The organism is Neochlamydia sp. AcF65 (assembly GCF_018342435.1).
GTDB lineage: Bacteria > Chlamydiota > Chlamydiia > Chlamydiales > Parachlamydiaceae > Neochlamydia.
In genome coordinates this window covers 1-115,343 of sequence record NZ_JAEMUE010000063.1, presented here as the reverse complement: position 1 = coordinate 115,343, position 115,343 = coordinate 1, and the positions used below count along the sequence as shown (strand labels likewise).

The following is a 115,343-nucleotide window of genomic DNA, read 5'->3' as shown; positions in this document are numbered from 1 at the left end:
GCTATGGCGCGGTAAAACTTCTTTTCAGATCTTTAAAGAATACCCTCAGCTTAAAAAGAGATTATGTAAAGCTACTGGCTTTGAGTCTTATACAATGCAGGTGGGCTATACAATAGGTCATTCTGTTGAAAACGAACGTCCTCCAGCTATTTTGTTGGTGGATCTCATCAGCATTTTAGAAATATTTGATTTGTTATGCGATGAACGTTTACTAACTGTTGGAGAGCTGATTGAAAGCTGGCCTTATCTCTTAGAGGAAGTGCATAAGCCTTATTCATCTGCTCCTGAAAAGCTTTTCCATGCCTATAAAATGTGGATGGAACAGCTACCTGAGGAACTGCGCTTAAAAGAATTTTCTTGCATAGGAGATTTTAGCTTAAAATCTGATGAGCAAGGCTTAGATCTTTTTCGTAAAGATTTTTTAGAAAATAAAGAAGAAGATAATTTTTGGCAGCTTTTAGCCATCCTCAAGTTACATCCTAGACTAGCTGCAAATGCTTCTTTAGCTTCTTTAATTGAGCTACCTTTAGCTTTGCGTTGGATTGTTAAGCTTTTTCCTGAAAAATCTATAGAAGAGCTTTTTCGTCATATTCCCCTCTTATTACAAAAAATTGACAAAGAGGCTTTTAGCAGCTTAATCCTGGCCAGCCTCCTTATTCTGCCCAATGATGGCAAAGCAGATAACTATATTGTAGAACTTTTTTGGAAAGATCAAGAACTAGAGAGCTTAAAGCTTGTCTGCATTGATAATGATCAAGCTTTTGAGCCTGCGATTATTCCAGCAGAAAAAGGGCATGGAATCCATTTGAAATGCCTGCCTTTATTGCTGAAAGGATGCATGGACCAATCTGTTGCCCCCTCACTCAAGGAATTTCTAAAAAATTTAAACCCGCTCGATTTCTTGCTGGGCTGGATTAAGCTACTCGACCAAAGAAATCAACAATATAAAAAGCTTATTTTCCAAAAACAGCTAACTAACGAAGATTTTTTAGATGAAACAGCTGAAAAAAAGTTGGATATTCCCCTTTTATTGCCGAAGGGACTGTTGACTATATTTTTTAAAAAACTGCAGCTCGTGCAGGATAAACTTAAGCAAGATTTAGTCACTCACCACGATCTTTTTAAAGTTTTGGAACCGACCGCTTTTGCCTGCTATCAAGCTCTTATGCATAAACATGCCAATCCACTCGACGCATTGCTATCTCTGCACCATCAAAGCACAACTGTTGAAGCTCTGGTCGGCACTTCTCCTTTATCTTCCTCCAATGCTTTACCGTGCCTGATATCCTTTGAAGAAGAAGTAAGTGCTTTTTTATCCTCATTAGATTGGTTCGCCGGTATTCCTACCCAGCTTACTCCATTAAAAGCGATTGCTAATCTTTCGTTTTGCCCACCTTTGTCTCTTTCCTTAGCACAAAAGCAAAATTTGTTGTTTATAGCTATCGATCTGGGTAGGGCTTCTTTGGTTAAACTAGCTCTTCAGCTAGGAGCTGAAATCAATCAAGCCGATGAAGCAGGACAAACAGCTTTACATAAGCTTATGCGCATCTATCACTTACCTAACTTGGAAGAAGAGCAGATTTTCTTAATCGCAGAACTTTTGCTGGCACACGAAAAGCTTGATCCTAATGCTTTAGATGAACAGAGCTCTCCACCTATTTTTCCTTTGATCAATCGTGCCTCTTATGCATCTAGCCGCTTTAGTGTTTTATTAGCCAAGTTAGTTAAGAGGGGGGCGGATTTGGACTACCCAGATCTTCTTCGGCAGGGGGAGACGCCGTTAGAAAAAGCTATGGCTGAAGACAACCTCTCTCTATTCATTGAGCTAGCTAAAAATGGGGCTGGTGCTAAAGCTCATCCCTCTAAGATTTTAAAATTTGTTAATAAACATGCCCATTACCCTCATCTTGTGCAAGCTCTTTCCTGTCTTGAAGCTCAATTGCCAGCCTTTGCTTACCTACGTTCTCTTGCTGTCTTTACTACAAAAGCTACCGGCCAAGGATTTGAATGGGAAGGAGTCGATTCCGGCAAAGCACAGTTACATCCTCAAGTCGTGCAACAACTCCCTCTGGATGCAGGCTTAGAGTTTTACAAACTTCCTCGTACATATGGACGCAGTGCCGTTGTAGCCGTTAGCTATCTGCATCGTAAGCTTCATTTTAAGCCTTATCCTGAGATGGCAGGAATGGAGTATGCCGTAGGAAGGCTTCATCGCTTGATTATAGGACATGGTGTTCCGGAGGCTGAATTGTTCAAATGCTACAATATGCGTCGTAATCCTTATCCTCTGTTGGTTTCAGAAACAAGTGAAGGCAAGAATTTAGAGGATGTCTTAAAAGCAGGCAGCACTTTAACCCATTTAGATTTGCATCGCGTGCACAATATGATGCTCTTAGCTATGTTAGTTAATCCGGAGGATGGTAAACCGGATAACTACATCTTGCAATCCTTTACTAATCATCAAGGGGAAAAAAAAGACCAACTCGTAAGTATTGATAACGACCATGCTTTTCTTCCCTCTTTTTCCAAAGATGGAAAACTGAAAGTTAAATGCATCCTATTTTGCTTAAATCAAATGTATACCGCTCTTCATCCTGAAACGAGAAAGCTTTTTCTAAAAATTAAGCCCCTAGAGATCTTGCAAACTTGGCTAAAAAACCTAGATGAGCAGCAGCAGCGCTATGAGAGGCTCTTTAACGAAAAAGAGCGTGATTATGTCTATGCTTATAACAAGCAAAAACCTGTAATTTCTATTCTTTTGCCTCCAAAAACTATTGTTAGAATTTACCAAAAGCTTACATGTATGCAGCGTGCGATAGAAAGCAACGCCGTGTTGACTCCTCTAGAGCTTCTCTTCCGCTTAGATCCTTCGCTGGGAAAATATTATGCCCATCTTCTGCAGGATATAGCCGCTTCTCCCTATGAGCGCTTCTTGAAGGGGCCAGGGCATTTCTATGATAAAGCTCAGCAATGTTTAGTAACTAGTAGTACTACCAGCTCACTTTTAAAATCAAGCAATATACCCGCTAAAGATCTAGCTAGGCATGAAAAGCGCTATCTACCCCAAGAGGCTTTAAAAGAACTACAGATGCTGATCAGCCAAAGCAATTCTCGCCATCTTCAAGCGGTTGCTGCTGCTATAAAGAAAGGAAATATTGAACCTTTTCAAGATCTTTTAACGGATAGCTTACGTGAAGCTGCCCTAGCTTTCTTAAAAATTTCTAAACAAAAGCAAGAGCTAGCTTTGCTTAAAGCTATGGCTGCTTCTTCTTTCAGCAGTTTGTCGTTAAAAAATTGTAAATCTTTAGATGGATCTCTTTTGAAGCGTTTATTAGAAGCTTCTAAAGTTCTTACCAAGTTAGATGCTAGCCATTGTGATACCTTAAAATCTTTTTCTTTTGTAGAATTGCCTTGCTTAACTTCTCTTGATCTTTCTAATTGTAAGCGTCTTTCTAAGCTGGCTTTGAAAGCTCCCAACCTGCGTTTTCTTGCTTTAAAAAATAATGCGGCCTTAACCTCTCTACAGTTAGAAGCCCCTTCTTTAGAAGAGCTTGATTTAGAAGGATGCGTAAATCTTCCTACCCATCAGGTTGCATCGCTCCTCGAGACCTATCCAGGTCTTAAAAGTTTAGCGTTACCTCACCGCGATCCTTCCTTGCTAATGCGATACAATCTCCCTCCATCTTCTTTAGCGATTACCTTGCAAGTTAGAGCCTTGTTTGAGAATACTCTTCGCACTCTTCAGATTACCCAAGACCTTCTCTCAGAAGAGGAATGTAAAGCTTTAAAAGAGGGCCTTAGGCTAAATTCTTCGCTTCAAGAGGTAGACCTTTCCGGCTTTCCAATAGCTTATCCATTTGCTATGGCTTTAGCACAGGTCATAGAAAATAACCAGAGGCTCAATCGGCTGAGCTTCTGGGGTAATGAGATAAATTATTCTGCAGCGACCCCTTTAGCAAAAGCTCTAAAGGATACATCTTCAATTACCCATCTAAGACTCTATGATATACCGTTAGACTCTCAGAGTATCATGGCTTTTGCTGAGGGGATAAGAAACAATTCCTCCCTTGCCATTATTGAACTTAGTGATAATCAAATAAATGAAGAAGGAGCTAGCGTTTTTGCTAAAAGCTTAGAAAGAAATTTTTCGCTCACAGAGCTAAACTTTTCTAATAATCAACTGGCAGATAGAGGTGCTATTGCTATAGCTAAATCCCTAAAAAGCAAAGCCTCAATTACTAAGCTTGTTCTTGAAAATAATCGCATAAAGGATGAAGGTGCGCTTGCTTTATCTAAAGCCTTAAAATACAATTCTTCCCTCGTCGAACTTATTCTTAAGGTTAATTTGATAGGCAACAAAGGTGCTACTGCTTTAATTAACCTTGTGGAGAGCAATAGGTCGCTCACTCAGCTCGATATTTCGCATAATTTAGTGGAGGATGCGGAGATCATAAAATCTCTCACCTCCTTATTACTAAGGAATAAAGAAAATCGAATTTAAGTAAACCATTGTTTCATTAGTTATAAAATGTTTGAGATTTTTAGCTAGTAGCCAAAAGGCTAATTTCTTTGCCCGAAAGCTTAGAGAAAAGTCTTCTTTGGCAGATGGCTATAAGCTATTGGCTAGCCCCCAACTTTCTAGAAAGGACTTTCCTTAGAAATATATTTTTTCCCTGGCTCGTTTACTATTTTAATCGTACATCCTTTTCGTTGCAGAAGGTTATTGTTGATAAGATGCTTATCCTTTAGCTTCAGAACTCTTACTATCTAATTGGCTAAAAGGATGGTAGAGTAAGTCTTAAAAGATTGATGAGAAATAAAGCCCAGCCTAGCATAGTAGGGGCACTAAGGCCCCAATAGATTTAGGAAAGCTTCTAGCTGCTAATCATTGGTTTAAATGGGCGCAGGCGTAAATATAACCCGGAGAGGCTTAAGCGTTAGGAGCTGATCGTCAGATTACTTTTTCTCTTCGTTGGCGTTAAAGTAATTTGTCATAAGCAAGGAAATGTAACGGGGTCTACTTAAAGTAATCTATTGTTTGTACAACTGGACAAAGCTATGTCACTTATGTTAAATTGTCATCTATTATTTAAAAAAAAGCAGAGTTTAAGGAATTTTTATGGCACAAATTAGTACAAATGAGTTCAAAGCTGGAATAAAAGTGGAAGTGGATGGACAACCTTATACAATTGTAAGCAATGAATTTGTTAAGCCTGGCAAAGGACAAGCTTTTAATCGTGTGAAATTAAAGCATCTTACTACAGGACGTACGATTGAACAGACTTTTAAATCAGGAGATAAAGCAGAGGTTGCCGATGTAGTCGAAGCCGAAATGCGCATGCTTTACAAAGAGGCTGATGGGGTCGTCTTTATGGATGATAAAACATTTGATCAGGTTAAAATTCCTTTTGCAAGCATAGGCGATAATGCTCAGTGGTTAATGGAAGATCATTTGTATTTTATAGTATTTTACAAAGGGCAGCCCGTTACTCTAGAACCTCCTACTTTCATCGACATGATTATTACCGAAACTTCTCCAGGAGCGCGAGGAAATACAGCTTCTGGCCGCGTGCTGAAGCCTGCTGTCGTAGAAAGTGGCGCTAAAATTCAGGTTCCCATCTTTGTGGAACAGGGTGAGAAAGTTAAAGTCGATACACGCACTGGCGAATATGTTTCTCGCGTTTCATAGATGGCTGCCCATTTAAATAGAGGCAAGATCCTTAAGGATCGGGCCTTCATGCTAGCCCAAGCACGAGAGTTTTTTGCCAAGCGTCAAATCCTAGAAGTGGATTGTCCTATTCTTACTCAAGGGGCTTCTATTGATGCTAATATCGATTTAATTCCTGCTCGCTATGCAAACCTTGAAATACGTTATATGCATTCTTCCCCAGAATATGGGATGAAAAGGCTGCTAGCAGAAGGAATAAGTGATATTTATCAGTTATCCCATGTTTTTCGCGACGCTGAATTTAGTTATAAGCATAACCCTGAATTCATGATGGCGGAGTGGTATCGTTTAGCTGTCTCTTATGAATTTATGATTGCAGAAGCTTTAGATTTCGTTCGCCTGTTCTTGGGTCCCTTACCTGCTTACACTCTAAGCTATCGTGAAGCGCTTCAAGAATATGCTGATTTAGATTATGTGAAGGCCTCTATTCCTGATTTGATAGAATATTTGCAGAATAGAGGTATTCAACCTTACGCTCATATTGAAAAAGAAGGAAAAGATGCTCTTCTAAATCTTATCTTAGCGATGGTGGTTGAGCCGCATTTAGGAAAAGATAAGCTTTGTGTTTTGACTGACTATCCTGCCACCCAAGCGGCTCTCGCTCAGACAAAATGGCAAAATGACGAGCAGGTCGCAGAACGGTTTGAGATTTATTACGCCGGTTTAGAACTTGCTAACGGCTATCATGAGCTGGGAGATGCGGGTGAACAGCGCAAGCGTTTGATGGAAGCAAATCAAATACGGGATAGTTTAGGCAAAAACCAGCTTCCCATCGATGAAGCCTTTTTGGAAGCCTTAAAAAAAGGTTTTCCTGATGCCTGCGGCGTTGCAGTAGGTTTTGATCGCTTGATGATGTTACGTCATCAGGCTTCTACGATTGCCGAGGTCATTCCTTTTGCTTGGACTACAGCTTAAGAAATTGCCGCTAGGCTTATTGTTTGGCCATTGATAGGTAGACCTTATGATGTTTTATATGGCTTAAATTTCTTTAAGGCTGTCACAGGAGAACATGATGGATAAAAATAACGATAATACCCAAACTTCTAAATCCTTACCTTGGTATAAAGAAGGCCTACGTTTTCAATGTACTGAATGTGGAAAATGTTGTACAGGCTCGCCAGGCTACGTATGGATAACAGAACTAGAGATGCAGGCAGTTGCTAAGCTATTAAAGATATCTTTAGAGCTGTTTAAGAAAAAATATACCCGCCAGCGCGAAAATCGATATTCCCTGATTGAAAAGAAAAATCTTAACAATGAATATGATTGTATTTTTTTAAAAGATAAAAAGTGTTCTATCTATCAAGAACGCCCCCGGCAATGCCGTACCTTTCCGTGGTGGAAAGAGAATCTTGCTTCGGAAGAAAGTTGGAAAGCAGCGGCACAATATTGCGAAGGCATCCATGAGGAAGCAGCCCTGGTTCCTTATGAAAAAATTGAACAACAACTTCACCTCAATCAAAATTCATTGATACAGAAAAGCTAAATGCTTTTATTTAAGCTTGCTGTTAGGTAAGCTTAAACAGACCCACCTTTACCATTGGCTGATCGACGCTCATTCATTAAATTTTTTACCTTAGGATAGAAGTGTCATCCGTCATAGCTGATGGCTTAAGGTCGGCAGTTTTTGCGATCTTTTTCTATAGCCCCCATCTCCATCGCCCCTAGATGTCCAATGGAAAATGTGGTATGTTCTATAAAAAAGCACCTTATAGCCTTTTCTAATGGCTTTTTATAGTACTAGCTTGCCTGAGCAAGCCGCTAAGTTGTTTTTAAATCTAGCTTTCCTAATTTTGCTTTTTCCATGTATATGAATAGCTCTAAAAATTAAATAAAAATAGGCATAAAGCTTAGAAGGAGACCATGTTATGAATCCTTGCTCTTCTCTTACCATTGAACATCTACCTAATGAAATACTGACTCCTATTTTAAAGGCATGCGCTGCACCTTCTTTATATAGCGTCTGTACAAAATGGCGACATTTGCTGGCTACAGAAGTCATGCCTACCCTTTATAAGCAAATAGGTCAGATGCATGTTCCCCATGGTGATGTTCACAAGCAGGCTCTTATTATAGATAGGATTTATAAATTAGAAGCTGAACTTCCTGAAGTTACAAAAGTCAACCTGATCTTTAAGCAAATTTTTGCTTTAGCTAGCTCTCTTTCACCCTCAGAATTAGAATTTAAATGGATAACCGAGGAAAAAAGATATTTTACTCTGGCTAATTGCTCTTCTTATCTGATAAGCATTAACCGCCTTTTAATGTGGAAAAAAATCCCTGGTGGAAGGAAGTACTTAGAGCAAGAGAAAAGCAAGTATTTGCCTTTAACAAAAAAAGGAGCGCTTTTCAGAGAGTGGATTGAAAATCATGGCAAAGATATTAAAAGCTTAGATTTAACTAAATCTGGCTTGACCTTTCTACCCCTAGAGATAGGATATTTATCGCAGCTGAAAAAGCTTAATTTAAACAATAACCAGCTTACCAATCTTCCGGTAGAAATAGGGCATCTATTTCAGCTAGAAGAGCTTTACTTAGATAATAACTAACTGACCATTCTTCCGGTAGAGATAGGACAGCTTCCTCGGCTGCAATGGCTTCACTTAAAAAGCAACCAGCTTACCATTCTTCCGGTAGAGATAGGACAGCTTCCTCGGCTGCAATGGCTTCACTTAAAAAGCAACCAGCTTACCACTCTTCCGATAGAGATAGGGCATCTTCCTCAGCTGCAATGGCTTTACTTAGGTAACAACCGGCTTACCGCTCTTCCCGCAGAAATAGGGCAGCTATCGCAGGATTTAGCTCTTCAACTCGCTGGAAATCGGTTGGAAAGTATTCCTGAGGAAATAAAACAACGTTTTAGGCTATAACTGGAAAAGTTTGTATCTTTACCATTTCTAGAGAAATAAATTGATAAGCTTAGAAGTTGTTGAGGATATAAATAATCTTCCTATAGCATCCGAAGCGTAGAAGGCTCACTCTGCTAAAAGATAGGAAGAATTTCTAATAGCTTTTTATATTGCTAACTTGCCTAAGTATGCTGCTAAGCTGTCTTTAAATCTAGCTTGCCTATTTTGCTTTTTCCCTATATGAATACTTCTAAAAATAAATGAAAGTAGGCATAAAGCTTAAAAAGAGGCTTTAACATGAATCCTCTCTCTTTTATCACCTTTGAGCATCTAACTAAGGGCATTTAAAGTCTTTCTACGGGAGCAATAGGGCGCACGATGAAGATTTTGCAGGAAGGCAAAGACTATGGATTTTTTGGTCTATTCATTAAAATTAAAGGTATCAGCAAAATGATTATGCTAACACCTTTTTATTCTTATTCTTTTCATTCTACTCATATAAATTAACTTTGCAAAAAAGCTGCTAGCAAGCGACACATTTCTAGATGATCCTGAGTAGCAATAAGCTCACGAGCAGAGTGCATACTTAGCTGGGGCGAGCCTATATCAACTGTTGTAATGCCTGTTTGAGAAGCTTGAAGGGGGCCAATGGTAGAACCGCAAGGGATATCATTGCGACATGAAAAGAATTGATAAGGAATAACATGCTTTTCGCATAAATGGACGATACCAGCTGAAGATTGAGCGTCACTGGCATACCGTTGATTTGCATTGTATTTAATTACAGGGCCTTTATTCATTGAAGGAGCATGGCGCGGATCGTGCTTTTCCATATAATTGGGATGCAAGGCATGCGCTAAATCTACAGATAAACATAAAGATTGGGGCAAAAGACTCAAAAATTGTTCTCTAGAAAGTTTTAAAGCTATGGCTATACGTTCTAAAATCTGTAGAAGAAAAGGGGAGTCAGCTCCCTGGGCTGTTTGCGAGCCTATTTCTTCATTGTTCCAAAAGACAGCTAAGTTCAAAATGTGTTTTTGAGGATGACTAGTTTTAAGGGCTGTCATGCCTGCATGCACGCTAGCCAGGCTATCTAGACGATAGCCGCTAAGCATTGTAGAGCCTATAAGCTTGGCTCTCTCTAAAGGATATAAGAATAAATCATGGCTTAAGATGTATTCGAAAGGGTCTTTTATGTTATCTTCCAATATTTTCAAAAGGTATGATTGCTGGGAATCTGCATCTAAAGCGGCCAAGGCTGAAAAATGCTCTTGTTTGTTAAAATAGGGGCCTCTTTCATTAGCTTCACGGTCAAGGTGGATGGCAAGCTGAGGAATGATTAATGGATGACTATTAATATTGACTAACGCTTGTTTAATTTCATGGTTAGAGCCAGCTAAAAAGACCCTTCCCGCTAGGCCTAAGTCTCGGTTAAACCAGGAGGTGAGAAGAGGCGCTCCATAAATTTCGGTAGCAAGCATAGTCATATTATCGCGGCGAAATTCAGGGTTAGGCTTTAATTTGAAGCCAGGGCTGTCTGTATGTGAGGCAATCAGGTGGGCTTTTTTGAACGATTCATGAGGAGTGATAAAAGCACAAATAGAAGACCCATTACGTTTAAGAAAATAACCTTTGCCTTTTTCTAGTTCCCACTCTTGGGCTTCTTCCAGTTCATTAAATCCTTCAGCAAGAAGAGATCTGCCTATATAATCTACTGCATGCCAAGCTGTGGGAGCTTGATCGAGTAAAAGCATTAAATCGTCAATAAGCGAGTTAGACATGATGAGAGTCCGTTTTTTATATAAGTTAGGGGAAATTGGCTTTTTAGAAAATTTATTTTCTATGGTCTATCAGCGAGAGTAAAAGATAAGCAATAAACATAAAAGTTTTAATTTATATCTCTCTAATCTTTTTTATTATTTACTTAACTTTTTCATTGCTGGTCATACTCTATATAGCCTCATTCAAGGAGGTTAAGGCAAAGCTACCCCACAAATTTCCTCAGCCTCGGCTGAAAGGTATAAACCTTAAAAGTTTACCTGCGGATAAAAAAAATATGAGAAGCTTGGGCTTTTAATTTTTATCCTCATGGGGAACCAGCTTGTCTACTCCTAGGTAGCTCTGCAATACTTTGGGGATATTAACAGATCCATCCGCATTTTGATTGTTTTCGAGCAAAGAAACCATTAGACGCGAGGTAGCTAAGCCGGAACCGTTGAGTGTATGAACAAATTCAGGTTTTCCTGCCTTTGCTGAACGAAAGCGGATATTGGAACGTCTAGCTTGAAAATCTGTGCAATTGGATACAGAAGAGACTTCATAGTACCGGTTCTGGCCTGGCAGCCAAGCTTCAATGTCTACAGTACGAGCCGAAGCGTAGGACATATCTCCAGTTACTAGCAAGGCCATGCGATAGTGAAGTTCTAGTCCTTGCAAAATTTCCTCTGCGTTATTTAACATTTCTTCAAATAGAAGAGGACTTTGCTCAGGGGAGCAAAAGCAAAACATTTCTACTTTATTAAATTGATGGACGCGAATTAAACCTCTTTCGTTAGAGCCTGCTGCGCCGGCCTCTCGGCGAAAGCAGGGAGTGTAAGCAGTATATTTCAAAGGAAGTTCCTCTGAATTTAGAATTTCTTGAGCATGGAGGCCATTTAAAGGAACTTCTGCAGTAGGTATCAAATAAAGGTGGTAATCCTCATCATGGATTTTAAATTGTTGATTTTCAAACTTAGGCAGCTGCCCGGATCCATACTCAATTTCTTTTCTTACCAAAAGAGGTGGTATCCATTGCTCAAAACCATTTTTAATTTGAACACTAAGCATATATTGAATGAGTGCCCACTCTAAGCGAGCACCTAGACCTCGATAGACAGGCCATCCGGATCCGGAAATTTTGGCGCCGCGTTCGAAATCAAATAGTTTTAATTTTTCGTTTAGTTCGACATGATTTTTGAAAGCAAAATCAAAATTTCTTTTGTTTCCTACCTCTTTAAAGATGACATTATCCTTAGGATCGGAAGAAACCTTAATATCTTCCATAGGAAGGTTAGGAAGCTTAGAAATTTCATAATTAAAAGAGTATTCTACCTGCTGACATTGATGCTCAAGCGAATGGATCTCATCCGCCATGGAAGCCACTTCTTTAACCATTTCGCTAGCATCTTGGTTGAAGCGCCGCATTTCTCCAATTTTTTGAGAGAATTCATTGCGGGTAGCTTTTAAAGTCTCTAATTGGGTTTTTAAAGTACGCAATTGCGTATCTAAATCCATCACCACCGTTAAATTGATGCTAGGATCTTTTGTTTTTAGTTTAGCCTCTATTCCTTTAGCATCTTTGCGCAGGAGCTTAATGTCTAGCATAAGGGATAACATCCTCGATTATTTTTTTTCGTTTATTATAAAATGTAAAACCTTTAAAAGGCAAGGAGAGGAGAGAAGAGGCAAGCTAGGTCTGCTTTAGCTAGGATAGCAGCCGTAGGTCTTAAACTTAAGCTTTTTTAATTTTATTTTCTACTCTTCCATTTGCTCAGTTTTTTCTTGAGTCTCTTTGACAGATCTCCTATATTCGTTTTTTTGTGTAAACCTTCTACCATCAAAGCTATGAAGATCAACAATTTAATGTTTACCTTAGGATGTCTAGGCTTTTTATTAGGTCTTCCCTTCCTGCAAGCAGTGGAAAATAAGGGCTACACCTTGATTGAAGATAAAGCTTCATTGAGAGTCAAAACTCCTACCTTTTCTCAAACGCAAGTACTTAAAATCAAGCTTAATAATGGTCTGCAAGCCGTTTTGATTTCTGATCCTCAAGCTGATCAGTCATCTGCAACTATGGTTGTAGAAGCAGGTAGCTGGCAAGATCCCGAGCAATATCCTGGTCTTGCTCATTTTGTAGAACATATGCTTTTCCTAGGGACAAAAAAGTATCCTAACGAATCAGAATTTCAGCATTTTATCACAGAGCATGGCGGATTTTCTAATGCTTTTACTGCTAATGATCACACTGCTTATATGTTTTCCATCGATAATGAAGCTTTTCCTCAAGCGCTTGATCGTTTTGCCAGTTTTTTTAAAGAGCCTTTATTTAATGTGTCGGGGATTTCGCGAGAATTGAAGGCTATTGATCAGGAATATGCTAAAAACTATGAAAACGATGATGTGCGCGAAGTTATGGTCATGAAGCATATACAGAATCCTCAACATCCTAATTACCACTTTAACATAGGAAATTCTGCAACTTTAAAATCCGCTTCTCAGGAGATTTTAAAAGCATGGTATAATGAGCATTATAGCTCTAATATTATGCGCTTATTGCTTGTATCTAACTTACCCTTAGAAGAAATGAGACGGTTAACGGTTGAGGAATTTGGTGATATCTCTGATAAACACAAGGCTTGTTATGTTCCTGCTATGGACCTAAACAATCCTGATATGCAAGCTAAACTTTTTTATATCAATCCTATCCAGAATATACGCAAATTAACGTTGGTATGGGATTTACCTCAAGAATTTGCCGAGATGAAAAACACTTACCCTGATCGTCTGGTTTGCCAGGTATTAGGACATGAAGGTAAGGAGAGCTTATTAGCGCAATTGAGACGGGAAAAATTAGCAGAAAATTTAGGATGCAGCACTTTTAATTTAGGGGAAAAAAATTTAGTTTTGTTTGTGCAAATGGATCTTACCGATAAAGGAGTTCAATCTGTTGATCAAGTAATCTTACGTTGTTTTCAAACTCTAGCGTTAATGAAAGAGAAGCCTTTTCCTCGCTATATCTTTGATGAGGTCAGGCAAATTAACTTACTCGACTATGAATATCAACAACGCGAAGATGTATTTACAACGGCTATGAAAAATGCCGACCTTTTAGTTAGAGAAAATATAGCCACTTATCCAGAGCAAACTAAAGTGATTCAAAAATTTAGCCAGGCAGATGTTCAGAAGCTCTTGGACTATTTGACTCCCTCCAACTGCCGTTTTTTGATTCAAGCACCCCCTTCCCTGACAGGAGTAGAACCTACCCATCAAGAAGAGTGGCTACAAGTTGCTTATGCAATGCAAACCGTAGATCCCTTTAAAATGCAAGAATGGGCATCTGCTACCCCTATTGTCGAGATTGCTTTGCCTCCTCCTAATCCTTTTTTACCTCGATCTTTGGATTTGCTTCATGCCTTGCCTAGCAAAGCGACAAAACTTCCCCGCCTGCCTTGCCCGCAACTCATTGAAGACTCAGAACATGGTACGATTTACTATGCAAAAGATCAGCATTTCCTCATTCCTCAACTTTATTTAAATTTTAACATTAAAACTCCTGAAGTAGATATAGGGGATGCTGATAAAATTGTGCTGGCCGATATTTATGTCAAAGCGGTCGAAGAAAATCTTAGCAAATTTAGCTATTCGGCCACCACGGCAGGCTTAAATTTTAATGTAGCACGTAGCGATTATGGTCTGGCCTTTAAGATCAATGGTTATAACGACCATGCTTTTCTTTTATTTGAAGGAATTCTTAAACACTTAAAAGAGCTAAAGCTTTCAGAACAAGCATTTAAAATATTAAAACAGTCAGTGCTAAGGCGCTATCAAAACTTTACAAAAAAAGCTCCTTTAAAAAGAGCTAAAGAGCTCTTTCAACAAACGATCTATAAAAGATATGCTACAGAACAGCAGAAAATAAATGCTATACGTAAGCTCTCCTTTGCTAAGTTTCAGGAAGATATTCAGTCGCTATTTAGGCAGTCTTTTGTTGAAGGATTGATTTACGGAAATGTCACCGAAAATCAGGCTAAAGAATATGCAGATAAGTTAATCAAAATTTTAGATAGCGCGCCTTATCCCAAGCCAATGCACAAACATGCTGAAATAATTGATTTATCTTCAACGGAAGGCCCTTTTCTTTTGGAAATAAAAATTCCCGTCCAAGGTAGTGCTGCCTTATTAGCTATCCAAAATCCTAGCTTTACATTTAAAGAACGTGCTGCCCAGCAGATATTGATGAAAGCAATGAAGGAGCCCTTTTTTGCTGAGCTACGCACGCGGCAGCAGACAGGTTATCTTGTCTCCAGTGCAGCCGAAGAGATTGAGCGTAAGCTGTTTCTAGCATTTGCTGTACAATCTAACACTCATGCTCCTCGCGATCTTTTAGCGCGCTTTGAACTGTTTATTGAAAGTTTTATACAAGGATTGGATAAAAATTATTTAACTCCCAAGAATTTTGATATCATTAAAAATTCGCTTTTAGAAGAGCTTGAGAAACCTCCCCATAATATGGAATCCATGGGGGCTCTTTTACATAGCTTAGCCTTCAAATATGAGGGGCGTTTTGATTGGATAGATAAACGCATTCAAGCGCTTAAAGCACTCACATATGATGAGCTGCTAAGCTTTGCGCATGCGTGTATAGGCAAAGGCAATAAACGCCGTCTAGGTTTGCTTATAAAGGGGCCTATGGATAAAGCCAAAGGGCTGTATTACACTTTAATAAATACACCTGATCAATTTAAGCAAAGAAGTACATTTTCCTCTAGCGGGGGAAATGAGGAAAAGGAACGTAAGCTTGAATAAATTATACGCTTTCGAGCAGCTCTTTATGTAATCATATACTTAGTAAAAAGCTTGTTTTTACTGATAGAGTCAGCCTGGGAAAAGGTTGATTTCTTTTTTGATGATGCAGACGTAGTTTCTTTAAAAGGTATTAAAAGTGTTTTAAATCTTTAGAGATGATAGAAGGACACTGCTAGAGTTATAAAGGGAAATCAATCAGATGTTTGCTATGAGCTTGTTCGTGAAGGGTGGGGAGGGGCATAGCTTCTGGCAAGATAATACTGTTGCATAACAAGTTCCCAGATGTATTGAGCACGAGCTATACGCCTAGCTTTTTTATCTAAATGTTGACTCCCAGGAAAATTAATCATATCTATTTCCTGTCCAAAAGATAAGTGTACTGGAGCGCATTTTGCTTGGCGTCTTTCTCCTAGTTCTTTTTCGACACTCTGAGGAGGAGGTAATAAATCGTATGTGGACAAGCTTAAAGGATAAAAATGGGTTTTTTTTCCCGAATGCTGAGCCATTAGCCAAAACATCTCAATACTAGGAGCATCAAAAGGAGCTATTTCTACTTGACCGGTATTTATATTGGCACGGTCCCTGCCACCACTGGGGGCAACATAAATACATTTGCCTCCTTCAGCAAGCAGTTGGCTCATTTGATGCATGACACGCTGATTATAAAGAAGCTTTGCTTGTTTCTTTTCAGGAGGATTCTCAATATGCTTTTTAGAGAAAATACATAATAAGTTACATCCTTTACTAAGAGGAATGGCTAAGGGATCTGTAATGACTCGATGTCCCGCTACAAAAATCATTTCCTCTGCCAAACGAGTATGGTCTTTTTCTAACATTAGGCAAATAACTTGAGGATCAGGTTCAATTTGGTGATTAGCTAATAATATAACATTTTCTTGATTAGCTAGATGCGTTTCAATTTCTTCAATATGTTGAGCGTGGTGAATTTTAGAATGAGCAAACACAATAAGAGGGCGCATCATTTCTAATCCCAGACGATAGTAGTCATAGGGAGCGCGAATAGCACGATGATAAGGCTCAAATGAATAGGGTTGTTGGTTTTCTTGAATGACAAATTGTAGATATTGAGTGATAATGGGTTCATAAGCTGACATAGGCTTATTATTTTCAGTGACAGCTTGGGCAAAACTTAGATAAAAGCCTTCAAGAATTTCATATTGCTTGGAATCAAGGGCTTCCTCGCTTTTTAGGCTTTTCAACAGTTTCATGTAGCCCATACCAAACCTCAGACATCTATTTTTTTATTATTGATCGTGGATAGGAAATGATAATCGTTAATGTGCATATTGTCATCAGTAGCAATTTGAAGGTGGGCGTTTAATTCTTCGGCCAGCTTAAATAAATACTGTTGGTCAATAACTTTTAGATATTTCTCTAGTTCAGGATGAATGATAAGTTTTAAAGCAAACTGCTGGTGGCATCCAATTACTTTTTTAAGGGCTCTCTCAATCTCGATAGAGATGCTTTCGTGCGTTTTAACAAGGCCACTGCCTCCGCAATAAGGACAGCTGCAGAAAATAGTCTGGTGTAAAGAACCTCGATTACGTTGGCGTGTCATCTCAACTAAACCAAATTCGCTCATTCCTAAAATTGTGCATTTTGCCGAATCCTCTTTCATAAATTCTTTGAGACGTTCTAAAACTCGGCGTTGATTTTTACGTAAACGCATATCGATAAAATCGCAAATGACTAATCCTCCCACGTTACGCAAGCGTAATTGACGCGCAATTTCTTCCGTAGCTTCTAAGTTGATCCTTACTAATGATTCTTCTACGTCTGTCTTGTTACTAGAGCTTCTGCCGGAATTGACATCGATCGTATGCATGGCCTCGGTACGATCGAAATAGAGATAACCTCCGCTAGGTAACCAAATTTTACGGCGTAAAGTCTTCTCTATTTCTCTCTCTACATTAAAGCGTTCAAACATCGGAATTTTATCCCGATAATATTCGATGCATAAGGCATGTTCATTGGCGTAGCGGCTATATAAGCGCTTGCATGTTTGATAAACGTTATAATCATCTATCAATATTCTTTCATACCGTTTATCGACCGCATGGATCACTGCACGCTTGATAATATCGGATTCAGCAAATAAAAGCGTGGGCTCATTGGATTTTTTAAAGTTCTCCATGATACTATTCCAGGTGTTGAGTAAATCATTAGCTTCTTCAATCAACATCTCAGGAGTGGCAATCGCACTAGCCGTGCGACAAATTAAGCCCATATCTTTGGGCATTTCAAAAGCACGAATTAACTTTTTTAATCTTTCACGTACATTGCGATCTTCAATTTTACGAGAAACACCCCGGTGAATAGAATTGGGAAGCAGGACTAGATAGCGCCCCGCGATGGAAATGTTAGAGGTTAAACGGGCACCTTTTGAGCCAATAGGCTCTTTGACCACTTGCACTAAAACATTCTGGTCAATTTTCATGACCTGTTCAATATCTAAATTTTGCTGCTGCTTATCATCTAGGGTTTTGATGTCATAATCTAAATCAAAATCCATCTCATAAACTTGCTCGAATTTTTTAGTGTTTTCAAGGATGTCAGAGATATGAATAAAACCGTTTTCCCCTTCATTAATATCAATAAAAGCAGATTGAATGTTATGAAGAATATTAGTAACTTGGCCCCGGTAGATGTTGCCTGTTAACTGTCTTTCTTTTTTTCTTTCTACGATCAAGTCATGTAGCTGGCCGTGGCGCAGATGAGCATAGCGGATTTCTTTTGATTCAATATTTAAAAGGATTTCGTCCATTGTAATTACCTATTTTGGACGAAAAGTGTTTGAGCTAAGACGTGGAATGTCTAGAGATCAATAGGCTAAGATCATTTTCTTAAGCGTCTTTCATGATTATAGATGAAAAACATGCTAGCTTTGCAAAACTGTAGGGGCATCCTTGTCTGGCCATAAGCTTACCAAAGTGATCTACCAAAGACATTAAATGCCTGGATATGTGTTGAACTTTTATGGTATTAACATCCTAGCATTTAGGCTATTGAAAAAGCCCTTACACTTTTCGTAATTTAAAGGGCTATCATAGCCGATAAAGCTGTTATTAGCTAGAAAAAAGAGCGAGATAGATCATTCTAACAAGCTTCTTTGGGAAATGGATAATAAGAAATTAATTCTGCAGCTTTTTAAAAAAAATAATTAATTCAATCTTAAGAGTAATTTTTAGGCTAATATAAACAGAATCGGGTGGAATTGACAGGCTTTAGCGAGTCTAGGGGAGCTGGGCTTGCTTTTTTACTGGATAAAAATCAACTCTTTGAGTAGAATTTTAAGAATGAACGAAGCATTTAAAATATATATTGAACAACTTAGAGATGGTCATGCAGAAGCTATTGTTGAAAAGCTTAGTCCTGAGTTTTTAGATATTCATGAAAAAGAGTTAAGCTTTGTTGACCCAGTGATCGTAGAAGGGGAAGCCTATTTAGCAGAAAACGATTTGGTCTTGCACTTTGACATTCAAACGTTTGCTACTCTCCCGTGTGTAATCTGCAATGAAGCGGTAAAAACACCGATAAGATTAGAAAATTTTTATCATACCGTGCCGGCAGAAGAAATAAAATCGGGAATTTACAACTTTCAGGAGATGCTAAGAGAAAATATTTTGTTGACCGCTCCTTTTTTTGCAGAATGCAATAACGGCCAATGTCCTCAGAGGGGCGAGCTTAATAAATTTTTTCGAAGTAGCGATTCTTCCGACGGTAATTCAGAGGATGAAGGGTACCATCCCTTTGCCCACTTATAAACTTTATAATTTGATGAGGAGTTAACACCCCATGGCAGTACCACGTAACCGTCATTCTAATGCCCGCAAAAATTCTAAGCGCGCGCACCATGCAAAAAAGCCTAAACAATTAGCTAATTGTTCTAACTGCCAGTCTCCTAAGCTGCCGCATGTAGTTTGTCCTTCTTGTGGACAATATAATGGGCGTGTTGTTATGGCTCGAAAAGCTTAGTTTAAAGGAGAACTTGAATATTGCGCATCGGGATTGACTTAATGGGGAGCGATAGCTCGCCAACGATAATTTTTGATGCTCTTATTCAAGCGCTTAATCAATTAAATCCCTCTCTTAGGCTTATAGCTTTAGCTACTCAATCCGTTATCGACGAACATATGGCTAAAGCAAAAGCAAGTCTGCCTGCAGAAAAGTTTAATCGCTTAACTTTTTTACCTGTGGCCAATTTTGTAGAAATGGGGGAAGATCCTCTGGTTGCTCTACGCCAGAAAAAAAGATCATCGACTGCTGTAGGAATCAAGCTTCTTAAAAAAAAACAGATAGATGCCCTAGTTTCTGCCGGTAATACAGGCGCTTTAGTTGCTAGTGCTACTCTTTCTTTGCCCAAATTGCCTGGTATCACACGACCTGCCTTATTAGCAGTTTTGCCGACAAAAAATGGCTCTTTAGCTATTGTGGATGTAGGAGGCAATGTCTCTTGTAAAGCAGAGCATTTGGTAAAATATGCTTACATGGGGGCTGCCTATCAAAAATGCACGAGCGGTATAAAAACACCTAAAGTTGGGCTGCTGAATATTGGATCTGAATCTAAAAAAGGCACTTCTGTTGTTCGTAGAGCCTATCAGCTTTTAAAAGATGTTTGCCAGCGCTCTAGTGAGGGTGTTCCTTACATGGAGTTTCATGGCAATATAGAAGGGCGAGAAGTTTTCTATGGAAAGGTAGATGTATTAGTGACGGATGGATTTACAGGTAATATTCTTGTTAAAACCAGCGAAGGGCTAGCGGATTTTATTTTTGAATATTTAAGGGAGACTCAACATGGTTATCCTCTAAGCTCTTTACATGAGCCTTTAGAGTATTTACAAGCTCTTTTTTACTATGCCGAATACCAAGGAGCTCTTTTATGTGGTATAGAAGGCCTCGTCATCAAATGCCATGGACATTCTAATACTAAAGCTTTTTTTAATAGCATTAGAGGTGTAAGCCATATGATTGAAAATAATCTTTTAATGCAAATTAGGGATGCTTTAAATTAAGCATTTGCCTGGCCCGTTTAAAATAAGGCAACGCTTTCTTTTGATAAAGCTCTTAATGGTCATGAAATTAAGAGCTTAAAAAAAAGCTTGAAAAATCTTACCGCTCATGTCTTTAGCTAAGCTTTATTCTTTTTAACGTAGCCACTAAAGAGCGTGAATCACGCTTATTGCCACTCCCCAGATGCGTAATTCCGTATCCTCAGTGATTTCAATAGGGGCATAAGCTTTGTTTTCAGCCACTAGCGTGAGCCTATCCGCTACTCGACGTAGGCGCTTGACAGTTAACTCACCATTTAAAGAAGCGATAACAATTTTTCCTTCCGAGGGCTCTATGCTTCGATCAACGACTATAATATCATTATGATGAATCCCTGCATTGATCATCGAGTCTCCACACACCTTTAAAAGGAAAGTGACATCCGGCTCTTTAATCAAAAGTTCATTTAAATCAATTCTTTTTTCGATATCTCCTTCACCTAAGGAAGGAAATCCGGCGTTAATGCGAAACTGGTAAAGAGGCAGGCGATAAAATTTATTTTGTATAAATTTTAAAATATTTTGAATCTCACTTGCTGGCACTTGAATAGCTTTAGTCTCTTCCATAAATCTTCTACTCTTAAAAAAAATAACTATTTTAATGAATGGTTATGAATCATCCATTACCTTGTTGTCAATAGATTTTAGTTGCCTGGCACCCTAAGAATCAAAATGTTTCATCATCATTTATAGAGGCCTATTCCTAAACTGTAGATAAGCTGATTGATCGGTATCTATAAGAGCATTTTCGAGCATATGAGAATAATGGTCTAGATTAATGTGAGCAGGATAGGAGATAGGGGAGCCAATCGTCATATAAATTTTGGAAAAAGGTTGAGGAAGCATCATTTTATCCCAACTTTTTAATTGCCATAAGCGGTTAGCTGACCAGCTGAAAGGAAATACGGTAGCAGCTGTCTGTTTAGCTGCTAAAGCAAGACCGGGCTTGACTTGATAACGTGGCCCGCGAGGGCCATCCGGAGTAATTAAAACTATATCTGAACTATTTTTTAATCTGTTGATCATTTCCTTCAAAGCTGCATGCTTGGCATTGTGCTTAACACGGATAGTACGTCCATTTTTAAAACTATTCGCGAATAATGCTAAGGGTTCTCCGTCACGACTTTGGCTAATGAAGGCCGTATAATTAAATTGTGGAGTATAGGTTTGGAAAATAGTCGCTACCAACATCAAGCGATTATGCCAAAGCATAAGAATACAATTTCCCTGCTTAGCATGTTTACAAAATTCTTCCAGCCCTTCCAATTGAATGCGACAAGTCATCAGTAAGAGTTTTAAAAAAGTTTTGCCAGCATAAGCAAGTACACGAGGGACTAAATAATGAGAAAAATAACGTTTAATAGCTTTCATGATAATAAAGAATGGATGGCATGCGCGGCATTCTGGCTGGCAGGGGCTCCTTGGAAAAGCTCAATAATTTGCTGGCAGCCTTCTAGGCAACGCGCTCTTAAAGGGCCTGCATGAATGTTTTCTAGCTCTTTTGCGACCTTCTTAGGGGTAAAGCCTTCTGCTATAAGCTCGGGAAATAGACGTTGGCCACTGAGTATATTAACAATGCAGTAGTAAGGTAAATTCAATTTAATTATAAATTTAGCAATTAGCCAATTAAGATTAGAAAGCTGATAAACAACCACTGTAGGACAGCAATGCAGTGCTAATTCAAGGGTAACTGTCCCAGATTTGGCTATGGCACTATGACTATTACGCATCAAATCGTAAGTGTGGGCTTTGTCCACAATAAAGGTATGAAGCAAGCGATGCTTCTTGAGGGTTTTTTCAATAAGCGGCTTAAGGGATGCGTTAGAACAAGAGATGCCAAAAGTTGTGGAAGGATTTTCTTGTTGAAAAAGGAGAGCCGCATCTAATTGTTTGGAAAGATTACTTTTGATTTCAGCTTCCCGGCTGCCAGGAAAGATGGAAATCAACAAATGCTCGGATGAACAAAATTGACTTTTCCAAGAAGGGGCGTAAAGGTATTGGGAAATATACTCTTGGAGGGGATTGCCCACATACTGGACTTTAAGAGAGGTAGGCTTAAAGCTTATGTTTTCAAAAGGATAAATGGTTAATAGCATATCTAATGTCTTAGCCATATGTTGGATACGCTTTTTGCCCCAAGCCCATACAGAAGGGCAGATGTAATGGACGAGCTTACCTTTATATCCTGCTTTTCTCAGAGCCTTAGCCATACGTAAATTAAAGCCTGGATAATCGATGAAAATTACTAATTCAGGATGAGTGTTTAACACATAGTCGCGTATATAATAAAATTGTTTATAAAGGCTAGGCAAAGCTTTAATGACATCCGAGAAGCCCATGACAGCAAATTTTTCCATAGGCATAACGTTGACAATCCCTTCTTCTCGCAAAGCAGGGCCAGCCACCCCACTGAACCAACAGCTAGGGTATAGCTCCTTAAAAACTTTCACTAAGTGAGCACCATGTAAATCTCCACTAGGCTCTCCAGCAAAAATAAAGAGATGTGGCTTGAGATTGTCGTTACTTTTCATTAAGCCCCCACACGTTTCTCGTTCCTAGGATTCTTAGAGAGAAGCATGAGATTGCGAATATAAGGGACAATGCCTAGTGTAGGGCCTATCATATTAACCGGGTCATAGATCCGAATAAAATAAACGATTGAAAAAAAAGCTCCTAAGAGGCTAATCCACCAAAATGGAGCGCTGAGTTGACTTGTATGAGTCTTTTCAAGTTGCCACCATTGTATCCAAAAACGACAATTGAATAGAAGGAGGCCTATAAAACCAACAATATGCCAAGAAGGATGGATGAGCAAGCTATTAGAACTCCATGCATGACTAGGTAAACGTAACCAGGCCGAATTATTCTCAGCTAAGTAAAGTTGTTGAAAATAAAAAGCTAGCGTCGTTAGCACTAGAAGGCTTAGCATGATTTCTATAACCTTTGCTAGGGGTGGACGCTGAGAACTTTCTTTCATAAGATTAAGATTACGCCAGGAAATAACAGCATTTATGACTTGAACAATGCCGACATGAAATTGCATCTGGATAAAGGAATGAACAAGTAAAAGAAGGTTTCCCATTAGAGATAGCTTCCAAAAAAGAGGTGTAACTACACTTTTTCTGCAAATTTCGCTTCTAAGCCATTGAATGATAAAGCGTGCCCCAAAAGCTAAGGAGGCTATAAATCCTAGGGGATAAAAGATTTCACGCCACTGCTCGCTCATGGTAATTCTTTATTAATCTGATATTTTAGCTGACGTTTTTTCATCCAGCGTACAGCCGCAAGATCTGCAATCGTATTAAAAGATCGATTAAAAAAATTATATTTGGTTTTGCCTTTTATACGCTCGCGATGGTTAACAGCAACTTCTTGTACTACCAATCCTTCAATTTTAAAAAGGGCGGGAAGAAAACGGTGCATGCCATTGTACATTTTGATTTTATGCAAAGCAGAGGTGCGATAGATCTTCAAAGAACAACCTGTATCGCTTATGCCATCCTCGCAAATTGAACGCCGAATCAAGTTAGCTACTAGGGAGATAAGCTTTTTTGATAAAGGATCTTTACGATTGATACGTACTCCACATACCAAGTCACAATTGTTGATCGCTTCCACCAGTTTAGGAATATCTGCAGGATCATTTTGCCGATCTCCATCTAAGGTGATTACAAATTCTCCTTTGGCAGCTTTAAAACCTGCAGCAAAGGCGCTAGATTGTCCATAGTTTTCCTTAAAAACTAGCACCTTTAGATAATTTTTTTTATGCAATAAGTGAGTTAAAAGAGCAAGTGTTTGATCTGTAGAGCCATCATCTACACAAATAAGCTCCCAAGGTTTTTCTAAATCGAGCATGATGGGCTCAAGCTCTTCAATGAGCTCAACAATATTGTCCTCCTCATTTTTAAGAGGGATAACGACTGAGTATTGAATGGTCATGGATAGCTTAGGCTTTAAATGAATAAGGATGTATCATATCATCTTAAGATTTACCTAGACAAGAGGTTTTTTAATAGGGATCTAAAGTTAGGCAAACCTTGCATGATTAAGCAAAAGAGGAATAGAAAATGCTGGCCTTAAATTTGCCTTTCTCTTCATGCTTGGCAGCCTGTAAAAGAGTTTAAAATGCAGTTATAAAGTTAAAACTTTTGCTAAATTAATTTGTTTTTAATCCACTCAGCTCCCTCTTTAAAGGTAGCAGGTAAGGTTCCGTGGCCTTTGTAACCTATAGAAGAGGAAATGATTAGTTCTATAGCAGGAGAGCGGTGTCCTTGCTGGTAAGCGGCCTCGGCCAGCTGGTGGATAAAATCAAAGCAGGCATAGGTGCCAACTCTGTTGTCGCGATTGCCAATATAAAAGCGAAATTGTTTATTGACTAGCTGATCGATAAGGCTATGTAAATCCCACCTTTTTTCTAGGCTGTTTATTTTTTCTAAAGATGAAATTTTAGTCATAGGAGCAAAACCTAGGACATATTTGAGGCGCGGTTCCCGGGCAGCTAAATGGGTGGCTACAAACCCTCCACGCGAGAGCCCCCCTACAGCTATCTTCTCTTCATCTACAAAACCTTGTTGAATAAGATAATCTATATTTTTTATACAGCTTTGGAGGAAATGAGGAAAAGAATGCGAATGAGTGACCAATTGCTGTGTCCATAGGGCTAGCACCTGATTAGGATCATATCCTTCCCCATGAAAAGGAAGCGTAAACGAATAACAGCGTATAGGAAATTTTTCTAGAAAAAGTACAGGCTGATTGTAAGGCTCTTGATAAAGACTCTCTTTCGCTGAAAGAGCAAAATAAAAGAAAGCGGGTAAAGGACCGGCAGCAAGAGGTTCTCCTTGCATATAAATGGGCAAACTCGTAGGAGAAGCTATAACCTCTTGGCGCTTCATGCCTTCTATTCCTCATTTTCCCAAGCTTTGATATCTTTTTTTTGCGTTCGAGGAGGGCGCTCGTATCGCCTCTTTTTTGGGGGATGTGAATAACGATTAACCTGCGGAGGGCGGCTTGCATTTTTGTATTGGTCTCGCCAGTATATATACGCCTCTTGTAGGTGGGGTTGTATGCTAGCACGAATTTTTAGAAAAATAAGTGAAGCTTCAAATTCTTTATTGTGAACTAGTTTTGTGCGTAAATGTCGCTTGCCAGAAAAAGGTGTGAGACGGTATTGCGTGGATAGGATAAAATTCATTACGGCGCTATGACGGCGAGGAAAATGAGAAAACGAGGAAGTAACAAATCCCTTAATGAGAGAGGATGTAAGCATCATGATCTCGCCCATATGAGGGTGACGCCCTTTGTCAAGATAGTGGGTTTTAATTTCTTGTTCTAAGATGGGGAAAAGTATATTGCTGGTTAAAAGAGAGCGATCTAGAGTCTTTTTGCTGTAAAGATTGATTTGGTCAGCAGTTGTCAAATAGCGGTAAATCTCGTTTCCTTGATGACTTTGAATAAAATGAGCTAGGCAGGGAAAAATAAGTTCTAATAGGCCAGCTTGGGTCATCAGGTGAAAAAAGGGCGAGGAGTAACCTGATTCTAGCATGCGAAAGATCTCTTCCAAAATCCTGGCAGGTGAGCTTTTAATTAACTCCTTTTTGCATGCAAGTAGAGCAGTTTGTACTTCGGGAACGACGGTAAAGTTGTAGCGAGCTTGAAATTTCAATAAGCGGATCATGCGCACAGGGTCTTGCTTGAAACGGGTAGAAGGCTCTCCAATCGTCCTTAAAACTCTTTTATGAATATCTTCCCATCCACCCACATAATCAATCACGCTATGATTACTAGGATCATAAAACAAGCCGTTAATAGTAAAATCGCGGCGTAAGACATCTTCTTCGGGGGTGCCCCATACGTTATCTTGAATGATTAGATCACTATCATTTTCTCCTGAACGAAAAGTGGCTACCTCTAAGATTTTAGGTCCAAACCGTACATGCGCCAATCGAAAACGGCGGCCAATCAAAAGGCAGCTTCTGCCGAAAAGTTGTTTAATTTGTTCGGGCTTGGCCGAGGTAGAGATATCGAAATCTTTAGGGGTTTTCTTGATAAGAAGGTCACGGACACCCCCACCTACTAAATAAGCTTTAAAGCCAGCTTCTTTCAATCGGTTGATTACATAAAGGGCATCTTTATCAATCAAGTGATGCTCGATCTCATGGTCTGTCGCATGAAAAATTTTAGCTTGCAAAGACTTTAGCTCTCCTTAATCAACTGTTTGTAGATAATAGATTGTCGAGTTTGTTTCATTTGTCAAGCCCTTTTATGCAAGATCTTAAGTTGCTAAAAAGCTTTTGCAAAGAAAATCATTCCATCAATGATATGATATTTTAAGCAAGCCCTCAGCAAAAGTCAACTTCAAACCTTAGAGTTTAATAAAACTCTAAAATGAATCGAAACCCTTTACTGTTCATTTTCAAAATCAGTTTTTCTCTCTACCATGCTTTTTATTACAAAGAAAGTGTAGGATAAATGGAAAAATGTATATACTCACCTATCATTTTTCTTGATTGCCGTCTAGATTTTTGATTAATTTATAGTTTTAGGGAGAGGTTGATGACAAAGAAAAGGACGAAAGTCTTTGGAACAGACGGGGTGCGGGGACGTGCAAATTATACTCCTATGACAGTAGAGATTGCCTTAGCTTTGGGCCGAGCAGCAGGCAAGATTTTTCGACGTCACAATGGTAAACATAGGGTAGTTATTGGCAAAGATACGCGTCTATCTTGCTACATGTTTGAAAATGCTTTAATAGCTGGTTTGTGCTCCATGGGAGTAGATACATTGATGGTAGGGCCTCTCCCTACTCCAGGGGTAGCTTTTATTACAAGAGCTTACCGTGCAGATGCTGGCATTGTTATTTCAGCTTCTCATAATTCTTATTATGACAATGGAATTAAGTTTTTCTCTTCCGAAGGCTTTAAATTACCTGATGCTTGGGAAGCTGAAATGGAAGAATTGATTACTACGAATAGTTTTGAAGATAGCCTCCCTCTTGAGTTTGATATAGGAAAAAATAGCAAAATTAACGATGCAGATGGACGGTATATAGAATTTGTAAAAGCCACCTTTCCTCGTCGCTCATCTCTTAAAAATTTAAAAATTGCTTTAGATTGTGCGAATGGTGCAGGTTATAAAGTGGCACCTTTAGTATTTAGAGAGCTTGATGCCCAGGTATTTGTGTATGGTAATAGCCCGAATGGTCTAAATATTAATGATGGTTGTGGCTCTTTACATCCTGAAACTGTGCAAAAAGCTGTGATCGATCATCGGGCAGATGTAGGCATAGCCTTAGACGGGGATGCAGATCGCGTGATTATGGTGGATGAGAATGCGCAGATTGTAGATGGAGATACTATATTAGCAATTTGTGCACGGGACTTAAAAAAACAAGGGCTTCTCAAGAATAACAAAGTGATAGCGACTGTGATGTCAAATTTTGGCTTTATCAAGGCTATGAAAGCTGAACAAATAGAAGTGGTTTGCTCGCAGGTAGGAGATCGTTATGTCCTTCAAGATATGTTGAAGCATGAGGCTAATCTAGGTGGGGAGCAAAGTGGGCATATGATCTTCTTAGACCATAATACGACTGGTGATGGACTAGTTTGTGCCCTACAAGTTTTGCGTATCATGATAGAGACCGATTCTAAGCTGTCGGATTTAGCTTTAATTGTGCAACGTTATCCTCAATCTTGCATTAATGTAAGTATTCAGTCCAAACCTCCTTTAAATGATCTTAAAAATGTGCAAGAAACTATCGCTAATGTGGAAAAAATGCTGGGTGATGCAGGTCGCGTATTAGTACGCTATTCAGGCACAGAAAATATTTGCCGAGTAATGGTAGAAGGTCCTAAGTTAAAACAAGTGCAGCAAATGGCGCTTACGATCAGCAACAGCATTAAAGATGAAATAGGATTTTCTTAGCCGACTTCAAAGGAATGATTTATGTGCGGAATATTTGCTTATATAGGTTTTAGAAACTCGCTTGAAATAGCTTTAGAGGGACTAAAGAAAATTGAATACCGTGGCTATGACTCTGCGGGCGTTGCGGGTATCAAAGAGGGACGGATTGCATCTTGCAAAGAACTAGGCAAAATATCGGCTCTGGAGAAAGAGCTGCAAGCTTGTAATTTTTGTTTAGCAGACGCTGCGATTGCGCAAACACGTTGGGCTACCCATGGAGTGCCTAGCAAGATTAATGCTCATCCCCATTTTGATACGTCACATTCCTTGGCTGTTGTGCATAATGGAATTATTGAAAATCATGAGAGCTTAAAGCAAGATTTGATTAAAAAAGGGGCTCGCTTTGTTTCTGAGACAGATACCGAAGTGGTTGCTCATCTAATTGGTAGCTTTTACCAAGGGGATTTTCTGCAGGCTGTTCAGCAAGCCTCACATTTGCTAAAAGGAGCTTTTGCTCTTGCAATTATTCATAAAGATCATCCCCATCAAATCATTGCTATCGCTCAAGAATGTCCTCTAGTGATGGGTATAGGTAACAATGAAGTTTTTATTTCTTCAGACTCTAATGCTTTTTTAAATTTTACTCAGGATGTAGTTTATCTAACTAACTCTGAAATCGCGGTGGTTAGCCATAAAGAGGTAAGGATATACAATTCTGCAGGAGATGAGGTTGAAAAAAAGATTGAACGCTTGCCTGTAACAGCTAGTGATGCTCATAAAGGCCATTTTGAACATTATACTCTTAAGGAAATTAACGAGCAGCCTCAGGCCATCTTCAACGCCCTGGAAGGACGTTTTTCCGAGGAATATGGCACAGCAGTTTTTGCGGAGTTAGAGCTGGATCTGACAGAACTTTTAGCCGCCCAGCGCATTTTAATTTTAGGCTGTGGCACCTCATGGAATGCTGGTTATGTGGCTTCTTACATGATCGAGGAAAAAGCACGTATCCCTGTTGAAGTGGAAATTTCGTCTGAATTTCGTTATAAAAATCCTATAATTCTTCCCCATACTTTAGTAATTGCCATCAGCCAATCTGGAGAAACAGCAGATACTATAGCAGCCGTCAGAGAGATTAAAGCTAAAGGTGGAAAAGTAATCGCACTCTGTAATGTCGCAGGTTCCACATTGGCAAGAGAGGCAGATGCAACTCTTTTTTTAAAGTGCGGTCCTGAAATTGGTGTGTGTTCCACTAAAGCCTTCACAAGTCAATTAGTTGTGCTTGCTTTATTGACCTTAAGGATGGCTAGGATGCGGCATCTAGGAAAAAATGAGGGGCAAGAATTTTTAAAAGCTTTACGGGTTTTACCCGAGCAAATTCAGTTAGTATTGGATAATGCTTATTATATAGAAAACGTCGCTAAAAAATATGCTCAGTATGAAAATTTTTTCTTTCTGGGGCGGCGCTATATGTATCCTACAGCTTTAGAAGGAGCTCTTAAGCTGAAAGAAATTTCCTACATTAATGCCAACGGTTATCCAGCAGGAGAAATAAAGCATGGACCTATTGCTTTAATTAATAGCCATTGTCCTACCGTAGCTCTTTGTCCTAATAAAACTACCTACGGTAAGCTATTGAGCAATTTGATGGAAGTAAAGGCGCGTAAAGGCCCTATTATAGCTATTGCTGAAGAAGGGGAAGATAGCTTGAAAGGAGTAGCGGATGATATTATACGCATACCCCCTACGATGGATGAACTAGCGAGCATTCCGGTTACTGTAGTTAATCAATTACTAGCTTATTATATTGCACGAGAAAGAGGGACAGATATTGATCAGCCCCGTAATTTAGCTAAATCGGTTACTGTTGAATAATTGAAAGCCTTTGTGGCTACCTTCTTGAAGCCTATTTAAGCTAGTATTAAATTATTTTTACATTTTAAAATTTAATTTTCTTGGCTCTTCGAAGGCTTTTATAGTAAAAAAAATTTAATAAAAAAAGAATTTATTGTTTTTATTCCAAATTTTTCAGAATTCCCAAAACCATAGGCTTTTCTTTTAATAAGCTTAATTTTTTTGTTAACTCCTTCCACACCCCTTACTCTCTTATTAAAATCATTCAATATGTTTCCTTCCCAATTTAGTAAAGTCTTTCCAAATTTGCAATATCCTGTGGCTTTATGTCTAACTGTATTTAACACCCATGCGGACAGTTCCTCGCTGCCTGTTTGCTTATTATCATTTAAATCATTAAATAAGCTTCTAAACGGTTCTTTAAGCTTATGAATGTAATCTCACTGATAAACTTTTTTGATTAGCTCGGTGAGTTGCGCGAAGTTGCTTGAATTTGATTGGCTATAAAATGCCTGGATTCTTCAAACCTAGTGGAAGAAGGATCAAGGGATAAAGAAATTGCAAAGCCAGAATGTTTTTTTGTTTTTTTCGCGCTTGGCTAAGCTGCCTACTATAAAAATCGATTAATCGGTCAGAACTTATAAAGCAAATTTTGGCAAAGTGTGGCTAAAATAATCGTTCATTAGTATAAACAATTTTCCTTCAAAAAAGCAATGGATTGGGCATGAATCAGTTGATATTTAAAGTAGACTATTGAATTTTAGAAAATGAAAGACTATATCTTTACAATAAATCAAAAAAATTTAAATTTAGGGTAAATAATATGACCTACTTTCTTTAATTCCTAATATAAGAATACCTGAAGAAGTGCAATTAAAAATTTTTAGCTTTCTAGATGAAAAAGAATTAACGATGGCAGCCCTTGTTAATAAACATTGGCAGCGAATGACCCAAGATCCTTCTTTATGACGGCCTATTTGCCAACGACGCTGGAAAAACCTTAGCCACTCTTCTTTCTCAAGGAAAAAACTGGCGAAAAATCTGTAAGAAAAGGGTGCGGATGTCAAAAACGATGAGGCTAACGAAAGGCGAATATTCAAATTTTTTTGATGGGTCTAGATTATTTAATGTTTGAAATGTTCTATTGAATTTTAACTATTAAATCACTAGTATTTTATAATAAATAAAAACAAATTTAAAGTTATGGTAAATAACGTGACCCCGCTTTCTTTAATTCCTCATATAAGAATACCTGAAGAAGTGCAATTAAAGATTCTTAGTCTTCTAGATGAAAAAGATTTACCGATGGCAGCCCTTGTTAATAAACATTGGCAGCGAATGACCCAAGATCCTTCTTTATGGCGGCCTATTTGCCAACGACGCTGGAAAAACCTTAGCTATTCTTCTTCTCCAGGGAAAAACTGGCGAAAAATCTATAAGAAAAGAGTGCAGATGGCGCAAACGATGAGGCTAACGAAAGGCGAGCATTCAAAAAATGAATGCAAACAGACTATTTACAAATTACCTAATTTTTCAGGAAAAATTCTTGCGCTTAAAAGAGAAAAACAATTCGCTTTTATAAAAGCTACAGCAGGTACAGCGCAAATCTATCATCTGGGCGAAAAAAGTTGTCAGCTAGTGTATGAGAATGTAAAAGAGGAAAGTTCTCGCCTGATTCATTATCAAGAAGGCCATATTATTCAAGTGACGCAAGAGGGGCAGCTCTATCGTTGGAAAGTTAATGAGGCTTTTCCCCAAACTTCTCTCTGTTACCTTGGAAACTTTGAAAATGCTTACTTGGCTCAAAACCATTTATTTTTAGTTAATCCTCATCAAACGCAATTTAAAATTGTGGATGTACGCACAGGCTTAAGCTACCATAAAAGCACCTGTGCACCGATTAGTTTTATCCTCTGCCGAAATAATCAAGCTTTAATCCACTGTCTAGATGGCAGCCTTTACTTTATTAAGGATATAGAAAACTCTTTTTCTATGAACTTGATAGCCTTAGAAGGCACTTTTAAAATTCCTCTTAATCAAGAACTCTGCCAGTTTGATGAAGAGCGCGTCATTGTTTTATGTGAAAATGATTTACACAGAAGAGGCCATGTATGGGATGCTTCTAATGGGAAAAAAAAGGTAGAATTTACCTTGGAACCTCGACCTATGGAAAAACGTTGGGACACGAAGTCAGTTCTAACAACCTGTAGTTATGATGGCAAGCGCTTAGCAGTAGGACTAAGTATAGGTTTTGTTTTAACTTATAATTTTGATGATGGAAATTTTTTAACTCAATCAAATCTAGGCTGCTTAGCGCCTGTGCGTTTTCTTGCCTTAGATGAAAACTATTTCCTTGCCTCTACTTTTCATCCTGAATTCAAATGCTTCAAACTTTATCAACATACTCCTATTATAGAGTGTTGCGGAGCATTCTGGCCTTTGCCGCCTAGAGAATATCCATTGGTAGATTCTAATACTATCCATGCTAGCTACGATGGCCGCAAACTACTCTTTTGTGATGAACATGGATGGCTGCATCTATGGGACTTTGCTCATTTACAAGGAAAGGAGCCTGTTTTAGTCGCTCCTCCCGATGCTTAGGAAAGCTATTTGTTTACCTGAAGCGTTTGGCTAATTAAAATAGATTGCAACTGTTCATAAGAGCGATAAGAGGAATATTTTCCTTGCATTATTTCTTGGCTAAGCTTCTCGGTGAGTTGAGAAGTTGATTGAAGCTGCTTATCTATAAAATGTCTAGATTCTTCGAGCTTAGCGAAAGAAGAGGGGTCAATGGGGGAAGAAATTGAAGAGCCGAAATATGTTTTTATGTAGGCTAAACGGTTTCTAAATTCTGCTTGTATGAGTCGATCGTCTGGAGCTCTTAGTGCAGCTCTTTTCTCCTGTAAAGCTGAAAGGCTTTCCTTATCTTTTTTTAATTTTTCCCGAACTTTCCCCAGCTCCTCAGACATTTTTTGATAGCTTTTATGCTTTTTTTCTATTCCCGGAAAATGTGGTGAAGTTGGGTCCATTGAAAGAATCCAATCCTCCTGCGTGGTAAGTTCATATTCCTTCAGCTTGTTAACAAATTTTCTAGTGACCTCTTCTTTCTGATGTATGGCGCTTTCAAGACGCTGAATTTTTTCGTCTATCGGTCCATAAATTTCTTTTTGTTGCTGTTGATAGACTTCATATTTATTTCTGAATGCTTGGAAATCCTGCGGAAAACTTGCAAGCAATCCTTTCATGTCTTCTAAATTAGGAATGACAAGGGGAAGAGAGTGAGAATCATTTAAGGTAGAAATGCTATCTAATAACTCAGGGATAAGTAGAGCTAAAAAATTATTTATGTTTTCAAGATTCTTAAACTTTTCGTCCAGAGAAGCTCCCGCTTTAGTTGTTAAGTAGAGATTATTATCCCAAAGGAGCTTATTAAATGCTTGCATGCTTTGTTCTAAATCTTTAAGCGTGTTGAGTTTTTCATCGGTCTGCATTAAGCTTTGAACCAATTCTCTTTCAATTTCTCTACCTACATGCACTGTAGCCGCTATCGGCGTCAAGCTTGTTCCTGATGAAACAAGTCGTAATTGTTCTCTGGCAAAATTACGAACATTTCTTTCAATGATATCATCTACTCTGTTAAGGGTAGCGGGAGCTATTATGGTATGATTATTTAAATAGTAAAATTTACTTTGTTCATTGAATAAGGAACGGGAAAGAGGCTCGGGAAAAAATTTGCTCCATAATTTGTTAACGGCTTCCTCTGCTCCTACCTTCTTATCTATAATTTGCTTTAAAGTTTCTTGAAGATCTTCTCCAGGGATGCCAAGAGCCAATAATTTTAAGATTAAAGGAGAAGAAATATTTTCTTTTTCCTCTCTTTCTTGGCGCGCAGCTACAAGGACTTCTCGCTTTAATTTTTCTAAGTAATTGTCTTTAATTTCTGGAAACAATGAATGATGGCAAGCCTCTGTACCATGCCTCTCAGAACCCTGATGGAGTTGAAATTTTGCTCCATGGGTTTCAATGTGACTTCGCGATTGAAAGAAAGTTACCGATAGATGAAAAAAAAGTAGTAACCGTGCTTCAGCATGCATCTTCACAGCAGAGGATAATTCACTAGCTGGGGTGCCCTCTTGTCCATTATTATACCTATCCATCTCCTTTATCAGCTGTTGAAGATGAGAAAATTTAAGCCAATCCTCTTGCCTGGCCGTCCTAGTTAAGCTAGGAATGAGTTCATGGACATTGAGGACAACTTGACGGTTAGTGGCAGGGTTGCTATCTAAAGGACCTGCAGGTCTGAGTTGCAAAGAAAAAATTTCTTTAGCAAAATGAAAAATTGCCAAAGAATCTTTATCCCCTTCTTCCATTCTCAGGTAAGTATAAAGATGAGCTTTAAACTGCGGATTTGCTTCAATTTCTTCCTTAACTCGATTTACAAAAAGTGTAGTTACTCTTTTGTTTAATTGTTTCTCTTCTCCTTTCTCTTCATCTTCTCTAGCCCTTTTTAAGTTCTTTATCTGTAAAAACTCAGAAGATGAAGAAGAATTAGGACCTATAGGATTATTCATCAGACGCTCCTTTTTCTTATATGGAATTAGATTTTTAGTGATTCGCTCTAGGTAGTGCAATTTTCATGCCAATTGCTTGAGGAGAGAGAAAATGCTCTTCGAAAGGAGAAGGTTAAAAGAGGTCTAAAGATGATCAATTCCCCTTAAGCTTCCACGCTTTAAAGGAGAGAAAAAGTTGCTTAATGAGGAGTAGGAAAAAGAGCTTAAGGAGGGCTTAAATATTAATCTAGCTACTTTATTAGCCAATTTAATCACCTCTTATGAGGCGAGTAGCCACTGGAAGATCCTAGCGTATGCAAAGATCTTAAGGGGGGATAAGATAACCTAAGAAAAAATATATTTTTAAGATCTATAGCGAAGGAAAACAAAAAAAGCATTTTCCTTATTAAGAGATTAATAGAGTACTCTTTAGGTTTTAAGGAGGGAAAATAGATAGAATATGCCAGGCTTGTTTTCTTTATTTTCTCTAGCTGGGTTGTTGATTTTAACGCTAAAGGAATAGAGTTTATCAAAGGAAAAAAGATAAAAGGTGAACAGTATCGTAAAAGAGACCGACGAAAAATAAAGTTAAGATAACCGGTGGTTACATTAGCTTTTTGTAAAGCGGAGCATAAAAGGCACTTGCGATCTAGCTTATTGTCCTGGTGAGGCCCTTCTATGCGATAGGGCCAAAGCTGGGGGCAACGTTCGGGCAAGAGAGGAATGCTTTAAAGTTTCTAAAGAAAAATTGGGGCAGGGAAGGCTTGAAGGCGACAAGCTACACAAGCTAGTATCTACATATAGCGCTTCGTTATTTAACATTAACTTTTTTTATAGCCTCCGCTATGCTTTCAATCCGTCAAATGAAAAAAAATTTTCCTAGAGTTCATATGAAATACCTTCTAAAAATATAAAATTTCATTCAATTGTAGATTTCTTAGGAATTATTGCTTTTATGGCTTCTATCTTGAATTTTTGAAAGTTCCTCTCTATACTCGCACCTAATTTAACTTATTTAAGAAGATGAGCCCATGAACAATACTGCAAGTTTACTTAAAGGCGCCTTATTAGTAGCAGGAACCTCTATCGGAGGGGGAATGCTTGCTCTACCCGTAGCCACAAGCTTAGGCGGCTTCGTTCCCTCTTTACTTACTTATTTTTTTTGTTGGGTTTTCATGGCCTGTACTGGCTTATTATTCCTTGAAGTTTCTACTTGGATGAAGGGGGAAGCTAATATTGTGACTATGGCCTACACTACTTTGGGAAGTTTAGGCAAATGGGCAGCATGGATCATTTATCTATTTTTATTTTACTGCCTCAATTTAGCTTATATAGTAGGGTGTGGAAATCTGGTTTCTCAGCTCTTAGTCAATATTGTTCCTGCTCATTATGGCTCTTTGCTGTTCGTGCTTTTATTTAGCCCTTTTGTTTATGCTGGCGCTCAAGTAATTAGCCATTTAAATATCATGCTCATGGGTGGATTAGCTATGTTTTATGCTGCTTTTGTGATGCTAGGAGCTCCCCATGTAAACTCCCAACATCTATTCTATCAAGACTGGTCCCTAGCCGTTGTAGGTTTGCCTATTGCTTTTACTGCATTTGCCTACCAAGGAATTATCCCTACTTTAGTGCAATATATGCATAGCGATATACGTTTAACACGCTTAGCTATTTTGATAGGTAGTTTTATTCCCTTGATAACTTATATGATTTGGCAGTGGTTAATTCAAGGTATTGTGCCGACTTTCGGCTCAGGAGGATTAATAGAGACCCTACAAAAAGGAGAAAATGCTGTAGTTCCGCTTAAGCATTTTTTAGGCACTCCTGCTGTCTATATCATTGGCCAATTTTTTGCTTTTTTTGCTTTAGTAACTTCATTTTTTGGGGTGACTTTAGGATTGCTAGATTTTCTTGCCGATGGATTGCAATTAAAAAAGAACAGCGCAAATAAACTCTTTATTTGCTTAGCTATTTTTGTTCCCCCTCTATTGATTTCCTATAGCCATCCTCATATTTTTTTAGAAGCCTTAGATTATGCCGGAGGATATGGTTGTGCTCTTTTGTTGGGCTTATTACCTGTCTTAATGGTGTGGGTAGGACGGTATGTGCGTGGATTTAAAGGAGCGTATATTTTTCCGGGTGGGCGTATAGCTTTGGTTTTTCTCTTTATGTTTGTCCTATTTGAAATAGCCTGTGAAAGCTATATTAAGTTTATAAAATGAAAGCTAGATATTAGCATTTTTTTAAATGCTTTCCTTAACTTTTAAGGATGATGAGAAGAGGGATAGCGGTAAGAGCGCTGAGGCGTAAGTTTAGAGGGATCATAAGGAGGAGTGCGAGCAGTAGGCTGGCGCCCATGGCGCCTTGGGCGCCGTGGTTGAGTGTAGGAATAGATTTTTAAATTTTTGCCTATGCGGTCATACGCTTCCGAAGGATAAGGAATAAAAAAAGAAAGGAAGGATAATAGATAAACTAATCTTCTATTTTTCATTTAGCCCTTTTTAAATTAAGATGGCTTTCTAGTTGATTTTTGCTACTCTTATTAATTCCAAGAACGACGATTATCGTTCTTTTTAATAGGAAAAACGGCTTTCAAGACGTCTCTCATAGGGAGCAGGATAGCTTGGATTGAGATAAATCGAATAGCTAGAGGGGTAATAATAGGATGAGGAAGGCCCTCTATAATAGTCATAGTAATAGGGATAGGAGGCTCCAAAGCCCAGCCCAATTCCTAATCCGCCATAGTAATAATAATTATTTCCTCCTCCATGCCTATGATCATGATGTTTTTCATCCCTATCATGGCGTCCACCTTTATGGTGCCCATTCCTACCCCCATGCTTTCCTTGAGCTATCAGCAAATTGTCTTTCAATTTTTGAGGCTCATCAGCTTGTAAAGTAGAAGAAATACCCATAGATAGAGAGAAAAAAGCAATAAGAAAGCCATATCTTTTGTACATACAATCTCCCGGTTTATTAGCTATTCAAGTTCTTAAGACACCAACTAAAAAGTTTTTATAAATTAATCTCTAGACTGTTAATCAAATCCACTTATGTTTCCTGTTTTTCTGCTAAAGCTGCTTTTGAGATAGGATTACTTTGTACCTTGCAAGTACTAGCCATAGCTGCTAAATTTTCCTAGAAATCCAAGGCTTAAGCTTTTTATAATAAACCCTCAAGGGAGAGCTTATTGACTTAATATTCTAAGAACTTTAGGGGCCTGCTGCGCTTTTTTTCTTAAAAAAGCTTTAAAAGAAACCTTTTACTCAATAGAAGAACTTTAAAATAAAAGGAAAAACTTTTCAATTTATCGCATGTTTTTCTCCAAATCCCTGGCTAACCAAGTGTTTCAACTGAATTTCAAAGGCTTAAAATGGTGTTAGATTTTTGGTTGGTGCCATGCTCTTCTATTCGTATTTATTTAAAAGTATTTCCAAAACCCAAGAATTAGCTAGGTTCCCTAATTGAAGAAAATCTAGCTAGCTTTATCCTTTATTTAAAATTAAGTGTTTCTCTTTACTATTTTCTTAAAGCTAAATTGAAGCTAAAATTTAAGCGTGTAGTTTTTTAATTTTCTTTTTTTAATCAACTCTTTTGGCTTAAAGAATGTTAAATATCTTTTTAATTTTATTCATATTTTAACGGGTGTAGCCCAACAAAGGGATGAAAAGGGATTGGATTTACTAACCGCTCTTTCCAGCATTTTTTCCCTCTATAAATGAGCAGGCATCCTTTCCTAATCATTTTAAAATTGCCTAGCAAGGATTTATAATAGCTAAGCCAAGTGATATAAAAAATTACCCACCTATATTTAAATTAACATTAATTCCATTATCCCAGTAGTAATTAGGATGATAGTAATAATAGGGATAACCATTATAATAATAGGGATAGGTAACAGAAGTATCGCTATAGACGAAGCCTGGATTATACCAGGGATCTACTACATATACATTGCTATGTCCATGCTCATGATGCCAACGATGATCTTCATGATGATGCTCCCATCCATGATCTTGTTTTCCATGAAAGCCCTCATAAGAATGATGTCTTTCTTCCTTAACGCCTCCATGGTCACTCCCACTGTGTGCAAACAATCTAAGAGATGAAATAGCAAGCGCGGCGCTCAAAATTGTGACGCGAATTAAGCTTTTTTTCATAATTAATCTCCCCTTTAACTTATAATTTCTTTTAACGATTTTGTGAGTTTTGAACAAGAAGGTAATGGAGGAGAATGTAAAAATATTTTATTATGCTTGCTTTCAAACATATAGAATATAAGAAAGCCTGCTTTCCGGAAATTATGAAAAGCTAAAGAAAAGAAAAAATTAATTTTCTTTGAGATTTGATAAGTTTAAATTTTGCTTAGGTAGAGGTGATTTTTCAATTGAATGACTTTAATATATAGATCTGAGTTTATAAACTTTTTATTCATCAAACAGCGCTTTTACAAAGCTTTCAGCATTAAAAGGCTCAAAATCTTCTACTCCCTCACCAAAGCCTATATATTTAATAGGAATACCAAGCTGTTGTTGAATGCTAATAGCAATTCCCCCTCTTGCTGTTCCATCAACTTTAGTAAGAATCAAACCAGTAATAGGGGTATGCTTATGAAAAATAGTAGCCTGATCGATTGCATTTTGTCCTGTCGTCGCATCAAGAACCAAAAGAATTTCCTGAGGGGTGCTATTTTGCACTTTATGGCAGGATCTTTTGATCTTTTCAAGCTCTTGCATAAGATTAGCTTTGGTATGTAGCCTTCCAGCAGTATCAATGATTAATATATCTGCTCCTCTTGCTTTGGCTGCTGTTACCGCATCAAAAGCAACTGAGGCAGGGTCACTTTTGGCAGCTCCTTTAACAATGTGAATATTTAAGAGCTGTGCCCAGCGCTCCAACTGTTCGACTGCAGCAGCGCGAAAGGTATCAGCTGCGGCGAGTAAGACTTTCTTACCTTGGCTATGGTAGAACTTGGCGAGCTTAGCAGCTGAAGTGGTTTTACCATTTCCATTAACTCCTACAATTAGAATAACATGAGGGGTAGAGGAATCCATAGTTGAGACAGAAAGGGAAGGGCTCTTAAGGCTTTGGACAATGTCTTGTTGAATTTCTTTGACTAAATCTTCCGGTTTTAAAAGTGGATGGCTGATGTGTAACTGGCGAATTTTCTCGGTTAAAGTTGCGGACATTTTAACCCCTAAATCCGCTTCATACAAAGTACGTTCTATTTGCTCTAAGGTTTCCTCATTGAGGGGTTTGCTAAAAAGAGCTTTAAGCTTATGTCCTAATACAGCACTTGTCTTGGATAAGGCTTTTTTTAATTTAGTATAGCTGCCTTTTAAAAAATTTAAAATCATAAAAGTTTTTTGTAAATTTAGGTTAAGTAGAAAAAAAGTATACCACATCAGGCTTGAAGATTAAAAAGAAAAAATAGGTTAAGTGCTGTGAGGTGGAGGGGAGTGATGATGAATCTTCATGCCTTTCAATCTTAAAAAAATATTGGCTAGCTTAGCCCTTCTTGTAATGGCCTTTAATTAAGCAAGGGGAATAACGGGCGATATGATCTTAAAATAGATGAAATGATTAAAGGGCAAGTTTAAGGATTAAAGCAAGAGAAGTAGGAAGAGTTCCATATTAGGGAGTAAAGTTTTGCAGTTGGTGGAGGCAATATTTAAAAAATTTTATACCTTCTTTGCTCAACTTAAGCATCGCTGCTAAAGCAAGGATTTAAGACATTTTCTCTTTCTTTTATAAAGTTATAGTTTATTGAGAAAAAAGTTAGGAAGAAGGAGGCTACTCATAGTAAGCGAAAATGGGGCAGGGAAGCAAGGAAGAGACTGCCTAAACGAATGAAAATTTAGGAAAATAAATTTGTAGCCCTAACTTTTGGCCCATTGGGTCTTCTCTTAGGAGAAATAGGCGACTACAATTCTAGTGGCACAAAAGGAAGGGCTGCTGATAAGATAAAACAGATGGAAAGCTCAAAAAATATAATTCAACAAGGTGTCTTAAAAAGAAGCAAAAGGCATAAAAGAAATAATGGTTACTATTCCTGGAAAAATTCCTCTACGTATTTATCCTTTTTTTTGGATTTTAACTTTGATTATCGGCTGGTTAAACAGTTTTTCAGAAATAACATCTATCCATGCAGTTTTAATTAAAACTGTGCTATGGGTCATCGTTATTACGTTTTCCATTATTGTGCATGAATATGGGCATGCTTTATCCGCGCTTGCTTTTGGCCAACGTTCTACTATAGAGCTTACTGGCTTAGGAGGAGCAACTTATCGAACAGGCCCTAAGCTTAAGCTATGGCAAGAATTTATCATTGTCCTTGCAGGTCCGCTTGCTGGCTTTGCTTTAGCAGGAGGCACTTATCTATTTTTAAATAGATGGAGTGAACATTCTTCCCATCTAGGAATCTTTGCTTTGGAAATCTGTTTCTATGTCAATACCTTTTGGACAATAGTTAATCTGCTACCTGTGCAACCTCTAGATGGAGGACGGCTTTTAAGTATAATTTTAGAAGGCTTATTAGGCCTGCGAGGAATCAAAATTGCCTCTTTTATAAGCATTCTTATTGCTGCAGGTGTAGGTTTATTCTTTTTTGCAGTGCAAGCCACTTTAGCAGGATCTTTGTTTTTAATTTTAGCTTTTGAAAGCTATCGTTCCTGGCAAAGCACGTTATCGATGCAAGCGCAAGATCAAAACGATGAGATTAAAGATTTATTAAAAGCTGCAGAAGAAGACCTCCAAGAAGGAAGGAAGCAAGAAGCTTTCGAGAAATTTAAAACTGTTCGCAACAGGACACAATCAGGTGTTTTATATAGGCAGGCTACCTACCATGAGGCCCTTTTATTAAATGAAAAAGGAGACTATAAAGCAGCCTATGAAATTCTTTATCCTCTTAAAAATAAATTTCATCTGCCTATTTGGCAGTTATTGCAAGATTTAGCTTATCATAATCAAGATTGGAAAGAGGCTATTCAATTAGGTAATCGAATATTTAGTGAGGCCCCTAGCTACCAGACTGCTCTTACCAATGCCCTCAGCTATGCTCAGCTAGGTTTGTCTAAACCTGCCGTAGGATGGTTAGAATCGGCTTTTAGGCAGGGGATGCCTTATAAGACTCCCATCCTTTCTAAAAGTGAATTTGATTCTATCCGCCCCAGTAGCGCTTTCCAAAATTTATTAAAAAATTGCCTTAATGAATTAAACTGAATTTTTTTATAACAATAATTGTAAAAAGATGAGTTTTTTTATCTTTTATTACTTGTTTTGTTTATAGGCGTTAATTATAATTATTTATTTATTAACAATAAAACTTGGATGAGCCATGATTCCCCCTTCTGTAGGAGCAACCCCCCATATACCTCTTTCCCTTAAAATAGAGGAAAAAGAGAATTCCAAAAGTAGAGCTATACAGATATGCCAAGAAAAATATCCTAGTGACTTTAAGCAAAAAAAAATCATTGCCCTGGCCATCGTGATTGGAACCCTATCTTTAACGCTTCTTTCTGTGGTAGGTTCAATCGTAGCTGCCCTCACCTTAGCTTCTCCTTTAGGAATTGTTTTATTAGTAGCTACTCCTTTAGCTATTGTAGGAATAGGCTTGCTTATCAAAAAAATAGATGACAAAACTCTTTATTGGTCGAGGGGAGTAGCTAATGGCCTTATCGAGAAAAAAGCTAAAGAGGAAAAGGAAGCAAGGGAAAAAGAAAAAGATAACGCTTGCAAAGTGGCAGTATCTAAGAATAATTAAATTTAGCTTTCAGCTTTCCTGTTTACCTAAGAAATAGCTCCCTCTTTGGCCTAAGATGTATGGTTTCTTAGCTGCTTATCTGCAATTGCTTGCCGACTTCTATCTTTTCTTAAGATGATCCATCTGTTTTTAATTTAAATAGGCTATTTAGCTAGCTGCGGAGGTTATTTATCTGATAGCTAGGAAGTTTTTTCTATCTTTTTATTTTTTTAACTTCTATTTTTTTTAGGAAATGGAGCTTTTCTTTACCGAAATTAAAAGAATTTGCTATAAGAGTGCTGTTTCTAAATTAAACCCGGTGGAGAAGAACCCATGAAATTAAAATTAGTTTCTATCTTATTGTATACGATGATGCCTATGTTAGCTACAGCAGCACCTGCAGCTGATCAATCAGCTGTTACAGAGGAAAAAGTTCCTTTCAATTTACATAGCAATCCTGATACAACAGATGTATTTGCTATTCCCTTAGACTCTAGCGAAGCCGAGCTAGATGGAGAAGAAGAAGAACTACAAGAACTTCAGAAATATGATGTAAAGAAAAATTAAGCCTTTCAGAAGAAGTGCGAAGCTATCATTAGCTTCGCACTTAATTATCTCCCTTATTTTACCCATAAAGAAATAAAACGAGTTGTATTTCCTTGCTTAACCAGCAGAAGGACTGGTTTATTGCTATCGTGGGTATCCAAGAGCTTGTTAAACTGATCCAGACTGCTAACAGGCTGTTGATCAAGGCTTAAGATTAAGGTTCCTTTTTTTAGGCCTGTCCATGCCGCAGCGCTATTAGGTAAAATCTTTGAGATCACCACACCTTTTTGATCACCATATCCTAAAGAGCGGGAAAGCTCAGGTGTAAGTTCTTGCACTTCAATACCTAATTTGTTTTCTTTTTGCGTTAAGCTAGAAGTTTTTTCTCCTAAGCTAGGCATCCTGCCAACTTCTAGAGTGAGGGTAAAAGGTGGTATATCTTTACGCTGAAGGGTAAGAGTTAATTTGCTGCCTGGCTTCATTAAGCCAATCGCATTCCTTAGCTCTCCAATAGTGTTAAATGAACGATCATTATATTGGAGAATGACATCACCTTGTTTAATACCAGCTTTTTCTGCCGGTGAATCTTTACTTACCTCTGCTACAAGAGCTCCTTGAGGTTTTTCTAAGCCTAACGCTTTGGCAAGATCTTTGTCGACTATTTGCAAAGCCACCCCTATAAAGCCATTGGAGATGGTTCCACTTTCTAAAATTTGTTCAAAATCATTTTTAATGATGTTGCTAGGGATTGCAAAGCCAATACCCATATGGCCACTACCATTTCTTGAGATAATAGCTGTATTCATGCCAATCACCTCACTCTTTAGATTCAAAAGAGGACCTCCAGAATTACCACGATTAACAGCAGCATCTATTTGAATAAAATCTTCAATTTGAGCAATATCGAGGTTATTCCGACCTTTAGCGCTTACCACGCCCACAGTTAAACTAGCCTCTAAACCTAAAGGGGCACCAATAGCCACAGCCCATTGGCCTACTTTAATCTCATCCGAGTTGGCTAGCTTAAGGTAGGGTAAATCTTGGGCATCAATTTTTAATACTGCCACATCGGTGCTAGGATCTTGTCCAATAATAATAGCCGTAAAGCTTCTTTTATCATTAAGAATGACCTCTATTTCAGTAGCTTTATTGACAACATGGCTATTGGTAATAATATAGCCATCAGGGGAGACAATAAAGCCGGAGCCTTGATTAATTTCTAGTTCAGGTAAGGGCTCAGGATAAAGAGGAGCGCCAAAAAAAGGCTGAAAAGGTTGAAAAAACTCATCATTAAAGAAATTGCTGCTGGGGGGGAAAAAACTTTTTGTTTTAACTTGAATAGAAACGACAGCAGGAATTGCTTGGTCAGCAATTTGCGTAAAATCTTGTAAAAGAACATTTGAACTGATTTCTTTAGAACTTAAAAGAGACCTCTGGCTAAAAATTAAGGAAAAACATACCAGGGTCAATAAACCATGTTTAATTAGATGCATAATTACCTTCCTAATTGGCTAAAAATTCAAGAGTTCGTGCAATAATTAAATAACCTTTTTCTAATCGATCGATTCCAAAATGCTCGTTAGGAGCATGAATTTGATCATCAGGCAAGCCCAATCCCATGAGAACAACCTCGCTTTGGCTGGCTTCAGAAAGCTGCTGGATGATCGGTATGGATCCTCCCGAGTATGTAAAAGCACATGAAGTCTTATACACCTCCTCATAAGCTTTAGCGAAAGCTTGTACACATTTAGATGAAGGCTCTATTCTTACTGCCTTGCCTCCGCCTGCATGGATATGAACTTTCACTTCCACGCCTTCCGGAGCTTTTTGTTCAATAAAATTAGCAATTTTTTTAGCAGTTTCCTCGGGAGATTGGTGCGGGACTAACCGACACGATAGCTTAGCTATAGCTTGAGAAGGAATGACAGTTTTAAAGCCTTCTCCTGCATATCCTCCTGAGATTCCGTTAATTTCTATTGTCGGTCTAAGCCAGCTTCTTTCTAAGGGTGTATAGTTTTTTTCTCCTCCGGTAGGCTTAGCTCCAAAAGTAAAGAAATAGTCTTGTTCGTCAAAATCAAAAGTAATTCTTTCTTTTTCCTCTGGGCTAAGCTCCTGCACATCTTTGTAAAAGTCAGGAATTCTTATACGACCTGCGGGGTCTCTTAGCTGCGCTAAAATATCTACAAGCGCATGCAGGGGATTATAAGCTATTCCTCCATATGAACCTGAATGTAGATCGGTCTTAGCACCTTTAACTTCCACATCCATGGTCACAATTCCTCTAACTCCTAAGGTAACCGCAGGAGCTGTAGGATGGCGAAGTCCTAAGTCCACAATGGCAAGATAGTCTGCTTGAAGTTCTTTCTTTTTATATGCCAATAGTCCTGAAAGCCCCAAGCTGCCACATTCTTCTTCTCCTTCGATGCAAAATTTAACATTAATTGGCAATTTTCCATCAATATTCATAAGAGCTTTGATGGCAAAAAGTGTGTAAAAACATTGGCCTTTATTATCTTGAGCTCCACGCGCATAGACTTCTCCGTGGCGAATAGTAGGCTCAAAAGGGGATGTGTGCCATGCCTCTAGGGGATCAATAGGTTGAACATCATAATGATTGTAAATTAATAAGGTAGGCTGGGAAGGGCCGGCCTTCATGTAAGAGGCAAATATGACAGGATGTCCTTTAGTAGGCCAAATTTCAGCCTCAAAACCTATATTTTTAAGATAGCTCATCACCCATTGGGCGCAGGCTTCCATCTGAGAGGTATAGCCTATCTCTGAGCTAATACTTTGAAAACGTAAAAAAGCAAAATATTCTTCCAAAGCAATTTTTTCCTGCTTTTTATAATAGTCCTGCAAAACATGCAGGGAAGGGAAAGAGTTTTGCATCAATTGACCTCTTGATAAATGTTGAATGAAACTTAAGAAAGATCTATACCATTGCGCATGTTTTTCTCTCAATAAAAGTTCCCAAAGCGTATAAATTACGGCTTAATGAACGGTTCTATAAGTTAATCGTGAGATAAAGCAGGAAGATTAAAGCCGTGAGGAAAAGGGCAACATAGATTAAAAGAGCTTTTTTTACTTTACGATGATGCTGCTCGATTAACAGCGGGCTTAGTAGGCAAGACTTCAAAAACTCTACCCTTTCTTTGATACTGTAATGATGCCAGTTGGGAGTGGCATATCCTCCATTAGCATAGGCTACAGCTTCTAAAGCATTAATCATAGACTCTAAAGGTAAACCGACTTTAAAGACATGTAAGTCTGCTTGTCTTTCAAAAAGCCTAGAGAAGAAGCCAAACACACCGCGAAAATAGCCTAAGATAATAAGAGCATAAAAAGAAAAAAACTTGAGCAGGTTGAAAAAATTTCCTGCGGCAGAAAGAGGCCAAGCCTTTTCTTGCCCTAGAAAGTAGGACAATGGGGCGGAGAAAAAATAAAAAAATATACCGGTAAGTGGAAGGAGACCACTTAAAATAAAGGGATAAAACAATAAATGGCGATGAGTATTATGGCCGATTTCATGGGCTAGGATGGCTTCAATGCTTTCTGTTGAAAGTTCTTTTAAAAGTCGCTCTGTGAACATAACATAGCGGAAAGGAGATATGATTCCCATAATACCCGCGGTCAGTTGATCGTGCATTACTGTCCATGTTCTCATGCCTGCATGTTTAAATTCCGCTTTTTGACAAACTATTGCTAAGCGATCATTTAGCGCTCCTGCTGGTAAGGGGTTGCATTTCCAAATTTTTTGAAGGAAATAGGGAAGGAAAATGAATAGCAAGATAGCTATGAGGACACTGAAAGAGGCAGACATCCATTCAAGAGTTTTTGTAGAAACCTGCGGGCCTAGTAGCGCGCTAAAAATATCTAACGCTAAGGTAATGATAACGAAGGGAAGGAAAAAGGGAACCAATAGCTTTAGCTGCCGTTGAGCGTAATAAAAACGTGTCTCGGAGATATTGTAAGAATAAAACTTCACAAATGAAAGAGCATGAAAAAGCCCTAGCCCTCCTAAATATAGGCCAAGTTCCCACAGAACGTTAAGAAAATGCATGTTTTGCATAAAGGGAATCATATGAAACAGGCGGCCAGCATCTAAGATATATTGATAAACGCTAAGGTAGGCTAACAATTCTATATTTATAATGAAGAGAATAAAGTTCGGTTTTCTTTTAAACAACTTCTTTAAAAGAGGATATTGGAAAAAGAAGGTACTGCATAGTCCTATATAAAGAAGCAGGGATATGCCAAAAGCATCCCAGACAGATTTAATTGCTGGCGCTGAAGTTTCTGGTAAACTATTCATTAGTAGGAGAGCTAAAATTAAGAAAAAAACATGGGTAAACATACGAATGAATTATAAGAGCCCCTTCCACAATTAATCAACCTTACTTTTTTGATGCTACTCTCTTCTTAATAAGAGAGAACGAAAAATTAAGAAAATTTCTGAAAAAGGTTTAGCAGTTGTCTTCGCAAATTATTCAATACAAGTTCTTTTTTTCTCTACTTACATGCCTAGCTTGATGGTTAAAACTTTTTAACTATCTATAGCCAGAGTAAGCTTACCATCCTTATAGCTATGTAGCAATCAAGAAACTCTATTTCTTGATTTAACTATTTAAGCTCTTTGATAGAACTTAAAAAACATCTAACTTAAGGAATTTAACTTACTTTTTTATAAAAGCCCTATTATAAATTTATAGAAGGGGATGATTATTTCTTTAAACTAGAAAGCATAAAGGCAAGCAAGATGGCTTAAAAGGAAAAAGATGGGTTAATAAAAAGATTTTTTTTCAAATTAAGCTAGCCACTCTATTCTTAAGAAGGAGAGAAAAGCCTTTTTCTTCTCTTTTATTATAAGTTTAGGCCTATCTTCATATTTTTCTTAAAGAGAATAACGCAATCTTCTAATTTGCTTGCGGAGAATGGATATCTTTGTGCATGAGTATAAAACTTTTATTTTTGACCAAGACTTTTATTTTTGACCAAGTATGGTTTACTCTAAAGTTTTGAATTCAGTCGGCCTTTATATTATTTCATTTTGAAAAAAGAAATTTTTCTTTATAATTTTCTTATTATACTGGGGCAATTATATGAAAAATAAAGTTTTGATTAAAGTTTTTGCCTCCATTTTTTTAGCTGTAGGTGCTGGCTTTTGGTCAGGAGCAGATAAAGCGCTGGGGGGAGTGCCTTTTGTCCAGCTGTACAACTTAATAGGTCAACTATTTCTGAATGCTCTCACCTTAGTAGTCGTACCTTTAGTATCCTCCTCAATCATTGTAGGGGCTGCTCGCATGGGAAGTGAAGGGGTATTAGGGACTTTAGGCTATAAAACTTTTAGTTATTTCATTTTAACTATGGTGCTAGCTGTAGGGGTAGGATTGACTTGCGTTATGCTCATCAAGCCAGGCATAGGTCAGCCATTAGAAGAGTTAAAGAGTAGCCATCCTCAAGCAAGCAAATTAGTAGAACTTCATGCTCAAGGGCAAGGTGGAAGTTTTCAAAAAATTGAACAGCTCCTTTTGAAGCTTGTACCTTCTAATATTTTAGCTGCTGCGTCTCAAGGGCAGATGTTAGGACTCATCTTTTTTAGTCTATTATTTGGATATTTTGCCTCTAGTATAGAGCCCTACCCCAGTCAAATTATATTGGGCTTTTGGAATGCTATCTTTCAGGTGATGATGAAAATTACTCATTTGGTCATGCGTGCTTTGCCGATCGGTGTTTTTGGTCTTGTAGCTAAAGTAGTAGCTACTACAGGAATAGAGGCTTTTCGCTCGGTAGCCTGGTTCACTTTAACATTTTTTATTGCTTTATTTATTTATGCGGGGATTGTTTTGCCGCTATTATTAAAATTTGTAGCTAAAGTTAGCCCTCTTGCTCATGTGCGCGCCATGGCTCCTGCTTTGTTAACGGCTTTTTCTACTAGTTCTTCTGCAGCTACCTTGCCTTTAACCTTAGAATGCTTAGAAAAGCGTGCCCATGTGCCGTATAGGATTTGCAGCTTTACCGTGCCGTTAGGCACCTCATTAAATCTTACAGCTTCAGCCTTATTTATTTGTGTGACCGTTTTCTTTATTGCCCAGGTTTATAGCTTGGCTTGGAGCCTCGGCTCGATTGCGACTATTTTTCTTTTAATTATTTTCTCTTCTATAGGCATGGCAGGAATACCCTCAGCTTGCCTTGTAGGAGCTATCTTGGTCTTACATACTATAGGATTGCCTGTAGATGCTATTGGCTTAGTATTAGCAGTAGAGCGCCTCTTAGATATGTGTAGAGCAGTAGTTAATGTTTTTGGGACCTCTTGCTGCGCCGTGCTAGTTGCTCGTTCTGAAAAAAAAATACTTTAGCCTCTATTCTCGACAAAGCATAGAAATTAATAAGATAAGGTTGTGATGATACCAAATAAGCAAAAAACTGTTGTTGTAGGAATGTCTGGTGGCGTGGACTCGTCTGTAGCGGCTTTGCTATTAAAGCAGCAAGGGTATCATGTAATTGGAATGTTTATGAAAAATTGGGAAGAAACCGATGAGCATGGAACTTGTAAAGCTTCTTATGAATATGAGGATGTTGTACGTGTTTGTGAGCAAATAGGCATCCCTTATTATGCGGTTAATTTTGTCAAAGAATACAAAGAAAATGTTTTCAATCAATTTTTAGAGGAGTTTAGGCAGGGGCATACACCCAACCCAGATATCTTATGTAATCGCGAGATCAAGTTTAAAACCATGTTTGAAAAGGCATTGACATTAGGTGCTGATTATCTAGCTACCGGACATTATTGCCAATCTTTTAGCCATGATGAGGAAAGCATTCTGGCAAAAGGGATAGATCCTGGTAAAGATCAAAGCTACTTCTTATATACCATCAAATCTCATGTGCTTTCTAAAATTCTTTTTCCTGTGGGCAACCTTCACAAGCCAGAGGTTCGAAAAATTGCGCGGGAGCATTGTTTAGCTACTTCTGCTAAAAAAGATAGTACGGGTATTTGCTTTATTGGTGAGCGCAATTTTAAACAATTTTTAAGTCAATATATCGCTTACAGACCTGGAAACTTCGAAACCCTTGAAGGGCAAGTCATAGGTACACATGATGGGGTGGCCTATTATACCATAGGTCAACGTAGGGGAATGGGAATTGGAGGACAAGGAGAACCCTGGTTTGTTGTCGGTAAGGATCTAGAGCGAAATGTAGTTTATATTGAGCGTGGAGCTCATCACCCGGCCCTTTTTTGTGATGAATTAATCGCTTGCGAAGCCAGCTGGGTCTCTCCTCATGGAAGGCCAACTTTGCCCTTGGCTTGCAGAGCTAAGGTGCGCTATCGGCAGACAGATCAAGCCTGTACCATTATGACAGAAACAGACAAGCAGTTAAAGGTTGTTTTTGATGTTCCTCAACGTGCCGTCACCCCTCGGCAGTCAATTGTATTCTATGAAGGTAATAAATGCTTAGGAGGAGCAATCATTCAGTCGGCAGGCATATCCTATTACCATCAGAATAAAGCCTTACCTAAGCATGTTTCTTTATAAGCCGGGTGAGCTAATTATTTTCGCCTGACTTTTCGACGTAAGCAAATCTATTAGACCTATCTTCTAAAACCAGTAGGCTAAGCCCGCTTTCATGCCATAGCCCCTAAGGCCATGTTTCTCACGAGTTAAGCTAATGTTGTAAGCAAAACCTAGATTAAGAGACCATTGTTCATGCAGGTCTTTTTCAATCAGTAGTGCATAGCTAGGACCTTTCGCATTGCTCTTACTTTTATCTGTGCCAATGCTTTTAATGGTCGTATGGCTGCGACTCCAGGCATATTGCACCATTAGGCCTGCTCGGCAGCCTTTTGCAATTCTATAAAAAACTTCGATAGAGATATAAGGTGACCAAGAGCGGAATTTTTCTTTAGCTATTAATTTAAAATCCGAGATTTTTAAGGGAATTTTAGTCTTAAGCTGAGTGTAATTAGCACCAACCGCAGGAGTAAAACACCACCTTTTAGTAGGAATGGTAAAGCCTAAGCCGCAACCTGTGGTTAACAAGGTGCCGCGATTAGATCCGTACATAAAGCCAGGTCTAATACATAACCCTTTATAGACAAGAGCATTAGCGTCTATTTTTATAGCGGGCAGGTCCATGGTTTTAACAGTTTTTCCAAAGTTTACAATATCTAAATGGACGAAAGTGGGGGCTACATCGATCTTGCCTCGGCAATCTCCTTGTAAACAAGGGAAGGTGACTATAGATAAGAAAAAGCTTAAAAGTAAGAATAAATTTTTCATCAATACATCCTATTAAAAATAGTAAACTTTTAACATAAAAGACAAAAAGTTTCTAGACTTAAATGTGCTTTCACTTTCTAGCAGTCGGGATTTTTATTCTTTAAAGTTGCCCCGGGCGTCTTTTTCGCATGCTTAGCATCCTTAAGTATTTATTTCACACAAGGGAAATTGAATACCTGCTTAGGAGGCTTAAATAGAGACTGTAAGTAGTCCTTTTAAATGATTAAAATCTTCTAATTTTGCCTAGGCATCTGCTATTCAGTTTTAATCTTGCTTCATTCAGAAGATAAGGGTTAAGGCAAAGATAAGCTTCTTAATTCTGCCAGAGGATGAGTTAAAGGGGTGTCTTCTAAGCAAAAATCTAACGTTGCTAAAGTAGTAAATAAAGTTTCTGTTTCCCATCTAATTTTGTAAGTGCTCATGGTTTTTTGTAGATTTTTATGATTAGCAACGATTAAAAGTTCATTTTTAGACGGTTTGCAGCTACGTAAATAGGGTGCCCAAGCACCTTTATTCTAGTTAAAAAGCTTGTTTGCTTCTTTTGATTGCTATAAAACCCTATCTTGAAGGCGACTCTCTAGTCTAAAACTCTTAATTTTTAGTGAGTCTTTTATCTTGGCTAGCAAAGGTATTTGGATTTTCATTTTTTTAGTCTAGCTGCCCGATGGAAATTTACATTCTCCCTTTCTAAATCTGATCTTCCTAAGTTGGCTTTAAAAATATTCATCCATTCATTAAGTTGTTCGCGAATAGAATTTAATTGCCCCAGGTCGATTACCCCTTTCTTAATTAATAAACCTTAGATACTTTACTATCAGCATGACACTTGACGAGGCAATAATGATTAGTAAAATAAAAATATGAAGTATTGTTATAGATAAAAAATAATAATACGTGTTATGATTTTTCTTTATGCGTATAAATTAATATAACTAAATTAATCAGGTAATTAAAGGTCCAGTTCTTAAACGGCCTTTATTTGTTCGATAGGTTTTTAGATCAATCGATTAAGAAAGCATGCTTGTGAATAGCTTTTTTGAAGGAAGCATGCTTTTTATAAAAGAATAAATTACAAGGATACCATGGCAATAAATTCTCTATCCAGAGCGTGCTTATCTATTAATCATAAGGCTGATTACATCCCTATCGCCAGCACGGTGGTTAATTTAGTCGATATCTTTCAAAAAGTAGTTGTCTTACCTTTAAAGGAAGAAGAAAATATATCTAAAAGCCTTTACTGTACTTACCTTAAACAGAAGACTTTTAAGCGCTGTATAATTTTGTTGATTCCCGTGTTAGGGAATATACTCGTTGGAATTTGGGATTTTACCCATCCTTGCAAAGAGAATGATAGAGACGCCCTGCATACTGCAATTCAGAAGAATGATAAGAAGGCTTTTAAAGAGGCTATCTGCAGGTTTAAAAATGATAAGGAAGCCGTTCTTATCGCTATTCAGTATGATGGCTTAGCCCTTAAGTATGCTAGTTTAAAGCTTCGAAATGATAAGCAAGTTGTTCTTGCGGCTGTTCAAAAATGTGGGCTGGCGCTTAAGTATGCTAGCAGAGAGCTACGGAACGACAAAGGAATCGCTCTTGCGGCTGTTAAGGAAGATGGTTTGGCTCTTCAGTATGCTAGCGAAGAGCAGCGGAATCACGAGGGAATCGTCTTTGCGGCTGTCCAGCAAAACGGCTTGGCGCTTCAGTATGCTAGTGAAAAACTGCGGAATCACAAGGGAATCGCTCTTGCGGCTGTTAAGGAAGATGGTTTGGCGCTTCAGTATGCTAGTGAAGAACTGCGGAATCACGAGGGAATCGTTCTTACGGCTGTTCAGCAAAACGGTTTGGCGCTCCAGTATGCTAATGAAAAACTGCGGAATCACAAGGGAATCGTCCTTACGGCTGTTCAACAAAACGGTTTGGCACTTCGGTACGTTAGTGTGGCACTGCGGAATAATAAGGAAATCGTTCTTGCGGCCGTTAAGCAAAACGGTTTGGCACTTCGGTATGTTAGTGTGGCACTGCGGAATAATAAGGGAATCGTTCTTGCGGCCGTTAAGCAAAACGGTTTGGCTCTTCGGCATGCTAGCGAAGAGCTGCAGAACCACGAGGAAATCGTTCTTGCGGCTGTCAAGCAAAACGGGCTGGCACTTAAGTATGCTAGCAAAGAGCTACGGAACCACACGGAAATCGCTCTTATGGCTGTTCAGCAAAACGGCTTGGCGCTTCGGCATGTTAACGAAGAGCTGCAGAACGACAAAGAAATCGTTCTTGCTGCTGTCCAGAAATACGGCTGGGCGCTTAAGTATGCTAGCGAAGAGCGGCGGAACGACAAGGAAATCATTCTTGCTGCTGTTCAGAAATACGGCTGGGTGCTTCAGTATAGTAGCCTAGCACTTCAAAACGACAGGGAAATCGTTCTTGCCGCTATTAAGCAATGCGGTTGCACGCTTGAATATGCTAGCGAAGAGCTACGGAACGACAAAGAAATCGTTCTTACGGCTGTTCAGCAAAATGGCTTGGCCCTTCAGTATGCTAGCGAAGAGCTGCAGAATAACAAGGAAATTGTCCTTGCTGCCGTTCAGCAAGATGGTTTAACGCTTCAGTATGCTAGCGCAGAGGTGTGGAGCGACAAGGAAATAGTCCTTGCTGCTGTTCAGCAACATGGTTGGGCCCTTTGCTATGCTAGCCAAGAGCTGCAGAACGACGAGGAAATTGTCCTTGCTGCCGTTCAGCAAAATGGCTTGGCGCTCCGACATGCTAGCCAAGAGCTGCGGAAAGGCAAAGAGATTGTCCTTGTGGCTGCTAAGAAAGACTACTTGGCGCTTGAGTATGCTAGCAAAGAGTTGTGGCGCGACAGGGAATTCGTCCTTGCGGCTGTTAAGCAATACGGTCGGGCACTTCGATATGCTAGCGAAGAGCTGCAGAACGACAAGGAAATCATTTTTGCGGCTGTTAAGCAATATGGCCGGGCACTTAAGTATGCTAGCGAAGAGCTGCAGAACCACGAGGGAATTGCCCTTGCTGCCGTCCTGCAAAACAGCCGGGCACTTAAGCATGCTAGCCACAAACTTCAAAAAGATTTAAGGCTTATAGTTAGGCAAAAACAAATAAGTTTATAGTCATGCGCTTTTGAATTACTTATTATGCAGCCCCATACTTTATAAAAGCCCTCTGTTTAACTAGTGAGAAAGCTTTTGAATATGTAGGCTAAGTTTTTTTAAGCGTATAAGCTAGGAGATAAGCCAAAGAACTTTTTACTTTTGTTTCTTCCAAAATAAGGAGGGGGTAGAAATTAGGCCCATTATTAAGGCACTCATACAACTTTTTATAGGAGAAAAGCTAAATTTTTTGCTGGATAGGCTGATATTTTTTTAATATATTCTTTAGTTCGTCGGGAAGTGGTATTTTTGAGCGGGTCTGAGTATCTAGGCAAACGTGTACAGTTTTAGCTTTGCCGATCAGCACATGACCTGCTTTTTTGAAAATTTTGTAAGCAAAAGAAAAAGAGGTTGTCCCTAGATGAACCACTTCAACATGCACCTCTAATGCATCTCCTACTTTAACTGGTTTTAGATAGTCTGCTTCGGCATGTACGACTACGAAGGCAAAGGAGGAATGGTGGAAAAGGTGATCTAAAGTGATTCCTTCCTGGTCCATTAGATCTTCTAGGGCGTCATGTACAAAGCGAAATTGCTTAGCGAAATAAAGGATACCTGCCATATCCGTGTCATGCATTCTTACTTTGTTATAACTGATAAACATGTTAGGTCCTTAAGGTTTTCCTATAAATTTTTAGATGATTATTTGCTAAGTAGTCATTAAGTCCATTCTTCATAACATCTTGCATAAACTATTGAAAGGCAAAAGATGTAAAATGATAAGCGGCCACCCATGCCGGCTAGTTAAGCCTTTAATACTAAGTAGCAAATGCAAATCAAAAAACTCTGCAAATAGAAAAAATAGCTATTTGGGAGTGTTTTTGGCGCTGCAAACGCTTTATAAAATCCCCTCTAAAGCTTTATATATCCCTTAACTGCTTGCAAAGCAGATCTTCTTAATGCGGACAGTAATGGGTCAAAATCGAAGAAAAAATAAGCAGCTTCATAAATTTTTTTATGTTAAAATGCTTGACTGAGTTTATTAGCCATTTAAAATTATGGAGAATTTAGCTCGTCTTAATAAGCTTAATGGGGGAATAAATAAAAATGGCCATTCCAACGCGTACCTATTTAAATGTCCAGGGCGAACTTTCTTCGAATTGTAAAGTAGATATTGCGGAGGGGGTGTTAGTTAAAGCTTATCAAACAATGGTTTTAACACGCCGCTTAGATGAAAGAATGATAACCCTTCAACGTCAAGGAATGATTTCCTTTGCTTTAAGCTCTTTTGGCGAGGAGGCCTGCTCTGTTGCAAGTGCTGCTGCTCTTTCATTTGAAGATTGGCTTTATCCTCAATATAGGGAAAGTGGTATTATGTTTTGGCGAGGGTTTACTCCACAGCAATATATTCACCAAATGTTTTGTAACAAAGAAGATCTTATTTTGGGAAGGCAAATGCCTAATCATTTTGGATCTCGCGCTTTAAATGTTGTACAAGTATCTTCCCCTATTGGTACGCAAATTCCTCATGCTGCTGGCTGTGCTTATGCCATGAAAATTCAAAAAGAAAATACAGTTGCGGTAGCTTATTTTGGTGAAGGAGCCACTTCCGAAGGAGACTTTCATGTAGGCTTGAACTTTGCGGCAGTAAGAAAAGCTCCTGCGATTTTCTTTTGTCGAAATAATGGATATGCCATTTCTACACCAGCCGCATGTCAGTTTATTAGCGATGGAGTGGCCCCCCAAGTGATAGGAAGAAATATAACCACTTATCGGGTTGATGGTAACGATTTTTTTGCTATTTATGAAGCGGTGTCTCAAGCTAGGCAGGCATGCATAGAAGGGCAAGGTCCAGTTTTCATTGAAGCCATGACCTATCGGTTAGGAGCCCATTCTACTTCGGATGACCCTTCAGTCTATCGTCAAGAGAAAGAAGTTTTAGAGAAGCAATTAGCTTGTCCCATCACTCGCTTAAAGAATTTTTTGGAAAAGCAAGGTTTATGGGATGTGCAACGAGAGAAAAGTTATTTAGATTCTATTAATAAAGAAATTACAGAAGCCATTCAGGTGGCCAAAGAGACCGGTAGGCCTGCTTTAGATTCTCTTATAGAAGATGTATATTTTGAAGTGCCAGCTAGCCTTGCAGCTCAGTATGAAGACATCCAATCGCTTTATCATGCATAAAACCCCCATATTTGTTTAGTAGGTTAACATGGCTATCATGAACATTATTCAATCTTTAAATCACACTCTTCATCAAGAGTTTACACGTGACGCACGTTTACTAACTTTTGGTGAGGATGTAGGAGCCTTCGGAGGGGTCTTTCGCGTAACCACTGGCTTGCAAGAAAAATTTGGGGAAGAGCGTTGCTTTGATACTCCTTTGGCAGAAGCTGGCATCGTAGGTTTTGGTATAGGCATTGCACAAAAAGGCCTTAAGCCTATCTGTGAAATTCAATTTGCCGATTATATCTACCCAGCTTTTGACCAGATTGTTAACGAGATGGCTAAGATGCGTTATCGCACCGGCAACCAGTACAGCAGCGCGATGGTTATACGCACTCCCTATGGGGGAGGGATTCATGGAGGACATTATCATTCTCAATCGCCAGAGGCTTTCTTCCTTCATATTCCCGGCCTGGTGGTAGCAGTAATTTCTTCTCCTTATGATGCTAAAGGATTGCTTGCCTCTGCTATTCGTTCCAATGATCCTGTCCTGTTATTAGAACCCAAAAGGATTTACCGCTCTTTAAAGCAAGAAGTACCTGAAGAAGAATATTTAATTCCTTTTGGCCAAGCCCATGTGGAACGTGCCGGTAGGGACATAACCTTGATTGGCTGGGGAGCCCAGCATCATCAAAATAAGCAGGCGGCAGAGGAGTTGGCCCAGCAAGAAAATATTGATGTAGAAGTTATAAACCTACGTACTTTAAATCCTTTAGATATCCATACCTTAGTCGCATCAGTCAATAAGACAGGTCGCTGTGTTGTTTGCCATGAAGCGCCTTTAACTCAAGGTTTTGGTGCCGAGATTTCGGCATTGATTCATGAACATTGCTTGCTAAAACTTCAAGCACCTGTTAAACGTTGCTGCGGCTTAGACACACCTTTTCCTCATACTTTAGAGAAAGAATATTTGCCCGATACTCCTCGCGTTAAGAAGGCAATTTTAGAAACCCTTAATTACTAACGGAAGACTATATGGCTAAAATTCATACCGTGACCTTGCCTGATATTGGGGAAGGGGTTATCGAAGGAGAAGTGGTTGAATGGCTTAAAGATGTTCAGGATACTGTCTTGCAAGATGAGCCTGTCGTAATTGTGATGACTGATAAAGCTACTGTAGAACTTCCTTCCCCTTATCCTGGAAAAATAGCCAAACATTACTATAAGCCGGGGGAGATATCGATTAAAGGAAAACCTCTTTATGATATAGAATTACTTGAAGGACATACAGCAGTGCCCGCCCCTCAGTCTAGGCTTAAAGAAAGTTCTCTCCCTAAGCCTTGTCCTTTGCCTCCGCTTGCTCCTAGTCATATGAGTGCCCCTGCTCTTGCACCTGGATCATCGAACATTTTAGCTCTGCCTTCTACAAGGAAATTAGCTCAAGAGATGGGAATTGATATCTGCCAAGTTCAAGGAATGGGCAAAGCAGGTCGCGTAAGACCGGAAGATTTACGTCAATATGTTCGACCCTGGCCCAAGGAAAATTTAGATACCCCTGTTCTTCGTCTTGAAGGAGATAAAGAGCTTCCTATCATAGGCATTAAAAATTTAATGTACCAAAAAATGGTAGAATCTAAACGTAAAATTCCTCATTTTTCTTATTTTGAAAAAGCTGAGGCGACAAGACTTGTGCGTTTACGCCAAAAATTTAAAGAAGAAGGGGCTAAAAAGAATATTCAAGTCACTTATATGCCTTTTTTGCTTAAAGCTTTAAGTTTAACTTTAAATAAATTTCCTCAGTTTAATAGTTCGGTGGATCAACATAAGCTGATTATTCATCAGCATCATCATATAGGCATTGCCATGGCATCGCCATTAGGATTAATAGTACCGGTACTTAAAAATGTTCAAGCTCTTTCTTTGATCGATCTAATTTATGCTTATGAGGAACTTAAAAATAGAGCTAATACTAATAAACTTCAGCCGAGTGAGATGAAAGAAGGGACTATTACTATCAGTAACTTTGGAGTCTTAGGGGATGGTGGCCTATGGGCGACGCCTATCATTAATTATCCTGAAGTAGCTATCTTAGCCGTTAATCGTATTCAAAAACAGCCATGGGCTTGTAATAATGAAGTAGTGCTCAGGGATGTTCTTAATTTGTCATGGAGTTTTGACCATAGGATCATAGATGGCGATCAAGCGGCAGCTTTTTCTCATTATTGTGCTCATCTTATCAAAAATCCAGCCCCTCTATTGTAAAAATAGCTATTCCTAGGTTTACACATTTTAAAAAAGCTTGTTTTCCCTAGAGAGCTTTTCTATTGCTATTTTGCTTTTTTATTTGTAAATTTTTTTTGAAATAGTTAATGTACAATTTACATGATAGCTTTTATGCGTGTAGGAGGAGTATGTCGATGGATTTTATTTTAGCGGGAGCCTTGGCATTTGCCGTCTTAGCTTATTTGATATATACTCTTCTTCACCCCGAAAAATTTTAAGAGAAGATCACTTATGTCCTATGCCGAGTGGATTACACTCCTTTTCTTTCTTATTCTTCTCATAGTGTTAATCCCTGTTCTAGGTAGATATATGGCTAAAATATTTACCGATCAAAAAACTGCCGTACATTTTCTCTTAGGAGGCTTAGAGCATTTATCTTATCGCGTCAGTAGCGTAGATGCAAAAAAAGAGATGAGTTGGCTTGAATATGCGACCGCCCTTTTTATTTTCAATGGCATAAGTTTTTTAGGCCTTTTTTTTCTGCAGCTTTTTCAGCACCTCCTTCCTCTTAATCCCCAGCATTTTCCCTCAGTTCCATGGCCATTAGCCTTTAATACAGCAATCAGCTTTATTACTAATACTAACTGGCAAGCCTATGCAGGTGAAACCACGATGAGCTATTTGACGCAAATGCTCGGACTGGCCGCGCACAATTTTTTGAGCGCAGCCACTGGATTGGCTACCTTATTAGCTTTAATTCGAGGCCTTGTGAGCAAAAATACTAAACACATAGGCAATTTTTGGAGCGATCTTATCCGTTCTGTCGTTTATATACTGTTACCTCTTTCTATACTGCTAGCTTTATTATTAGTTAGCGAAGGGGTCGTTCAAACCTTTTCTCCTTACATTGAAGTCACTACTTTGGAAAATTCTCAGCAAACCATTCCTTTAGGACCCGTAGCCTCCCAGGTAGCTATTAAACAGCTGGGAACAAATGGCGGAGGCTTTTTTAATGCTAATAGTGCCCATCCTTTTGAAAATCCTTCCCTTGTTACTAATCTTTTTGAAATGCTTGCTATTTTGCTAATACCAGCGGCTTCCGTATATGCCTATGGAATCTTAATCGATGCCAAAAAGCATGCATGGAATCTTTTCGCTGTTATGATAGCTCTTTGGGTTGTAGGCTTAGGTATTTCCTTCTATGCGGAAAAACTCATGAATCTTGCTATGGATGTATCTCCTTTCCTCGAGGGAAAAGAGACCCGGCTAGGAACTAACCTTAGTCTTGTATGGGCTATGTCAACGTCAGCTACGTCAAACGGCTCAGTTAATGCTATGCTTTCTAGCCTATCGCCGCTAAGCGGAGGCATGGCTATGCTTAACATGATGCTAGGAGAGATAGTTTTTGGAGGGATAGGGGTAGGACTATGCTCGATGATCATGTTTGCCATCCTTACAGTTTTTCTTGCAGGCCTTATGGTAGGAAGGACGCCAGTCTACTTAGGTAAAAAAATTGAGAGAAAAGAAATGCAATGGTTAATGCTAGCTATTTTGATGCCTAGCTTTCTTATCCTCATAGGGAGTGGGCTCTCTTGCGTACTGCCAGAAGCCCTTACTAGCTTAGGAAATCAGGGCCCTCATGGTTTATCAGAAATTTTATATGCTTTTTCCTCAGCTGCAGGTAATAATGGTAGTGCGTTTGCTGGAATAGATGCTAATACACTTTATTACAATCTGTTCCTGGGAATAGTCATGTTAATAAGTAGGAGTTCAATAATTTTGTCTAGCCTGGCTATAGCGGGCTTACTTGCCTCCAAAAGGGCTTCCCCTCTTTCTTCCGGGGATTTTTCCATTAGCTCTCCTTTGTTCGCTTTTTTACTTTTATGTGTGATCCTTATCGTAGGAGCTTTAACATTTTTTCCTGCATGGTCGTTAGGTCCCTTAGCGGAGCATCTTTTAATGCTTAAAGGGCAGACATTTTAAATTCAGAAAAATAGATAGATGAAAATAATGTCAAATAAGGGATCAAAATTTGCGGATAAAGGAGATCGAATGCAGTTTAACCAAAAGAGCTTGCTAACTGTGAAAATTGCTGCAGATGCTCTTAAAGAAGCAATCAAGAGGCTGGCTCCTCAGGATCAATTTAAAAATCCTGTCATGTTTGTGACTTATCTTGGAGCACTGTCTACCACAGGTTATGTCATCCAGGAGGTTTTTTATCAGCAGTTAACGTGGATTAATTTGCAAATTGCTCTTTGGTTATGGTTTACAATCCTTTTTGCTAATTTTGCTCAATCCATTGCCGAAAGTAGAGGAAAAGCACAAGCAGCAAGTTTAAGAAAAACAAAAGTTCAAGCTAATGCTCGTCAAGAGATCAATGGAATAGAGATAAAAATTCCTGCAGATCAGTTAAAAAAAGGTGATGTAATAATTTGTGAAGCAGGGGATATTATTCCTACCGACGGGGATGTCATAGAAGGTGCTGCTACCATTGATGAATCAGCTATAACAGGTGAATCAGCACCTGTCATTAGAGAAAGTGGAGGAGATAGAAGCGCTGTAACGGCAGGAACTAGGGTGTTGAGCGATCGCCTGCGTATTCAAGTGACTGCAGAGCCCGGAAATAATTTTTTAGATCGCATGATACGCTTAATTGAAGGTGCCAAACGTCAGAAGACACCTAATGAAATTGCTTTGCATATCGTGCTTTCGGCTTTAAGTATTATTTTCCTTATCACCATCGCTTCCTTGAAAGCTTTTGGAGAATATAGTGCCCACGCTTCTAAGCAAGATATTTCCCAACTCCTCACCTTTCCTATTTTAGTGGCTCTGCTAATTTGCTTAATCCCTACGACCATTAGCGCATTGCTAAGTGCGGTAGGAATTGCAGGAATGGATCGTTTATTTAGGCGCAACGTAATAGCTTTAAGCGGCCGCTCGGTGGAAGCTGCAGGAGATATAGATTTGTTGATACTCGATAAAACAGGCACAATTACTATCGGCAATAGAATGGCTACAGCTTTTCTACCTGCCGTAGGCATAGATGAAAAAGCTTTTGCAGAAATTGCTCAGCTAGCTTCTTTATCTGATGAGACTCCAGAGGGCCGTTCTATTGTAGTTCTTGCTAAAAAATTATTTGGCTTAAGGGCTGAATCTTTGGATACAAGAAACTCTATCGTTGTTCCTTTCTCAGCCACTACGCGCATGAGCGGCATCGATTTCGTAGATGGTTTAGGAAAGGTTGTCCGGCGCATACGCAAAGGTTCTACAGAAGCCATTAAAAAACATCTGACAAGCTTAGGAGGGCATTATCTTGATCAGCTAGATGCTGCTATACAAACTATAGCAAGCAAAGGAGGAACACCTTTACTGGTCAGCGATGAAGATAAAATTGTAGGGATCATCCATCTTAAAGATATCATCAAAGGAGGTATCCAAGAAAGATTTGCGCAGATGCGACGCATGGGCATTCGTACTGTAATGGTTACTGGTGACAATCACTTGACCGCTGCAGCTATTGCAGCAGAAGCTGGAGTAGATGAATTTATTGCTGAAGCTACACCCGAGATAAAATTAGCAAAAATTAAAAGCGAACAAGAGAATGGAAGGCTAGTGGCTATGACAGGCGATGGCACCAATGATGCACCTGCTTTAGCTCAGGCGGATGTAGGTGTAGCAATGAATACAGGCACGCAGGCATCTAGAGAAGCTGGCAATATGGTAGATTTAGACAGCAATCCTACCAAGTTAATTGACATTGTAGAAATCGGCAAACAGATGTTGATGACAAGGGGGGCTTTAACAACTTTTAGTATAGCTAATGATGTAGCTAAATATTTTGCCATCATTCCAGCGATCTTTGGAGCATTGTATATAGGAGATAAAGGAGGCTCTGGCCCTCTGTCTGTACTTAACATTATGGGCTTAAATTCACCTCAGAGTGCTGTTTTAAGTGCTATTATTTTTAATGCTTTAATCATCGTGGCTTTAATACCTCTAGCTTTAAGAGGAATCCAATATAATGCTCAGTCGGCACAAGCTTTGTTAAGAAATAATCTCCTCATCTATGGATTAGGAGGACTTGTGGCTCCTTTTGTAGGAATAAAACTTATCGATATTTTAATCACCTTTTTTAGCTTTGTAGAGTGAGAGAGTTTATATGTTAAGAATTTGGATTAGCTTCAAAATGTTTCTGTGGCTAACAGCTTTAACAGGAATTATCTACCCTTTCTTCATTACTTTTATAGCGTATCTAACTATCAAAAATAAAGCTGAAGGGGATTTTATTTCTTTTAATGGAAAGGTGGTAGGAGCTGCCTTGATCGGGCAAAACTTTGAAAGTAATCGCTATTTCTGGGGACGCCCCTCGGCAAATAATTATAATCCTTTAGCATCAGGTGGGAGTAACCTAAGCCCTACCAGCGAGGCTTTAAAAAAAGTTATTGAAAAACGTAAAGCAAAGATAAAAAAAACCTACGATGAGAAAAGTGATCGCTTAATTCCTAGCGAGTTACTTTGTGCTTCGGCCAGCGGATTAGATCCCCATATTTCTCCGCAAACCGCCTACTTTCAGGTAGAACGAGTAATCAAAGCAAGAGGTTGGAATGAAAATAATAAAGAGGCTATTTTTCGACTCATCGAAGCATCAATAGAATTGCCGCGCTGGGGCTTCCTAGGCGCGCCTTATATTAACGTGCTAAAACTTAATTTAGCTTTAGATGCATGGGATAAAGCTCAAAAGGAATGATAAATTTTATAAAGGGAAAAAAAAAGGCACAATAAGCTTTTTAATCTTTTCAGCTTCGTTTTTTTTTAACGCATTTTATTTTATGGATAGACTTAAATTTCTCTAAATTTATAAAAAAGATTATTTCTTAAAAACATTTTTTAAATTATCAAAATTATTAAAAAATTAAGCTGTTTAACTTAGAACGCGATTAAGATAAACTAACTTTATCCTAAAGAGTTAAATCCTCACGAATAGCAGGGCCTGCACCTATTATAGGCAAGGAAAAGGCAGGCAAACCATCCAAGCACTTCAAGTAACAGTTACTTAATGCTATCTTTTGCATTCTAAAAAGAGAATGACCTATCTTCTTATCCCGCCTTTCGTTAATCATAATAATAGCGCTCTACTCTTTTGAGTGGCAGAATGTTGGATGGGAATTTGCCCAACACCGACTAAGTCTTTCTCTCTTCGGCAGAATGCGCCTTAGCTTGAGAAAAAAGCAGTAATAAATTAACTCATAAAATGTTTTTTTTTAGCCGCGTAGAAGATTAGTTTTTTTTAATAAAGTTTTATTGATTTTATAAGATATAGTTGCTAATATTATTTAATTTAAAGAATAAGTGGGGTTAAAATGAACCTAAGCGGTTTTTCTCAATTGTGTATATGGATTGATCGTAAGGCTGATTACGTGCCTATAATCAGTACGGTGACTAATCTAGTCAATATTTTCCAAAAATGTGTTTATGGATCGAACCAGCAAGAAGGAAACTTATCTTTAAGCAATAATTATTACCGGTATCTTAATAAAAAAAGTTTTAGACGTTGCATTGTTTTATTGGTCCCCATTTTAGGAAATATATGGGTGGGAATTTGGGATATTACTCAGTATAGACTTGATAATAAGAACTTAAAACCGCTAAAAGTAGGCCAAACGATTAACTCGCCCCAAGATGCTGGGAAAGAAATTAATAATGAATCGGCACCATGGGTTACTGCCCAAGAAGATGACTTAAAGCTTGGCAATCTCAGCGAGGAGTTTAAAAAAGTTAAGGCTACCGCCCTTGCTGACATGCAGAAAAATGGATGGGAGCTTTCTCAAGCTAGCGAAGATTTTAGAAAAGATCAAGATATTGTATTGGCTGCTGTTAAGCAAAGCGGCTTGGTTCTTAAATATTCTCATCCAGAATTACATAATAATAAAAAAATTGTACTTGCCGCTGTTAGCCAAGATGGCTTAGCTCTTAAGTATGCTAGCCAAGAACTTAGGAGTGATAAGGAAGTCGTACTTGCCGCTGTTAGCCAAGATGGCTTAGCTCTTGAGCATGCTAGCCAAGAGCTTAAAAATAATAGAGAAGTGGTGATTGCTGCCGTTACACAAAATGGCGCATCTCTTAAGTATGTTAGCCAAGCTCTTAAAAACGACAGGGAGGTCGTGCTTGCTGCTATTCGGCATCAAGACCCTGCCCTCCAGTACCTTGATAAAACGGTGATAAATAATGAGCAATTTGTGCTTGTTGATTTTAAGCATCGATGCTTGACTATCCAGTATGGGGGCAAAAAAGTTAAGAACGACGAAGAGGTCATGCTTGCTGCTGTCCAGCAGGATGGTTTAGCTCTTGAATATGCCAGTGAAGAAATTAAAGACAATAGAAAAGTCGTGCTTGCTGCCATTCAGCAAGATCCTCGGGCACTTCAGTATGCCTCCTGGGTCCTAAGAGATGATAAATTTTTGCTGCTTACTGCTGTTCGGCAAGCTGGCGATCTACTCTTTTATGCCAGCCCATGGATTAAAAGTAATAAAGATATTGTGCTTGAGGCCGTTCAGCAAGACGGTTGGGCACTTAAACACGCTGGAGAAGATCTTAAGAATAATAAAGATGTGGTAGTTGCCGCAGTTCAGCAAAACGGTTGGGCACTTCAGCATGTTGGAGAAAAACTTAAGAATGATAAAGAGGTGGTAGTTGCCGCCGTTAAGCAAAACGGCCAAGCTCTTCAGTATGCTGGAGAAGATCTTAAGAATGATAAAGAGGTGGTACTTGCTGCCGTTCAGCAAAAAGGCTGGGCACTTCAGCATGTTGGAGAAAAACTTAAGAATGATAAAGAGGTGGTACTTACGGCCGTTAAGCAAAACGGCCAGGCTCTTCAGTATGCTAGCCACAAGCTGCGAAACGATAAGAAAGTCGTTCTTGCCGCTGTTAAGCAAGATGGCATGGCTCTTCATTATGCTAGTGAGCAACTTCAAAAAGATAATGAGCTCCTTAAGCTATGTAACAAGTAAATGATTAATTGTGGTTTTGTCAGGGAGGGAGCGCTCAACAGAAACGCTATTACTAATTCAAAGCAATGAGGACTTCTGTTCTGCAGGAAAATTGCATGAAGATTTTACTTACCGTTTGGCATTTTCCTCATGTAATCTTGATTCCATCGGCTTTTGCTTTCTTACCCTTAATTCCTACTTTTGTTTTTGCACCAGCTTTTAATAAATTCATTGTACGCCTTTTAAAACAGATAAAATTACACGGCTGAAGCCCTCAAGCCTGGCTTTTATCTTCCTCATATAAGCTATCTAATATGCTTTTAAGAAGGTGTCCCAAAACTCTCGCTTATTGATAAAATGAAAGCAAATTCAAAAATAGGTTTCCGGGCACCTTTTTACATTTTCTTGCCTATTTTGCTTTTTTTATGTATATAAAAGTGCCTAAAAAGTAAATAAAATAAAGCATAAAGCTTAAAAGAGTCTATACCCTGAATCCTAACCCTTCTATTACCATTGAGCATTTACCTAATGAAATACTAACTTCTATTTTAACGGTTTGCACCTCGCCTGCCTTAGTTAGCGTTTGTACAAGATGGCGGCATCTGGTGAACGCAGAAATAATGCCCTCTCTTTATAAGCAAATAGGTAAGATACATTTTCCTCAACGAGATATTAGCGAACAGACTTTTATTTTAGATAGGATTTATAAGCTAGAAGAAGAGCTTACTGAAACAGCAAAGATAAATGCTATCTTTAAGCAGATCTTTAGTTTAGCTAACTCACTTTCTCCTGTAGAGTTAGAATTTAAGTGGAAAACTGAGGAAAAAAGGTATTTTAACCTGGCTAATTATTCTTCTTATCTTATAAATATTAACCGCCTCTTAATGTGGAAAAACCTTCCTGATGGCACAAAATACTTAGAGTAAGAAAAAATTAGGTATTTGCCTCTAGCAAAAAAAGGAGAGCTTTTCAGAGAGTGGATGGAAAGATATGGCCAAGATATTGAAGAGTTATACTTAAGCAAGATTAGCCTGACCTTTTTACCTCCAGAGATAGGGCTGCTTTCTCAGCTGTGGCGGCTTGACTTAAACAACAACCAGCTTACCTTCCTTCCGGCAGAGATAGGGCGGCTTTCTCAACGGGAATACCTTTGCTTAGAGGATAACCAACTTACCACTCTTCCTGCTGAAATAGGGCTGCTTTCTCAGCTGAAAAGGCTTTACTTATTCGATAATCAGCTCACCTCCCTTCCGGCAGAGATTCGGCACCTTTCTCAGCTAGAAGAGCTTCACTTACCATGTAACCAGTTTGCGTCTCTTTTGGCAGAGAGTGGGCAGCTTTCTCATATCTATCTAATTTGCTTAAATCATAACTAGCTTACCACCCTCCCTTCAGAGATAGGGCAGCTTTCGCGGCTGCAATGGCTTCCCTTAAATAATAACCATCTCACTGCCCTTACTGCAGAAATAGCACTGTGCTTTAAAGATTTAGATTTTAAGTTAGACGGAAATCTGCTGGAAAACATACCAGAGGAATTAAAACAACGTTTTGAGCTGTAGTTGAAAAGTATCTGTCTTCCTCACCTATAACATTTAAAGGGCACATTGGCAAGCTTAGAAAGTTTTAAATATATAGAGAGCTTTTGATTTACTATAGAGGCGTAGGATCTAAAGGTCTGCTTCTCTGCTAAAAACTCGGAAAGAATTTCTCCACGCTTTTTATATTTCTCTGTTTTCCACGCTTAAATATTGAAAATTGATTCCTACTATTTTCTTGCTTATTCTGCTTTTTCTATGTATAGATAATCCCCTGCAGAATGGATAAAATATATATGTATACATCTTAAAGAGCCATATTATGAACCCCAGCTCTTCTATCACCATTGAAAACCTACCTAATGAAATACTAGCGCCTATCTTAAAGGCTTGTGCTAGCCCCTCCCTCTTTAGTGTTTGTACAAGATGGCGACATCTGTTGGCTACGGAAGTCATGCCCTCTCTTTATAGGCAAATAGGTAACATTCATTTTCCTCAAGGGAGGATTAAAGAACAGGCTCATATTTTAGATAGGGTTTATAAGCTAGAGAATGGGCTTTGTGAAGGAGAGAAAGCCAAGGCAATTTTTAAGCAAACTTTTGTTCTAGCTAGAACTCTTGCTCCTATGGAGTTAGAATTTCAATGGAAAACCAAGGAAAAGAGGCGTTATACGTTAGCTAATTATTCGTTTTACCTTATAAATATTAATCGCTTATTAATGTGGAAAAAACTTCCTGGTGGAGAGGAATACCTAAGTCAAGAAAACATTAAGTACTTGCCTTTAGAAAAACAAGGAGAGCTTCTTAGAGATTGGATCGAAAGATATGGCAAAGGGATTACAATGGTAAATTTAATGTCTACCGGCTTGACATTTTTACCTCCAGAGATTGGACAACTTTCGCAGCTGCGAAATCTTGACTTAAGCCACAACCATCTCACAGCCCTTCCTGCAGAGATAGGAAAGCTTTCTCAACTGCAATACCTTGGCTTAACTAACAACCATCTCACAGCCCTTCCTGCAGAGATAGGAAAGCTTTCTCAGTTGCCGGAGCTTAACCTAAGTGACAACCAACTGACTTCCCTTCCTGCAGAGATAGGACAGCTTTCGAAGCTACAGAAGCTTTTCTTAAAAAACAACCATCTCACTGCCCTTCCTGCAGAGATAGGGAAGCTTTCTCAGCTGGAATATCTTTACTTAAACAACAACGAGCTTACTTCTCTTCCTGCCGAGATAGGACAGCTTTCTCGTCTGGAAATACTCCAATTAGAGTACAATCATCTCACTGTCCTTCCTGCGAAGATAGGGAAGCTATCGCAGCTTAAAGAGCTTGACCTAACCAGCAACCAGATTACTTTCCTTCCAGGGGCGATAGGACAGCTTTCGCAGCTGCGAAACCTTGACTTAAGGCTCAATCAACTTACCTTCCTTCCAGCAGAGATAGGATATCTTTCTCAACTGCAAGAGCTTAAGCTAAGCCAAAACCGGCTTACCAGCCTTCCGCCAAAGATAGGGCAGTTATCGCAACTGCGAATGCTTAGCTTAAGCTACAACCAGTTTACGTCTCTTCCGGCAGAGATAGGGAAGCTTTCTCAGCTTAAAGAGCTTGACCTAATCAGCAACCAGATTACCTTCCTTCCAGCAGAGATAGGACAGCTTTCGCAGCTAAAAGTACTCCAATTAGAGGACAACCTCCTTACTTTCCTCCCTGCAGAGATAGGGCAGCTTTCTTGGCTAGAAATACTCCAATTAGAGGGCAACCAGCTTACCTCCCTCCCTGTGAAGATAATGCAGCTCTCTAAGCTGCAAAAGCTTAACCTAAGCTACAACCGGCTTACTTCCCTTCCTGCAGAGATAAGGCAGCTCTCTAAGCTGCAAGAGCTTAGCCTAAACGACAACCTGCTTGCCTCCCTCCCTGCAGAGATAGGGCAGCTCTCTAAGCTGCAAGAGCTTAATCTAACCGACAATGAGCTTATCTTCCTCCCTGCAGAGATCGGGCAATTGTCTGAGCTGCAAGGGCTTTACTTAAATCAAAACAAGCTCACCAGTCTTCCTGCAGAAATCGGGCAATTGTCTGAGCTGCAAATGCTTGAATTAAACCAAAACCAGCTTACCTCCCTCCCTGCAGAGATAAGGCAGCTCTCTAAGCTCCAAAGCCTTTACCTAGGTAATACCCAGCTTACCTCTCTTCCTAAAGAGATTTGGCAACTTTCGCAGCTGGGAAACCTTGATTTAAGCCACAACCAGCTTACCTCCCTTCCTAAAGAGATTTGGCAGCTATCCCAGCTGCAAAACCTTAACTTAAGCCGCAACTATCTCGCTGTTATTCCTAAAGAGATTTGGCAGCTCCCGCAATTGCAATATCTTATATTAAGCAACAACCAGCTTACCATGATCCCTAAAGAAATTTGCCAGCTCTCGCAATTGCAATACCTTGACTTAAGCCACAACCCTCTCACTGCCCTTCCTCCAGAGATAGGGCAGCTGGCCCAGCTGCGGAGCCTTAACTTAGTGAATACGCAGCTTACCTCTCTTCCAGCAGAGATATGGCAGCTCTCTGTGCTGTATGAGCTTAACCTAAGCAGCAACCAACTCACCACTCTTTCTGCACAGATAGGGCAGCTTTCGCAGCTGGGAAACATTGACTTAAGCCACAACCCTCTCACTGCCCTTCCTCCAGAGATAGGGCAGCTTGCCCAGCTACGAGGTCTTAGTTTAGCGAATACCCAGCTTACCTCTCTTCCAGCAGAGATAGGGCAACTCTCTCAGCTGCAAGGGCTTAACTTAAGCGGCAACCAACTCACCGCTCTTTCTGCACAGATAGGGCAGCTTTCGCAGCTGGGAAATCTTGACTTAAGCCACAACCATCTCGCTGTTATTCCTAAAGAGATTTGGCAGCTCTCGCGATTGCAATGCCTTGTATTAAGCAACAACCAGCTTACCTCTCTTCCAGCAGAGATAGGCCAACTCTCTCAGCTGGCAAACCTTGACTTAAGCAACAACCATCTCGCCACCCTTCCTTCAGAGATTTGGCAGCTTTTGCAGCTGCGAGACCTTAACTTAAACCGCAACCCTCTCACTGCCCTTCCTCCAGGGATAGGGCAGCTTTGGCAGTTATGGGAGCTTGGCTTGCAGGACACCCAGCTTACCTCTCTTCCAGCAGAGATAGGCCAACTCTCTCAGCTGACAAAGCTTGACTTAAGCAACAACCAACTCACCACTCTTCCGGTACAGATAGGGCAGCTTTCGCGGCTGCAAAACTTTCACTTAAGCCACAACCAGCTTACCACTCTTCCTGCAGAGATTGGGCAGCTACCTGAGCGGCTAGATCTTAAGTTAGGCGGAAATCTGCTTGAGGATATTCCCGAGGAGTTGAAGCAGCGTTTTAGGCTATAGCTGAAAAAATATCTGCCTCCTCACCTATAATGTTAAAAGGGCAAATTGCTGACTTAGAAAGTTTTAAGGATTTAGAGAAAGAATTTTTGCTTTATGGTGTAAGAGGTCTTGCAGCGTAAATGACCTAATAGCTTGCCTGCTTAAAGAGGAGTCTTGCATTAAGCTTATCACCAAAGTTAGCATCCGCTGTTCTTTGAACATTGCTTTTTAGGCATGGCAAGCTATGCCATCTTATTCATCGCCAAATGATGTAGCATATAGTGCCCTTTTGGGCAACTTTTTATGCAGTCATATACTTAATAAAAAGCTTGCCTTTACGAGGAGAGTTAGCTTGGAGAAAGGTTGATTTCTTTTTTATTTATATAAACATAAGTTTTTTAAAGTTGCGATTTTGCTCGCTGCTAGGCTAGCGTCACTAGAGCGAAAATTTCCTTTAAACTTCTTTTAAAGCGGTGTATCACCCTTTTGGCAAGCGATCTTTGAGGATAGCCGCAAAGTTTCAAGCTGCCTGGCCTCATTGTCTCCTCCTAAACCTTTAACGACTTTAAGGCATTATATCCTTTAAAAAAACTACGTCTGCATAACCGGAAAAAAATAACCTTTTTTCAGGCTGACTCTATCCTTAAAAACAAGCTTTTTATTAAGTATATAATTACATAAAGAGTTGCTCGAAAGCGTATTATTTCTTTCTTTCCCAGCTCGTCTGGCTCTTGGCTTTAAATCTTTCTTCTCTTCTTGGAGGTACTAAAGGATCTATACCTTGAACATAAGATGATCGATAGAAAGCTCGCTTATCGTAGGCACTATCTCCATAAGCGGTTTTTGTGCTCTTAGGTAGATTGGGGATCATTTGGCTCGCCACTAAATCATCAGCTTTATTACTTTACGCCAATTTACTTAAAAATAATTTCATGCGAATCTGGACAAATGCTTAAGTAAATCTTTCTCCAAGTCTTCCGCTTTGCTTTGCCAGGCTGGCGCACTTTCCGCTCTCCTTTACCATAGCTTTCATCCAAGAGGAAGTAAAGGCTGCGTTTGTCAGACACTTTAAGGCTTGGCCCCTTCAAATTTCTGTCCAAGCTTTTTAGCACGCCTATAGATGCGGGTGTAGCAGGGAAAAGGCAGCCTTAAAGGCCAGCAAGACAATCAATGTTAAAAAAAAATCTTAGAATAGCTCAGGAGAGGCAAATGATAAACGGCTTTAATCATCAGCATGCATAGGATAGCGACAGGGGAGTAAATGTTTGAGTGCTCCTTCTCCCTTTAAGCTTATATTTTTCCTTCACCCTTTAATGCCCCCATCCGACAACCATAAAGTAATGCTTCCTCTTTGTATTAAAGCTTTGTTATAATGGAGTCAATTACGTAGGCGATAAGGGAAGAGGGCTTTTTTGATAGCTTGCCTATATTCTTGTTTTTGCAAACTAAATTTTATAGCTCTTAAGCGTTAAAGAGCAATCTTAATCGTCTACGCTTCTTGCCATTTATGCAACAATGCCCATGAGGGGCATATTTAAATGTGACTGAAATTAAGAAATGTTTATCCCGTTTTTTGCTAAAAGATTTTCAATAATTACAGTGTAGCTTATACTCCGATAGTGCATTTTTAATTTTTTGTAGTCAGAGAGCGTTTAAGAAATAAATGTTTTTAAATAGATTAGAAGTTTCTTTTATTAAATTTAACTATTTATTTAAAAAAAAGATAACCTCTGCATTAGGTTAATAAACAATATAAGGTGCCATGTAAATGAATTCTTTATCTAAAGTCTGCCTGTTTATAGATCATAAGGCTGACTATATACCTATCTTTAGCACGGTGACTAATTTAGTCGATATCTTTCAAAAAGCTGTTATTTTACTCTTTAAGCAAAAAGAGACCAAAAATCTTTACTATGCTCATCTTAATCAAAAAAGTTTTAAACGGTGTGTAACTTTGTTGATTCCTGTATTAGGAAATATAATGGTGGGGATCTGGGACGTTACTCATAAGAAAGAAATTGATAAAAAAATTCTGCATACTGCTGCTCAAAAGAATAACAAAGCTTTTAAGAAGGCTATTCCCGCATTCTCGAATGATAGAGAATCTGTGCTTACCGCTGTCCAGCAAAGTGATTTGGCGCTTCAGCCTACTAACAAAGAGTTTCAAAGTGATGAAGGAGCCTCTCTTGCTGCTGTTCAGAAAAATAGCTTAACCCTTCCGTCTTCCCCCCAAGGGCTTCAAATTGATAGGGAAGCCCCTCTTGTTGCTGCTCAGAAAAATGGCTCAACGCTTCAATCTGCTCTTCAAGGGCTTCAAAGCGATAGGGAGGCCCTTCTTGCTGCTGTTCAGAAAAACGGCTTGGCCCTTCAATTTGCTCCCGCAGAGCTTCAAAACGATAGAGAGATCGTTCTTAGTGCTGTCCAGAAAAATGGCTTGGCGCTTCAGTATGCTAGCCAAGAACTTGCAAACGATAAAGAAATCGTTCTTACTGCTGTCCAGAAAAATGGCTTGGCGCTTCAGTATGCTGGCTTAAAACTTCAAAATGATAGAGAAGTCGTTCTTGATGCTATTCAGCAAGACGATTTAGCGTTTCAGTACGCTAGTCCTGAACTTCGAGATAATAAAGAATTTGTCCTTGCTGCTGTTCAACATAAGAGTTTGGTGCTTCAGTATGCTAGCCAAGAGCTTCAAAATGATAAAGAAGTCGTTCTTGCTGCCGTTAAGAAATTCGGCTGGGCGCTCCAGTATGCTAGTCCCGAGCTTCGAAATAGTAGAAAAGTTGTTTTTGCTGCCGTTAAGCAATTCGGTTGGGCGCTTCAGTATGCTAACCAAAAATTTCGGCAGGATAAAAAAATTATTCTTGCTGCTGTGCAGCAAAACGGCTGGGCTCTTCAGTATGCTAGCCAAAAGCTTCAAAACGATAGAGAAGTTGTAGTTGCTGCAGTCCAGTGTAATGGTCGGGCCCTTCAACATGCTAGCCTGGAGCTTCGAAATAATAGAGAAGTTGTAATCATTGCTGTTCAGCAAGACGGTTTGGCGCTTGAGTATGCTAGCCAAAAGCTTCAGAACGATAGGAGAGTCGTTCTTGAGGCTGTTAAGCAAGATGGCTGGGCGCTTCAATATGCTAGTGAGAAATTACAGAAAGATGAAGAGCTTCTTGAGCTATCTAGCAAGTAATGATTTAATCATGCCTAAGGGTGGAGCGCCTAAGAAGTACTGTTATTCATTTGAAACAAGATAAGACTTTGTTTTTTTAATCCCTTACTTTACCTCTTGCAAGTATCTAGATCAAACAGGCACCCTTTTAGCTGAGCTCCTAGCTCTTTTTTGACAGCTTTCCCCATTAGAATCGTTTAAAATAGATCTGCCATAAGTTTTTTTCTCCATGCTTCAATAGATTTCGCCATTACAAGAGCCTGTATGTTAACATTGTTAATCTTATTTTTAGCCACGTATCAAATGGACAAGAGTTTCAACATGGCTTGTCTGGGGAAACATGTCGTAAGGTTGAATAAGAGAGATTTTATAACCTTTAACACAGATAAAGGAAAGATCTCTAGCAAGAGTAGAAGGCATACAGGAAACATAAATAATTTCTTGTGGGCAACGTCGTAAAATTTCTGCTCCGACGGTGGGGGTAATTCCCTGGCGAGGAGGATTGAGAATAATGATATCGGCATGCTGGCCGTGCATTTCTTTTTGTAGGATTTTTTCCACGTCTCCTTCAATGAATTGAGGGGTCGTCAATCTGTTAAGGTAGGCATTTTCTTTGGCCATAGCGATTGATAGAGGATTGTATTCTATTCCAATGACCCGATGGTCTTGCTGGCTTAAAAGTAAAGAAGAGATACCAATGCCACAATAAAGATCAAGAATGGTAGCTTGTTTTTTGTGAGAAAGCAAATCAATGATTTGCTGATAGATCTTCAAGCTTTGCTCCGCATGATTTTGGACGAAGACTTCAGGGGAGCAAAGAAATTTTAAATCCCCGACCGCGAGAAAGTTGGTGGGATCACCCCACACCCATTTTTTTGATCCTCCCTTTATGATGACTCCTTTCCAGCGTGGAAATTGCTTTAAGAATTCTTCGATAATCTCTGCTTCTATCTTATCAAGCTTCTCAAAATTTAAACTTAAAATTAAGTGGCTTGCTTCTGTTTTAAAAAGAGTTGCTTTTCCTTCAGTAGCTTGTTGAGAAGAAATTTTCCCTAGCAAGGTCTGCACCTCGGCAAGGGCCAAATCCTCTTCGGCAAGAAATAGAGGGCAATGCTTAATGGGCAGAATAGTTTGGTTATCAATAGCTATATAACCTAGCCTGGAAAACCCTTGATGAGGAATAATTTTGAGGGTAATATGACGTCTATACATCCAGTTCATCCGAGCAGCAACCACAGGTAAAACCGTAACCTTTGAAAATTTTCCAATGCGTATCAAAGCATTTTCAATAATCTCGCGTTTGTTTTTTAACTGGGCTTCATAAGCTAGATGCTGTAATTGGCATCCTCCGCACTCGCCATAGTAACGGCAAAGGGGTTTTGCTCGTTGCAAGCTTGGTTTAAGCACAGCTAGTAATTTTCCTGTCGCAAAGTTTTTTTTACGCTTTACAATATGATAGCGGATCGTGTCGCCGGGAGTAGTAAAAGGGATAAAAACAACCAAGTTATTCTCACGAACGATTCCCTGCCCCTCAGAGCTTAGAGCAATCACCTTGCCAACGAGAATTTCAGACATATGGCTTGTTTTCATCAATAATTTGGAAATCTCGAATCAGCAGTTGGATACTGGGACCTTGAAAATTATTAATCTGTGGAGTGAAAGCTATACGTAGTTTCAAATTTTTTTTGCGCAAAAGAGGACTTTGTGCAGCTTGCCCAAAAGCAATCCCTTCTAGCATACGATCATCCTGCTCTAAATAAAGCTTTAAATGTGTTTTACCCACCACTTTAGGAGGCCAAGCTTGCTTAGCGATGGTATAAAGGATGGGCTGAGGGTTTTCATTGCCGTAAGGCTCGAGCAGGCGAATGGATTCCATGAAATCAAAAGTAAGCTCATGAAAGTTAACCTCTGCATCCAACATCAGTTTGGCCATTACATCATGATCACGTAATTTCTCATCGGCTGCCTTGATAAAACGTCTTTTAAACTCTTCGATATGTTGCTCTTTAATTGTTAAGCCTGCCGCGAAATCATGTCCTCCAAAATTGACAAGAATATCTGAACAATCTTTTAATACATTGAGAAGAGGGAATTCGTGAATAGAGCGCAAGGAGCCTTTGCCGACCCCATGATCAATGGCGATCATGACAGTGGGACGATTGTATTGCTTTGAAATACGTGTAGAGAGGATAGCAATTACTCCTGGATGCCATTTATCAGAATGTAAAACAATGGCTTTATTTTTAAAAATTTCAGGGTGTATAGCCACCGTATTTTCAATGTCTAAAGACATGGTACGTTCAATTTTCTGGCGTTCCATATTGTTAAGGTCGAGCTCTACAGCAAGTTTCTCAGCAGCAATAACATTGCGCGCTAAAAGCATCTGAACGCCTTTCTGTGGATCAGCAATACGCCCTAAACTGTTTAGGCGGGGAGCTAGCTTGGAGGCTATCATGAAAGTGGAAAGTTCGTTCAAATCGGCATCAGATATAGAAATGAGTTTAGCTAGGCCGATGCGTTTATTTTTCTTAAGCTGGCGTAAACCATAGCTTACAAGAATGCGATTTTCGCCAAGCAAAGAGCCCATATCAGACACTGTTCCCAGGGCAACCAGGTCTAGGTAACGTTTAAGATCAATTTTTTTAGGGGAGATAAGCCCTTCGGCTACCATTTGAAGGGTGACTGCATGGGCTAGTTTAAAAGCCACACCTACACCTGTTAAATCTCGATTAGGATAGGAGCTATTGAGTAGCTTAGGATTAAGGGTAGCCACGCAATGGGGGATTTTATCGGTAGGCTCATGATGATCAGTAATAATTACATCGACTTGCCTTTCTACAACTTTGGCAATCTCTGTGGCTGCTGTAATTCCACAGTCTACGGTAATCAGTAGCTTACACTCATTTTTTAGCGCATATTCTAAGGCTTCTACTATCAAGCTTTGACGGTTAGTGCCCCGATTAGAGACATAGAAGAATACATTAGCACCCACAAACTGTAAAAATTCAGTCAGCAAAGCTGTGCCTGTCATTCCATCCACATCATTATCCCCATAGATAAGAATATTTTCTTTATTTTTGATGGCTTGGCTAATGCGATCCACAGCTTGTTGCATTTCTGGCATTAAAAAAGGATCGTACAGATCAGGGAGCTTGGAATAAAGATAATCATGAATTTGCTCGAGCGTGGTAAAGCCTCTAGCAAGGAGGATCTGAGCGGTGACAGGATGTATCTTAAATTCTTTAGTAATAAGTTCTTTCCACTCGTTGTCGATTTTTGGATAAATCCAAACAGGTGCTTCTTGATGGTGGAAAATGGAATGCATTCAGTTATGGTCCCGGTGATGATGATCTTCATTCTAGCTTTATAAAAAGCTCTTGTCAAGAAATCTATACGTGCAGTGTATAGCTAGGGAGAAAAGAAAAAGGTTGAGTATTTCCTATCGTTCTTTATGCAGCAAGAATAGCTTCATTTTAACTTAAGAGATTTAGAGTTTATGGGCCTAATATTTAAAAGGTTGCCCCTTTCTCCTTTGCTCTTTATTCTTAATAATTGCTAAAGAGGTTGTTTTTGCCTAGAAAGCTATGAAAGAAGAGGAAAAGCTTTTAGCTAATCGATAGGTTAATTTAAAACTAAGAGTTTTTTAACTTTCAGAACAAAGGAATTACTAAAAACCATTATTCCCAACTCTTTTGCCACTATTTCATGGGTGTCCATGAAATTATCGGCGGTGTGCTTATTTACCTTAAGGAATTTTGCTATATAAAAGAAGGTTTTCTACTGGGCCAGTAGAGCCTTAGACAACTCCAAAAAATCCTTTAACCAAGTGATTTTAGGGAGTTGTTTAAGCAATAGAGGGCTCTTAAAAGAGCCTTCTTTCTAAGAAGATAGTCTTCTGGTAGGATGCATTTCCTCTTCCAATTTTTTTATTTCACGATTGTGAATATAAAGCATTACCGGCGAGGCGATAAATAGTGAAGAGAGCGTACCAACTATGACACCAATCGTCATGACTAGTGAGAAGGCAAAGATAGAGTGGCCTCCTAGCAATACTAATGATAGCAAGACTAGTAGGGTCGTACCTGAGGTCATGAGCGTACGGCTTAAAGTAATGTTTAAAGCATGGTTGACAATCTCTTTAAACTTCATTTTACGCATAATCCTCATATCTTCACGAATTCTATCAAATACGATGATTGTATCATTTAAGGAGTAACCAATAATTGTCATAATTGCTCCTACGACTTGCAAATCAATCTGGACGGCAAAGCCCATCGCTTGAAAGATTGCCAATATACCTAGGGTAATGATCACGTCATGGGCTAGTCCTACTACAGCTCCTAAGGCAAATTTAAACTCAAAGCGGAAGGTAATGTATAGCAAAATACTTGCCAAAGCAATGGTTAAACCGATGACGGCATTGTTACGCATGGCCTCGGAAAACTGCCCACTAATGACTGTCCAATGAGTATGCAGCTGATCTAATTGTGAAGAAGCTACATTTAATCCCCTATCTGCCAAAGTATTAACAAGCCAAATAATTCGAGGATTTTTTTGGTATTCATGAGCAAACTTGCCTTCCACGTAGGTTTCTGGCAATTGATAAAAAGGATGGCCTTTTTGTTCCATGCTTGTTGCTAATTGAATACGTAATTGATTAGGCTTACTTAAGGTGCGCAGCTGGAAATCGTTAGCAGTGGCTCCATGGGCAAGTAAAGCTTCTGCTGCCAACTGACGATAATTTGCTCCCTCTGGCTTTTCTTCAAGCTCAACATTTAATGAATAACCGCCCGTAAAGTCCATGCCAAACATGGTTTTATATTGAGCAGAGAAAAAATAACCTCCTAGCGCTATCATAGCGAAAGAGATGATTATAGCACTTCTAGCATGCTTTAAGAAATCAAAGTGAGTATTGCCGATCAGCTGGGACATAGACAAGGATTTATGCTTAGGATCTTGTACCCACCCAGCAAAAAAGTACCGTGTCATGAACAGGGCCGTGAACATAGAGGAAATAATTCCAATGATCAAAGTTACAGCAAAGCCCTTGACAGGACCAGAATCAAATTGAATAAGAATGAGGGCAGCAATAATAGTGGTGATATTGGAATCAATAATAGCACTAAAAGCTTTACGATAGCCGGCTTGAATAGCTGAAGCTAAGCGTCCTGATTGCTTAAACTCTTCCCGGATTCTTTCAAAAACTAGCACATTTGCATCGACTGCCATACCAATGGTGAGGACAATGCCCGCAAGTCCCGGCAATGTTAAAGGCTGGCCGATATTCTGCATAACTCCCCAAAGGATGAGAATGTTAAAAAGAACAGCTGTAGAAGCGACAACTCCAGCGAAGTGATAGTAGCCAATCATAGCGATAACCACCAAAGTAAGTGCTACCACAGAGGCCACTACTCCTCGAGTGCGTTCTTCTTGGCCCAATTCAGGGCTTACATTTTCTTCTGAAAGAATTTTTGGTGTAAAGCTTAAGGATCCAGCTTTTAAGTCGGCAGCTAGCTGATTGACTTCACGTTGAGTGAAGCGACCAGTAATCTGAGCAGAATCTTTTAGAGCTGCACGAAGGCTGGGAGAGCTGATGATTGTCCCATTTAAAACCACTGCCATGCGCCACCCTTTTCCTCGGGAATAACTTTCTTTGGGAGTGCCTACAATTTTATCTTCGGCAAACTGTGAGGTCCAGGTATAAAAGTCATCCCGTGGGCTGCCCATGCGTGAACCATCATATGAGCTTTTTACACTGAAAGAAAGCGTATTTCCTTCAGAAGAATCATAGCCCACTTGAATGTTTGTTAGGCTAGAACCCTCTAATGCATAATGGTGGAAAACGATTAGCAAGGGATGGGCCTGGTTATTCCATTCTGAAAAATCCTTACCACGTAAAATGGCGACTGAAGAAAATGTATCGTTGTAAGTATTGCTTACTTCTTTATGCTTAGGATCAGCTAGACGTAGGCCGCTCTCATATAGCAGAGTGGCATATTCTGAACGTGGGCCTGTCAGCTCACCTGTAGCCAAGTCACCCCCTAAATGGTGCCAGGCAATCTCATTCACACTATCAATGTCTGTACGATTAGTAACTACCGCTTCATTCCATACATTTTGTAAAAACTGATTGATAGCTTCTTTTAGAGCAGGATTGTTAGGTGTGAATTTCTCATTGACTACATGAAAATACATGGCAGAGGCTTTGACAAGATCCGTAGCTGACATGTTCTGCGAGCCAGGAAAGTCTAAAACAATGTTGTTGCCTTCTAAGTGAATGGTACGTTCTGAAACCCCCATTTTGTTAATGCGTGTATATAATTCATTAACAGCTTGTTTTAAATCTTCAGGATTTGTGACTTCTCGCCCATTTTGGTCTCTGAGGCCTATGCGTACTGTTTTACCACCGGAAAGATCTAAGCCAAGCTTAAGAATCTTACGATCATCACCGCGGAAAAATTTTGCGAAGCTAAGCTTGAAATTTTGCCAGTAGGGGTTTTTGGTTGGGGCAGGAACTAGATAATGGTTAGTAATATCCAAGTCTACCTGGGCAGAGCGGTATTCTTCTTCCCATTTAAGTAAGTCTTCTTGCTGACGATCTTCGATAGCGTTCGTAGCTAGTATACGCTGCTCGACATCTGTAAAGTCTAGCAAGGCGTGGCGCTTGCTGCCTTTAGTATAGAAATTCTCGCGTGTAGCTTTAAGCAAGGTATCATAGTAATCATTGAGCTCAAAGATATAATCTTTGCTAAATTCAGCTGGTAATCCAAAGGTGGCCCCTGAATAGCCTACAAAGCCATTGGCTTGCAAGGTATAATGGAGCTGCTCGATATCATGAAGAAATTCTTGTTTTTCAGGAGAATCGGGCATTTGGCGATATTTTTGCATGATGCTATCCATTCCTCTTGCAACCACATAGATAGAGCCATTGTTAAATCCTGGTAAGGTAGGGCTCTGCTGTGCAGAAGGTGCGTATACGAGTAAACCTAGTTTTTGCTCTTCAGGCTTAGATTTTGTATACGAAGCATAGTCTCTTAGGGGATAGGCTTCACGGGTTAGCTCAGCATGTTTGGGTAGCCATACTTCTTCTAATTGATTCAGCAGCAGCTGGATTTGTTTTTCAGCGACGGCGGTTAAATTTAACGCTAAGAAGCTGTGGGGATTGGTCAATTGTGAAAGATTAACGCCAAAGGTTTCTTCCCAAGGTATTAAATTTTCATCCGTTAAACGGCCTGCACGTGCAATATCGTTGATTATTAGATTGTTTATTTTATCTCTTAAAACATCCGCTTCTTCATCTCTGCTAGGAGCTTGGCGGATGGCTTGAATATCTGGATAAAGTTGAAGAAAGATTTTCTCATTTGACCAATCAATAACCAGCCCTTGAACAAAAGGATTGCTTCCATCTAGTGACACTATCTGTAGTTTATCATTAGCTTTAGAGTCCTTTTGGCTAGCTTGGATTAAGCTTTTGACTTTTTCTGGCGTTAAAGCTTGTTGGCTAACTTTAAAATCAGCTGCCCGTTGTTGAAGGATAGAAATGGCTTGGCTTAAAGTATGGCGTTGTCCTTCTAGAAGAGTTAAAGCTTGTCGTTGGCTAGAATCAACTGTTTGCTTGCTCTCTTCTGCTTTTTTTATTTCTTGGGCCAAGGTGTCTTTCTTGGCTCCCAAGCCTGCCTTCAGAGCTTCTGCGCGAGATAAAAATTTGCTAACTAGATTATCCTTAGAGGGAGAACTAACCTGGGTAAAGCTAGCAAAATAGCGTTTAGCCATTGCTTGATTAGCTTGTAAGGCTTTATTTGCTTCTACAATTTCACTGGCAAGGTTGAGTACAAGATCATCGTAAGAGCTAGTGGGGTTATTTTTAATTGCTTGCAAAAGGGTGGCTGGTTTGCTTGTGCTGCCAAAAGCTAGAGCTAACTGGGCCACACGGTCTTCAACTAATTGACGATAAAAGTCAGTAATTTGCCCTTCAGCATTTTGTTTGTAAGCATACTGAAAAAATTCTTGTAAATCTTGAGGATTAAAATGAATGTTTATTTTTCGAGAAACGATGACTTGTGTGCTCTGCTCATCTACCTGAGGATAAAGCTCGAGTTGAGCAGGAACAAATGAGATTAATGCTCCAGCTCTAGGTAAAAAACGCCTGAAAAGAGAGGCGTCTTGCGTATTATTAAAATTCACTTCAATATATTGAGGATTGTTTTTTTGTAGCTCGATAGATCGGGGCTTTACACCTAGTAGCTTAGCAAACGAATGCAGCCAATCAGTAGCATCCTGCTCAAGTTCATTGGTCCTATTGGCGATAGCAACAGCAATTTCTTGGGCACGAGTTGCGTCGATAGGGGATTTAAGAGGTTTAGTATAGTAGAAAATTGTTGGCAAAATGTTGAATAGCGTCAAAATGATGACTGCTAATATCAGATATAATTGCCAGCGCTTTTGTTTTTCCATGACAATTCGTTTCCTTATTTAAAGCTTTCATTTGATAGAAAAGGGTAAGCAGATAGGATAACAAAGAAAAGGTCATTCTGTCTATAAAATTGAAAGAGAACCCCAAGTTGTTGCTTAACCCGGGTTTGATCTATGTGGTTACCCTTGAAGTCCAAAAAGGCTAAATCAGTTGTTGCATAAGTAAACTCTAATCAATAAATTTATTGTTATTATCTATCTTACCTCGTGCTAGCTGTATCTATAAGATGCAAGACTTAAGAAAAGTTATTAGACAAAGAAATGATAGATATTCATCTCCTTTTAAGCTATCCATAAATAAAAAAGCCACCTGCTTGAACAGAGGTTCAAGCAGGTGGCTTGTATTAAGGCCAAGCTTTTAATCAACCCGATATTTTTGCAGTTCCCTCTGTTTCTACCAGAGTAGACCCTTCAGAAGTATCAGTTTTTTCATGAGTTAAAGCTGTAAATTGACGGTTTAGCGATCTTACTGCAGCTAACCAAATGAGGATAAAGATGGTCATAATGATAGCTACATAAGGAGTAATGGCGGCTAGCGATCCGAATGCAACAAGCAGACCTTGTTGAATAAAAGAACCTCCAGATTTACCAAGACGTGCACCAACCACATCAATAGCAGCCTTGCCTTTGACCTTGGATTCTTGGTCAAGAGGAATATAAGCCATCTCTTTCGTCGGATCAAATAAAGAGTATTTCGTCGATTTACTCATAATATTTTGTATCATACCAAAGATTACTGCTAGCATAAGTGAAGTCGTGCCAAAGTAGCTAATGAAGCCGGCAAGGTGGTCCCTAAATATAACGAAAGAAAAGAAACCGATTCCTGTTATTAATAAAACAATAGGTGTTGCCATAGCAGCAAAGCCCCAGCCTTTTTTGCGGGTAATCCAGCCGCCTAAGAACATCATGATAATTGTCATCAATCCTGTAATGGTAGAAAATATGCCCATAAAAGCATTGTAATCATTAGGATTTTTGTATTGTAGCTTAAGTTGTCCTTTCCAAGTTACTTCCACTAAATTAATGCAAATGCCATAAGAAATGACAAGCATAGCAATGCAGAGAATGTACTTAGATTTAGCTAGAAAAGCAAAACTTTCTAAAATACCCATTTTAGGTTTAGATTTTTTTCCTTTTCTTTCCTCTTCTGGGTTGTAGAAGCGTGGATCGGTCAAAACGTTTCTATTCATCCAATAGTAGATAGCAAGCACCGATACACCAGCTAAAACAACAAAAGTCATTAGATAGTTAAGAGAAACTTGCCATGGATCTACGCCAGCGGGAATGCGACTCTGGATCCTAGAAAAATAGACAATCGTAGGGCCAGAAACAAGCAAGGCAACATTCGCTCCAAGGCCTAGCAGAGTATAAAAACGCTTAGCTTCAGTCACACGCATAATATCATTGGCAAAGCCCCAGAACATCAAAGATAAAACGGCGCTTCCCCATAGTTCTGCTAAAATATAAAACAGAGAAAATGTCCAATCTCTGTAGCAAGCGACTAAGCCGCTTAAACCTGCAGGTAGGATTGACTGCAGATAATCTGCTGAGGTGGTGGGATGAAGAAGCTCTCTGTTGGGATAGAGAACGAAAGCAAAAAGAGCGAAAAAGACCAGGAAAGGTGTAAGGACCGTATAAAAAAGGGCCTCTTTGCTAAGAATATTGCTCAGTTTAGCATACAAGAGCATGAAAATAATTGCAGCAGGGACCACACCCCATACTTTTAAGAAAGGAAGAGTTTCAGCTCCAGAAGCTGTTACAATTAGCGTATCTTTTGTATCACGCAGGATAGTATAGTTAAAAGAAATAAAGAAAAACATCAAGAACATAGGTAAAAGCTTTTTGAGCTCATAGTTATGGACGGGCCAAAAAAATGACCGCACCTTACTAAACTCTTGTCCAGCATTTTGTGCCATATATCAAAACCTCTGATTGTAAAATAAGCGTTATATGTGCTTAATTAGCATCCACTTGTAACACTTAAGAATTTAATAAAAAACACTTTTGTTTATAATGAGAATGCATAATGTAAAACATTTTTAATTAATAGGCAAGAGTAAAGACAAGGAAAGGATAGGGGGTGGAAAGAGGGCGATGATTTATAACTTACTTTCATTTTGTTAAAATTAGCATATACCGGCATGACTCCACAAAGTAGGCTAGAGCAAAAAAGCTTTTGCTAAACCTTAAAAAAAATAGGTTAGGGGCTCGCCTTTTTGTTAGATCTATAATTTACGGTGTAATTCTGCACTTTGTATGCTATAAAAAAGCATGTAGACCTCTAAAAAGGGTTTATCGCTCTAAAAGCATGGTTTTGTTAACCTCTGATAGCGTGAAGAGTTATTTGAAAACATGGTTAAGTCAATCTTCAACTCTATGGTAACCTTTTAAACTTTTTCTAGTAGTAAATGCCAAGCTATTAGAAGCGGAAAGGTGCTTTGTTAAGGTGCTTAAAAGAAAGTCTAGAGAAGAGACAAAATATGTTTAATTTTGCTACTGAGCAGGGTTGGGGTCTAAAAGTTAAAAATCTAAAAGAGAAGATTGAGTGGATGAAAAGCCTTCGAAGTATAAGTAAGCATGTACATTTCGAAGGCCTAATTATTTAGCTATATTGAGGGGCCAAGGAGTTGGCAGAGGCAGCAAGATTATTGTTCAAGCTGATGGCTTCAACATAAGATGTCCAAAGGTCTTGCTCCACTTTACCGTGCCTAATGGATGCAATGAGCTCTCTTTTGATAGAACGTAAGTCTTTTTTTGGAGTGAGTTTACGAATCATTTCTTTATCACCTGCTAAACGGGCCATGTTCAGCATGCGTTCAATGTCCTGCTTGGAAAATAGAATTTGGTCTCTACGCTTGCGTGAGCCTCTAGCAGCTCGCTGCTTGGGTGTTACAGGCGAGGGCTTATCGACATTAATAATGTATTTTAAAATCATATCAGTGAGCTGTTCAGGATCTTCTGTCTTCATTTTGCGCATGGTAAAATGATGGATATAACCACCTGTTGAAGAAGGAATGTAGCGACAAATATCATTTTCTTTCTTGGCACCTAATTTCTTAACAGCCGTTTGAATAAGACTTTCCAATTGTTTTGAATCGGATTTTGAGCTTGTACTCATTGATATACCTACTTAATTTTTATTTTCGTTAGAGTTATAAATAACGCTGTTTTTTATTGCGTTCCGAAACCTTGAGTTTTCCTAAACTTTGTTTGTAGTGAAGCGGGAAGAGGAAAAGTATTGATTTCTTTATTTACTAATGAAAATTATAGATTTATATGAATTTTGTGCAACCTAAAATTTATTCATAAACATATAATTTCTGCCTCATTACTACCCGCACAAATAATAGTAGAGTAAGAATATGTTTTTTTAAACGTTTGAAGGTAATCTGTTCATTTAGTACTATAGGCTTTTAAAGAATGGCTAACGACTTCCTTTGTCTGTAAAACCTTATATGCTAGGTGCAATCATGCCACTACCTATGTTTCCAGTTGCTTTTGAAGCTTCGGCAACTCTTGCGCATGCTATTATTGGCATTGCTGCGGGTAAAGGTGGAGTAGGAAAATCATGTGTCACGGTGAATCTGGCAAGGGCTTTAAAAGATTTAGGCTTTAAGGTAGGGATACTAGATGCCGATATTTACGGTCCTTCTATCCGTCGCATGTTACCTGAAGATAAGATGCCAGAGCAATGCGATGAACGTATTCTACCAGCTATATGCCAGGGAATTAAGGTTATATCTATGGCTTATTTTAGGCGCGACGATGAAGCTGCAGCCATTCGTGCTCCCATAGCTAACACTATTGTTCAACAATTCATTAAAAATGTAGATTGGGGAGAAATAGATTTTTTATTAATTGACTTTCCACCGGGAACGGGTGACATTCAACTAACCTTGAGCCAAAATGCTCAATTGAATGCTGCAATCTTGGTGACAACTCCCCAAGAAGTGGCGTTAATGGATGTAAGAAAAGCAATGGACCTGTTTTATCAAATGAAAATTCCTATCCTAGGCGTTATAGAAAACATGAGTTATTATCAAATCTCCCCCCATTTAAAACCTGTTTATCCTTTTGGTCAAGGGGGAGGGGGGCGTTTAGCTAAAGAAGCAGGCCTTTCTCTTCTAGCCCAAATTCCAATAAGCGCTGAAATTTCCCATAGTGGCGATAAAGGAAATTCATTTTTTGAGGAAAAGACCCTAGCAGCTCAAGCGATTAGTAAGACTTTTATAAATTTAGCAAAAAAAATGATGGAGCAATTGGCAGCAATAAATAAGAGTACAACTTTGGGAGTGGAAAAATTTTTTCAAAAAGATCCTGCTACTTTTACTCTGCAATGGAGCGATGGCTTAATGGCAGACTTCTATTTGTCTGATTTGCAACGTCGTTGTCCTTGTGCTGGATGCATAGAAAAAAACGTAGAGAACAAAGTAGGGGATGAAAAAACTCATACTGACGAGCTACGAGCCTCTACGATTGAAAGGGTAGGACATTACGCTTTACGCATTTATTTTACATCTGGTTGCAATCAAGGCCTCTATACCTTTAGTTTTTTGCGCCAAATGGCTGAGGAGCAAAATTCATGAAATTGTGGCTACAAATGTATCTATGGATGAGTGTGTTTCTAATGGTAGCTTGCACCTCTGAGGACCAGCATCGTCGTATAGAAAGAGAGGGCTTTGGTTTAAAGAACGGTAAAATTAAAGCTTTATCGACCATTGCCATGATCGGCGATATTGTGCAACAAGTAGGGGGAGAATATATCGATAATTTAACTCTAATGAGAGGGGATCTAGATCCACATACTTATCAGCTTGTGAAAGGGGATGATGAAAAGTTAGCTTATGCAGATGTGGTGTTTTACAATGGATTAGGTTTAGAACATGGACCCAGCTTACAAAGATTCTTAGAAAGTAATAAAAAGGCAGTGGGTTTAGGAAATAAGATAATTAAAGATTACCCCTCCTTAATTATTTATAGTCAGGGGCAGATTGATCCTCATATCTGGATGGACATGGCTATATGGGCAAAAATTATTCCCTATATCGTGGAAGTATTAAGTGTTAATGATCCCATGCATGCTGAAGTATTCCATGCTAATGGCGAAAAACTTATGCAGGATTTACTTCAGAGTGATCGAGAGATTAAATACGAGCTAGGGTTAATTCCCTCTGAGAAGCGTTACCTAGTAACCAGCCATGATGCATTTAACTATTTTGCCAGAGCTTATCTAGCTACGGAAGAAGAAAGAATAAATGGGAAATGGGTGCAAAGGGTTGCCTCCCCAGAAGGTTTAGCACCTGAGAGTCAATTGAGTACCAGCCATATCCAAGAGATTATAGATTATCTTTTTAAACATAGAATACAGGTTATTTTTCCGGAATCTAATGTTAGCAAAGATTCCCTTCGTAAAATCATTTCAGCAGGTAAGGAAAAAGGATTAGATATTACTATTGCTCCTTGTTGTCTCTATGCTGATGCTATGGGTTCTGCTGGCTCTAGTGGGGAAACTTATCAGAAAATGATTAAACATGATGCCGATTGGATTAAAAGATGCTTAAAGGTTGAAGGATGAAAAAACTGCAGATACAACCTTCCGTACTAGAAGCTCATCAGCTTACCGTTAATTATGACAAAACCCCTGTACTATGGGACATTAATTTTAAAGTGCCTTCAGGCCTGCTTGTAGGTATTCTAGGACCTAACGGTGCTGGCAAGAGTACTCTTATAAAATCTGCTCTGGGGCTAGTAAAACCTATTTCAGGAAAAATTGAATTTTTTGGTTTGCCTTTAAAAAAAGTTCGTAAAAGGATTGCGTATATTCCCCAACGTCAAAGTGTAGACTGGGATTTTCCCATTACAGTGCGCGATTTGGTTTTAATGGGATGTTATGGAAGGCTAGGCTTATTGAGATGGCCGCGTAAAGCAGATCGAATGGCTGCCCATCGCTATCTAGAAATGGTTGGCATGGGAGCTTATGCCGATCGGCAAATTAGCCAGCTATCAGGTGGGCAGCAACAACGGGTATTTATTGCTCGTGCTATGTTGCAAGAAGCAGATTTATATTTTATGGATGAGCCTTTTGCGGGTATAGATATAGCAACAGAAAAAATTATTATGAAAATTCTAATCCAACTGAAAGCTCAAGGAAAAAGTGTTTTTATTGTTCATCATGATTTAAACAATGTTGAAAATTACTTTGATTGGGCTATATTGCTTAATATGCGTTTAGTGGCATGCGGGCCGGTGGAAAAAATATTCAAAGCTGATAATTTACAAGCTACCTATGGCAAAAGCTTTTCTTTATTCGATGAAGCAGTGAAATTATCTCAAGACAAAATCAAAGGAGCTGCTTCATAAACATATGTTATTTGCTAACTCGCCCTATTATTATTTTACCGACGCTGTTCTGAGAGCTCCTACACTTGGTTCGATGCTAATGTGCTTAGGAGCTTCTCTAGTGGGTGTATTAGTCTTTTTACGTAAAGAGTCTTTACTAGGGGAGAGTCTTTCTCATGCAGCCTATCCAGGTGTGATGATAGGTGTTATTTTGGCAGGAATGCTCCACCTAGACGAAGATCAAGAGATGGTGGTGGCCGGCCTGATTATGATAGCTGCTGGACTGACAGCTTTAGCAGGCCTGTGGGCTATTCATTGGCTAGAAAAATCTCTTAGGGTTCGTAGCGATTCAGCATTATGTTTTATTTTAGCGGCTTTTTTTGGGATAGGCCTAACGCTGGCTAGCCAAGTTCAATTTTCTTTTTCAACTCTTTATCGACAGGCGCAAGTTTATCTGTACGGCCAAGCTGCTACCATGACAGATATTCATATATTCGTTTATGGGACTTTGGCGTCGTTGATTACTTTAACCCTTATTTTGCTTTATAAAGAAATACAAACTATTTTATTTAATAAAGATTATGCCAAAAGCCTAGGAATAAACGTTTCAGGAATCGAAGCTATTATTTTTTTCTTGATCGTCTTAGCCGTGGTAATTGGCATTCGTTCAGTAGGCGTAGTATTAATGTCTGCTATGTTGATTAGCCCTGCAGCGGCAGCTCGGCAATACACAAACAGGCTTTCAATAATGTTAGTCTTGGCAGCCTGTTTTGGGTTGATTAGTGGGTATTTGGGCAATTATCTTTCTATAGAAGTTTCTTACTCTTTAGCTTCTCTTTATCCTTCAGCTCGGCTAGCGCTTCCTACAGGTCCCATGATTGTTTTAGTCTCCTCTTTTATTTGCTTGCTTTCCCTCTTACTAGCTCCCGAGCGAGGCGTACTTTTACGGGTGGTACGCATTGCCAAATTTCGCCACCGCTGCATGTGTGAAAATCTTCTTAAAGCTATTTGGCGTATCCAAGGAGGACATCCAGTATCTTTTGAGCAAATTGCTAAGTATCAAAGTGCTTCCAAGCTATATCTGCGTTTTGTTCTCTGGCGGCTTGTGCGTAATGGCTGGATGGTAAACGCTGGCAAGAAAGCTTATCAACTAACCAAAGAAGGAAATGTTTGGGCAGCTAAAATTGTTCGCTTGCATCGTCTTTGGGAGGTTTATCTGGTAGACTATCTGGGAATTGGGGCAGAAAAAGTACACTTGAATGCTGAAGAGATGGAGCATGTTATCACTCCGGAGCTGGAAGAGAAATTAATTATATTATTAAATGACCCCAAACGCGACCCTCACCATCAACTGATTCCCGCTCAAATTAACTTATGAATAGTATAAACACTACCTATTTCAACCCCTATACCAATCAGAACTTCTGTGGCTTTTTTCTGCAGCTGTTTATACGCCTATACAGTTTCATTGCCGGTAAAATTTCATTAAGTGAAATGGTTGCGGATGAAATTCAAATGGTTGTTTTAATAGGCGTGGCTATTTCAGCAGCTTTAGTAGGAACTTTTCTGGTCTTGCGTAAAATGGCAATGCTAGCCAATTCTTTATCGCATACAATCTTATTAGGAATTGTAAGTGCTTTTGTATTGTCGCAAAACAGTTTATTGGAAAATGAGACTCATTATTCTTCTATTGATATTAAACTTATGCTTTTAGCTTCATTGGCTGTAGGCTTGCTGACTGCCTTATTAACTGACTGCTTGACTAAAGTTGCCCGCCTACAAGAAGACGCTAGCATGGGCATCGTATTTACCAGCTTATTTGCCTTAGGAATCGTGCTAGTTACCTTGTTGACACGTAATGCCCATGTAGGCATAGAAGTTGTAATGGGAAATGTAGATGCTCTTCAATGGGAAGATTGTAAATTTGTATGGGTTATTGTATTTTTAAATGTTCTTTCTATCAGCTTGTTTATTAAAGAATTTAAAATTACTACCTTTGATCCCTATCTATCCAAAGCTTTAGGAATATCGACGATCTTCTTTAATTATTTACTCATGGTTCAAGTGGCAGCTACTACGATGGGAGCTTTTAGAGCGGTGGGGGTTTTAATGGTATTGGCTTTTATTACGGGGCCTGTATTAACAGCTAGGCTTGTAACTCACAATCTTAAAATGTTGTTGTTATTAGCTGCTGCTTTAGGAAGCCTTGCCTCAGTTATAGGTGTAGCCCTGGCACGCCATATTTTAACTGTTTACAATATACCTCTTTCTACTTCAGGTTTAGTGGTTTGCACTATTACTGCCTTGTTTGGCTTTACTTTGATTGTTAAAACAATCAAGGTAAAGCTGCTTAAGCCGAGAGATCTAGTCCTTCCTATTTTTTAATGATTTATTGAATTTACAAAGATTGTTCTCTCTAAAAAGCTGCTTCTATAAGGCTTAATAATTTTTTCTTTCTTGTTAGAACTTTTCCAATAAAGAACGTGGCAGCGCGCCAAATTATTAAGCCCATGCACAAGAGTACCCGGTGGGCCTTCATAATCCGTATCCCTGTGTGTGTATGAGCGCTTGAAAGCAATATCTTTTAAATTATCAATAGGAAGCATACATGGAGCTATGGTTTCAAAATAATAAGGTTTTCGCCGTTCCCAATTAAGGGATAACTGTAAATTTCCTAGAATTTCTCGCCCTTCATATAAATAGTTCGAATTAAAAAGGGATAAAACAAGGGTTCCTAAAGATGTAATAGAAATAGTCAACGCATAAAGAGGAGTTCTACAAATATCTAAGCAATTATTTAAAATGATTCTTGTTAACTTTGGTTGTTTTTGGTGGAGAGAAGATGAGGGGTTTAATGGATGGGGGTTAGCTCTTAGTGCTTCCCATTTCTTCTTTTCAAGATCGTAATATTTGTAAATAGATAGTGGAAAAAAAAGGTGAAAGATAGTTTTAGCTACATAAAAAATTGGGCTAAAGAGCGCAAGCGCTCCAAATTTCCAAGCTAAAAGAGATTTTTCATCGTCCCCATAAATATTCATATTTTTGGTATGAATAACAGCGGCATAACAATGCTGGATTCTTGCCGTGGAATCATGAGGACAGATTTGGTTCCATTTTATAATGATTCGCCTCCATTTGCCTGTCCCTCTCTCTGCTACCATCCTATCATTAAGGTCTAAAGCTTGGCTATTTAAAGAAGTATCTTTGTCTGTACATTTATTCATTATTTTCAAAATAAAGATTAGATATAAATATTGATTGTTAAGGTAACGATCAAGGCTTATTTTAAGTAAGGTTTTTATTTTTTTCATAGATTTTTTATCTATAAGAAAGAACACTTCGTCTTCTATTTTAAAATACTCTACTAACTCTTAAGTTGTTCATAAACATTTTTAGTAAAGCTCCATGCAATTTTTTTTTGTAAAGAAGGGAAGAGGGGAAAGGCAAAAGATTTAAAGATTAGCAGGTTTTTCCTGTTAACTTTTAAAAGTATTGCTTACTAAGGATCTAATACCAGCAAGAAAAATTGATCTGCATGCTTGCTAGGGAAGGATTTAGAAGCTAGTTTTTTTGAGTGTTCTTTATAAGCTAGCCCTAGTGTAGTGTAAATCATCAAAGAAACTAGTAAAAAGATAGTAAGTTAAATGAAAGAGGAATCTTTTTAGGACCCTTGCTTCTATTATCACTAATTTTACATGGAAAGAATAGGTATCAGACAGCCAATGAGCCTTATTCAAATCATTTTCTTGAGGTGGTGACAAGTCTAGATAGCATTCTTCTTCCTAAAAAAGAAAAGCTTGCCTCTCAGATTTAAATTTTCCAAATTATCAGGATAAGTTGATGTAAAACTTTTGCACTTGCTAGTCTAAATAAATTACTTCCTTATTTTCTTTTAAATTTGTTTTCTTTTAGATGCATTTCTAGATTATTAGCTAACAAACGCATACATAAAACTTATTACAAAAGGCGGTATAATGAATCCTATTTCTTCCATCACCTTAGAACAATTGCCTAATGAGATACTAGCCCCTATTTTAGGAGCTTGCGTTAACCCTTCCCTATCTAGCGTTTGTAAAAGATGGCGACATTTGCTGGCTAAGGAAGTCATGTCTTCCCTTTATAAGCAAACGGGTAAGATGCATGCTCCTCATAGAGATATTAGCGAACAGACTTTTATTTTAGATAGGCTTTATAAGCTAGAAGAAAAGCTTTCAGAGACAGCAAAGGTCTATGCAATCTTCAGGCAAATCTTTACTCAAGCTACCTCTCTTTCTCCTTTAGAATTTAAGTGGAAAACCGAGGAAAAAAATATTTTACCCTCACTAATTACTGCTCTTATCTTGTAAATATCAATAGCCTCTTAATGTGGAAAGAACTTGGCGGAGGAGAAGAGTATTTAGAAAGAGAAGAAATTAAAGCTTTATCCTTAGAAGAAAAAGACAAATTTTTTAAGGAAGGGATTGAAAATTATAGCAAAGATATTACGAAATTGCATTTAGCAAAAATTGGCTTAACCTTATTACCTGTAGAGATAGAGCAACTGTTGCAGTTAAAAATTTTCTTGTAAATGACACCAAGCTTACCACTCTTCCGGCAGAAATAGGGCAGCTATTGCAGCTGGGATTGCTTGGCTTAGATAACAACCCGCTCACCTCTCTGCCGGCAGAAATAGGGCAGCTATCTCTGCTACAAAATCTTAATTTAAGCAATAACAAACTTACCACTCTTCCGGCAGAAATAGATCATCTGCTAAACGAGTTAAATCTAGAGCTAAATAGAAGCCGGTAGGGAAATTTTCCTCAAGAAATAATGCTACATTTAAAGTTATAACTTACATTTCTCAGCAAAAAAATAATTAGGAATTCTGAGGGCCAATCGAGTAAGATGTTTTCTGTAAGGGTTTAAATTAAACGACTAAAAGTTATGTAAATAGATACACAAAACGCCGATCATTTAGAATTGGTAGCTTAGAATGTGTGAGGAGATAGGGTTAGTTGACCTTATTGATCAAGCAGTAGGTAACCAGGCGAAGAATAAGCATCTAATCTAGGGATAAGCTGTTGAATACATGATCTTAAACGGATGGGGATTTGTAAGTCGGACGCTTTACATGTATTCTGAGTACTTTGAAGACAAACCCATCGATCATTTGCTAGGTATGCCAGTCATTCTCGAGCAGATTGATGATAATGTTTTAGGCAGAACACTGGATAAGCTATTTGAAATGGGCATGACTGAGCTTTTTACTAAGATAGCCCTGCATACAATCAAAGTGCTGGGTATCCAAGTAAAAAGTTTACATTTAGATGCGACAAGTTTTCATGTAGATGGAAACTTATGAGAGCCTATTAGAACAAGGAGAATCGTGCATTCGTCTATTACAAGGCTACAGTCGCGATCACAGGCCTGATTTAAACCAAGCTGTCTTGCAACTCATCACTTCCAATGAAGGCAATATCCCTTTGCAAGCGGCCGATGGCAATAGCAGCAATAAAACCGCCTTTACGCGAGTTGTGGCCGAACATCTTAAAAGCTTTCGGCAAGCCGTAGAGAATCGTTATATAGTAGGAGACAGTGCTTTTTATACGCCAGCTACCTTACAAGCCTTTAAAAGAGAACAACGCTTATTTGTAACTCCTGTTCCCATGCAGATCAAAGAGGCCAAAGAACTCATATTTGAAGTGCTTTACGACAAGACGGTAGAGATGGCAGAAGGGTATCGAGCTTTTAAGAGCATTTCTTGCTATGCAGGCGTTGAACAAAGATAGGTAGCCATCTTTTAACCAAGCTGCCTATCAAAGAAAATGCCGCACTTTAGCTAAGCATTATCTTAAGGACGGTGAGAAAGAAGCCAAAGCCTTTATTAAGCTCATGCAGCAAGAATTTTCATGTCCAAGTGATGCTAAGCGTCAATTAGATAAGCTTGCAAAGAAGCTTAAATATATACAGATTATAAAACCTCAAGTTATAGCAACTCAAAAGCATGCTAAATCTGGTCGGCCCAAAGCTAAGCAAAAAACTTCTATATCTAGCTATCGCCTACAAGACACAGTAGCTTGCTCTTTGCTTAACAAGTTAGCCGATGCCCTTCTGGTGATAAGGATACGAATTGTTTTGACTTGCCTTTTTAATTTTTTTATATTGCCTTTAAAAATAAAAATGATAAAAGGCCATCACTACCCAAGGAAATAAAATGCATTCTATCTCTTCGGCCTCTATTGAAAGCTTGCCCAATGAATTGCTACTCCCTATCTTAGAGGCTTGCGCAGTTCCTTCCTTATTTAGCGTCTGTAAAAGATGGCATCATCTGCTGGCTTCTGAAGTGATGCCTTCTCTTTATAAACAAATAGGTAAAGTGCATGTTCCTCAAGGAAATGTTAAGGAGCAGGCTCTTATTGTAGATAGGATTTATAAGCTAGAAGAAAAGCTTACTGAAGTAGCAAAGGTAAATGCAATCTTTAGGCAAATCTTTACTTTAGCCAAGTCTCTTTCTCCTTTAGAATCTAAAGAGAAAACAGAAGAAAAAAGAGGCTTAAGGCAGGCTAATTACTCTTCTTATCTTGTAAATATTAATCGCCTTTTACTTTGGAAAAAACTTCCTGGTGGAGAAGAATATTTGAGACGAGAAGAAATTAAGCACTTGCCTCTAATAGAATTTAAAGAGAAAACAGAAGAAAAAAGAGGCTTAACGCTGGCTAATTACGCTTCTTATTTCTTAAACATTAATCGCCTTTTACTTTGGAACAAACTTCCTGGTGGGGAAGAATATTTGAGCGGAGAAGAAATTAAGCACTTGCCTCTAGAAAAAAAAGGAGAGCTTTTTAGAGGTTGGATTGAAGAAAATTGTAAAGACTTAACTTTGCTAAATTTATCTAAAGCAGGCTTGACTTATTTACCCACAGAAATATGCCAGTTATCTCAACTGCAAGAGCTTGATTTAAGCCAAAACCAGCTTGCTAGCCTTCCTGCAGAAATCGGAAAGCTGTCTCAGCTGCAAAAGCTTCACTTAAATCAAAACCAGCTCACCGCTCTGCCAGCAGAAATCGGGCAATTGTCTCAGCTAGAATGGCTTAACTTAAATCAAAACCAGCTCACCAGCCTGCCTGCAGGAATCGGGCAACTGCCTCAGCTGCAAGAGCTTTACTTAGATCAAAACCAGCTCATCAGTCTGCCCGCAGAAATCGGGCAATTGTCTCAGCTGCAATCGCTTTACTTATATCACAACCAGCTCACCAGCCTTCCTGTAGAAATCGGGCAGCTGTCTCATCTGCAAAGACTTGCCTTAATTCAAAACCAGCTCACCGCTCTGCCAGCAGAAATCGGGCAATTGTCTCAGCTAGAATGGCTTAACTTAAATCAAAACCAGCTCACCAATCTGCCTGTAGAAATCGGGCAGCTGTCTCATCTGCAAAGACTTGCCTTAAATCAGAACCAGCTCACCAGCCTTCCTGCAGAAATCGGGCAATTGTCTCAGCTGCAATCGCTTTACTTATATCAAAACCAGCTCACCAGCCTTCCTGTAGAAATCGGGCAGCTGTCTCAGCTGCAAAGGCTTGGTTTAAGCCAAAACCAGCTCACCAGTCTGCCTGTAGAAATCGGGCAGCTGTCTCAGCTGCAAAGGCTTGGTTTAAGCCAAAACCAGCTCACCAATCTGCCTGTAGAAATCGGGCAGCTGTTTCAGCTTACCATGCTTACATTAGCGGGAAATCCTTTGGAAGATATTCCAGAAAAAATAAGGCAGCGTTTTCAATTGTAGAATGGCCATAAGTACTTTTTAAGTTGGAGTGAGCTAAAATGAAATAAAAAAACTTTTAGCCATCTTATCTTTAAATAAGTAATTCGCTTTCCTTCCCGCAACTAGGCAAGCTTAAACTAGCCTACACATTATAAAGACAAGAAGTTTCTCTCTTTTTCTGCAGATTGCTAGGATGGGAGAACAACCTTTCTTGACAGGAAGAAGTTAGGCGTATTGTATTCCATCAGGCGGTAGAAGAATTAAAACATTGCGCCAAAAAGAGCCGTTTTTCTCAAACAAGGCAAAGAATCAATCTCATTCTTTTAGCCAAACCAAAATTGCCGCGTCACTTAATCGCCAAAACCTGTGGCTGCTCCTGAATGTTTGGAAGGCCCTCCTTTTTTTCTTGGATCTATTTGAAAAAAAAGCGCCGGTAGATCATCTACGAGTTTTTTTTCATTGATAAGGATACGAATCGGTTTGACTTGCTTTTTAATTTTTTTTTATATTGTCTTTAAAAATAAAAATGCTGAAAAGCCATCACTACCCAAGGAAATAAAATGCATCCTATCTCTTCGGGATCTATTGAAAGCTTGCCCAATGAATTGCTGCTCCCTATCTTAGAGGCTTGCGTAGCTCCTCCCTTATTTAGCGTCTGTAAAAGATGGCATCATCTGCTGGCTACGGAAGTCATGCCTTCTCTTTATAAGCAAATAGGTAAGATGCATTTTCCTCAAGGAGATGTAAATGAGCGAGCTCTTCTTATAGATAAAATTTATAAGCTAGACGAGGGACTTCCGGAAATAGCAAAGGTTGCTGCAATCTTTAAGCAAGTCTTTAGTCTAGCTATAGCTCTTTCTCCATTAGAATTAGAATTTAAATGGAGAACCGAGGAAAAAAAATATCTTACCCTGGCTAATTACTCCTCTTATATGGTAAATACTAATCGCCTGTTAATGTGGAAAAAACTTCCAGGTGGAGAGGAATTCTTAGAGCAAGAAGAAATCAAGTACTTGCCTTTAGAAAGAAAAGGAGAGCTATTTGGAGGGTGGATTGAAGAGCATGGCAAAGAGATTACGTGTTTAAACTTAACAGAGAAGGGTTTAACCTTTTTACCCTTAGAGATAGTGTTGCTACCCCAGTTACAAGCGCTTTATCTAAGCAATAATCATCTCACAATTCTTCCTAGAGAGATAATACAACTTTCTCATCTAAAATGTCTTAATTTAAACGATAACCAGCTAAACACTCTTCCTGCTGAGTTAGGGCAGTTGTCTAATCTGCGAAGACTTTTATTAGAAGGTAACCAGCTTAATACCCTTCCAGTAGAGATAGGAAGACTTTCGCAGCTGCGAGAACTTTCCTTAGAAGTCAACCAGCTTATCTCCCTTCCTGCAGAAATAGGCCAGCTTGCTCAGCTAAAGAAATTAAACTTAAACTATAACCAGCTCAGCACCCTTCCAGCAGAGATAGGACAACTGTCTAAGCTGCAAAAACTTTTCTTAGAAGGTAACTATCTTATTACTCTTCCAGCAGAGATAGGGCAGCTATCCCAGCTGCAAACCCTTAGCTTAGAAAGTAACCAACTCGCTTTCCTTCCTGTAGAGATGGGTCAGTTAGCAAAGCTAAAAGACCTTGACTTAAAAGACAATCAGCTAACTCATCTTCCCAAAGAGATGGGACAGCTAACATATCTAGAAAGCCTTGTCGTAAGATGCAATCTGCTTACTAGCTTTCCTAAGGAGATATGTCAGTTGCTTCAGCTGAGACGGCTTGATATACGCTATAATCAGCTTACCTTCTTTCCTGTAGAGATAGAGCAGTTGAATAATAATGAAAACGTAATCCTTGATTTAATCGGAAATCCATTTGAAAGTATCCCTCATGTGCTAAAAGAGCGGTTTCGCCGCTGGTATTGAAAAAATTCTAACAGTTACGTTACCAATCTAGCATTAGTCAAATTTTTTCATAAAAAAGCCCTGAGGCAGGCTTTAGGTAAGCGGTCACGGGGGTAATCAATTATTTCTTGGTAAGTAAAATAATTTGTAGAATTTATATTTGTCTAATCATAGTATGCAACCCTCATACGAACAGCTGTTTAAAGAGAATGCCTAGTGATGAGCTGAAAATGCAAAGTTAGAAAAGAAAAGAAGTTACGATAGGCTAAGACTTAAGCTGCTATTCTTCAACAATGAATGTGTTAGCCCCAAATATAATACTTAAATTAACTGCTAATGTTTCCGTTTTACTCGGTCTGCTACCCCTATTTTTTACTATGGAAATTTTTTGGCAGTTTGTAGATAAGCATCAAAAAGCTATTCCTTTATGGCTGCTATTAAACTTTTCTTTTATCTTTAATACTACAAAGAGAACTTGCTAGATAAAAGATCGCTTTATAAAAAGCTCAAATTTTTTATCATCCCATAAATTAATCATACCTTATTAAGAGTGAGGGAAAAAAGGGGCAGATAAGCCCCTTTTTAGGTCTCTTCCTATAGAAGGGTGCTAACTGAAAACCTTATTTTTTCTTAGGTTCTATATATATTATTTTGCATGTTTGATTTTCTTTAGGATAAATTTTACCGAGATGCTTTTTAGGCAGTATTTTAATGCGAGTATTAATGCCAACCAATTTGATAGGGTAACCAATTTTTTTATAAAAAGCCCTAGGCGCTCTTAAAGATGATAAACGTTACAAATAAGAATAAAATCAAATTTATTTATAGCGCTTTTAGGTTCTTTGAGAAATTTTTAATAGGACTTCATGGAATAAAAGGCGGTTTGGCTACTGTTGCCTATTTTTTCTTGAAAAAATAAAAAGCAAAATATTTTGCTCAATACACAATATGCCTCTCATCGAGTGTAATAACAATATAATTAAGTTGCAAAAGGACCTGTCAGTAGGCTTTATGCAATCCCTTAGCTTGGAAAAGGGATAGTGTGATAGAAGCAATAAGGGGTAGAAGTTGCTAAAATTCTGAGACTCAATTTTTCTACCATCGAAAAACTAGAGCAAACTTCATTTGATTTTCAAGAAGGTGAGCTACGAAGAAGTAGGCCAATTATCATGCTATTAAACTTTGATAATTAACGCCATACAGGATCGTAATTTTGGCATTCACTGGTATGAGTTGTTGGGGGAGAAGAGGATTGTAATTGTATTTTAACTTTCTACAGGAGGTTGCCAACCAGGCAGCTCTTTTAAATCCCTCAGTCCAAAATGTTTAAGGAAGTAGGGAGTGATCCCGTAGAGAGTAGGGCGCCCGGGCGCTTCTAAGCGGCCTACAGATTCGACAAGTTGTCTCTCCAACAAACTTTGAAGTGTACCCGAGCTATCTACACCGCGGATAGCATCAATTTGAGGACGGGTGATAGGCTGCCGATAAGCAATAATGGCTAACACTTCAGCAGCAGCGGGAGAAAGCTTCTCCGTGCGCTTATTACGAAAAAGTAAATCGAGGTAAGGGCTATATTCTTTACAGGTACGTAAAATATAACCCTGGGCAATTTCTTCTAATCTAAAGGCGCGCTGTTGCAAGATAAATTCTTCCGCTAGCTCTTGCAATAAGTCTTGAATTTGGCGGGGTTTAAGAGGTTCAACAGCATCCAGCACTTCCCGGATTTTATTAAAGCTAAGCGGTTCACGGCTGACGAAAAGCAAGGCTTCTATGATTCTTTTAAGGCGTGTTCTTGTAGTTTTTTCAGTGGCTTTTTGTTCTATAGCCTGATTATTAACGGGAATGCCTGGAAGAGAGCCTTGGACATATTGCTTTTTAGGAGAAAAGTCTTTAGGAGCTGTAAGTTTGTCTGGAGGGGAAGGAGGAAGATCCTCAGAAGGAAGCAAAGGAATTAATTCGTCTGCTGTCGTTTCCATTTCTTGTTCGAAAAAGTTAATTTCTTTAGCCATAAATATTTATACGTTCATGCATAACAGTATTTTCTGAGAGGCAACATCCTTGATTAAATAGCTTTCACCAATTTTCATCAGTTCAAGTACAGCCAAGAAGATAACAATAATTTCTAGCTTGCTTGTAGCATTTACAAAAAGTTGTCCGATTTCAAGCTGATGATTGACCTTTAAATATTGACGAATAGCTTTAATTTTATCAGCAACTTTCCACTCTTCTTCGTGAATAAATTTTGCCGTTTTGATCGGCGCTTTAGCTAAAGCTTGCTTGAAGAGATCCGCTAAGTCTTCCAAAGTCAAATGCTCGATACCCAAGGGTTTATTATTTTCTCCTAGAGGCTCTGGCTCCCGTAAATAATAAGCACTTTGAGACATCTCCAGCTGGGTAAGGTTTTTAGCTGCTTCCTTAAAGCGGCAATAATCCAGTAATTGATGAATAATATCAAAACGGGGATCATGCTCCTCCTCTCCCAAAGAGAGAGGCTGTTCATGCGTAGGCAGAAGCATACGGCTTTTAAGCCATAAAAGAAAGGATGCCGAAGCAATAAATTCAGCCCCTGAATCTACAGAGGAGGCCTGCCATTCCTTTAGCTTTTGGGTATACTGCTCAGTAATTTTTTTTAAAGAAATCTCAACGGGATCAATCTCATGCTTCTGAACAAGATGGAGCAAAAAATCCAGCGATCCTTCAAAGTTATCTAGAGCAAATACATCTTCACTATATAAGTTTTTCATATCAATAAGTCTACTAGAGCAAGAATTCTCTATAAATATAAAAATCTTACCTTTAAGAAAAAATAAGTTAAAATCAGCCTATCGAGGATGAGAATAGATTGCTGATGAAAATAATTTTATAGTTTTTCAAAAATGTTGTTGTTAAACCTGGTGCTCTCTATAATCCGGAAAGAGGTGAAGAGTTTTATTTCACAGTTGACTCATTATTAGTAAACTATGGTCGAAGGATATGCGCTTGCTTAATCGTTTTAATTTATTTATCATCTTTATTTTTCTAACTAATTCTTTTCTTTTAGGCCAGGAAACCGAGCAGCTTAAAAGGCAAGATATTAGTAAAATTATGGAGCAAATTTTTGCTGAGCATTTAGGTCAGAAAACGATTGACAAGAAAATCTTAAAAAATGCTTTTAAAAATTATATCGATCAGTTTGATCCCGACCGTACCTATTTAACCCAAGCAGAGGTAGAGCCTTTCCTTGGATTAACTTCTGAGCAAATGGAAATCTACATTACCGCCTACAAAAATGAAGATTTTTCTTCTTTTGAAAAGCTTAATGCGATCATTCAAAGATCTATCCTGCGGGCACGCCAATATCGGCAAGAGCTTATAATAAATACCGAAGAGCTTTTCAAAGCAGCAGATGAGCGTCGTTCAAGCCATAAAAATACAGATGGATTAGAGCCTAATTTAAAGGGTTCATTTGCTTCTACTTTTGAGCAGATTAAAAGACGTATCAAAGAGCAGATGGTAGCTTTTATTCAGGCCGAGCAGAAAAGATATGGAAAAGCTCAGGTATCTAACTACAAATCCAAACTCCTTATCATGTTTGATCAGGCATTGAAAAATATTGAAGAGGGATATCTGTATCAAACGAGTGAGGGTAAGTCGTATAGTGAGGGTAAAAAAGAAAATGCTTTAGTTTTACATATTTTAAAAGCTTTAGCTAGTTCTTTAGACGCTCATACGGCTTTCTACAGTGATGCAGAAGCTTATGACATGAAAGTACGCCTTGAAAAAGAGTTTGATGGTATAGGAGTGGTGTTACGGTCTACTCCTCAAGGAGTAATAATTTCTTCCCTAATCGAAGGTGGAGCAGCTTCTAAAAGCGGCAAAATTTTTGCTAATGATTATCTTCTGCAAATCAATGGTAAGACCACGTCCGGCCAAACGTTGCCGGAGGTGATGAACACAATAAGAGCCTCAAAAGAGCCTTCTATAGAGCTGGTCATCAGTAGATCTTTCCAAGAAGAAAATGGAAAACAGATGGAAAAGCAGGAAACGATCATTCTTAAAAAAGAGTCTATTCCTATTAAAGGTGAGCGAATAGATATAAAACAGGAAAAAGTGGGCAACGGGATTATTGGCATCATCACCCTTCACTCTTTTTACCAAGGTGAAGATGGAACAGGTAGCGATAGTGATATGCAAAAAGCCCTAAAAGAATTAGATCGAAAAGGTAATTTGCGCGGGCTAATTTTAGATTTACGGGAAAATAGTGGGGGCTTTCTTAGCCAAGCTGTAAAGGTAGCTGGCCTATTTATTTCCAACGGTATCGTTGTAATTTCTAAATATTCTGACGGAGAAAAGCGTATTTATCGCGATATAGATGTGAGGACTGCTTATCAGGGGCCCCTTATTATTTTGACTTCAAAAGCTACCGCTTCTGCTGCTGAAATTGTGGCGCAAGCTTTGCAGGATTATGGGGTGGGCTTAATTGTTGGAGACGAACATACCTATGGAAAGGGCACTATTCAAAGTCAAACAGTGACGGGCAATGAGGGAGAAACCACTTCTTTTTTTAAGGTAACGGTGGGTAAATATTACACGGTCTCAGGAAAAACTCCTCAATTGGAGGGAGTAAAAGCTGATATCGTCGTACCAGGTCCTTATCATAATGAACCTATTGGAGAGGAATATTTAGAGCATCCGTGGAAGCCCGATTTTATTAAGGCAGATTTTGAAGATAGTCTTCAAGATCTTGAGCCTAGTGTAAAGTCTTGGTATATGAAATACTATACGCCTACTCTTCAAGCTAAGGTCTCAATGTGGCGAGAAATGTTGCCCTATTTAAAGAAAAATAGCGCTTATCGCATCGAAAACAATAAAAATTATCAAATGTTTCTAAAGCAAAAGAAAGAAGGAAATGGGGATGACATAAGGCTTTCTGGATCCTCTATCGAAGATGAACCTGGCAAGGAATCAAACAATTATGGTAAAGAAGATCTACAGATGCAAGAAACTATAAATGTACTCAAAGATATGATTTATTTGCATAGCAAAAAACGTCAGAATCAAGAGGTTAAAGGCGCTACTGCTTCTCTTTAAGCTGCTACAGCAAATTAATGTTTGCATAAAAAAGGGATGATAGTCTATCTTGCTTACTTATCTCTGGCCAGATAGCTCAGTCGGTAGAGCAGAGGACTGAAAATCCTTGTGTCGCTGGTTCGATTCCAGTTCTGGCCACTTTAGCCGGATTAATCTATTAATCCGGCTTTTTTTTGTCCTTTTCTTATTAGGCTTTGCTTTAGAGCAATCGTGATTTAATTTTAAAAATTTTAGAGGTGTTTTAAAAAAGCTAGCTATAGCTTGGTTTCGTTGCCAACTTATAATCGAACAAGCAAAGCCTTAAAAAGCGCGTGGTTAGGGCTTAACAAGCAAGCAAATGCGCAATTTTTTCGATTTTTTAATGTTAATTTGGATAAAGAGGAAAAAAGCGATAAGAGTAAATTTCAATCCTTGCTTTAACTACTTCTAATGGGCTAGATATAGCTCTTTTTAGCTTGTTGCCAGAAGAAGATTTAGGCATGTCCGCTTTAGTTAGTGAGCCATGGAAGCAGCTAGCAGAAGACTCATTTTTATGGAAAAAGCTATTTTGCCGGCGTTAGAGCAACTATACCTCGATTAAAGCTCTAGCTGGCAAAAGATTTATAAGAAAGAGCATATTCCTAGAAATTTATACTTCTCTTTTTCTCCGGAATATTTTCATCATCCTATGCATAACTTTTGCTGACTGGCACCTTAAGAAAGTTTAGAAGAGAAAGCCGAGAAAGTCCTAGCCTTCTTGAAATGATGATAGGGACTGCCCAGCTTAATAAATTAAATAAAGATCTTTCCGCATTGATTAGTTACATGATCCTTTTTCTTTTTGTTAGCCTATTCTCAAAAATAGCTATCAGTGCTTAAGTCAATATGCCATCCAAGCGATCTTAAGGTATAAAAGACATGATCTTAAAGAAGCGATTAAGCTTGAAAATTTTTTGAAAAGTTAAAAGGGTAAGGTTCAACAGAATAGCCGATCTTAATCCCTACCAACTACTTATAAGCCTAAACTACCCTTTACAGATCATTAGGTTAAATGCTGTATCTATTAATGGGGTAGCTAATAAGGCGATCGATTGGATGCTGTTGAATAAATTTAAGTTTTTCTCTTTTAGCAGCTAATTCCCATTTCTCAGTATGTTGAAGGTCAAGGAGAGGGGTGGGGGAGAGCCGATTTACTTTCTTTGCTTTCTCTAAATAAGAGGTGATAGCCTCGTAAGCTTTCCATTCAGATCTTAAACTTTCAAGTTTAGAGGTATAAACTAAATTAATTAATTTACCTAATGAAACGGGATAACATGCGGCTTTTTCACTTACATTTCTTAAGAGCTTGATAGCTAAGTGAGGATGCTCATCCGCGGCCGAAAGACAAAAGTTACCTAAAACATCATATAACTCATTTTTTATGGGTTCAGGTAGGAGGGGATCAATGTAGCTGGTGATTTGATACTCATGCTTTATTAAACCTATAAGGATGTTTTTTTTAATAGCATAGGTGTTTAGGTCCTTAGCAATTAAAAAGCTTTCAAGAAATTGGGAAAGAGGGCCTAATGGCGGAATCCAAAAGTCAGGTGCAGGTGCAAGACTTGCTTCTACATTTTTTATTATTGAGTGGTAAGCAACTATTTTGGAAATTGCAGTGCAAGGGCTTTGCTGGGCTTCTTCGTTAACCGTCTGTTGCATGATGAAGTCACCAAATATATAGGCTCCAAAAAGATGATGGAGCTCATCTTCTAGTCGATTTTGGAGTTTATAGATTTTAGCTTTGCAATAATAGGCCTGAGCAACCAAGGCTTTGGATAAGTGTTTCTGTTGGATAACTTGTTCAAATAAATCTAAAACTTTTTGGGGCTCTCCCGCCTGAGGCTCTTTTTCTATTAGTTGCGTCAAGCTATTTAGGCTTTTAGCTAGTATTGCTTCTTCCTGCTTTTCATCCAGCAAAAGACAAGTAAATAATTGCATCGCCTCGGGCAAGCATTGTTCAATCTCATTTCCCCCTTTATATAACATCTCTGCGTAATTTAACTGCGCTTGGCTGACAAGTTGGGGAGCTTCTTTTAAATAATCTTTAGCCTCGATAATTTGCTTAAATAATAAGATAGCATCGGGCCAATTGAGAGAGTTCTCGTCATCTCCATCGCGAAAAATAGTAGCTAATCCTAGCCCAGCTTTAGCCAAAAGAAGATCATTTTTATAAGAACTCTCCAACACTTCTTTGTATAAACTTTGGGAGAGTGCCAAATTTTTAGTGATATCAGGTAAATCCTGACGCAAAATGTCAGCTTTAGAGCATTTGGACATGAGCGAATAGACTATATGGCTATCATGCGTAGAAGAGAAATCGATGACTTCATTAAAAAGGGCAAGGGCTTTAGAAGCTTTGCCATGAGAAAAATACAACTCTGCTAAACAAAACTTGGGTTCTATTTGCCCTTCCAAAGCGATATTAGTCTCTAAAGACTTTTCATAGTAAAAAATGGCTTTTTCTACGACAGGTTCTAAGTCTTTGCTGCCCATGCCATACATATAAGCTTTTCCTACGTAAGCTAGATGTGTGAGGTAAGAGCAAGGATACATCTTTTCTAAAACAAGGCGAGAAAACTCGAAAAAAAGATCCCATTTTCTCTCATCAAAGTCTGTGAGCTCTTGAGGAGAAAAATCTGCTAGCGCTGCATTGTATAACTCATCAGCATCTAACCAACTCTGCTCGCCAGAGTAAGTGCTAGCTGTTAAAATCTCTGCAGATTGCAGGCAAGCTATTCCTCGTATGTAGGTAAATATAGAGCTGACTTGCTGGGTATGAATGCTTTTATACAAGCTTAATATTTTTTGCTCATCATGATTGATAGATTGTGTACGTAAGCGTTCAGCTAGACAAAATCTCCCTAAAATTGCAAGAGGATGGTCTTCTGGATAATTATCGATGATGGTTTCTATAGATGAAGCATTTACTAAGCTAGGATTATAAAGCCCGATAAGCTCTATACTCAATAAAGCTTTGTGTTTCTCTTCTTCTTCCAGCCAGCTAGAATGTCGGAGTGTGTCAAATAGTTCTAAGAATGAACCCTCGTTAAGCTTGGCTTCATTATTATATGCAAGGATAATCTGGCTGTTTAGCTTAGCTTTAATGATTGTTTCTGGGCTCTGATGAGGTTCATCAAGAATTTCTTTTAAAAATATTTGCGCTTTTTCAAGCTGGCCTTGAGCCAGCAGCCTTTCCGCTTTAGCTAACTTCTCGCGCCCAGCATGCTGGGAAGAAGGTAAGTAGAAAAGTGAGGGGATGATTGCAAATGCCTGCATAACTATAAATCAGTTTTTTTATTTAAAGAACCCATACTAAGAGTTAGCTCGGATATTTTCAATATATTTATAACTTAACTGAAAAGGACGTAAGAATTTAGGAGAGAAGAAGAATTACAAGCTTATCCCCTCCATCGTTATCAAACAAAGCACAAAAGGCCTAGCGATTATTAATTGTATTGGAAAAGTATGTTGGGCATCATTTTTATGAGAAGCATGGGCAGTAGGTTGCCCGAAAAGAGGATTCAGCTGCTTTTAAACCACACTTTTTTATTGACAAGAGACCGGCTCTTTTGGTGGCTTTAGATTTCGATTGATTGGAATACATCTAATGCGCTATACTGCACACAGTTTATTGATATTCTTAAAAAAACTTTATCGTTTTACAATGCCTAAGGGGGCTAGAATGAGTTCCAACAAATCATACGCGATTATCAAAACTGGCGGAAAGCAGTATCGTGTAGCTAAAGATGACATCATCCAAGTAGAAATGCTTGACGCAGAGCCAGGAGAAAAAGTTGAATTTGCTGAAGTGCTTTTTGTCGGTGAAGAAAACTCTTCCCATGTTAGCGCCCAAGCTTTAGAAGGCTTCAAAGTTATGGGTGAGCTGCTAGATATTGTAGCTGGTCCTAAGGTTGTAAGCTTAAAATACAAACCGAGTCATAATAATTACAGGAAGTTTGGCCACCGCCAACATTATGCACGTGTAAAAATTACTGAGATTGCCAAAGCATAAGGAAGGAGAATTATGGCACATAAGAAAGGACAGGGTTCAACCCGTAACGGACGCGACTCTCACTCAAAGCGTCTTGGAATAAAAGTAGGGATGGGTGAAATCGTCAAGACAGGTAGTGTCTTGGTTAGACAAAGGGGCACTAAATGGCACCCCGGTAAAAATGTAGGCCGTGGTAGCGATGATACGCTTTTTGCTCTTGCTGATGGAAGCGTTTCTTTTCGTAAATCCGATCGCACTTACGTCTCTATCGAAGCTGGAGCCTAACCATTTTAGAGCTATAGAAAGAGGAATGATGAGCATTAATTCTTCTCTTCATTCTTCTTCGTCAATTATTATTCTCTTTTAACTCTCCCTTTTTATATAAAAATATGTTTGTTGATCGTGTGACTATAGATCTAGCTGCCGGTAAAGGCGGAAATGGTGTTATTGCTTGGCGGCGGGAAAAGTATATCCCTAAGGGAGGGCCCTGCGGTGGCAATGGAGGTAAGGGCGGTTCGCTTATCCTTCAAGCCGATGCCCAAGTTTTTTCCTTGGAGTGGTTTCGCAATCGCCGCATTTTAAAAGCAGAAAATGGCCGTGAAGGAGGTCCCAATTGCCAGCAAGGACGCAATGGCAAAGACCTTGTTCTGAAAGTTCCTTGTGGCACGCTGGTAAAAAATGTTCATACGGGTGAAATTCTTCATGACTTTACCCAGGATGGAGAGAAGTGGGAAATTTGTAAAGGCGGCCGAGGTGGGCGCGGTAATGATAGCTTTAAGTCTCCTACCAATCGAGCACCCAATACACGCACCGAAGGCACCGAAGGTCAAGCCTGTAGCGTAGAATTAGAGCTAAAATTAATTGCTGACGTAGGATTGGTAGGCTTTCCTAATGCTGGAAAATCCACACTGTTTTCCTCTTTGGCTTCTGTCAAAGTAAAAATAGCTCCCTATCCTTTTACTACCTTACGACCTAACCTGGGTTTTATTACTTATAAAGAGCATCAACGCATTTTTATTGCTGATATTCCCGGGATTATCCAAGGCGCTCATTGCAACCGAGGATTAGGCTTTGAATTTTTAAGACACATCGAACGTACAAAACTTTTATTATTTGTCTTAGATGCTTCAGGGATCGATGGACGAGATCCCAGCGCGGACTTTGAAGTATTACGTCATGAAATTCAGGCTTATAATCCTGAAATGCTCGAGCGTCCTTATCTTATCGTGTTAAATAAGATAGATACCGAAGAAGCTTCTCAGCATATTAAAGTCTTTTTAAAGAATAAGTTTGCTGCTAAGGAGAAGATTTTTCAAATTTCAGCTATGCTGGGTAATGGCTTGCCCGAATTACGTGAAGCTATTCGTTTAAATATTCAACCGTTAGCGTAATCCACTTATTCTTTAAAAGAATTTAAGGCAGAGAGCCCTCAATAGCTGCCTCTAAAAAAAATTTAAGAATTAGCGCGGTAGAGTATTTTGTTAGCTTGTGCACTAACAACTTCTATAAATTATGCCTCCTCGAGGCACATCTGCAGCGTTTCATTCCAATCGGGGAGTTGAATACCAAATGTTTTTTCTGTTTTCTCGTGACTTAGTAAAGAATTATGAGGGCGTTGGGCAGCTACTGGATAGGCTGATGAGGGAATATTTACAAGTGTAGGCACCTTTACTCCTTTTTTAAGACTTTGCCAGTCAAAGATAGCTTTAGCAAAGCCGAACCAAGAGGTTTTGCCGCGACAGGTAAGATTGTAAATGCCATCCTGTCCTTCATAACGGGCTATCACTTGCGCTGTAGCCTCTGCAATTAAACGGCTCCAGGTAGGAGCACCGATTTGGTCGCCTACAATCTTTAATGTATCTTTCTCTAGCCCTAATCTTAGCATAGTTAGCAAAAAATTGTGGCCTCGATTTCCATAAACCCAGCTAGTACGTAAGATTACATGAGCGCAGCCTGAGGCCTGAATAGCACGATCTCCTTCAAGTTTAGAGTAGCCGTAAAAATTTTGAGGATTAGGAACAGTATCTTCAGCAGAAGGACTGGGCGAGCATCCATCAAAGACATAATCACTGGAATAGTGAATGAGAAGCGCATTAAGCTTTTTAGCCTCTTCAGCAAGAATTTGAGGAGCCCGTGCATTGATGGCCATACAAGCTTCCTGCTCAACTTCAGCTTTGTCAACCGCTGTATAGGCCGCTGCATTAACGATCATATGGGGCTTTAATCCGTTTAGAAGCTCGCGAATAGAGAGAGGAGAAGCAAGGTTTAAGGCTTCCCGGTCATAAGTAATAAGCTGCCCCAGAGGTGAAAGAGTGCGACAGAGCTCCCAGCCTACTTGCCCTCGCTTGCCTAGGATAAGAATTTTTTTCATAGGAATACCTCGGCATCTTTGAATAAATTTCCCTGTTGATCTTTAGCCGAAAGAATAGGTAAAGCTCCCTGAAGGGGCCACTCGATGGCTAAATCTGGATCATTCCAAATAATTGTACGCTCCGATGAAGGATCATAAAAATCAGATGTTTTATATAGAAAGTCGGCCTGTTCTGACAACACTAGAAAACCATGGGCAAAGCCTTTAGGAATCCATAACATTCGTTTATTCTGCGCGGATAATATTAATCCTACCCACTGGCCGAAAGTAGGCGAATGTTTGCGTAAGTCTACAGCTACATCATAAACTTCACCGCTAACGACCCGAACAAGCTTTCCTTGGGGCTGATGAATCTGATAGTGGAGCCCCCGTAAGACATGTTTAGGAGAATGGGAGTGATTGTCTTGGACAAAAACATCATGAATATGAGCTTTTTCGCGAAACATCGTTAAATTAAAACTTTCAAAAAAAAAGCCGCGGGCATCCCCGAAAACCTGGGGTTCTATAATTTTGACTTCAGGTATAGATGTTCCAAGGACTTGCATAAATTTACCTTTAGGGATGAGAGTGATAAATTATCTTAAGAAGGTGCAGGTTTTGATACAATCAAAAAACCTCTATCTTCTAAATATTGAGAAAAAAGTTTTCGTGTAATTAATACTATGAGGATAGGCTGGCAAAAAATTACTAGCATTGGCTTTTGCCAGGTTGCTCTTATCTAATTTTTCTCTCGAGTTCTGTATCTATCGCTAATAACTTAATGATGTTGGTAAGTAGGCTTACTATCTTTTTTCTGCATGAAGGATTCGACTAATAGTAGAGCAAAAGTAAAAGGGGATTTTTGCTTTCTTTACGAAAAAGTAGATCCATTAGATTTACATTATGTTGAGCTTAAAGCAAAGGATGATGAAGATAGATCGCTAACATAAGAAACTTATATTAAAAAAGCCTTCCTTATTTAGGTTGCTTATTTTTAGCTTCTAAAGAAGCCAGACTCCAAAGATGAATTCAAAGTAGCAAAAGATAGAGAAAAAAACAAATAGAAATAATATGGCAGACATAAGTCATTATAAAATAGGAAAAGGCTTACCTGCCGAATAAGAATTCTAAAAAAAGTTTTTTGTTTTCATAGGATAATGTATAAAGCGTTTAGATAATGAGAATGTTTTTCAATTTTTGTTTTTAATTATTGCTTTTTCTTCACAAGGACTTAGCAGGGCAGGGGCTTGCATGAAAATTTTAGTGGTAAATGGGGGGTCAAGTTCTTTTAAATTTGCTTTATTTGAAGCAAAAAGCGTTTTTTTGCGCGATCTTGAGCCCTTATGGCAAAAGACTATAGAATTTGAAAATAGCTATGAAGATCGCCGAGCAGCTATTAAGAAAGCATTTAAGGAAGTTCCCACGCCCATTGATAGAATTGGCCATCGTATCGTCCATGGAGGCTGCCTCTTTCAAAAGCCTACTTTCCTTACTCCTGAGACTATAAAGCTTCTTCAAAAACTGTCTCATTTAGCTCCTTTACATAACCCAATAAATTTGCAAGGAATAGAGGAGGCAGAGTGTTATTTTCCCGCTGCCCCACAAATAGGAGTATTCGATACAGCCTTTTACACTAGCATGCCCGAAGTAGCATGGACTTATCCTCTCCCTAGTGAATGGACCAAAGAGGGAATTCGTCGTTATGGGTTTCATGGAATTAGCCATCAGTATTGCATGGAAACCATTCAAGAGAGGGTAGGTTCCGATAATCATAAATTGATTACATGTCATTTAGGAAATGGTTCCTCTTGTACCGCTATTTTAAATGGAAAAGGGATAGATACGACTATGGGATTTACTCCTCTGGAGGGATTAATGATGGGAACACGCAGCGGTTCTATCGATCCTGGTATTATTCTTTACCTCCAAAAACAGAAAAACATGACTATTGAGGAAGTGGAACATTGCTTAAATAAAAAATCAGGTTTATTAGGTATTGGGGGTAGCTTCGATATGCGTAAGATTTTAAAAGCTGCAGAGATGAAAGATTCTCGAGCTATTTTAGCTTTAGATTTATATGTACATTGTTTGAAAAAAGCGATAGGGGCCTTAGCATCTACCTTAAATGGCCTAGATACTCTATGCTTTACTGGAGGAATTGGAGAGAATGCTGTCCCAGTAAGGCAAAAGGCTGTAGAGAGCCTTGAATATTTGGGTGTTAAAGTAGATTCTATTTTAAACGGCGCATGGAAAAATGATGGAGAGATATCACCAGCCGCTTCTAAAGTAAAGGTTTTTGTCGTGCATGTGCGTGAAGAGTGGTTAATTGCTAAAGAATGCTTTAACTTACAATAAAGATTCATTAAAAAATGATGAGCTACTCAGCAGTTTCATAAAGAGAAACAAGCGCGGTAAAGAATGAGGTAAAAAGGTAAAAATAATTATATTTCACCTATATTCTTCTCTCTCTCAGGAAAGATAAAAAAGCTAAAAAATTAAAGTCCTCGATTTAATCTTTACCTCGCTTTAATAAATTGTAAATTAAATTTTAGTAAATGATTGGGGGCTATGGATGTATCTCCCTAATAGATATTTTTTTGATTACCCATATATAATCATTTTTCTTTTGTAAAAAGGAGGAAATGATGCCGGGAAAATTTGAAGGATTGAGGGATGCACAATGGCAAATTTTAGAGCCATTACTTCCTAAAGCGCCTGAAAAACGAGGTAAAGGCTATCCCCATACATCGTGGAGAAAAATTTGCGATACTATCTTTTGGCGCCTCATTACAGGTTCAAGATGGTGTGATGGCCTAAAGGGGACTAGTGGGGTTCTAGATCAGGAGCTCATCGCTGGCTAGGTAGATGGCAAGAAGATGGCACGTTAAATAGGATGCTGCAAGCCTTGCTTGATAGAGCCGATCTTGCCGGAAAGTTAGATTGGCAACGCCTAGCAGCTGACGGTTTTTTTCCAGCAGGGAAGGGAGGAGGGCAAGAGATTGAGTACGGATATAAAGGAAAAGGAACAACCACTTATTGATTAGTAGAAGGAAAGGCCTGGCCTATAGCTTTTGAGAACACAGCTGCCAATGGAGATGAACGCCAAATGGTGGAACCTTTAATTAATCAAGTTCAGCATCACATCAATAGGGTAAAAGATTTATTAAAGCTTTTTCCTATATTTGAAGCAGATAAAGGATACGTTGACGAATACTTAAGGGATAGGGCTATTAATGGCGTTGTTGCGTAAATACTAAGAAGTGTATGCGATAAGATTGCTCTTTAACACATAAGAGCTATAAAATTAGTTTGCAACAACAAAAATATAGGCAAGCTATGGAAAAAAAGCTTAACTACCGCATACGTAACTGGTCCGATTATAACAAAGCTTTAGTGCAAAGAGGAAGCATAACCTTATGGTTTTCGGATGAAACCATTAAAGGATGGAGGGAAAATAAAAACACGGGTAAGAAGGGCCGTCCAAGAATTTACTCTGCGGACGCTATCTTATGCGTGTTGATGATTAGAGCGGTTTATCATTTACCTCTTCGTGCTGTGCGAGGGTTTGTGTCATCGCTGATTACTTTGCTGGCTTTGGGATTGCCTGTTCCTTGTTATACCCGCATTTGTAGGCGTGCTAAAGAGCTTGGGCAAGAGCTTACAAAGCTAAGCCGTAAGCGTCCGACAGACATAGTCTTTGATTCCACTGGAGTGAAAGTTTATGGTGAAGGAGAGTGGAAAGTACGCCAGCATGGGTGTGCCACGAGCACATTATAGATGTGCGTAACTATACGAAAGATGAGGAAAATGGCTCCTCGAAGTCGCTTTGCAGGAAGAGATTTCAAACCACCTTAAGCTGCTTTGGTCAAAAGCCAAGGTAGTGAGCGTTAAGGAAAAGGTATGATAAACATATCAGGTGAGGGCTAAGGAGACGAACGAAAGTGAACTATTGGTCCAAGTGTCGAAAGCGTAAAGATGATGTCAAAACTGGGGGCTCCATGCTCTTCCAAGATAAATTTAGGGGAAACCTGTTTACTGCCTAAATGGCGTCCGGCATAGAGATAGCGTGAACTTAGTCTAGGCTTTTGTATGGAACGTGGGAACCTCATAGATGATGTTAAGAGAAAACCATATAAGTGAAGAACATAAAGTGGGAAATATCGAAGCATGTATGAGGGGCAGATCAACTCGTAGTAGTGAGGAAGCCTTTGTAATGAAGGGGGAGCGAAGGGGTTGAATTGTTCAATCCAACTCAATAAGTCAAGTAGAAATACGAGGAACTTATGAGGGTGGAGAAAAGGCTGGAAAGCTTGAAGAACAATAGGAGCCGTATGAAGCGAGAGTTTCACGTACGTGTCTGTGGGAGCCTAAGGGGGAAGTTCCCTTGGGCGACCCGATCAAAGCAAAGCGGAGGACTTGGAGAAAAATTCACTTAAGCGTTTGCCCGGACTCACATGAAGTTATGTTGAGTGAATTGACCTTGAGTAATAAAGCCGATGATTTAGTGGCGAGCCAAATGATCCCCAAGCTGCCAAAGAGCGTAAAGACCACTTATGGAGATGGTGCTTATGATAGACAAGCTTTCTATCGATCGTCTTATGTTCGGGGTATAGATCCTGTAGTGCCTCCAAGAAGAGGAGGAAGGTTAAGCCAAGAGACGGACAAACCTTGGATGAAAAAAAGAAATGATAACTTAGAAGTCATTCAAGGCTTGGGAGGAGATAATGAGGCTAGGCAGCTTTGGAAAAAGCTTATTGGCTATCATAGAAGATCGCTTGCCGAAACGGCGATGTACCGCTTTAAAAGAAGCTTTGGAAGAGATTTTCGCTCTAGGAAGCTAGACTATCAGCGGGCAGAATTATCTACTAAACCTTTGGCGATGAATAAGATGACAGCACTTGGAATGACCCAAGGGCAATGGGTACTAACTTGATAAGCCTTTAAACAGATCAACTATTAGGTCATTTACGCAACAAGGTCATAATAAAATGTAAAATAAGTTTTAAATTTGCGTTGATTTAAAGTTTAAAATATAAATAAATATAAATACTTATTATGTAAGTGATAGGGCATAAAATTTATATACTTGAAACTTAACTTAAAATTGGTTTATTATTTATCTAATTATTGAGAGTTAAGGTAATTTAAATTATTGGATTTTGTCCATGGCTATTATTCTCTCAAAGTTTTCTAAATTAACTTTAACGCAGGACTAATTGTATGATGCATTTATCACCTACACAATCTAACAAAGATATGGTTGTATATAAATTTTTATCTCTAAACAAACTATTTACTACCAAAGCAAAGACTAACATTAAACATCTTCCAGAAGAGTTGATAATACGGATCTTCTCTTTTTTGTCTCCCCAAGAGGTTATCCACGCTCAAAGCGTATGCCAGAATTGGGAGAAAATAGGAAACAAAACTGAATTATGGGACCGCCTTTACTGTCGAGATTTTAAAAGTAAAATGGGTGAAAAAAAAACAAAGCAAGATTACATCGGTCGCTATAGACTCAAAAAATATCAAATCTTTGTTAAAACAAAAAAGATTGACTTTTCTTATAGCTTTTTACCAATAAGTTTTTTGCCTCTTGTCAATAAAAGAGAAAATGCATCCAGATTTAAGCTGACTGATTGAAAGGTAGAATTAGTAAGCGGTTACAGGGTAAGCCTAGCTTTAGATAGGATTCTACGGGCCTCTGCAAAGCCAAAAATGCTTGTAAATAGCTTTTTTTCCTATTTACTGCACTTTCTAACTCACCTTACGCACAGATGAGTTGAAAAAATTATTCTAGAGGTATATTTTTTTCTTTGAAAAGAGGAGAAAAAAATGAAACTTGATCTTCTT

The 115,343-nt window shown here is 38.9% G+C and carries 90 protein-coding genes and 1 tRNA gene (1 of these 91 running past the window's edge); 57 read left to right on the top strand and 34 right to left on the bottom strand.

The window, feature by feature from the left end; genetic code table 11:
- The 6 genes from NEOC65_RS07915 to NEOC65_RS10050 all read left to right on the top strand — a co-directional run.
- Positions 1 to 4,501: the 3' portion of a hypothetical protein gene (locus tag NEOC65_RS07915; protein WP_213156197.1), read on the top strand. Its footprint begins 926 nt before the window's first position; only the last 4,501 of its 5,427 coding nucleotides appear in the window; its start codon lies off the left edge, out of view; it ends in the stop codon at positions 4,499 to 4,501.
- A 618-nt stretch (positions 4,502 to 5,119) separates the two neighbouring features.
- Entirely contained in the window at positions 5,120 to 5,689 is a 570-nt protein-coding gene (gene efp, locus NEOC65_RS07910) for an elongation factor P (protein WP_166154489.1), read from the top strand.
- Entirely contained in the window at positions 5,690 to 6,643 is a 954-nt protein-coding gene (epmA, locus tag NEOC65_RS07905) for an EF-P lysine aminoacylase EpmA (RefSeq protein ID WP_213156196.1), read from the top strand.
- 94 nt (positions 6,644 to 6,737) lie between these two features.
- On the top strand, positions 6,738 to 7,214 hold the full coding sequence (locus NEOC65_RS07900; protein ID WP_242678151.1) for a YkgJ family cysteine cluster protein: 477 nt from the start codon (positions 6,738 to 6,740) through the stop codon (positions 7,212 to 7,214).
- Between the two features lie 382 nt (positions 7,215 to 7,596).
- Entirely contained in the window at positions 7,597 to 8,277 is a 681-nt protein-coding gene (locus tag NEOC65_RS07895; protein WP_213156195.1) for a hypothetical protein, read from the top strand.
- On the top strand, positions 8,278 to 8,598 hold the full coding sequence (locus NEOC65_RS10050) for a leucine-rich repeat domain-containing protein (RefSeq protein WP_213156202.1): 321 nt from the start codon (positions 8,278 to 8,280) through the stop codon (positions 8,596 to 8,598).
- Between the two features lie 482 nt (positions 8,599 to 9,080).
- On the opposite strand, the gene NEOC65_RS07885 is transcribed toward NEOC65_RS10050, so the two are convergent.
- Both NEOC65_RS07885 and serS read right to left on the bottom strand, forming a co-directional pair.
- Positions 9,081 to 10,358 (bottom strand): M18 family aminopeptidase, encoded by a 1,278-nt coding sequence (locus NEOC65_RS07885; protein WP_166156879.1) that lies wholly within the window; start codon positions 10,356 to 10,358, stop codon positions 9,081 to 9,083.
- A gap of 292 nt (positions 10,359 to 10,650) precedes the next feature.
- Positions 10,651 to 11,940: a serine--tRNA ligase gene (serS, locus tag NEOC65_RS07880; RefSeq protein WP_166156876.1), complete on the bottom strand. Its 1,290-nt coding sequence runs from the start codon at positions 11,938 to 11,940 to the stop codon at positions 10,651 to 10,653.
- A 240-nt stretch (positions 11,941 to 12,180) separates the two neighbouring features.
- On the opposite strand from serS, the gene NEOC65_RS07875 reads away from it, so the two are divergent.
- Positions 12,181 to 15,141: an insulinase family protein gene (locus NEOC65_RS07875; RefSeq protein WP_213156194.1), complete on the top strand. Its 2,961-nt coding sequence runs from the start codon at positions 12,181 to 12,183 to the stop codon at positions 15,139 to 15,141.
- Between the two features lie 206 nt (positions 15,142 to 15,347).
- Here the strand turns inward: NEOC65_RS07875 and NEOC65_RS07870 are convergent, their stop codons facing one another.
- A complete protein-coding gene (locus NEOC65_RS07870; RefSeq protein WP_249270181.1) occupies positions 15,348 to 16,370 on the bottom strand; it encodes a 1-acyl-sn-glycerol-3-phosphate acyltransferase in 1,023 nt (340 codons plus the stop codon).
- Positions 16,371 to 16,387: 17 nt separating this feature from the next.
- Positions 16,388 to 17,926, bottom strand: a complete 1,539-nt coding sequence (locus NEOC65_RS07865; RefSeq protein WP_213152070.1) for an Rne/Rng family ribonuclease — start codon at positions 17,924 to 17,926, stop codon at positions 16,388 to 16,390.
- Positions 17,927 to 18,458: 532 nt separating this feature from the next.
- Between NEOC65_RS07865 and NEOC65_RS07860 the strand changes: the two genes are divergently transcribed.
- From NEOC65_RS07860 to plsX, 3 genes are read left to right on the top strand one after another with little or no spacing between them, the layout of a single operon-like run.
- Complete coding sequence (locus NEOC65_RS07860) at positions 18,459 to 18,926, top strand: YceD family protein (RefSeq protein ID WP_213156193.1); 468 nt, start codon at positions 18,459 to 18,461, stop codon at positions 18,924 to 18,926.
- Between the two features lie 31 nt (positions 18,927 to 18,957).
- Entirely contained in the window at positions 18,958 to 19,137 is a 180-nt protein-coding gene (rpmF, locus tag NEOC65_RS07855; protein WP_039386081.1) for a 50S ribosomal protein L32, read from the top strand.
- A 20-nt stretch (positions 19,138 to 19,157) separates the two neighbouring features.
- Positions 19,158 to 20,174 carry a phosphate acyltransferase PlsX gene (gene plsX, locus NEOC65_RS07850; RefSeq protein ID WP_283248279.1) on the top strand — a complete coding sequence of 339 codons (1,017 nt, stop codon included), beginning with the start codon at positions 19,158 to 19,160 and terminating at the stop codon, positions 20,172 to 20,174.
- Between the two features lie 144 nt (positions 20,175 to 20,318).
- On the opposite strand, the gene NEOC65_RS07845 is transcribed toward plsX, so the two are convergent.
- The 7 genes from NEOC65_RS07845 to pcnB form a co-directional block, all read right to left on the bottom strand.
- A complete protein-coding gene (locus tag NEOC65_RS07845; protein WP_166156858.1) occupies positions 20,319 to 20,777 on the bottom strand; it encodes a LexA family protein in 459 nt (152 codons plus the stop codon).
- Between the two features lie 120 nt (positions 20,778 to 20,897).
- Positions 20,898 to 21,581: a lysophospholipid acyltransferase family protein gene (locus tag NEOC65_RS07840; protein WP_166156855.1), complete on the bottom strand. Its 684-nt coding sequence runs from the start codon at positions 21,579 to 21,581 to the stop codon at positions 20,898 to 20,900.
- Positions 21,578 to 22,741 carry a lipid-A-disaccharide synthase gene (lpxB, locus tag NEOC65_RS07835; protein WP_213156191.1) on the bottom strand — a complete coding sequence of 388 codons (1,164 nt, stop codon included), beginning with the start codon at positions 22,739 to 22,741 and terminating at the stop codon, positions 21,578 to 21,580. Before lpxB ends, NEOC65_RS07840 begins: the two co-directional genes overlap by 4 nt.
- Complete coding sequence (locus NEOC65_RS07830) at positions 22,741 to 23,436, bottom strand: lipid-A-disaccharide synthase N-terminal domain-containing protein (protein ID WP_166156849.1); 696 nt, start codon at positions 23,434 to 23,436, stop codon at positions 22,741 to 22,743. Before NEOC65_RS07830 ends, lpxB begins: the two co-directional genes overlap by 1 nt.
- Positions 23,433 to 24,149: a glycosyltransferase gene (locus NEOC65_RS07825; protein ID WP_166156846.1), complete on the bottom strand. Its 717-nt coding sequence runs from the start codon at positions 24,147 to 24,149 to the stop codon at positions 23,433 to 23,435. Before NEOC65_RS07825 ends, NEOC65_RS07830 begins: the two co-directional genes overlap by 4 nt.
- A 212-nt stretch (positions 24,150 to 24,361) precedes the next feature.
- Positions 24,362 to 25,105: a prolyl oligopeptidase family serine peptidase gene (locus NEOC65_RS07820; protein WP_213156190.1), complete on the bottom strand. Its 744-nt coding sequence runs from the start codon at positions 25,103 to 25,105 to the stop codon at positions 24,362 to 24,364.
- A 5-nt stretch (positions 25,106 to 25,110) separates the two neighbouring features.
- Positions 25,111 to 26,400, bottom strand: coding sequence for a polynucleotide adenylyltransferase PcnB (pcnB, locus tag NEOC65_RS07815; protein WP_166156840.1), 1,290 nt, complete (start codon positions 26,398 to 26,400; stop codon positions 25,111 to 25,113).
- 365 nt (positions 26,401 to 26,765) lie between these two features.
- On the opposite strand from pcnB, the gene glmM reads away from it, so the two are divergent.
- Complete coding sequence (gene glmM / locus NEOC65_RS07810) at positions 26,766 to 28,133, top strand: phosphoglucosamine mutase (protein ID WP_166156836.1); 1,368 nt, start codon at positions 26,766 to 26,768, stop codon at positions 28,131 to 28,133.
- Positions 28,134 to 28,154: 21 nt separating this feature from the next.
- Complete coding sequence (glmS, locus tag NEOC65_RS07805; protein WP_213156189.1) at positions 28,155 to 29,984, top strand: glutamine--fructose-6-phosphate transaminase (isomerizing); 1,830 nt, start codon at positions 28,155 to 28,157, stop codon at positions 29,982 to 29,984.
- Between the two features lie 98 nt (positions 29,985 to 30,082).
- Here the strand turns inward: glmS and NEOC65_RS10045 are convergent, their stop codons facing one another.
- Complete coding sequence (locus tag NEOC65_RS10045) at positions 30,083 to 30,397, bottom strand: transposase (protein ID WP_213156201.1); 315 nt, start codon at positions 30,395 to 30,397, stop codon at positions 30,083 to 30,085.
- A gap of 406 nt (positions 30,398 to 30,803) precedes the next feature.
- Between NEOC65_RS10045 and NEOC65_RS10040 the strand changes: the two genes are divergently transcribed.
- Together NEOC65_RS10040 and NEOC65_RS07790 are read left to right on the top strand one after the other, a co-directional pair.
- The gene (locus NEOC65_RS10040) at positions 30,804 to 30,932 is read left to right on the top strand and encodes an F-box protein (protein ID WP_502710357.1); all 129 of its coding nucleotides are present in this window, start codon (positions 30,804 to 30,806) and stop codon (positions 30,930 to 30,932) included.
- 246 nt (positions 30,933 to 31,178) lie between these two features.
- Complete coding sequence (locus NEOC65_RS07790; RefSeq protein WP_213156187.1) at positions 31,179 to 32,564, top strand: F-box-like domain-containing protein; 1,386 nt, start codon at positions 31,179 to 31,181, stop codon at positions 32,562 to 32,564.
- 5 nt (positions 32,565 to 32,569) lie between these two features.
- Here NEOC65_RS07790 and NEOC65_RS07785 read toward each other — a convergent pair whose 3' ends face one another.
- Positions 32,570 to 34,534: a hypothetical protein gene (locus NEOC65_RS07785; RefSeq protein WP_213156186.1), complete on the bottom strand. Its 1,965-nt coding sequence runs from the start codon at positions 34,532 to 34,534 to the stop codon at positions 32,570 to 32,572.
- Between the two features lie 1,010 nt (positions 34,535 to 35,544).
- Between NEOC65_RS07785 and NEOC65_RS07780 the strand changes: the two genes are divergently transcribed.
- Positions 35,545 to 36,735 carry an amino acid permease gene (locus tag NEOC65_RS07780; protein ID WP_166156821.1) on the top strand — a complete coding sequence of 397 codons (1,191 nt, stop codon included), beginning with the start codon at positions 35,545 to 35,547 and terminating at the stop codon, positions 36,733 to 36,735.
- 41 nt (positions 36,736 to 36,776) lie between these two features.
- Here NEOC65_RS07780 and NEOC65_RS07775 read toward each other — a convergent pair whose 3' ends face one another.
- The 4 genes from NEOC65_RS07775 to ftsY form a co-directional block, all read right to left on the bottom strand.
- The gene (locus NEOC65_RS07775; RefSeq protein ID WP_166156819.1) at positions 36,777 to 37,004 is read right to left on the bottom strand and encodes a hypothetical protein; all 228 of its coding nucleotides are present in this window, start codon (positions 37,002 to 37,004) and stop codon (positions 36,777 to 36,779) included.
- 82 nt (positions 37,005 to 37,086) lie between these two features.
- A complete protein-coding gene (locus NEOC65_RS07770) occupies positions 37,087 to 37,473 on the bottom strand; it encodes a hypothetical protein (protein ID WP_166156816.1) in 387 nt (128 codons plus the stop codon).
- 837 nt (positions 37,474 to 38,310) lie between these two features.
- On the bottom strand, positions 38,311 to 38,673 hold the full coding sequence (locus tag NEOC65_RS07765) for a hypothetical protein (RefSeq protein WP_213156185.1): 363 nt from the start codon (positions 38,671 to 38,673) through the stop codon (positions 38,311 to 38,313).
- A 267-nt stretch (positions 38,674 to 38,940) separates the two neighbouring features.
- Entirely contained in the window at positions 38,941 to 39,870 is a 930-nt protein-coding gene (gene ftsY, locus NEOC65_RS07760) for a signal recognition particle-docking protein FtsY (protein ID WP_213156184.1), read from the bottom strand.
- A 682-nt stretch (positions 39,871 to 40,552) separates the two neighbouring features.
- Here ftsY and NEOC65_RS07755 point away from each other — a divergent pair.
- The 3 genes from NEOC65_RS07755 to NEOC65_RS07745 all read left to right on the top strand — a co-directional run bounded on the left by NEOC65_RS07755 (position 40,553) and on the right by NEOC65_RS07745 (position 42,821).
- Positions 40,553 to 41,734 carry a site-2 protease family protein gene (locus NEOC65_RS07755; protein WP_213156183.1) on the top strand — a complete coding sequence of 394 codons (1,182 nt, stop codon included), beginning with the start codon at positions 40,553 to 40,555 and terminating at the stop codon, positions 41,732 to 41,734.
- Positions 41,735 to 41,849: 115 nt separating this feature from the next.
- The gene (locus tag NEOC65_RS07750; protein ID WP_213152011.1) at positions 41,850 to 42,275 is read left to right on the top strand and encodes a hypothetical protein; all 426 of its coding nucleotides are present in this window, start codon (positions 41,850 to 41,852) and stop codon (positions 42,273 to 42,275) included.
- A gap of 312 nt (positions 42,276 to 42,587) precedes the next feature.
- On the top strand, positions 42,588 to 42,821 hold the full coding sequence (locus NEOC65_RS07745) for a hypothetical protein (protein ID WP_213156182.1): 234 nt from the start codon (positions 42,588 to 42,590) through the stop codon (positions 42,819 to 42,821).
- 53 nt (positions 42,822 to 42,874) lie between these two features.
- On the opposite strand, the gene NEOC65_RS07740 is transcribed toward NEOC65_RS07745, so the two are convergent.
- Genes NEOC65_RS07740 through NEOC65_RS07730 form a run of 3 tightly spaced genes read right to left on the bottom strand, consistent with a single transcriptional unit; the run spans position 42,875 to position 46,881 of the window.
- A complete protein-coding gene (locus tag NEOC65_RS07740; RefSeq protein ID WP_213156181.1) occupies positions 42,875 to 44,293 on the bottom strand; it encodes a Do family serine endopeptidase in 1,419 nt (472 codons plus the stop codon).
- A gap of 10 nt (positions 44,294 to 44,303) precedes the next feature.
- Complete coding sequence (locus tag NEOC65_RS07735) at positions 44,304 to 45,761, bottom strand: dipeptidase (RefSeq protein WP_249299119.1); 1,458 nt, start codon at positions 45,759 to 45,761, stop codon at positions 44,304 to 44,306.
- A gap of 43 nt (positions 45,762 to 45,804) precedes the next feature.
- Positions 45,805 to 46,881 carry a M48 family metallopeptidase gene (locus NEOC65_RS07730; protein WP_213156180.1) on the bottom strand — a complete coding sequence of 359 codons (1,077 nt, stop codon included), beginning with the start codon at positions 46,879 to 46,881 and terminating at the stop codon, positions 45,805 to 45,807.
- 1,018 nt (positions 46,882 to 47,899) lie between these two features.
- Here NEOC65_RS07730 and NEOC65_RS07725 point away from each other — a divergent pair.
- Positions 47,900 to 49,156, top strand: a complete 1,257-nt coding sequence (locus NEOC65_RS07725; RefSeq protein WP_213156179.1) for a dicarboxylate/amino acid:cation symporter — start codon at positions 47,900 to 47,902, stop codon at positions 49,154 to 49,156.
- Between the two features lie 45 nt (positions 49,157 to 49,201).
- Positions 49,202 to 50,335, top strand: a complete 1,134-nt coding sequence (mnmA, locus tag NEOC65_RS07720; RefSeq protein ID WP_213156178.1) for a tRNA 2-thiouridine(34) synthase MnmA — start codon at positions 49,202 to 49,204, stop codon at positions 50,333 to 50,335.
- Between the two features lie 63 nt (positions 50,336 to 50,398).
- Here the strand turns inward: mnmA and NEOC65_RS07715 are convergent, their stop codons facing one another.
- Entirely contained in the window at positions 50,399 to 51,079 is a 681-nt protein-coding gene (locus NEOC65_RS07715) for a hypothetical protein (protein WP_166154913.1), read from the bottom strand.
- 1,082 nt (positions 51,080 to 52,161) lie between these two features.
- Between NEOC65_RS07715 and NEOC65_RS07710 the strand changes: the two genes are divergently transcribed.
- Positions 52,162 to 54,198, top strand: a complete 2,037-nt coding sequence (locus NEOC65_RS07710) for a DUF4116 domain-containing protein (protein ID WP_213156177.1) — start codon at positions 52,162 to 52,164, stop codon at positions 54,196 to 54,198.
- 220 nt (positions 54,199 to 54,418) lie between these two features.
- Here the strand turns inward: NEOC65_RS07710 and NEOC65_RS07705 are convergent, their stop codons facing one another.
- Positions 54,419 to 54,841 carry an acyl-CoA thioesterase gene (locus tag NEOC65_RS07705; RefSeq protein ID WP_213151997.1) on the bottom strand — a complete coding sequence of 141 codons (423 nt, stop codon included), beginning with the start codon at positions 54,839 to 54,841 and terminating at the stop codon, positions 54,419 to 54,421.
- Between the two features lie 443 nt (positions 54,842 to 55,284).
- On the opposite strand from NEOC65_RS07705, the gene NEOC65_RS07700 reads away from it, so the two are divergent.
- The 7 genes from NEOC65_RS07700 to kdpC all read left to right on the top strand — a co-directional run bounded on the left by NEOC65_RS07700 (position 55,285) and on the right by kdpC (position 63,313).
- Entirely contained in the window at positions 55,285 to 56,361 is a 1,077-nt protein-coding gene (locus tag NEOC65_RS07700) for a thiamine pyrophosphate-dependent dehydrogenase E1 component subunit alpha (protein WP_166154919.1), read from the top strand.
- A 28-nt stretch (positions 56,362 to 56,389) separates the two neighbouring features.
- Positions 56,390 to 57,367, top strand: a complete 978-nt coding sequence (locus NEOC65_RS07695) for an alpha-ketoacid dehydrogenase subunit beta (protein ID WP_166154921.1) — start codon at positions 56,390 to 56,392, stop codon at positions 57,365 to 57,367.
- 11 nt (positions 57,368 to 57,378) lie between these two features.
- Complete coding sequence (locus NEOC65_RS07690) at positions 57,379 to 58,605, top strand: dihydrolipoamide acetyltransferase family protein (RefSeq protein ID WP_213156176.1); 1,227 nt, start codon at positions 57,379 to 57,381, stop codon at positions 58,603 to 58,605.
- A 149-nt stretch (positions 58,606 to 58,754) separates the two neighbouring features.
- Positions 58,755 to 58,844, top strand: coding sequence for a potassium-transporting ATPase subunit F (locus NEOC65_RS07685; RefSeq protein ID WP_213151992.1), 90 nt, complete (start codon positions 58,755 to 58,757; stop codon positions 58,842 to 58,844).
- 13 nt (positions 58,845 to 58,857) lie between these two features.
- The gene (gene kdpA / locus NEOC65_RS07680) at positions 58,858 to 60,549 is read left to right on the top strand and encodes a potassium-transporting ATPase subunit KdpA (protein WP_213156175.1); all 1,692 of its coding nucleotides are present in this window, start codon (positions 58,858 to 58,860) and stop codon (positions 60,547 to 60,549) included.
- 69 nt (positions 60,550 to 60,618) lie between these two features.
- Complete coding sequence (kdpB, locus tag NEOC65_RS07675) at positions 60,619 to 62,715, top strand: potassium-transporting ATPase subunit KdpB (protein ID WP_166154929.1); 2,097 nt, start codon at positions 60,619 to 60,621, stop codon at positions 62,713 to 62,715.
- A 10-nt stretch (positions 62,716 to 62,725) separates the two neighbouring features.
- A complete protein-coding gene (gene kdpC / locus NEOC65_RS07670) occupies positions 62,726 to 63,313 on the top strand; it encodes a potassium-transporting ATPase subunit KdpC (RefSeq protein ID WP_249299117.1) in 588 nt (195 codons plus the stop codon).
- A 211-nt stretch (positions 63,314 to 63,524) separates the two neighbouring features.
- Here kdpC and NEOC65_RS07665 read toward each other — a convergent pair whose 3' ends face one another.
- Complete coding sequence (locus NEOC65_RS07665) at positions 63,525 to 63,686, bottom strand: hypothetical protein (protein ID WP_166154933.1); 162 nt, start codon at positions 63,684 to 63,686, stop codon at positions 63,525 to 63,527.
- Positions 63,687 to 63,926: 240 nt separating this feature from the next.
- Between NEOC65_RS07665 and NEOC65_RS07660 the strand changes: the two genes are divergently transcribed.
- The 5 genes from NEOC65_RS07660 to NEOC65_RS07640 all read left to right on the top strand — a co-directional run bounded on the left by NEOC65_RS07660 (position 63,927) and on the right by NEOC65_RS07640 (position 73,638).
- The gene (locus NEOC65_RS07660; RefSeq protein WP_213156174.1) at positions 63,927 to 65,573 is read left to right on the top strand and encodes a DUF4116 domain-containing protein; all 1,647 of its coding nucleotides are present in this window, start codon (positions 63,927 to 63,929) and stop codon (positions 65,571 to 65,573) included.
- Positions 65,574 to 66,157: 584 nt separating this feature from the next.
- Complete coding sequence (locus NEOC65_RS07655) at positions 66,158 to 66,478, top strand: hypothetical protein (protein WP_213151984.1); 321 nt, start codon at positions 66,158 to 66,160, stop codon at positions 66,476 to 66,478.
- A gap of 54 nt (positions 66,479 to 66,532) precedes the next feature.
- On the top strand, positions 66,533 to 66,928 hold the full coding sequence (locus NEOC65_RS07650) for a leucine-rich repeat domain-containing protein (protein ID WP_213156173.1): 396 nt from the start codon (positions 66,533 to 66,535) through the stop codon (positions 66,926 to 66,928).
- A gap of 481 nt (positions 66,929 to 67,409) precedes the next feature.
- Positions 67,410 to 70,481 (top strand): leucine-rich repeat domain-containing protein, encoded by a 3,072-nt coding sequence (locus NEOC65_RS07645; RefSeq protein WP_213156172.1) that lies wholly within the window; start codon positions 67,410 to 67,412, stop codon positions 70,479 to 70,481.
- A 1,747-nt stretch (positions 70,482 to 72,228) separates the two neighbouring features.
- Positions 72,229 to 73,638, top strand: coding sequence for a DUF4116 domain-containing protein (locus NEOC65_RS07640; protein WP_213156171.1), 1,410 nt, complete (start codon positions 72,229 to 72,231; stop codon positions 73,636 to 73,638).
- 267 nt (positions 73,639 to 73,905) lie between these two features.
- Here the strand turns inward: NEOC65_RS07640 and rlmD are convergent, their stop codons facing one another.
- The 5 genes from rlmD to NEOC65_RS07615 form a co-directional block, all read right to left on the bottom strand.
- Positions 73,906 to 75,192 carry a 23S rRNA (uracil(1939)-C(5))-methyltransferase RlmD gene (rlmD, locus tag NEOC65_RS07635; protein WP_213156170.1) on the bottom strand — a complete coding sequence of 429 codons (1,287 nt, stop codon included), beginning with the start codon at positions 75,190 to 75,192 and terminating at the stop codon, positions 73,906 to 73,908.
- Complete coding sequence (recJ, locus tag NEOC65_RS07630; protein ID WP_213152494.1) at positions 75,185 to 76,942, bottom strand: single-stranded-DNA-specific exonuclease RecJ; 1,758 nt, start codon at positions 76,940 to 76,942, stop codon at positions 75,185 to 75,187. The genes rlmD and recJ overlap by 8 nt, the downstream gene beginning before the upstream one ends.
- A 554-nt stretch (positions 76,943 to 77,496) precedes the next feature.
- Complete coding sequence (secD, locus tag NEOC65_RS07625; RefSeq protein WP_213156169.1) at positions 77,497 to 82,071, bottom strand: protein translocase subunit SecD; 4,575 nt, start codon at positions 82,069 to 82,071, stop codon at positions 77,497 to 77,499.
- A 380-nt stretch (positions 82,072 to 82,451) separates the two neighbouring features.
- Positions 82,452 to 84,005, bottom strand: a complete 1,554-nt coding sequence (locus tag NEOC65_RS07620; RefSeq protein ID WP_213152496.1) for an NTP/NDP exchange transporter — start codon at positions 84,003 to 84,005, stop codon at positions 82,452 to 82,454.
- A 686-nt stretch (positions 84,006 to 84,691) separates the two neighbouring features.
- Complete coding sequence (locus NEOC65_RS07615) at positions 84,692 to 85,207, bottom strand: hypothetical protein (RefSeq protein ID WP_166154251.1); 516 nt, start codon at positions 85,205 to 85,207, stop codon at positions 84,692 to 84,694.
- 352 nt (positions 85,208 to 85,559) lie between these two features.
- On the opposite strand from NEOC65_RS07615, the gene NEOC65_RS07610 reads away from it, so the two are divergent.
- From NEOC65_RS07610 to NEOC65_RS07590, 5 genes are read left to right on the top strand one after another with little or no spacing between them, the layout of a single operon-like run.
- Entirely contained in the window at positions 85,560 to 86,675 is a 1,116-nt protein-coding gene (locus tag NEOC65_RS07610; RefSeq protein WP_213152497.1) for an MRP-like and DUF971 domain-containing protein, read from the top strand.
- Entirely contained in the window at positions 86,672 to 87,664 is a 993-nt protein-coding gene (locus NEOC65_RS07605; RefSeq protein ID WP_213152498.1) for a metal ABC transporter solute-binding protein, Zn/Mn family, read from the top strand. The genes NEOC65_RS07610 and NEOC65_RS07605 overlap by 4 nt, the downstream gene beginning before the upstream one ends.
- Positions 87,661 to 88,449: a metal ABC transporter ATP-binding protein gene (locus tag NEOC65_RS07600; RefSeq protein ID WP_213152499.1), complete on the top strand. Its 789-nt coding sequence runs from the start codon at positions 87,661 to 87,663 to the stop codon at positions 88,447 to 88,449. Before NEOC65_RS07605 ends, NEOC65_RS07600 begins: the two co-directional genes overlap by 4 nt.
- A 4-nt stretch (positions 88,450 to 88,453) precedes the next feature.
- A complete protein-coding gene (locus NEOC65_RS07595; RefSeq protein ID WP_213156168.1) occupies positions 88,454 to 89,806 on the top strand; it encodes a metal ABC transporter permease in 1,353 nt (450 codons plus the stop codon).
- Positions 89,803 to 90,813, top strand: a complete 1,011-nt coding sequence (locus tag NEOC65_RS07590) for a metal ABC transporter permease (protein ID WP_213152501.1) — start codon at positions 89,803 to 89,805, stop codon at positions 90,811 to 90,813. The genes NEOC65_RS07595 and NEOC65_RS07590 overlap by 4 nt, the downstream gene beginning before the upstream one ends.
- Here NEOC65_RS07590 and NEOC65_RS07585 read toward each other — a convergent pair.
- The gene (locus NEOC65_RS07585; RefSeq protein WP_213152502.1) at positions 90,810 to 91,739 is read right to left on the bottom strand and encodes a hypothetical protein; all 930 of its coding nucleotides are present in this window, start codon (positions 91,737 to 91,739) and stop codon (positions 90,810 to 90,812) included. The genes NEOC65_RS07590 and NEOC65_RS07585 overlap by 4 nt on opposite strands.
- Before the next feature lie 663 nt (positions 91,740 to 92,402).
- Between NEOC65_RS07585 and NEOC65_RS07580 the strand changes: the two genes are divergently transcribed.
- From NEOC65_RS07580 to NEOC65_RS07550, 7 genes are all read left to right on the top strand, one after another.
- Positions 92,403 to 92,774, top strand: a complete 372-nt coding sequence (locus tag NEOC65_RS07580; RefSeq protein ID WP_213151177.1) for a hypothetical protein — start codon at positions 92,403 to 92,405, stop codon at positions 92,772 to 92,774.
- A 17-nt stretch (positions 92,775 to 92,791) separates the two neighbouring features.
- On the top strand, positions 92,792 to 92,995 hold the full coding sequence (locus NEOC65_RS07575; protein ID WP_213151179.1) for a hypothetical protein: 204 nt from the start codon (positions 92,792 to 92,794) through the stop codon (positions 92,993 to 92,995).
- A gap of 44 nt (positions 92,996 to 93,039) precedes the next feature.
- Entirely contained in the window at positions 93,040 to 93,216 is a 177-nt protein-coding gene (locus tag NEOC65_RS07570; protein WP_213151181.1) for a hypothetical protein, read from the top strand.
- Between the two features lie 280 nt (positions 93,217 to 93,496).
- A complete protein-coding gene (locus NEOC65_RS07565) occupies positions 93,497 to 93,769 on the top strand; it encodes a DUF4277 domain-containing protein (RefSeq protein ID WP_166154235.1) in 273 nt (90 codons plus the stop codon).
- Positions 93,756 to 94,196: an IS1634 family transposase gene (locus tag NEOC65_RS07560; protein ID WP_166154233.1), complete on the top strand. Its 441-nt coding sequence runs from the start codon at positions 93,756 to 93,758 to the stop codon at positions 94,194 to 94,196. Before NEOC65_RS07565 ends, NEOC65_RS07560 begins: the two co-directional genes overlap by 14 nt.
- A gap of 425 nt (positions 94,197 to 94,621) precedes the next feature.
- Entirely contained in the window at positions 94,622 to 96,184 is a 1,563-nt protein-coding gene (locus NEOC65_RS07555) for a leucine-rich repeat domain-containing protein (protein WP_213156167.1), read from the top strand.
- Positions 96,185 to 96,723: 539 nt separating this feature from the next.
- On the top strand, positions 96,724 to 98,082 hold the full coding sequence (locus NEOC65_RS07550; RefSeq protein WP_213156166.1) for a leucine-rich repeat domain-containing protein: 1,359 nt from the start codon (positions 96,724 to 96,726) through the stop codon (positions 98,080 to 98,082).
- Between the two features lie 1,244 nt (positions 98,083 to 99,326).
- Here NEOC65_RS07550 and scpB read toward each other — a convergent pair.
- A complete protein-coding gene (gene scpB, locus NEOC65_RS07545) occupies positions 99,327 to 100,070 on the bottom strand; it encodes an SMC-Scp complex subunit ScpB (protein WP_242678175.1) in 744 nt (247 codons plus the stop codon).
- Between the two features lie 6 nt (positions 100,071 to 100,076).
- Positions 100,077 to 100,805, bottom strand: coding sequence for a segregation and condensation protein A (locus NEOC65_RS07540; protein WP_166155185.1), 729 nt, complete (start codon positions 100,803 to 100,805; stop codon positions 100,077 to 100,079).
- Between the two features lie 235 nt (positions 100,806 to 101,040).
- Between NEOC65_RS07540 and tsp the strand changes: the two genes are divergently transcribed.
- The 3 genes from tsp (at position 101,041) to NEOC65_RS10035 (ending at position 103,691) form a co-directional block, all read left to right on the top strand.
- Positions 101,041 to 103,131 (top strand): tail-specific protease Tsp, encoded by a 2,091-nt coding sequence (tsp, locus tag NEOC65_RS07535; protein ID WP_213156165.1) that lies wholly within the window; start codon positions 101,041 to 101,043, stop codon positions 103,129 to 103,131.
- A gap of 65 nt (positions 103,132 to 103,196) precedes the next feature.
- A tRNA-Phe gene (locus NEOC65_RS07530) sits at positions 103,197 to 103,269 on the top strand.
- A 317-nt stretch (positions 103,270 to 103,586) separates the two neighbouring features.
- The gene (locus NEOC65_RS10035; RefSeq protein WP_213156164.1) at positions 103,587 to 103,691 is read left to right on the top strand and encodes an F-box-like domain-containing protein; all 105 of its coding nucleotides are present in this window, start codon (positions 103,587 to 103,589) and stop codon (positions 103,689 to 103,691) included.
- A 466-nt stretch (positions 103,692 to 104,157) separates the two neighbouring features.
- Here NEOC65_RS10035 and NEOC65_RS07520 read toward each other — a convergent pair whose 3' ends face one another.
- Positions 104,158 to 106,425, bottom strand: coding sequence for a hypothetical protein (locus NEOC65_RS07520; protein ID WP_213156163.1), 2,268 nt, complete (start codon positions 106,423 to 106,425; stop codon positions 104,158 to 104,160).
- A gap of 406 nt (positions 106,426 to 106,831) precedes the next feature.
- On the opposite strand from NEOC65_RS07520, the gene rplU reads away from it, so the two are divergent.
- The 3 genes from rplU (at position 106,832) to obgE (ending at position 108,531) form a co-directional block, all read left to right on the top strand.
- Complete coding sequence (gene rplU, locus NEOC65_RS07515; RefSeq protein WP_039385975.1) at positions 106,832 to 107,161, top strand: 50S ribosomal protein L21; 330 nt, start codon at positions 106,832 to 106,834, stop codon at positions 107,159 to 107,161.
- Between the two features lie 12 nt (positions 107,162 to 107,173).
- Positions 107,174 to 107,425, top strand: a complete 252-nt coding sequence (rpmA, locus tag NEOC65_RS07510; RefSeq protein WP_166155179.1) for a 50S ribosomal protein L27 — start codon at positions 107,174 to 107,176, stop codon at positions 107,423 to 107,425.
- A 104-nt stretch (positions 107,426 to 107,529) separates the two neighbouring features.
- Positions 107,530 to 108,531, top strand: a complete 1,002-nt coding sequence (gene obgE / locus NEOC65_RS07505; RefSeq protein WP_166155177.1) for a GTPase ObgE — start codon at positions 107,530 to 107,532, stop codon at positions 108,529 to 108,531.
- Between the two features lie 119 nt (positions 108,532 to 108,650).
- Here obgE and rfbD read toward each other — a convergent pair whose 3' ends face one another.
- Positions 108,651 to 109,511 carry a dTDP-4-dehydrorhamnose reductase gene (gene rfbD / locus NEOC65_RS07500; protein WP_213152087.1) on the bottom strand — a complete coding sequence of 287 codons (861 nt, stop codon included), beginning with the start codon at positions 109,509 to 109,511 and terminating at the stop codon, positions 108,651 to 108,653.
- On the bottom strand, positions 109,508 to 110,056 hold the full coding sequence (gene rfbC / locus NEOC65_RS07495) for a dTDP-4-dehydrorhamnose 3,5-epimerase (RefSeq protein ID WP_166155173.1): 549 nt from the start codon (positions 110,054 to 110,056) through the stop codon (positions 109,508 to 109,510). The genes rfbD and rfbC overlap by 4 nt, the downstream gene beginning before the upstream one ends.
- 685 nt (positions 110,057 to 110,741) lie before the next feature.
- Here rfbC and NEOC65_RS07490 point away from each other — a divergent pair.
- The 6 genes from NEOC65_RS07490 (at position 110,742) to NEOC65_RS07470 (ending at position 115,133) form a co-directional block, all read left to right on the top strand.
- A complete protein-coding gene (locus NEOC65_RS07490) occupies positions 110,742 to 111,845 on the top strand; it encodes an acetate/propionate family kinase (protein WP_213156162.1) in 1,104 nt (367 codons plus the stop codon).
- Between the two features lie 287 nt (positions 111,846 to 112,132).
- Positions 112,133 to 112,351 carry a transposase gene (locus tag NEOC65_RS07485; RefSeq protein WP_166155169.1) on the top strand — a complete coding sequence of 73 codons (219 nt, stop codon included), beginning with the start codon at positions 112,133 to 112,135 and terminating at the stop codon, positions 112,349 to 112,351.
- Positions 112,352 to 112,395: 44 nt separating this feature from the next.
- On the top strand, positions 112,396 to 112,530 hold the full coding sequence (locus NEOC65_RS09725; RefSeq protein WP_278248294.1) for a hypothetical protein: 135 nt from the start codon (positions 112,396 to 112,398) through the stop codon (positions 112,528 to 112,530).
- Positions 112,531 to 112,826: 296 nt separating this feature from the next.
- The gene (locus NEOC65_RS07480) at positions 112,827 to 113,267 is read left to right on the top strand and encodes a transposase (protein ID WP_213156161.1); all 441 of its coding nucleotides are present in this window, start codon (positions 112,827 to 112,829) and stop codon (positions 113,265 to 113,267) included.
- A 607-nt stretch (positions 113,268 to 113,874) separates the two neighbouring features.
- Positions 113,875 to 114,423, top strand: coding sequence for a transposase (locus NEOC65_RS07475; protein ID WP_213156160.1), 549 nt, complete (start codon positions 113,875 to 113,877; stop codon positions 114,421 to 114,423).
- A 287-nt stretch (positions 114,424 to 114,710) separates the two neighbouring features.
- Positions 114,711 to 115,133, top strand: a complete 423-nt coding sequence (locus NEOC65_RS07470) for an F-box-like domain-containing protein (protein WP_166154444.1) — start codon at positions 114,711 to 114,713, stop codon at positions 115,131 to 115,133.
- Positions 115,134 to 115,343: the final 210 nt, after the last annotated feature.

Bases quoted from the DNA above. Each gene is read 5' to 3' on its own strand.
- rpmF (WP_039386081.1), top strand. From the start codon at position 18,958: ATGGCAGTACCACGTAACCGTCATTCTAATGCCCGCAAAAATTCTAAG.
- NEOC65_RS07520 (WP_213156163.1), bottom strand. From the start codon at position 106,425: ATGCAGGCATTTGCAATCATCCCCTCACTTTTCTACTTACCTTCTTCC.
- NEOC65_RS07660 (WP_213156174.1), top strand. From the start codon at position 63,927: ATGAACCTAAGCGGTTTTTCTCAATTGTGTATATGGATTGATCGTAAG.
- scpB (WP_242678175.1), bottom strand. From the start codon at position 100,070: ATGGCTAAAGAAATTAACTTTTTCGAACAAGAAATGGAAACGACAGCA.
- NEOC65_RS07700 (WP_166154919.1), top strand. From the start codon at position 55,285: ATGGCCATTCCAACGCGTACCTATTTAAATGTCCAGGGCGAACTTTCT.
- NEOC65_RS07820 (WP_213156190.1), bottom strand. From the start codon at position 25,105: ATGAAGCGCCAAGAGGTTATAGCTTCTCCTACGAGTTTGCCCATTTAT.
- NEOC65_RS07610 (WP_213152497.1), top strand. From the start codon at position 85,560: ATGCCACTACCTATGTTTCCAGTTGCTTTTGAAGCTTCGGCAACTCTT.
- NEOC65_RS07710 (WP_213156177.1), top strand. From the start codon at position 52,162: ATGGCAATAAATTCTCTATCCAGAGCGTGCTTATCTATTAATCATAAG.
- NEOC65_RS07600 (WP_213152499.1), top strand. From the start codon at position 87,661: ATGAAAAAACTGCAGATACAACCTTCCGTACTAGAAGCTCATCAGCTT.
- mnmA (WP_213156178.1), top strand. From the start codon at position 49,202: ATGATACCAAATAAGCAAAAAACTGTTGTTGTAGGAATGTCTGGTGGC.
- NEOC65_RS07650 (WP_213156173.1), top strand. From the start codon at position 66,533: ATGGAAAGATATGGCCAAGATATTGAAGAGTTATACTTAAGCAAGATT.
- NEOC65_RS07755 (WP_213156183.1), top strand. From the start codon at position 40,553: ATGGTTACTATTCCTGGAAAAATTCCTCTACGTATTTATCCTTTTTTT.
- NEOC65_RS07725 (WP_213156179.1), top strand. From the start codon at position 47,900: ATGAAAAATAAAGTTTTGATTAAAGTTTTTGCCTCCATTTTTTTAGCT.
- NEOC65_RS07575 (WP_213151179.1), top strand. From the start codon at position 92,792: ATGTGGAAAGAACTTGGCGGAGGAGAAGAGTATTTAGAAAGAGAAGAA.
- NEOC65_RS07640 (WP_213156171.1), top strand. From the start codon at position 72,229: ATGAATTCTTTATCTAAAGTCTGCCTGTTTATAGATCATAAGGCTGAC.
- NEOC65_RS07615 (WP_166154251.1), bottom strand. From the start codon at position 85,207: ATGAGTACAAGCTCAAAATCCGATTCAAAACAATTGGAAAGTCTTATT.
- NEOC65_RS07685 (WP_213151992.1), top strand. From the start codon at position 58,755: ATGTCGATGGATTTTATTTTAGCGGGAGCCTTGGCATTTGCCGTCTTA.
- secD (WP_213156169.1), bottom strand. From the start codon at position 82,071: ATGGAAAAACAAAAGCGCTGGCAATTATATCTGATATTAGCAGTCATC.
- kdpB (WP_166154929.1), top strand. From the start codon at position 60,619: ATGCAGTTTAACCAAAAGAGCTTGCTAACTGTGAAAATTGCTGCAGAT.
- rplU (WP_039385975.1), top strand. From the start codon at position 106,832: ATGAGTTCCAACAAATCATACGCGATTATCAAAACTGGCGGAAAGCAG.
- lpxB (WP_213156191.1), bottom strand. From the start codon at position 22,741: ATGAAAAGTAACGACAATCTCAAGCCACATCTCTTTATTTTTGCTGGA.
- NEOC65_RS07780 (WP_166156821.1), top strand. From the start codon at position 35,545: ATGAACAATACTGCAAGTTTACTTAAAGGCGCCTTATTAGTAGCAGGA.
- NEOC65_RS07775 (WP_166156819.1), bottom strand. From the start codon at position 37,004: ATGAAAAATAGAAGATTAGTTTATCTATTATCCTTCCTTTCTTTTTTT.
- NEOC65_RS07875 (WP_213156194.1), top strand. From the start codon at position 12,181: ATGAAGATCAACAATTTAATGTTTACCTTAGGATGTCTAGGCTTTTTA.
- NEOC65_RS07870 (WP_249270181.1), bottom strand. From the start codon at position 16,370: ATGAAACTGTTGAAAAGCCTAAAAAGCGAGGAAGCCCTTGATTCCAAG.
- glmM (WP_166156836.1), top strand. From the start codon at position 26,766: ATGACAAAGAAAAGGACGAAAGTCTTTGGAACAGACGGGGTGCGGGGA.
- NEOC65_RS07900 (WP_242678151.1), top strand. From the start codon at position 6,738: ATGATGGATAAAAATAACGATAATACCCAAACTTCTAAATCCTTACCT.
- NEOC65_RS07765 (WP_213156185.1), bottom strand. From the start codon at position 38,673: ATGAAAAAAAGCTTAATTCGCGTCACAATTTTGAGCGCCGCGCTTGCT.
- glmS (WP_213156189.1), top strand. From the start codon at position 28,155: ATGTGCGGAATATTTGCTTATATAGGTTTTAGAAACTCGCTTGAAATA.
- NEOC65_RS07645 (WP_213156172.1), top strand. From the start codon at position 67,410: ATGAACCCCAGCTCTTCTATCACCATTGAAAACCTACCTAATGAAATA.
- NEOC65_RS07550 (WP_213156166.1), top strand. From the start codon at position 96,724: ATGCATCCTATCTCTTCGGGATCTATTGAAAGCTTGCCCAATGAATTG.
- NEOC65_RS07715 (WP_166154913.1), bottom strand. From the start codon at position 51,079: ATGAAAAATTTATTCTTACTTTTAAGCTTTTTCTTATCTATAGTCACC.
- NEOC65_RS07745 (WP_213156182.1), top strand. From the start codon at position 42,588: ATGAAATTAAAATTAGTTTCTATCTTATTGTATACGATGATGCCTATG.
- NEOC65_RS07730 (WP_213156180.1), bottom strand. From the start codon at position 46,881: ATGATTCCCTTTATGCAAAACATGCATTTTCTTAACGTTCTGTGGGAA.
- NEOC65_RS07605 (WP_213152498.1), top strand. From the start codon at position 86,672: ATGAAATTGTGGCTACAAATGTATCTATGGATGAGTGTGTTTCTAATG.
- serS (WP_166156876.1), bottom strand. From the start codon at position 11,940: ATGCTAGACATTAAGCTCCTGCGCAAAGATGCTAAAGGAATAGAGGCT.
- NEOC65_RS07860 (WP_213156193.1), top strand. From the start codon at position 18,459: ATGAACGAAGCATTTAAAATATATATTGAACAACTTAGAGATGGTCAT.
- kdpC (WP_249299117.1), top strand. From the start codon at position 62,726: ATGTTAAGAATTTGGATTAGCTTCAAAATGTTTCTGTGGCTAACAGCT.
- NEOC65_RS07585 (WP_213152502.1), bottom strand. From the start codon at position 91,739: ATGAAAAAAATAAAAACCTTACTTAAAATAAGCCTTGATCGTTACCTT.
- NEOC65_RS07750 (WP_213152011.1), top strand. From the start codon at position 41,850: ATGATTCCCCCTTCTGTAGGAGCAACCCCCCATATACCTCTTTCCCTT.
- NEOC65_RS07695 (WP_166154921.1), top strand. From the start codon at position 56,390: ATGGCTATCATGAACATTATTCAATCTTTAAATCACACTCTTCATCAA.
- NEOC65_RS07580 (WP_213151177.1), top strand. From the start codon at position 92,403: ATGAATCCTATTTCTTCCATCACCTTAGAACAATTGCCTAATGAGATA.
- NEOC65_RS07620 (WP_213152496.1), bottom strand. From the start codon at position 84,005: ATGGCACAAAATGCTGGACAAGAGTTTAGTAAGGTGCGGTCATTTTTT.
- kdpA (WP_213156175.1), top strand. From the start codon at position 58,858: ATGTCCTATGCCGAGTGGATTACACTCCTTTTCTTTCTTATTCTTCTC.
- NEOC65_RS07540 (WP_166155185.1), bottom strand. From the start codon at position 100,805: ATGAAAAACTTATATAGTGAAGATGTATTTGCTCTAGATAACTTTGAA.
- NEOC65_RS07560 (WP_166154233.1), top strand. From the start codon at position 93,756: ATGGAAACTTATGAGAGCCTATTAGAACAAGGAGAATCGTGCATTCGT.
- NEOC65_RS07665 (WP_166154933.1), bottom strand. From the start codon at position 63,686: ATGATTAACGAAAGGCGGGATAAGAAGATAGGTCATTCTCTTTTTAGA.
- NEOC65_RS07595 (WP_213156168.1), top strand. From the start codon at position 88,454: ATGTTATTTGCTAACTCGCCCTATTATTATTTTACCGACGCTGTTCTG.
- NEOC65_RS07785 (WP_213156186.1), bottom strand. From the start codon at position 34,534: ATGAATAATCCTATAGGTCCTAATTCTTCTTCATCTTCTGAGTTTTTA.
- NEOC65_RS07840 (WP_166156855.1), bottom strand. From the start codon at position 21,581: ATGAAAGCTATTAAACGTTATTTTTCTCATTATTTAGTCCCTCGTGTA.
- NEOC65_RS07845 (WP_166156858.1), bottom strand. From the start codon at position 20,777: ATGGAAGAGACTAAAGCTATTCAAGTGCCAGCAAGTGAGATTCAAAAT.
- NEOC65_RS07825 (WP_166156846.1), bottom strand. From the start codon at position 24,149: ATGACCATTCAATACTCAGTCGTTATCCCTCTTAAAAATGAGGAGGAC.
- rlmD (WP_213156170.1), bottom strand. From the start codon at position 75,192: ATGTCTGAAATTCTCGTTGGCAAGGTGATTGCTCTAAGCTCTGAGGGG.
- NEOC65_RS07565 (WP_166154235.1), top strand. From the start codon at position 93,497: ATGATCTTAAACGGATGGGGATTTGTAAGTCGGACGCTTTACATGTAT.
- rpmA (WP_166155179.1), top strand. From the start codon at position 107,174: ATGGCACATAAGAAAGGACAGGGTTCAACCCGTAACGGACGCGACTCT.
- NEOC65_RS07885 (WP_166156879.1), bottom strand. From the start codon at position 10,358: ATGTCTAACTCGCTTATTGACGATTTAATGCTTTTACTCGATCAAGCT.
- NEOC65_RS07480 (WP_213156161.1), top strand. From the start codon at position 112,827: ATGGAAAAAAAGCTTAACTACCGCATACGTAACTGGTCCGATTATAAC.
- NEOC65_RS07470 (WP_166154444.1), top strand. From the start codon at position 114,711: ATGATGCATTTATCACCTACACAATCTAACAAAGATATGGTTGTATAT.
- NEOC65_RS07490 (WP_213156162.1), top strand. From the start codon at position 110,742: ATGAAAATTTTAGTGGTAAATGGGGGGTCAAGTTCTTTTAAATTTGCT.
- NEOC65_RS07770 (WP_166156816.1), bottom strand. From the start codon at position 37,473: ATGTACAAAAGATATGGCTTTCTTATTGCTTTTTTCTCTCTATCTATG.
- ftsY (WP_213156184.1), bottom strand. From the start codon at position 39,870: ATGATTTTAAATTTTTTAAAAGGCAGCTATACTAAATTAAAAAAAGCC.
- rfbC (WP_166155173.1), bottom strand. From the start codon at position 110,056: ATGCAAGTCCTTGGAACATCTATACCTGAAGTCAAAATTATAGAACCC.
- NEOC65_RS07740 (WP_213156181.1), bottom strand. From the start codon at position 44,293: ATGCATCTAATTAAACATGGTTTATTGACCCTGGTATGTTTTTCCTTA.
- NEOC65_RS07705 (WP_213151997.1), bottom strand. From the start codon at position 54,841: ATGTTTATCAGTTATAACAAAGTAAGAATGCATGACACGGATATGGCA.
- epmA (WP_213156196.1), top strand. From the start codon at position 5,690: ATGGCTGCCCATTTAAATAGAGGCAAGATCCTTAAGGATCGGGCCTTC.
- obgE (WP_166155177.1), top strand. From the start codon at position 107,530: ATGTTTGTTGATCGTGTGACTATAGATCTAGCTGCCGGTAAAGGCGGA.
- NEOC65_RS07555 (WP_213156167.1), top strand. From the start codon at position 94,622: ATGCATTCTATCTCTTCGGCCTCTATTGAAAGCTTGCCCAATGAATTG.
- efp (WP_166154489.1), top strand. From the start codon at position 5,120: ATGGCACAAATTAGTACAAATGAGTTCAAAGCTGGAATAAAAGTGGAA.
- NEOC65_RS07690 (WP_213156176.1), top strand. From the start codon at position 57,379: ATGGCTAAAATTCATACCGTGACCTTGCCTGATATTGGGGAAGGGGTT.
- NEOC65_RS07485 (WP_166155169.1), top strand. From the start codon at position 112,133: ATGATGCCGGGAAAATTTGAAGGATTGAGGGATGCACAATGGCAAATT.
- NEOC65_RS07830 (WP_166156849.1), bottom strand. From the start codon at position 23,436: ATGAGCGAGCAGTGGCGTGAAATCTTTTATCCCCTAGGATTTATAGCC.
- NEOC65_RS07590 (WP_213152501.1), top strand. From the start codon at position 89,803: ATGAATAGTATAAACACTACCTATTTCAACCCCTATACCAATCAGAAC.
- recJ (WP_213152494.1), bottom strand. From the start codon at position 76,942: ATGCATTCCATTTTCCACCATCAAGAAGCACCTGTTTGGATTTATCCA.
- NEOC65_RS07895 (WP_213156195.1), top strand. From the start codon at position 7,597: ATGAATCCTTGCTCTTCTCTTACCATTGAACATCTACCTAATGAAATA.
- rfbD (WP_213152087.1), bottom strand. From the start codon at position 109,511: ATGAAAAAAATTCTTATCCTAGGCAAGCGAGGGCAAGTAGGCTGGGAG.
- NEOC65_RS07865 (WP_213152070.1), bottom strand. From the start codon at position 17,926: ATGGACGAAATCCTTTTAAATATTGAATCAAAAGAAATCCGCTATGCT.